The organism is Flavobacterium sp. 245 (assembly GCF_004362055.1).
Taxonomy (GTDB): Bacteria; Bacteroidota; Bacteroidia; order Flavobacteriales; family Flavobacteriaceae; genus Flavobacterium.
In genome coordinates this window covers 345329-447104 of the sequence record NZ_SNXB01000005.1, presented here as the reverse complement: position 1 = coordinate 447104, position 101776 = coordinate 345329, and the positions used below count along the sequence as shown (strand labels likewise).

General features: G+C 33.3%; 88 protein-coding genes and 2 tRNA genes (1 of these 90 only partly in view). 50 read left to right on the top strand and 40 right to left on the bottom strand.

Annotated features, from left to right (window positions below):
• Nucleotides 1-4 precede the first annotated feature (4 nt).
• From EV145_RS12930 to lpxA, 3 genes are all read left to right on the top strand, one after another.
• Nucleotides 5-90 (top strand) — tRNA-Leu (locus EV145_RS12930).
• A gap of 181 nt (nt 91-271) precedes the next feature.
• Entirely contained in the window at nt 272-835 is a 564-nt protein-coding gene (locus EV145_RS12925) for a Crp/Fnr family transcriptional regulator (protein WP_133525604.1), read from the top strand.
• A gap of 64 nt (nt 836-899) precedes the next feature.
• Entirely contained in the window at nt 900-1673 is a 774-nt protein-coding gene (gene lpxA, locus EV145_RS12920; protein ID WP_133525603.1) for an acyl-ACP--UDP-N-acetylglucosamine O-acyltransferase, read from the top strand.
• 79 nt (nt 1674-1752) lie between these two features.
• Here the strand turns inward: lpxA and EV145_RS12915 are convergent, their stop codons facing one another.
• The 4 genes from EV145_RS12915 to EV145_RS12900 are packed head-to-tail and all read right to left on the bottom strand — an operon-like array spanning nt 1753 to nt 9723.
• Nucleotides 1753-4176, bottom strand: coding sequence for an ABC transporter permease (locus EV145_RS12915; protein ID WP_133525602.1), 2424 nt, complete (start codon nt 4174-4176; stop codon nt 1753-1755).
• A gap of 1 nt (nt 4177) precedes the next feature.
• Nucleotides 4178-6595, bottom strand: a complete 2418-nt coding sequence (locus EV145_RS12910) for an ABC transporter permease (protein ID WP_133525601.1) — start codon at nt 6593-6595, stop codon at nt 4178-4180.
• A gap of 1 nt (nt 6596) precedes the next feature.
• Nucleotides 6597-9008: an ABC transporter permease gene (locus EV145_RS12905; protein WP_133525600.1), complete on the bottom strand. Its 2412-nt coding sequence runs from the start codon at nt 9006-9008 to the stop codon at nt 6597-6599.
• A gap of 4 nt (nt 9009-9012) precedes the next feature.
• Nucleotides 9013-9723, bottom strand: coding sequence for an ABC transporter ATP-binding protein (locus EV145_RS12900; RefSeq protein WP_133525599.1), 711 nt, complete (start codon nt 9721-9723; stop codon nt 9013-9015).
• 272 nt (nt 9724-9995) lie between these two features.
• Between EV145_RS12900 and EV145_RS12895 the strand changes: the two genes are divergently transcribed.
• The 7 genes from EV145_RS12895 (at nt 9996) to EV145_RS12865 (ending at nt 16956) form a co-directional block, all read left to right on the top strand.
• Nucleotides 9996-11342, top strand: a complete 1347-nt coding sequence (locus EV145_RS12895; RefSeq protein WP_133525598.1) for a sigma-54-dependent transcriptional regulator — start codon at nt 9996-9998, stop codon at nt 11340-11342.
• A 1-nt stretch (nt 11343) separates the two neighbouring features.
• A complete protein-coding gene (locus EV145_RS12890; RefSeq protein ID WP_133525597.1) occupies nt 11344-12672 on the top strand; it encodes a sensor histidine kinase in 1329 nt (442 codons plus the stop codon).
• Nucleotides 12673-12725: 53 nt separating this feature from the next.
• Complete coding sequence (locus EV145_RS12885; RefSeq protein WP_133525596.1) at nt 12726-13229, top strand: endonuclease V; 504 nt, start codon at nt 12726-12728, stop codon at nt 13227-13229.
• A 7-nt stretch (nt 13230-13236) separates the two neighbouring features.
• Nucleotides 13237-14607: a hypothetical protein gene (locus EV145_RS12880; protein ID WP_133525595.1), complete on the top strand. Its 1371-nt coding sequence runs from the start codon at nt 13237-13239 to the stop codon at nt 14605-14607.
• A gap of 30 nt (nt 14608-14637) precedes the next feature.
• The gene (locus EV145_RS12875) at nt 14638-15405 is read left to right on the top strand and encodes a helix-turn-helix domain-containing protein (protein WP_133525594.1); all 768 of its coding nucleotides are present in this window, start codon (nt 14638-14640) and stop codon (nt 15403-15405) included.
• Nucleotides 15406-15467: 62 nt separating this feature from the next.
• On the top strand, nt 15468-16598 hold the full coding sequence (locus tag EV145_RS12870; protein ID WP_133525593.1) for an FAD-dependent oxidoreductase: 1131 nt from the start codon (nt 15468-15470) through the stop codon (nt 16596-16598).
• A 109-nt stretch (nt 16599-16707) separates the two neighbouring features.
• Nucleotides 16708-16956: a hypothetical protein gene (locus tag EV145_RS12865; protein WP_133525592.1), complete on the top strand. Its 249-nt coding sequence runs from the start codon at nt 16708-16710 to the stop codon at nt 16954-16956.
• Nucleotides 16957-17052: 96 nt separating this feature from the next.
• Here the strand turns inward: EV145_RS12865 and EV145_RS12860 are convergent, their stop codons facing one another.
• A complete protein-coding gene (locus tag EV145_RS12860; RefSeq protein WP_133525591.1) occupies nt 17053-17448 on the bottom strand; it encodes a VOC family protein in 396 nt (131 codons plus the stop codon).
• 303 nt (nt 17449-17751) lie between these two features.
• On the opposite strand from EV145_RS12860, the gene EV145_RS12855 reads away from it, so the two are divergent.
• The 8 genes from EV145_RS12855 (at nt 17752) to EV145_RS12820 (ending at nt 26887) form a co-directional block, all read left to right on the top strand.
• Nucleotides 17752-19194, top strand: coding sequence for an FAD-dependent oxidoreductase (locus tag EV145_RS12855; protein ID WP_243739259.1), 1443 nt, complete (start codon nt 17752-17754; stop codon nt 19192-19194).
• 218 nt (nt 19195-19412) lie between these two features.
• Nucleotides 19413-20471, top strand: coding sequence for a serine hydrolase domain-containing protein (locus tag EV145_RS12850; protein ID WP_133525590.1), 1059 nt, complete (start codon nt 19413-19415; stop codon nt 20469-20471).
• 190 nt (nt 20472-20661) lie between these two features.
• Nucleotides 20662-21282, top strand: coding sequence for a hypothetical protein (locus tag EV145_RS12845; protein WP_133525589.1), 621 nt, complete (start codon nt 20662-20664; stop codon nt 21280-21282).
• 69 nt (nt 21283-21351) lie between these two features.
• Complete coding sequence (locus EV145_RS12840) at nt 21352-21855, top strand: hypothetical protein (protein ID WP_133525588.1); 504 nt, start codon at nt 21352-21354, stop codon at nt 21853-21855.
• Between the two features lie 915 nt (nt 21856-22770).
• Nucleotides 22771-23799: a helix-turn-helix domain-containing protein gene (locus EV145_RS12835; protein WP_133525587.1), complete on the top strand. Its 1029-nt coding sequence runs from the start codon at nt 22771-22773 to the stop codon at nt 23797-23799.
• A gap of 102 nt (nt 23800-23901) precedes the next feature.
• Entirely contained in the window at nt 23902-24363 is a 462-nt protein-coding gene (locus EV145_RS12830) for a nuclear transport factor 2 family protein (RefSeq protein ID WP_133525586.1), read from the top strand.
• Between the two features lie 32 nt (nt 24364-24395).
• The gene (locus tag EV145_RS12825) at nt 24396-25145 is read left to right on the top strand and encodes a type 1 glutamine amidotransferase domain-containing protein (RefSeq protein WP_133525585.1); all 750 of its coding nucleotides are present in this window, start codon (nt 24396-24398) and stop codon (nt 25143-25145) included.
• 218 nt (nt 25146-25363) lie between these two features.
• Nucleotides 25364-26887 (top strand): amidohydrolase family protein, encoded by a 1524-nt coding sequence (locus tag EV145_RS12820; protein WP_133525584.1) that lies wholly within the window; start codon nt 25364-25366, stop codon nt 26885-26887.
• 98 nt (nt 26888-26985) lie between these two features.
• Here the strand turns inward: EV145_RS12820 and lepB are convergent, their stop codons facing one another.
• Together lepB and EV145_RS12810 are read right to left on the bottom strand one after the other, a co-directional pair.
• Nucleotides 26986-28596 (bottom strand): signal peptidase I, encoded by a 1611-nt coding sequence (gene lepB, locus EV145_RS12815; protein WP_133525583.1) that lies wholly within the window; start codon nt 28594-28596, stop codon nt 26986-26988.
• A 255-nt stretch (nt 28597-28851) separates the two neighbouring features.
• Nucleotides 28852-29391: a hypothetical protein gene (locus EV145_RS12810; RefSeq protein WP_133525582.1), complete on the bottom strand. Its 540-nt coding sequence runs from the start codon at nt 29389-29391 to the stop codon at nt 28852-28854.
• Between the two features lie 180 nt (nt 29392-29571).
• Here EV145_RS12810 and EV145_RS12805 point away from each other — a divergent pair, with 180 nt between their 5' ends.
• Nucleotides 29572-30462 (top strand): winged helix-turn-helix domain-containing protein, encoded by an 891-nt coding sequence (locus tag EV145_RS12805; protein WP_133525581.1) that lies wholly within the window; start codon nt 29572-29574, stop codon nt 30460-30462.
• A gap of 105 nt (nt 30463-30567) precedes the next feature.
• Here the strand turns inward: EV145_RS12805 and EV145_RS12800 are convergent.
• The 3 genes from EV145_RS12800 to EV145_RS12790 all read right to left on the bottom strand — a co-directional run bounded on the left by EV145_RS12800 (nt 30568) and on the right by EV145_RS12790 (nt 32961).
• Nucleotides 30568-30645 (bottom strand) — tRNA-Val (locus tag EV145_RS12800).
• Nucleotides 30646-30805: 160 nt separating this feature from the next.
• Entirely contained in the window at nt 30806-31618 is an 813-nt protein-coding gene (locus EV145_RS12795; RefSeq protein WP_133525580.1) for a hypothetical protein, read from the bottom strand.
• Nucleotides 31619-31725: 107 nt separating this feature from the next.
• Nucleotides 31726-32961 (bottom strand): bifunctional folylpolyglutamate synthase/dihydrofolate synthase, encoded by a 1236-nt coding sequence (locus EV145_RS12790; protein WP_133525579.1) that lies wholly within the window; start codon nt 32959-32961, stop codon nt 31726-31728.
• Between the two features lie 131 nt (nt 32962-33092).
• Between EV145_RS12790 and EV145_RS12785 the strand changes: the two genes are divergently transcribed.
• Together EV145_RS12785 and EV145_RS12780 are read left to right on the top strand one after the other, a co-directional pair.
• The gene (locus EV145_RS12785) at nt 33093-33788 is read left to right on the top strand and encodes a MotA/TolQ/ExbB proton channel family protein (RefSeq protein WP_133525578.1); all 696 of its coding nucleotides are present in this window, start codon (nt 33093-33095) and stop codon (nt 33786-33788) included.
• 3 nt (nt 33789-33791) lie between these two features.
• Nucleotides 33792-34187, top strand: coding sequence for an ExbD/TolR family protein (locus EV145_RS12780; protein WP_115889911.1), 396 nt, complete (start codon nt 33792-33794; stop codon nt 34185-34187).
• A gap of 389 nt (nt 34188-34576) precedes the next feature.
• On the opposite strand, the gene EV145_RS12775 is transcribed toward EV145_RS12780, so the two are convergent.
• The 3 genes from EV145_RS12775 to EV145_RS12765 all read right to left on the bottom strand — a co-directional run bounded on the left by EV145_RS12775 (nt 34577) and on the right by EV145_RS12765 (nt 37786).
• Nucleotides 34577-35512, bottom strand: a complete 936-nt coding sequence (locus EV145_RS12775; protein ID WP_133525577.1) for an energy transducer TonB — start codon at nt 35510-35512, stop codon at nt 34577-34579.
• A 319-nt stretch (nt 35513-35831) separates the two neighbouring features.
• On the bottom strand, nt 35832-37058 hold the full coding sequence (locus EV145_RS12770; protein ID WP_035650584.1) for a Glu/Leu/Phe/Val dehydrogenase dimerization domain-containing protein: 1227 nt from the start codon (nt 37056-37058) through the stop codon (nt 35832-35834).
• Nucleotides 37059-37210: 152 nt separating this feature from the next.
• Nucleotides 37211-37786, bottom strand: coding sequence for a chalcone isomerase family protein (locus EV145_RS12765; RefSeq protein WP_133525576.1), 576 nt, complete (start codon nt 37784-37786; stop codon nt 37211-37213).
• A 483-nt stretch (nt 37787-38269) separates the two neighbouring features.
• Here EV145_RS12765 and EV145_RS12760 point away from each other — a divergent pair, with 483 nt between their 5' ends.
• The 6 genes from EV145_RS12760 (at nt 38270) to EV145_RS12735 (ending at nt 42969) form a co-directional block, all read left to right on the top strand.
• Nucleotides 38270-39412: an acyl-CoA dehydrogenase family protein gene (locus tag EV145_RS12760; protein ID WP_133525575.1), complete on the top strand. Its 1143-nt coding sequence runs from the start codon at nt 38270-38272 to the stop codon at nt 39410-39412.
• Between the two features lie 111 nt (nt 39413-39523).
• A complete protein-coding gene (locus tag EV145_RS12755; protein WP_133525574.1) occupies nt 39524-40465 on the top strand; it encodes a M20/M25/M40 family metallo-hydrolase in 942 nt (313 codons plus the stop codon).
• Nucleotides 40466-40503: 38 nt separating this feature from the next.
• Entirely contained in the window at nt 40504-41181 is a 678-nt protein-coding gene (locus EV145_RS12750; RefSeq protein ID WP_133525573.1) for an SDR family NAD(P)-dependent oxidoreductase, read from the top strand.
• 40 nt (nt 41182-41221) lie between these two features.
• Nucleotides 41222-41590: a four helix bundle protein gene (locus EV145_RS12745; protein ID WP_133525572.1), complete on the top strand. Its 369-nt coding sequence runs from the start codon at nt 41222-41224 to the stop codon at nt 41588-41590.
• 12 nt (nt 41591-41602) lie between these two features.
• The gene (locus EV145_RS12740) at nt 41603-42199 is read left to right on the top strand and encodes a SprT-like domain-containing protein (RefSeq protein WP_133525571.1); all 597 of its coding nucleotides are present in this window, start codon (nt 41603-41605) and stop codon (nt 42197-42199) included.
• Between the two features lie 164 nt (nt 42200-42363).
• Nucleotides 42364-42969, top strand: a complete 606-nt coding sequence (locus tag EV145_RS12735) for a hypothetical protein (RefSeq protein ID WP_133525570.1) — start codon at nt 42364-42366, stop codon at nt 42967-42969.
• Nucleotides 42970-43041: 72 nt separating this feature from the next.
• Here the strand turns inward: EV145_RS12735 and EV145_RS12730 are convergent, their stop codons facing one another.
• The 6 genes from EV145_RS12730 to gcvP form a co-directional block, all read right to left on the bottom strand.
• A complete protein-coding gene (locus tag EV145_RS12730; protein ID WP_133525569.1) occupies nt 43042-43803 on the bottom strand; it encodes an ABC transporter ATP-binding protein in 762 nt (253 codons plus the stop codon).
• On the bottom strand, nt 43800-44549 hold the full coding sequence (locus EV145_RS12725) for an MlaE family ABC transporter permease (RefSeq protein ID WP_133525568.1): 750 nt from the start codon (nt 44547-44549) through the stop codon (nt 43800-43802). The genes EV145_RS12730 and EV145_RS12725 overlap by 4 nt, the downstream gene beginning before the upstream one ends.
• An 81-nt stretch (nt 44550-44630) precedes the next feature.
• The gene (locus EV145_RS12720) at nt 44631-45479 is read right to left on the bottom strand and encodes a glycosyltransferase (protein ID WP_133525567.1); all 849 of its coding nucleotides are present in this window, start codon (nt 45477-45479) and stop codon (nt 44631-44633) included.
• Between the two features lie 85 nt (nt 45480-45564).
• Entirely contained in the window at nt 45565-46092 is a 528-nt protein-coding gene (locus EV145_RS12715; protein WP_133525566.1) for a methyltransferase, read from the bottom strand.
• 255 nt (nt 46093-46347) lie between these two features.
• On the bottom strand, nt 46348-47406 hold the full coding sequence (locus tag EV145_RS12710) for a 3-oxoacyl-ACP synthase III family protein (protein ID WP_133525565.1): 1059 nt from the start codon (nt 47404-47406) through the stop codon (nt 46348-46350).
• Between the two features lie 881 nt (nt 47407-48287).
• Nucleotides 48288-51137: an aminomethyl-transferring glycine dehydrogenase gene (gene gcvP, locus EV145_RS12705; protein ID WP_133525564.1), complete on the bottom strand. Its 2850-nt coding sequence runs from the start codon at nt 51135-51137 to the stop codon at nt 48288-48290.
• A gap of 211 nt (nt 51138-51348) precedes the next feature.
• Here gcvP and EV145_RS12700 point away from each other — a divergent pair, with 211 nt between their 5' ends.
• Complete coding sequence (locus EV145_RS12700) at nt 51349-52155, top strand: hypothetical protein (protein WP_133525563.1); 807 nt, start codon at nt 51349-51351, stop codon at nt 52153-52155.
• 186 nt (nt 52156-52341) lie between these two features.
• On the opposite strand, the gene EV145_RS12695 is transcribed toward EV145_RS12700, so the two are convergent.
• From EV145_RS12695 to EV145_RS12660, 9 genes are all read right to left on the bottom strand, one after another.
• Nucleotides 52342-52794: an SRPBCC family protein gene (locus EV145_RS12695; RefSeq protein WP_133525562.1), complete on the bottom strand. Its 453-nt coding sequence runs from the start codon at nt 52792-52794 to the stop codon at nt 52342-52344.
• A 196-nt stretch (nt 52795-52990) separates the two neighbouring features.
• The gene (locus EV145_RS22400; protein ID WP_166638449.1) at nt 52991-53140 is read right to left on the bottom strand and encodes a hypothetical protein; all 150 of its coding nucleotides are present in this window, start codon (nt 53138-53140) and stop codon (nt 52991-52993) included.
• Between the two features lie 250 nt (nt 53141-53390).
• Nucleotides 53391-54173, bottom strand: a complete 783-nt coding sequence (locus tag EV145_RS12690) for a fatty acid desaturase family protein (protein WP_133525561.1) — start codon at nt 54171-54173, stop codon at nt 53391-53393.
• A 66-nt stretch (nt 54174-54239) separates the two neighbouring features.
• The gene (locus tag EV145_RS12685) at nt 54240-54626 is read right to left on the bottom strand and encodes a hypothetical protein (RefSeq protein WP_133525560.1); all 387 of its coding nucleotides are present in this window, start codon (nt 54624-54626) and stop codon (nt 54240-54242) included.
• 18 nt (nt 54627-54644) lie between these two features.
• Nucleotides 54645-54992, bottom strand: coding sequence for a hypothetical protein (locus EV145_RS12680; RefSeq protein WP_133525559.1), 348 nt, complete (start codon nt 54990-54992; stop codon nt 54645-54647).
• A 2-nt stretch (nt 54993-54994) separates the two neighbouring features.
• The gene (locus EV145_RS12675) at nt 54995-55438 is read right to left on the bottom strand and encodes a hypothetical protein (RefSeq protein WP_133525558.1); all 444 of its coding nucleotides are present in this window, start codon (nt 55436-55438) and stop codon (nt 54995-54997) included.
• Nucleotides 55439-55931: 493 nt separating this feature from the next.
• Nucleotides 55932-56435 carry a GbsR/MarR family transcriptional regulator gene (locus EV145_RS12670; RefSeq protein ID WP_133525557.1) on the bottom strand — a complete coding sequence of 168 codons (504 nt, stop codon included), beginning with the start codon at nt 56433-56435 and terminating at the stop codon, nt 55932-55934.
• Nucleotides 56436-56588: 153 nt separating this feature from the next.
• Nucleotides 56589-57248 carry a vancomycin high temperature exclusion protein gene (locus EV145_RS12665; protein ID WP_133525556.1) on the bottom strand — a complete coding sequence of 220 codons (660 nt, stop codon included), beginning with the start codon at nt 57246-57248 and terminating at the stop codon, nt 56589-56591.
• Nucleotides 57249-57373: 125 nt separating this feature from the next.
• A complete protein-coding gene (locus tag EV145_RS12660) occupies nt 57374-59401 on the bottom strand; it encodes a M3 family metallopeptidase (protein WP_133525555.1) in 2028 nt (675 codons plus the stop codon).
• A gap of 222 nt (nt 59402-59623) precedes the next feature.
• Here EV145_RS12660 and EV145_RS12655 point away from each other — a divergent pair, with 222 nt between their 5' ends.
• Nucleotides 59624-60292, top strand: coding sequence for a hypothetical protein (locus EV145_RS12655; RefSeq protein WP_133525554.1), 669 nt, complete (start codon nt 59624-59626; stop codon nt 60290-60292).
• A gap of 65 nt (nt 60293-60357) precedes the next feature.
• Here the strand turns inward: EV145_RS12655 and purE are convergent, their stop codons facing one another.
• The 5 genes from purE to EV145_RS12630 all read right to left on the bottom strand — a co-directional run bounded on the left by purE (nt 60358) and on the right by EV145_RS12630 (nt 66760).
• Complete coding sequence (gene purE / locus EV145_RS12650) at nt 60358-60840, bottom strand: 5-(carboxyamino)imidazole ribonucleotide mutase (RefSeq protein WP_133525553.1); 483 nt, start codon at nt 60838-60840, stop codon at nt 60358-60360.
• A gap of 380 nt (nt 60841-61220) precedes the next feature.
• On the bottom strand, nt 61221-62372 hold the full coding sequence (locus EV145_RS12645; RefSeq protein ID WP_133525552.1) for a 5-(carboxyamino)imidazole ribonucleotide synthase: 1152 nt from the start codon (nt 62370-62372) through the stop codon (nt 61221-61223).
• A gap of 252 nt (nt 62373-62624) precedes the next feature.
• On the bottom strand, nt 62625-63179 hold the full coding sequence (locus EV145_RS12640) for a hypothetical protein (RefSeq protein ID WP_243739258.1): 555 nt from the start codon (nt 63177-63179) through the stop codon (nt 62625-62627).
• A gap of 19 nt (nt 63180-63198) precedes the next feature.
• The gene (locus EV145_RS12635) at nt 63199-65301 is read right to left on the bottom strand and encodes a TonB-dependent receptor (protein WP_133525551.1); all 2103 of its coding nucleotides are present in this window, start codon (nt 65299-65301) and stop codon (nt 63199-63201) included.
• A gap of 187 nt (nt 65302-65488) precedes the next feature.
• Nucleotides 65489-66760, bottom strand: a complete 1272-nt coding sequence (locus tag EV145_RS12630; protein WP_133525550.1) for a PQQ-dependent sugar dehydrogenase — start codon at nt 66758-66760, stop codon at nt 65489-65491.
• A 165-nt stretch (nt 66761-66925) separates the two neighbouring features.
• Between EV145_RS12630 and hpt the strand changes: the two genes are divergently transcribed.
• The 5 genes from hpt to EV145_RS12610 all read left to right on the top strand — a co-directional run bounded on the left by hpt (nt 66926) and on the right by EV145_RS12610 (nt 73025).
• Nucleotides 66926-67456 carry a hypoxanthine phosphoribosyltransferase gene (gene hpt / locus EV145_RS22605; protein WP_243739257.1) on the top strand — a complete coding sequence of 177 codons (531 nt, stop codon included), beginning with the start codon at nt 66926-66928 and terminating at the stop codon, nt 67454-67456.
• A 72-nt stretch (nt 67457-67528) separates the two neighbouring features.
• Nucleotides 67529-68101, top strand: a complete 573-nt coding sequence (locus tag EV145_RS22600; protein ID WP_155103691.1) for an adenylate kinase — start codon at nt 67529-67531, stop codon at nt 68099-68101.
• Nucleotides 68102-68322: 221 nt separating this feature from the next.
• Nucleotides 68323-69597 (top strand): hemolysin family protein, encoded by a 1275-nt coding sequence (locus EV145_RS12620; RefSeq protein WP_133525549.1) that lies wholly within the window; start codon nt 68323-68325, stop codon nt 69595-69597.
• A gap of 105 nt (nt 69598-69702) precedes the next feature.
• Nucleotides 69703-70704, top strand: coding sequence for a GTPase ObgE (gene obgE, locus EV145_RS12615; protein ID WP_133525548.1), 1002 nt, complete (start codon nt 69703-69705; stop codon nt 70702-70704).
• 176 nt (nt 70705-70880) lie between these two features.
• The gene (locus EV145_RS12610) at nt 70881-73025 is read left to right on the top strand and encodes a S46 family peptidase (protein WP_133525547.1); all 2145 of its coding nucleotides are present in this window, start codon (nt 70881-70883) and stop codon (nt 73023-73025) included.
• 206 nt (nt 73026-73231) lie between these two features.
• Here the strand turns inward: EV145_RS12610 and EV145_RS12605 are convergent, their stop codons facing one another.
• The gene (locus EV145_RS12605) at nt 73232-79726 is read right to left on the bottom strand and encodes an MG2 domain-containing protein (protein WP_133525546.1); all 6495 of its coding nucleotides are present in this window, start codon (nt 79724-79726) and stop codon (nt 73232-73234) included.
• A 128-nt stretch (nt 79727-79854) separates the two neighbouring features.
• Here EV145_RS12605 and EV145_RS12600 point away from each other — a divergent pair, with 128 nt between their 5' ends.
• The 5 genes from EV145_RS12600 (at nt 79855) to EV145_RS12580 (ending at nt 84305) form a co-directional block, all read left to right on the top strand.
• Nucleotides 79855-80541: a tetratricopeptide repeat protein gene (locus EV145_RS12600; RefSeq protein ID WP_133525545.1), complete on the top strand. Its 687-nt coding sequence runs from the start codon at nt 79855-79857 to the stop codon at nt 80539-80541.
• A gap of 67 nt (nt 80542-80608) precedes the next feature.
• Nucleotides 80609-81964: a UDP-N-acetylmuramate--L-alanine ligase gene (locus EV145_RS12595; RefSeq protein WP_133525544.1), complete on the top strand. Its 1356-nt coding sequence runs from the start codon at nt 80609-80611 to the stop codon at nt 81962-81964.
• A 191-nt stretch (nt 81965-82155) separates the two neighbouring features.
• The gene (gene radC, locus EV145_RS12590; protein WP_133525543.1) at nt 82156-82845 is read left to right on the top strand and encodes a RadC family protein; all 690 of its coding nucleotides are present in this window, start codon (nt 82156-82158) and stop codon (nt 82843-82845) included.
• 3 nt (nt 82846-82848) lie between these two features.
• The gene (locus EV145_RS12585) at nt 82849-83535 is read left to right on the top strand and encodes a YjjG family noncanonical pyrimidine nucleotidase (RefSeq protein WP_133525542.1); all 687 of its coding nucleotides are present in this window, start codon (nt 82849-82851) and stop codon (nt 83533-83535) included.
• A gap of 2 nt (nt 83536-83537) precedes the next feature.
• Complete coding sequence (locus EV145_RS12580; protein WP_133525617.1) at nt 83538-84305, top strand: hypothetical protein; 768 nt, start codon at nt 83538-83540, stop codon at nt 84303-84305.
• A 15-nt stretch (nt 84306-84320) separates the two neighbouring features.
• Here EV145_RS12580 and EV145_RS12575 read toward each other — a convergent pair whose 3' ends face one another.
• Complete coding sequence (locus tag EV145_RS12575) at nt 84321-85598, bottom strand: replication-associated recombination protein A (protein WP_133525541.1); 1278 nt, start codon at nt 85596-85598, stop codon at nt 84321-84323.
• Between the two features lie 185 nt (nt 85599-85783).
• On the opposite strand from EV145_RS12575, the gene EV145_RS12570 reads away from it, so the two are divergent.
• Entirely contained in the window at nt 85784-86548 is a 765-nt protein-coding gene (locus EV145_RS12570; RefSeq protein WP_133525540.1) for a rhomboid family intramembrane serine protease, read from the top strand.
• A gap of 67 nt (nt 86549-86615) precedes the next feature.
• Entirely contained in the window at nt 86616-87125 is a 510-nt protein-coding gene (locus EV145_RS12565; protein ID WP_133525539.1) for a hypothetical protein, read from the top strand.
• Here EV145_RS12565 and EV145_RS12560 read toward each other — a convergent pair whose 3' ends face one another.
• The 5 genes from EV145_RS12560 to EV145_RS12540 all read right to left on the bottom strand — a co-directional run bounded on the left by EV145_RS12560 (nt 87126) and on the right by EV145_RS12540 (nt 95324).
• Nucleotides 87126-87929 (bottom strand): DUF2490 domain-containing protein, encoded by an 804-nt coding sequence (locus EV145_RS12560; RefSeq protein WP_133525538.1) that lies wholly within the window; start codon nt 87927-87929, stop codon nt 87126-87128.
• A gap of 40 nt (nt 87930-87969) precedes the next feature.
• The gene (gene rlmB / locus EV145_RS12555) at nt 87970-88704 is read right to left on the bottom strand and encodes a 23S rRNA (guanosine(2251)-2'-O)-methyltransferase RlmB (protein ID WP_133525537.1); all 735 of its coding nucleotides are present in this window, start codon (nt 88702-88704) and stop codon (nt 87970-87972) included.
• Between the two features lie 87 nt (nt 88705-88791).
• On the bottom strand, nt 88792-90279 hold the full coding sequence (locus EV145_RS12550) for a SusD/RagB family nutrient-binding outer membrane lipoprotein (protein ID WP_133525536.1): 1488 nt from the start codon (nt 90277-90279) through the stop codon (nt 88792-88794).
• A 10-nt stretch (nt 90280-90289) separates the two neighbouring features.
• A complete protein-coding gene (locus EV145_RS12545; RefSeq protein WP_133525535.1) occupies nt 90290-93520 on the bottom strand; it encodes a SusC/RagA family TonB-linked outer membrane protein in 3231 nt (1076 codons plus the stop codon).
• A gap of 85 nt (nt 93521-93605) precedes the next feature.
• A complete protein-coding gene (locus tag EV145_RS12540) occupies nt 93606-95324 on the bottom strand; it encodes a hypothetical protein (RefSeq protein WP_133525534.1) in 1719 nt (572 codons plus the stop codon).
• A 167-nt stretch (nt 95325-95491) separates the two neighbouring features.
• On the opposite strand from EV145_RS12540, the gene rpsL reads away from it, so the two are divergent.
• The 9 genes from rpsL to rpsS all read left to right on the top strand — a co-directional run.
• A complete protein-coding gene (gene rpsL / locus EV145_RS12535) occupies nt 95492-95875 on the top strand; it encodes a 30S ribosomal protein S12 (RefSeq protein ID WP_007136570.1) in 384 nt (127 codons plus the stop codon).
• A 24-nt stretch (nt 95876-95899) separates the two neighbouring features.
• The gene (rpsG, locus tag EV145_RS12530) at nt 95900-96376 is read left to right on the top strand and encodes a 30S ribosomal protein S7 (protein WP_026727879.1); all 477 of its coding nucleotides are present in this window, start codon (nt 95900-95902) and stop codon (nt 96374-96376) included.
• Nucleotides 96377-96386: 10 nt separating this feature from the next.
• A complete protein-coding gene (gene fusA / locus EV145_RS12525; RefSeq protein ID WP_133525533.1) occupies nt 96387-98543 on the top strand; it encodes an elongation factor G in 2157 nt (718 codons plus the stop codon).
• An 11-nt stretch (nt 98544-98554) separates the two neighbouring features.
• On the top strand, nt 98555-98860 hold the full coding sequence (gene rpsJ, locus EV145_RS12520; protein ID WP_007803605.1) for a 30S ribosomal protein S10: 306 nt from the start codon (nt 98555-98557) through the stop codon (nt 98858-98860).
• A gap of 406 nt (nt 98861-99266) precedes the next feature.
• Nucleotides 99267-99884: a 50S ribosomal protein L3 gene (rplC, locus tag EV145_RS12515; RefSeq protein ID WP_133525532.1), complete on the top strand. Its 618-nt coding sequence runs from the start codon at nt 99267-99269 to the stop codon at nt 99882-99884.
• A complete protein-coding gene (rplD, locus tag EV145_RS12510) occupies nt 99884-100513 on the top strand; it encodes a 50S ribosomal protein L4 (protein ID WP_133525531.1) in 630 nt (209 codons plus the stop codon). The genes rplC and rplD overlap by 1 nt, the downstream gene beginning before the upstream one ends.
• 7 nt (nt 100514-100520) lie before the next feature.
• Nucleotides 100521-100811 carry a 50S ribosomal protein L23 gene (gene rplW / locus EV145_RS12505; protein WP_008464286.1) on the top strand — a complete coding sequence of 97 codons (291 nt, stop codon included), beginning with the start codon at nt 100521-100523 and terminating at the stop codon, nt 100809-100811.
• Nucleotides 100812-100820: 9 nt separating this feature from the next.
• The gene (gene rplB, locus EV145_RS12500) at nt 100821-101645 is read left to right on the top strand and encodes a 50S ribosomal protein L2 (RefSeq protein WP_133525530.1); all 825 of its coding nucleotides are present in this window, start codon (nt 100821-100823) and stop codon (nt 101643-101645) included.
• 6 nt (nt 101646-101651) lie between these two features.
• A protein-coding gene (gene rpsS, locus EV145_RS12495) for a 30S ribosomal protein S19 (RefSeq protein ID WP_031456039.1) crosses the window boundary here: on the top strand, nt 101652-101776 show its beginning. Its footprint extends 154 nt past the window's final position; the window shows 125 of its 279 coding nt (coding positions 1-125); it begins with the start codon at nt 101652-101654; its stop codon lies off the right edge, out of view.

The window sequence follows — 101776 nt, the reverse complement described above, 5'->3', positions numbered from 1 at the left end:
TAATGCTCGGATGGTGAAATTGGTAGACACGCTGGACTTAAAATCCAGTGAACAGCAATGTTCGTGCGGGTTCAAGTCCCGCTCTGAGTACTAAAACTTCAATTGGCTTTGCTAATTGAAGTTTTTTTTTGGAATAAACTTTCAGATTTTTAATACATTTTAGTTTAAGTGGGCTTAATTAGGTTTTAAAAGCATTTTAATTTTGTGTTATTGACTTTTAAATTATCATCTTAGAAAATATTGATAAATTTGTTTCCTTAGAAATCAAATTATGAACGACCTAATTAATGTTATAAATAGTTTTCAAAAGTTAGATGCTGAGACTGAAGATGCTATTCGGAGATTTTTTGTTGAAGAAAAGTTTAAGAAGAATGAGTTTATTATCCGAGAGCATAAAATATGCGACAAGATTTATTTCATCAGTTCTGGTGCTGTTCGAAGATTTTGTTTTGAAAATGATGAAGAAGTTACGAAGTGGATTTATACCGATAATCAGTTCGTAACTTCGATGAGCAGTTTTTTTGAACAAAAGCCTTCTTTTGAAATTTTTCAGACTTGCGAGGAGACAGTTGCCTATTCGTTATCTTATTCTGATGAACAACTTTTACTGGAGTTTCCTTTATTCTTAAATTTTCATCTTAAACAACTTCGACATTATCTTTCTAGAATAAATGAGTTTAATCACTTATTCCGTGCAATGACGGCTGAGAAAAAATATCTATTTCTATTAGAATCATTTCCTAAAATGATTAAAAAAGCGAAGTTGAAACATATTGCTTCACTAATTGGAGTTAGTCAGGAAACTTTAAGCCGAATTCGCGCTTCAATTATTTGACATTAGGTCAAAAAATAATATTTTCTTTTTTTCAATATTTGCTGTATAATTAAATTAAGTACTATTGAAAAATACTGTAATAAACAAAAATGCAATTATTGGAAAAAATGTTCACTTTGGAAATTTTACTACAATCGAAAATGATGTAATAATAGGTGATAATTCCTGGTTAGGCAATAACGTTACAATTTTAAGTGGTTCAAGAATAGGGAGTAATTGCCAAATCCACTCAGGAGCAGTAATTGGTGGAATTCCGCAGGACTTAAAGTTTCAAAATGAATATACTTTGCTTGAAATAGGGAATAATAACATCATTCGAGAAAATGTTACTATAAATCGTGGTACTTCTACAAAGGGAATAACCCATATTGGAAATTCTAATTTAATTATGGCAAATGCTCATATTGGTCATGATTGTTTTATTGGTAACAATTGCATTATTGGTTTTAGTGTCGGCATGGCTGGTGAAGTAGTTACTGGTGATTTTGTTAATGTAAGTGGTCTCACTGCTGTGCATCAATTTTCCCGAATTGGAAGTCATACCATGATTACTGGATTAAGCAGAATTGTGAAAGACATTCCGCCTTTCATAACTGTAGCTCATGAGCCTTTACGATTCGCCGGTTTAAATGTTGTTGGTCTTCGCAGAAGAGATTTTTCTTTGAAGAAAATTGAAGAAATCAAAGCTATTTACAGAATTATTTTTCAGGAAAAGAGAAATACTAAAAAGGCTTTAGAATTAATTGAACAGAATTTTGAGCCGACTTTTGTGAGAGAGGAAATTTTAAATTTTATTAAATCATCAAAAAGAGGAATTGTAAAGGGAATTATGGAATAAAAGAAGCCTCCACTATTTTGTATTGAAGGCTTCGTATTTATGTGAATTAAAAATAGATGAAAAATACTTTCATAACGTTCTATTCGTATTTAAGGTATTTCAAGACATTTGCTTTAGTTGCGTAATAAGCCCGTGATAAAACAATTATTAAAGTCAGAAGCAACAAGATAATAAATCCTGCAAGGAATGGCATTATGGTAATGTCAATTCTAAATGCAAAATTTTGAAGCCATTTATTCAATAAGAAGTAAACGGGAAATAGTGCAAGTAAAAAGCCGATAATACAATACAGAATATACTGTTTGGATAATTCTTTGAGTAAAATATTTGTTTCGGCACCTAACGTTTTTCGAATCGCAATCTCTTTCATGCGTCTTTGAATCGAATATGATGCCAATGCAAACAACCCAAATAATGCAATTAGAATCACAATAACATTAAGTAATGAAAACAAATTCTTTTGTTTTACATACGATTCATAAGTCCGAGCGTATTCTTTATCTACGAAATCATATTTAAAAGGATATTCTGTATCAACTTTGGTTTTCCAGAATTTTTCAATGTCAGAAATCGTGTTGTTTATATTTGTCGCGTTTAATTTGACGTATACCCGATTCATTTCTGAGGCCATACCTAAAGTTTTTATATGATAAAATGTCATAGGCGGAACAGCAACTTCGGGACTTAGTAAATTAAAATCTTTGACAATTCCTATAATACTCAGCTTTTGATTTCGAATCAAAATTTCTTCTCCAATCGGATTTTTCATGTTCATCAACTTTGCAGCTGTTTCATTTATCATGATTGAATTTATAGTATCGGAAGCGAGTTTTTTGTCGAATCCTCTACCTTTTGCCATTTTGATTTTTAACATTTCGAGCATTCCAAAATCTATCCCAATATGTTTTGCTTTAAAAAGTACATCATGATATAAAAGTGGTGACAACGAATTGTCAGCACCGTCAAAAGATACAAGTCCGGTTGAAACGTTTTCTACTCCTTCAATTTTGCTTAACTCTTGCTTTATTGTACTGTATTTGTTAAAAATATTTTGGGCACTACTTTCTCCTTCGTAATCTGAGGGAAGAAGATTTAAGTCTATAGCAATTAACTGATCTCCTTTGAAACCAAGATCTTTATCGCTTAAATATTTTACTTGCTGATATACAATGCTTGAGCCAATGATAAAAAATGTGGCAATTGCGAATTGAAAGATCAACATCCCGTTGCGTAACCAAACACCATTTTTGCTTCTTGAAAAATTACCTTTCAAAACTTTTAAGGTTTCAAAATTAGAGACATAAACTGCAGGAAATATTCCTGCAACAAAAATAGTTGTGATGAAAATTAGAATTAGCTGTAAATAAAATTGGCTTCCAATAATCATTAAATTTTTATTTAAAAAATTATTGTAATAAGGCAAAGTCGATTCTACGATTACCAAAGCCAATAAGATCGACAATAAACTAATTAAGGTAGTTTCAAATATAAATTGAAGTACAATATTACTTTTTGATGCACCAATTATTTTGCGAATTCCGACTTCTTTAGCGCGTTTTATTGCATTTGCTGTAGCCAAATTTATATAATTGACGATAGATAAAATGAGAATCAAAATAGACAGTCCCGCCATAATTAGCAAAAACTGATAATTGCCCCGACCTTCAGGATAACCATCTGTAATAGATTCTAATCTTGCTTTTGAGAGTGGTTCCATGAAAACTGTAAAATGTCCTACTTTTTTTGTCATTTCTTCAGGAGTAAACCCAGCTTGTTTTGCCTCTCTCACGATGACATCATCATAATATGCTTTTTCGAGCATTTTGCGGGTTTGTTCTACTTTTGAGCGATCTTTTACTTTTAAAAGTATTTTTAAAGCAAACAGACTTCTACTTTGAGCCGGATCAGCAAGATCTTTCATTCGATTTACTACCACGTTTGGAGCAATCGAAGAATTACCTGGAATTTGATATACCGCACGGACTACAAACAAATTATCAAGACAATTAATTTGTTTTCCAATTGGGTTTTCATTGCCAAAAACGCGCTTTGCAAGATCTTCTGATATTGCAATACTTGCGCCATCTTTTAATGCACCGTTAGCATTTCCCTGAGTAATTTTAAAAGGAAAAAGAGAAAAGAAATCGCTTTCGACATTGATTACTTTATCAACGAATTCTTTCTTTCCTTTATAAATTATTTTGCTTTTTTGATACCAGCTATCGGCAAAAACAATGTTTTCTACATTGGGGTCTTTTTCTAAATGCGCTTTTAATAGCACTGTATTATCGGTACTGACAGGCATATCAGTCAGCTGTACTAAAACCTGATAAACATTCTCTTTTTCTGGATTCCACGCATTATAACTCTGCTCGTCGTTCCAATAAAGTAAAGCGAATACTAATCCTGCAATTCCAATCGATAATCCCAGAACATTCAGGGCGTTAAATAACTTATTATTCTTAAGTTGGTAAATAAATATATTAGTCCAGTTTTTTAGCATTTTATTCGTATTTTAAATATTTTAAAATGTCTGTTTTTGTTGCAGCATAAGCTCTTGAAAGAACAATTATTAATGTTAGAATTAATAAAATGAAAAATCCTAAAACGAATGGAATTATGCTGATGTCTATTCTAAAAGCAAAATTTTCGAGCCATTTATTCAATAAATAATAAACAGGAAACAGCGCTATTACGAAACCTATTATGCAGTAGAAGACATATTGTTTCGATAATTCTTTTAGCAGCACATTTGTTTCAGCTCCAAGCGTTTTTCTAATGGCGATTTCTTTCATTCGTCGTTGTATCGAATAAGATGCAAGTGCAAATAAGCCAAAAAGAGCAATTAGAATTACGACAATATTAAGGACTGAAAATAAGCTTTTTTGTTTGGAGTAAGTTTCATAAGTTCTTGCATATTGTTTGTCTACAAAATCATATTGAAACGGATATTCGGTATCGACTTTCGACCATAATTTTTCGATATTGGCAATGGTGTTTTCCAAATTGTCAGCGTTTAGTTTTATGTAAACTTTATTTATATTATGCGCCATATCAAAGGTTTTAATATGATGAAAAGCAATTGGTGGCACTTTTAATTCGGGGCTCAATAAATTAAAATCTCTGACGACGCCAATGATTTTTAATTTTTGCTCCCGTATCACAAGTTCTTTCCCAAGGGGCGATTTAAGATTCATTAGTTTTGCAGCCGTTTCATTTATTATTACTGAATTAACGGTATCAGACGCTATTTTTTTATCAAAATCTCTGCCTTTTATTATTTTAATATTTAGCATTTCAAACATGCCATAATCTAAATTGATTGTTCTTTCTTTAAAAAGTTCATTATTGTACAAAACCGCGGAGATAGAATTATCTGAACCATCAAAAGAAATAAGACCGGTTGAAACTTGTTGAACGCCTTTAATTTTATACAGCTGTTGTTTTATGATACTGTATTTATTGTAAATAATTTGTTCTGCGTTTTCCGACTGATGTTCAATTGATGGAAAATTTAGGCAAACCGAGACTACCTGATCGCCTTTAAAACCAAGATCTTTATTTTGTAAATATTTAATTTGCTGATATACAATATTAGAACCGATAATAAAAAAAGCAGCAATTGCAAATTGAAGAATAAGCATTCCGTTACGCAGCCAAATACCATTTTTGCTTCTTTCAAAATTTCCTTTCAAAACTTTAAAAGTTGTAAAATTGGCGATGTAAATTGCCGGTAATAATCCAGCAGCCAAAACCGTAATGATAAAAATCAGAACCAATTGCATATAAAACTGACTGGCGAGAAGTATAATATTCTTGTTTAAAAAGTTATTGTAATAAGGCAAAACAAGTTCTACAATGACCAACGCCAGTAAAATGGAGAAACTGGTTGTTAAAATAGTTTCAAAAAGAAACTGAATGATAATATCGCCTTTAGAAGCTCCCGAAATTTTACGAACTCCAACTTCTTTTGCTCGCTTTACTGCGTTTGCAGTGGCGAGATTGATATAGTTAACAATCGACAAAATGAGAATCAAAAGAGACAAACCCATCATGATCATCAAAAACTGATAATTTCCTCGCGTTTCAGGATAACCATCTGCTACCGAATGTAATCTGGCTTCTGATAAAGGTTCAAGAATAACCGTAAAATAACCTACTTTTTTAGCCATAACTTCGGGTGTAAAACCGGCTTCTTTGGCAAGTCGTGTAATAAAATCGTGGTTATAGAGTCTTTCGAGTTTTTGTCTTGTAAGATCAATTTTTGAAGGGTCTTTTACTTTTAATAATAACTTTGAAATAAACGGATTCATCATTCCGGAAGTTGTTATTTCCTTCATTTTATTGATGATGACATTTGGCGCAATCGAAGAATTTCCTGGAATAAGATACACAGCCCTTACAGAAAACAGCTGGTCAAAGCATTTTATTTGTTTTCCAATTGGGTTTTCATTTCCAAAAATCCTTTTAGCCGTAATATCTGAAATAGCAATGCTGGAATCATCTTTTATAGCTGAAATTGTATCGCCCTGAATAATTTCAAAAGGAAAAAAAGAAAAGAAATTTTGTTCGACATTGATAATTTTATCTACAAATTCCTTTTTTTCCTTATAAATGATTTTATCCTTTTGGTACCAGTAATCAGCATATAGTGTAGATTCGATATTAGGATCTTTGTCTAAAGCCGGTTTCAGGAATAAGGCACAATCTGACCAGGCGGGCATATCGGTTACTTGAACCAAAACCTGATATACTTTGTCTTTTTCAGGATTCCAGGCATTATAATTTTGTTCGTCGTTCCAATAAAGCAGAGCAAAAATCAGCCCGGCAATTCCTATTGACAATCCTAAAATATTAAGAAAAGAGAAAAGTTTGTTGTGTTTTAAGCGGTAAATAAATATGTTGGTATAGTTTTTCAGCATCTTATTCGTATTTTAAATATCGTAAAATCTCCACTTTTGTTACTTGGTAAGCTTTTGCCAAAACGATGGCCAGTGTTAGAAATAATAAGGACACAAAAGCAATTATAAATGGTAAAACCGGAATGTCAATTCGGAATGCAAAATTCTCGAGCCACTTTTGCAGTAAAAGATAGGCAGGAATAATTCCGATTAAAAAGCCGATCACACAAAACACAACATATTGTTTAGATAAATCTTTAAGCAAAACATTAGTTTCTGCGCCAAGTGTTTTTCGTATCGCGATTTCTCTTAATCTTCTTTCCATAGAAAAAGAAGCCAAGGCAAACAATCCGAAAACGGCAATAAGAATTACGATGATATTCAATAAGGCAAATAGGTTTCTCTGATTTTCATATTTTTTAAAATTTTGGGCGTAGTTTTTATTTACAAAACCATACTCGAAAGGATATTCACTATCTACTTTTTGCGTCCAAAATTTATTGATGTCGGCAATAGTTTGAGGAATGTCGTTGGGTTTGACTTTTATAAAAATATGCCTGATGTCATCTTGTACGCCATTAATTTTGGTTACATAAAAGAAAACCATTGGCGCGATTCGACTTTCAAGTCCAAAATAATTGAAGTTTTTAACCACACCAACCACTTTCACCTTTTGTTCTCTCCAGTCTATAATTTTATTTAAAATGTCTTTTTCAGGAATCATTTTTACCGCTTCTTCATTCAAAAGCACAGATGAAATGGTATCGGATGAAATAGCAGGATTAAATTTTCGTCCTTTTATAACTTTAACATCTAACATATCCAGCATATCTAAATCCATTGCCATTTCCTGAACTAAAAACGGTTTGTTATTTTGATAACTTGCGCTTGACCATGAATTTTCCTGAGATCCCATTGCAAACAATGCGGTCGAGACAGCTTCTACGCCTTTTATTTTTGAGGCTTCTTGTTTGATGACTTTATATCTTTCGAATTGTGTTTTTCCTTTTTTGGGTTTAAAGGTGATATCTAAAACTTGCGTACCTTTAAAACCTAAATCTTTTTCGGCCATAAAATTTACCTGTTTGTAAACGATAAAAGACCCAATGATAAAAAATGCTGCGATTGCAAATTGTAAAACCAACATTCCGTTGCGAAGCCAAATTCCTTTTTTACTTCGGGAAAAATTTCCTTTCAAGACTTTTAATACTTCAAAATTCGAAACATAAATCGCCGGTAAAACTCCTGAAACCAGTATTACGAGTAACGTAATTATTATTAATTGAATGTAGAATTGCGCTCCAACAAGTACCAAGTCTTTATTTAAAAAAGAATTGTAATACGGCAATAAAATTTCCACTAATACCAATGCCAACAAGGCTGAAAAAATTGTAATTAAGGCAGTTTCAAAAACAAATTGCATTATGATTTGTCCTTTTGTGGCACCGGTAATTTTTCGTACACCAATTTCTTTGGCTCTTTTTATAGCATTTGCAGTCGCCAGATTGATATAATTTACAATAGAAAGAGATAAAATCAATATAGACAATCCCATTAAAATCAGAAGGTATTGCAAATTCCCGTTTGGTTCAGAAAAAGGTTGATTTCCTTTATATAATTTGGCTTCAGGCAATGGCAGTAAACTTGTTTTTACAGGATTGCCGTATTTTTTTGTAAATTCAGCAATCGTCATTCCTTCTTGTTTTGCTTGGACTTTAGTACAATTTTCAAAGAAAAGGTTGTCCATATTTTTTATAATTGCACCCGTCGCATTTGGATTTTTAATTTTCAAAACCAAGCCGTAATGATAACTCCATTGATCTTTTGTTCGTTCGATATCATCATCAATAACAGTTGTAACGGCATCGGGCATTACGGATGATTTTTCAGAAAGATCATATACACCACGCACGGTAAAAACCTGACCATTGTAGCGGACTAATTTTCCCATGGGATTTTCTGTGCCGAAAAGGCGTTCAGCAGTTGTTGCAGATATAGCAATACTGCTTCGGTCCTGAATGGCCGTTTTGCCGTTTCCGTGAATAAATTTGTATGGAAAAAAAGAAAAGAAATTTTTTTGAGCCGTAAAAATCTTACTCAGCATTTCTTTTTTGCCATTGTATGAAATCACATCTTTGGCATATTCGGCATAAAAATAACAGTAGCTTTCCACATCTGAAGAAATTGCTTTTAGCAGTGGTCCGGTGGTCGCCGCATTTGATGTCCAGATATTATTTTCGCCAATGTCATTTAAGACCGAATAAATTTTGTCTTTTTCCGGATTCCATTGGTCATACGAATGTTCGTCGTTCCAAAAAAGAATCGCAAAAATCAACGTCGCCATTCCGATTGACAATCCTAAAACATTTAGAATCGAAAACAGTTTGTTGTTTTTGATGTGATAAAAAAAGGTGTTGATCCAATTTTTTAACATGGTTCTAGTTTTTAGAAGTTACCAAAACATCGACATTTCTATGATTTAATTTTTCAGAAAGAATAACCCCGTCTTTCATCAAAATTGTTTTTTGCGAAAAAGAAGCATCATAATCAGAATGCGTTACCATTAAAATTGTGGCACCATTTGCATGAAGATCAGTCAATAATTCCATGACCTCATTTCCGTTTTTACTGTCTAGATTTCCTGTTGGCTCATCGGCCAAAATAATTTTCGGATTATTGATTAAAGCTCTCGCCACGGCAACACGTTGTTGCTGTCCCCCAGAAAGCTGTTGTGGAAAATGTTTCAATCGATGCGAAATTCCTAGTTTGTTGGCAATCGCCTGCACTCTTGTTTTTCTTTCAGAAGATGGAACATCATTGTAAATCAAAGGCAATTCGATATTATCATAAACCGACAATTCATCAATTAAATTGAAATTTTGAAAAATGAATCCGATGTTTTCTTTTCTGGCTTTTGATCTTGATTTCTCTTTTAACCCAATCATTTCCTGATCAAGCAAAAGATAACTTCCGCTTGAAGCGCTGTCCAAAAGCCCAACGATATTTAATAAAGTAGATTTTCCGCTTCCGGAAGGTCCCATAATCGAAACAAAATCGCCTTGATTGATGGTTAGTGAAATTTCGCTTAATGCACTGGTTTCTAATTCCTCAGTTCTAAATACTTTTGAAAGCTTTTTAATGGTAATCATAATTGGTGTTTTTAGTTTTGATTGATTTTCTTTTTAAAATATTTTCCTTTTGGAAGTAAAAGAAACACAGCTGAAAATTAAGATAATTAACAATGCGATTTTTTGTTATTTTTACTTTCGAAAGGGCTTAATAATTAATGATTTATCAGTACAATTGTGATTTTCGTGCCAAAAAATTAAACACCGTAACTGCTTTATTTTTAAGATTTTATTTTAAGAAAAAAAGCTTCACTGTCCATAATTGGACACCTTTCGTCCAAAACCGAACATAAATGAAAAAAACGAACGCTTCAATTTTAATCATCGACGATCAGGAAGACATCCTTTTTGCGTCAAAAGTGTATCTGAAAAAGTATTTTGAGAACATTTATACACTCAATAATCCGAAAAATATTGTCGAATTATTGGCAAAAAATACCATCGATGTTGTTTTGTTGGATATGAATTACAGAATTGGTTTTGAAGATGGAAGGGAAGGTTTGTATTTATTGAAAGAAATAAAAACGCTTTCGCCAAAAACGGTTGTGATTTTAATGACGGCATTTGGCAAAGTTGAAACGGCTGTTGAAGGTTTAAAATCGGGTGCTTTTGATTATATCCTGAAACCCTGGGAGAATAAAAAACTATTGGAATCGGTAAAACAGGCAGTTGATAAAGCGAGAAAAGATCAAAAGAAAATTAAAAGTCCGGAAATTGGAGATGACTTTTTTGTTGGCAATTCTGAAATTATAAAAAAAGCGTATTCGCTTGCCGATAAAGTAGCAAAAACAGATGCTAATGTTTTGATTCTTGGCGAAAACGGAACCGGAAAATTTGTATTGGCACATCATATTTATTCACAGTCCGAAAGAAAAAATCAGCCCTTTATTAATGTTGATTTAGGAGCCTTAAATTCGAATATTTTTGAAAGTGAATTATTTGGTTATGCCAAAGGTGCTTTTACCGATGCAAAAACAGATACGCCGGGACGTTTTGAAATGGCGCAAAACGGAACTATTTTTTTAGATGAAATTGGAAACGTTCCGCTTCATTTACAATCAAAATTATTGCAGGTGATTCAAACCAAAACCGTAACAAGATTGGGGGAAACAAAACCTAGACCTTTAAATGTCCGAATAATTACGGCAACAAATTTGAATTTAAAACTCGAAGTTGTTGACAAAAATTTCCGTGAAGATTTGTATTACCGAATTAATACGATGGAAATTGTTTTGCCTCCGCTTCGCGAAAGAATCGAAGATAAAATTCCGTTAGCAGAATATTTGCTGGAAAAAATCAGTGAAAAATACGGAAGAAGTCAAATTACTTTTGATAAAAAAGTTTTGGAACAAATCGAAAGACACGCCTGGAACGGAAACATTCGCGAAATGGAAAACAAGATTGAGCGCGCAGTAATTCTTTGTGAAAATAACAAAATCACCGTTTCCGATCTGGATTTAGAGCAAATAACCGAATATGAAAATCCTGATGATATTCAGCTTTCGTCGGTAGAAAAAGCTACGGTAGAAAAAGCGCTTTTGAAACACAATAATAATATCAGCAAAACCGCCGAAGAACTTGGTTTGTCACGAGGTTCTTTGTACCGCCGTTTAGAAAAATATAATATCAGCACCAATTAATATGCTAAAATCGTTAAAAACATATCATCTGCTTTTCCTTCGGTTAATTTTGATTTTGGTCGCAATCGAATTTTCTATTTATCTACATAAAATCAACTTTGTATTTGCGCCTATTTTTGGCTTTTTGATCGTTTTTTTACTTATTGTAGAATTGTATAATTATGTAAAAAGTATCATTTTGCTTTATGACAAAACCATTTCTTCCATCATACAAAATGATTTTAGTTCTGATTTTTCGAAACATAAATCCGGAAAAAATGATTTGTTTGAGTTGTACGATATTTTGAAAAACAAGCGAAACGAACAAGTTTCAAAAGACATTATATATACTTCGATTTTAAATAATATCGAAACCGGAATTATTATTCTGCAAAAACAGGAAAATGACTGGGACGTTTTTTTAATGAATGATTATTTTTCGACGCATTTTAATGTGCCGAAATTCTCAAAATGGAAATACCTTAAAAGTCATTTGCCTTCTTTGTGTGAGATTATCGATAAAGATGATTTTCAGGAGATAAAAACGTCACTCGAAATTAGCATCAATCAGCAAAATTCACAGACTTTTGTGTTGCAGGCGACGCGTACGGAGATTTTTGAGAATGATTATTTTATTGTTTTACTCGATTCGATTCAGAATGTTGTCGAGAAAAAAGAGAAAGATGCCTGGATTAATTTAATGAAAGTGATTTCGCATGAACTACTGAATTCGATAACGCCGATTCGTTCCATTTGTCAAAATTTGCAGGATTTGGTCGAGCAGGATTCATTATCTTCTGAAGATTTAGACGACATAAAAAACAGCGTTGCAACAATGCTCAGACGAAGCGACCATTTGCAGAAATTTGTCGAAGGCTATCGAAAACTGGCCATGTTGCCTTCGCCTAAAAAACAAAAAATCGAACTTCAGGAATTGGTAAACAATTGTCTTCATATTATGGAGCATTTGTTTAAAAGAGAAAATATTGAAGTTGTAAACAGCATTTCGCTCCATTATTCGATCAATGTTGATGCGCAGCAAATGGAACAGGTTTTGATCAATCTTTTGACGAATTCGATAAATGCGCTTAAAAACAATAATCGAAAACAGATTTTCATTTCGGCTGAAGCCAAAGAAAATCGGACGTTTATAAAAATTGCAGATAACGGAATTGGAATCGAAAAGGAAATCGAAAACAAAATTTTCCTGCCGTTTTTCACCACCAGAAATGAAGGCGCCGGAATTGGTCTGACTTTATCCAAAAATATTATCGAAGCACATGGCGGTTATATCAATTATAAAAATGAAAACGAAAAAACGGCTTTTGAGATTTGTTTAATTGAAGGTTGATTTATTTCTGCTCTAATACATTTATATTAGCCAAAAACTATCTATTTTAATTTATGATTTTAGCCTTCGATACTTATTATTACGATAATAAAGCCAAAACAGTTTGCATTGAATTTACAGAATGGAATCAGGAAAAAGATTTTAAAGTTCATACCGAAATTATAGATAATGTAGAAGAATACATTCCCGGCGAGTTTTACAAAAGAGAATTACCGTGTATTCTCAGCTTATTAAATAATATTGATTTAAAGTTGGTTACTGCAATTATTATCGACGGTTTTGTATATTTAGATGATGATAAAAAGCACGGTTTAGGCGGGCATTTATATGAAAAACTAAACAGACAAATTCCGATTATTGGTGTTGCCAAAACGAATTTTGCAAGTATTGAAAAAGATAAAAAGCCACTTTTAAGAGGCGATAGTAAAAAACCATTGTTTGTAACTTCTATCGGAATTGATTTGGAAGCGGCTTATAAAAAAGTGGAAAGTATGGCGGGCGAATTTCGAATGCCGACTTTATTGAAAGAAATGGATAGATTAACAAAAGAACTTTGAAATATTTATGGATAAAACGCTTTGGTCAGAAGTTGAAAAATTCGATTTAGATAATCCAGGCGAAGAATATGGATTTTCGACCAGATTGGCATTTGAAAATAGCTGGACAATCTATTTTACAAAAATTGCCATTCTCGAATACAAAAAATTCATGTATCTGGCAGCAACTTCTAATGAAATGGTTTCGCCTTCAGAAATTGTTGATATTGTTTGGCATCAGCATTTGATCTTTACTAAATCATATTCAGATCTTTGTGTCATTTTATCCAAAAAAATAGAACATATTCCTTCAACGCATAACAAAGCTGAATTTGAAAAATTTAAGAAAGCAAAAGAGGCAACTAAAAAATTATACGAGTTAAATTTTGGCGAACAGCCAAAAGAAATCTGGGATTACGATAATGCGCTCAGCTCACTGAAATTAGATGTCTCCAATTTAGATCTGTTTATGCTGAAAATAATATTTTTGGGATGCTTGGTACTTCTAATTTTTCCAATTTCGGTATTACTAAAACCTATTTTAGTTCAAATTGGTAATCCAGATTTTGTTTACTGCTACATTTTCTTATTTGCTATTGGGGTTGTTTTATTAATGCAGTATGTGAAAAAATATGCTGAGAAATTAATTAAAAGTTTGAAAACCACATTGCTAATTAAAAATCTCACCCCTTTTGAATTAGTACTTTTTCAAAAGAATCGACTAGATTTTGTTATTCACGGTGTTGTAAATAACTTAGTTGAAAACAAAAAAGTACTGGTTTTGGGCAAGTATTTAAAATTGACCGATGGCACTTTAACTGATAATCAATATGAAAATTGTGTTATCGAAATTATGAAAGAATATACTTTAATGCCTTACTGGCAATTAAATCACATAATAAAAAGCAAGCCAATATTTGAACAGTTGAAAAAATCTGTTGGAAAAATCAGAGATGAAATTATTAATTCGAAACAATTTTTGTGGATTGTAAAAGTCGCATTGTTTGTTTTTGGATTTCTTCTGAGTATTGGTTTCAGCAGAATAATTGTCGGAATTTCAAGAGGAAAATCAGTCGGCAACATAATTGGAGTGATGATTTTGATGATGCTGATCTCAAACTATTATTTCAAGAAAATAAGAAATTATTTGTTTGAAAAAGCAGTTCATTCCAGTTTTAAAGATGAGAAAGAGAATAATATACCAGAACAAGATTGGCAATGGAATTATTTTCTGTACGGCGGACTTTCGTATTCATTTATTCCTTTAACGGGTCATATAAATCGCAATTTCAGTTCTTCCAGCAACGGCTCTTCGTGCGGAACCTCTTGCGGGAGTTCCTGCAGCAGTTCATGTGGAAGCTCGTGTGGCAGTTCATGTGGAGGATGTGGCGGAGATTAAGAGTTTTTGTTTCTTCAAAATAATTATATAATGAAATTGATTATCGAATCCCTTTTACCGGACGATTCTATTTCGCATTTTGTTCACAGCTTTTGGATGGTCGAGAACAAAACAGGAAATGAGATTCCGGGAACAATACTTCCGAATGGAATGGTGGATATGACACTCATGAAAATGAATTCTGAAGACTGGGAAATGTCAATTCGAGGATTGGATACCGTTCCAAGTCAGATTAATATTGTCAAAGATGTGCGAATATTTTCGGTTGGATTTAAGCTTTTGGCAGTCGAATATTTATTTGGAGATTCAATAAAAGATGTTTTGAATGGAGGAAAAACGATTCCGAATGATTTTTGGCAATTTGAAGAAATTGACACAGAAAGTTTAGAAAATTTTCAGAAGAAAGTAACGCTGAAGATCAAGGCATTTTCAACAAAACCAATAGACGACAGAAAGAAAAAATTGTTTGAATTTATTTATGCATCTCATGGCGCTATAACTGTAAAAGAACTTTCGGAAAAAGTGTTTTGGAGCAGTCGTCAGATCAATCGGTATTTTAATCAGCAATTCGGAATTTCACTAAAAGAGTATTGCAAGATTCTGCGTTTTGGATCTTCTTTTAAAGATTTAAGCGAAGGCCGACTTTTCCCTGAACTCAACTTTACAGACCAAAATCATTTTATAAAAGAAATAAAAAAATACTCAGGCGTAACGCCAAAAGAACTCAGTAAAAATAAGGATGACCGTTTCATGGATATTGTCGCAATCAAAAAACTCCCACCTCAAAAAAACGACTGATTTTTACTATTTCGAGAATAACCTTCTTCGCAATTTTGTATCGTAATTAAACAATACAAAATATGTTAATACAAAATTTAAAAATAGCTATTATTGGCGCTGGCCCGGTTGGTTTGACAATGGCAATTTTGCTTCAGAAAAAAGGAATTGACGTAACCGTTTATGAAAGAGATAAAGATGCGCAAACCAGAATTTGGGGCGGAACGCTTGATTTGCATAAAGATTCCGGACAAGAAGCGATGAAAGAAGCCGGATTGTTAGAACGCTATTTTGAGCTGGCAATACCAATGGGAAGAACCGTTGCAGATCAAAATGGCGAAACTTTATTTGTACATAATACAACTCCAGAAGAAGCGCATGACAATCCAGAAATAAACAGAAATGATTTAAGAAATTTGCTTTTAAATAGCCTAAAAAGCGAGACTGTTGTCTGGAACAGCAAAGTAAACGAACTCGAAGTTAAAGATGGAAAATGGATTTTACATTTCGAAAACAGCAAAATTGAAACAGCAGATTTTATAATTGGTGCAAATGGTGGCATGTCGGCAATTAGAAAATATATTTCCGATGCTGAAGTCGAAGAAACAGGAACGTATATGATTCAGGGCGAAGTTTCTCAGGCCGAAACGAATTGTAAAGATTTTTTCGATTTATGCGACAACAATATTTTGATGACGTCGTATAGTGGTAATTTGTTAGTGGCAAACCCAAAGAATGCAGCATCTTTGAGTTATAATGTCATTTTTAAAACGCCATCAAACTGGATTTCTGGAAATGAATTGGATTTTATGAATATAGAAAGTATCCGTTCATTTTTAATCAATCGATTTTCTGATTGGGATGAAACTTATAAAGAGTTATTTCGAAAAACATCATTTTTTGTAGGACTGCCAACAAGAAAAATTTCCTTAGAAAACGAGTGGAAAAATAATCGTCCTTTACCTATAACACTTATTGGCGATGCAGCACACTTAATGCCTCCATTTGCGGGTCAAGGTGCGAATATTGGTTTGGTCGATGCCATGATTTTGGCAGAAAATCTTTTGAATGGAGAATTTAAAAGCATTGAAGCCGCCATCGCAAATTATGAGCAAAAAATGTTTGTTTATGCCAAAGAAGCGCAGGAAGAAACTAGAAATAATGAACTTATAATGCGGGCTCCAGATTTTTCTTTTATGAAATTTGCCAATTGAATTTTTTAGGTAGTCATAAGTTTCTGACTTATTGTATGTAGTTTTAGTTTGAACGTTATTTGTTTTACCAAATAAAAAAGTAATTTTATAAGTACTAAAATAATAAATTATGGCAGCCAAAAAACCAGAAGAAATGAGCAACGAAGAGTTGCTTAAAAATGAAATAATCTTTAAAACAGTAATTTATATTTTGCTAATTTTTGCTGTAATATTGCTTGCAGCGGGAATATGGCTAACTATTGTAAAAAAACAGTTTAGTGCTTTAACTGTTATTCCAATATCGCTTGGTATAATTGTAATGGTTAATGCAAATACTTTGAAGACTTTACAGAAAGAGAAAAAAAGCAGAGGATTGTAAAAATCTCAGTGCTTTTTTTGAATAAAATCAATAAAAAACTCCTTATGAAATTAAGGAGTTTTTTGTTGGGCATTACAGCTGAAATACATTTTAATTTTACATTCCTGGCCAATATAAAAAATTGAATTTATGGCCATCTGGATCTGTAAAACCAAAAGTATAACCTTGCTGAAAATTTTCAGGCTCAGAAAAGATTTCGGCTCCTGCTTTTTTTACGATTTCATACCATTCGTCAACATTTTCTCTGCTGTCTGCAGATAAAGAAAAGATGATTTCATTCTCAATTTTAGTATCAGCAGATTTGCCTCGCAAAGCATTATCAAATCTTTTTGGGATGAAAAAGTTTATTATAAAATTCTTTTCTCCGTAAATGAAACTTACTAATTCTTCGGTTTCTTTTCCGTTTTGTTTAAAACCAAGATCGGAGTAAAATTTAATTGTTTTTTGCAAATCATGTGAAACCAAGTTTGCCCATATCATTTTCGTTTTCATAAACTTTAATTTTAGTTATTTCGTTGCATGCAATCAATCTGAACACATAGAAACATAGATGTAAAATAAGATCTATGTTTCTATGTGTTAAATAAAAATTATACGCAACGCGTTTTAATTAGACAGTTAATAATCTAAGTTACTGAATTAATGTTCTGTTTGGTTTTCAATAACTTATAAAATTTTGTTATATAAACTGTCTTTTTTAAAACTCAAAAGCAGTTTTGTACTGGCAATCTTTTGTTTTAATTTTGCACGACTGCTGCAAAGTGCAAAGCGCTGAAAATAAAGACAAAATAAAAAGTGAAAAAGGAAGAAACAAACTGGACGATTTGTGAGGAATGTCAAGGACGCGGGAAAAAAAGTCAGCGAATCAGCAAAAAAGTGAAGCTTCGTTATCAAATGGAATTAGACCAATTTGAAAACAATAAAGGCGAAGGAAAAACTCCAGTTCCGCCTAAAGCACATTTAAAGTTGTGCATAAATTGCAGTGGATCAGGATTAGTACACACTTCAAATTCTCCTTTAGCAAATAAAGAAAACTATCCGCATGTAGCTATTATTGGAGGTGGAATTGGCGGAGTTGCTTTAGCAGTGGCTTGTCTCCATCGCCAAATTCCGTTCACTATTTATGAACGTGACAGTAATTTCGATGCCCGATCACAAGGTTACGGACTTACTTTACAGCAGGCGAGTAAAGCAATGACGGGATTAGGTATTGTGGCTTTAGAAGAAGGAGTAGTTTCGTCAAGGCATTTGGTTCATACTACAGATGGAAAGGTGATTGGTGAATGGGGAAACAGAAAATGGATTCAGTCAGAAGAGAAAAAATCGCCGAAACGTTCAAATATACATATCGCAAGACAATCTTTGCGTTTAGAGCTTTTACAGCAACTCGGCGGAAATGATGCCGTGAAATGGGGACATCAATTAATAGATTTTAAACCATTTGAAAGTGATGAAGTTGAGCTAACTTTTAATGTCGATGGAGAAATAAAGAAATCAAAAGCAGATCTTGTTGTTGGCGCCGATGGTATTCGCAGTTCAGTACGCAGACTGCTTTTAGGAGATGATGTTGCTCCTTTGCGTTACTTAGATTGTATTGTGATATTAGGTATTTGTCCTTTGAGTGCACTTGAAGGCGTTGAGAGTGATTTATTAGATTCGGCTACCGTATTTCAAACCGCAAATGGCAACGAGCGAATTTACATTATGCCTTATAAAGCTGATTCTGTAATGTGGCAGCTTAGTTTTCCAATGTCAGAAAATGAAGCAATTGAGTTAAGTGCTAAAGGCCAAAAAGCGCTAAAAGAAGAAGCCTGCCGACGAACACAATGGCACAATCCTATTCCGCAGATTTTAAACGCTACAAATGAAGCTCAAATTTCGGGCTATCCTGTTTACGATCGAGAATTGCTTGATTCCGAAGTTTTGAAAAAAGGAAATGCTGTAACTTTAATTGGCGATGCAGCGCATCCAATGAGCCCGTTTAAAGGACAAGGTGCTAATCAGGCGCTACTCGACGCGCTTTCTCTGGCTCGGGGCATTACGAGAGGATGTAAATCTTTATCGCACTGGAAAAAAGTTGGAATTAGGGAAAGTGTTTTAAATGAATTTGAAGCCGAAATGCTTAAACGAAGCGCTGTTAAAGTAAAAGATTCTGCAGATGCGGCACAATTTCTCCATTCTGAAATTGTACTTCATGAAGGTGACGAACCAAGAGGACGCTGTTTGAAGAAAAAATGATTTTCAGATATTCTTAAAAATCTTGAAGCTTCTATTTGAGAATTATTGTTTTAAAGTGTTGCAAAACAGTACTTTGTAATCATTCGTACTTGCTCAATAAAAAAAGTCGTACTGTTTTTTTAAAACAAATGAGTACGACTTTTTTTATTCGGTCGCGCAGCTCTTGCTTCTTTCCCAAATTTGTATCGAAATAAATTTCTAACCTAAAATTCGATACAATGAAAACTTCAGTAAAATTTTTAGCCACACTATTCTTAATAAGCAACTTTTCTTTTGGACAAGATATTTCTAAAAGAATTGATTCGATAATAAAGGACAATTATCAAAAAAATCCAAACGTTGGTATAAGCGTCGGTTTTATTAAAGATGATAAGGAATATTTTACCGCTTATGGTAATTTGAATTCCGAAAGCCAAATTCAGATTAATAAAAATTCTCTATTCGAAATTGCATCAATTACTAAAATTTTAACTTCAAATTTAATTGCTCAGGCCGTTATTGAGAATAAAATAAAAGTAGATGACTATATAGACAATTATCTTCCGAAGGAATATGTTTTGCAGAAAAATCTTCAAAACAAAATGAAAATTTCAGATCTGGCTTCTCATCAATCTGGTTTGCCTGATATCGATTTTGGAAAACTAATAGAACTAAATCCGCAACAGCCTGTAAGTAATGTAACCGAAAAAACATTGGCGGATATAATCAATAATTGCACTGAGCTGAAAGATTATGGTAAATATCGCTACTCTACAATTGGATATACCTTACTCGGCCAAATATTAGAGAAAGTCTATAACAAGAATTACGATCAAATTATTATAGAGAAAATAATTGCCCCATTAAAAATGAAAAATACATTAACAAAAGATTTTAATGTAAAGAACATTACCACTGCCCATAATCCTGATGGCGGTATTCAGGAATTCTTTAAATGGAATGTTACTGCGCCTGCCGGATTAGTAAAATCGGATGCTGCAGATATGGTTATGTATTTAAAAGCTGTTTTAAATAGTAAAACTTCAGTAGGCAAAGCAGCAATAATTACCGAAAAAATATTTTACAAAGATGAAAAGAGAGAAATGGGATTAGGCACAAATATTGTCACAGATGATAAGAACACAATTTATATGAAATCTGGTGATTCGATGGGACAATCTTCGATTATCTGTTACAACAGAGCTAAAAATTGGGGTATCATTATACTTCTAGATCAAAGAAATTCAAAAATGAGACAGAACTTGCTGAATACAATTTATGATACTGTTTTGAAATAAAAAGTACAAAAATTAAAGCTAAAACAACTATTTAATAGACTATAGAGTTGTTTTTTTATTTGATTCAAAGAGAAACTTTGATGAGATGATATTCAGATTTATTTTATTTCAGTTTTCATTATAGTAATTGATTATAGGTTCAATATTCTTATATTCGTTTTAATAAGTTTCGAAATTATTGCACAATTTAATGAACGATAAATTAATTTTTCCAATTGTAATTCATCCAATTCCAACAAAACTAGAGCGTTTTTTAAGTTCGTTTTTAATCGCTTTTATTTTTATTCCTTTTTCTTATGGTGTTTTTACCGGTCAAGGAGTGTATTGCTGGAGTTTGCCATTTGGCTTTTTTGGAATGCTGACTTTTAATCATTTTACAGATTATAAATTCACAACATTAAAAATAATTCAAAAAAATAAATTTATATCTTTTGATGAGAATGGATTGAAAATTTTGCAAGATGATGAATGTTTTGTATACGATTGGAACCAATTAGAAAATATAAAAATTAATTTAATTGCGTTTAAAGGTAAATGGAAGGATGAAGATGGGAAATATGACGGAATCGAAAATTATATTGTATTTACTTTTGAAAATATAAGGCAGAAACATCTTTTTTATTTAGATACACCTAAAGAGTTTAATTGTTTGTGGGATTGTTTTGAAAATATAATTTTACCAAAATTATATGAATCCAAGCGAATTAAAAATGAAAACAGAATTATAGCGCAGTTGAAATACGCAGAATTACAGCGATTTAAAACTAAATACAATATAAATAGGTACACTGATTTTGTCTATTTCAACTAGAAAAGAAAAAATAAGAGTTGATAAAAAACTTTTAGACGATAAATAGAAAATCTCCTAAAAACTCAGATTATGATAAATCACAAGAGCATAAAATTTTTAATTATACTTTTTATATTTATTGGTTTTGGTTTTTCGATGCAGTCTAATAAATCTGGAATAGAAATATTTACTGTCAACGGAAATTTTAAAAGTTCATTGAAAGATTGTCATTATTGTTTTGATGAAAACACAGTGCTTTTATCTCAAAAGCCAATTTTTGATGAAAGTGACATTAAAGGTTTTACTTGGAAAAACCAGCAAATTTTTCTCAATGAATCTGGAAAAAGAAAATTGAAAAACCTTAAAATTGCCCTCTCTGGTATGCCAGTCGTCATGGTTCTGAATAAAAAAAGAATTTACGGGTTTTGGTTTTGGGATAAGTATTCTTCTTTTGGTTGCGACCGAGTTTATACATATCCAGAAAAAGATTTTAAAATAAAATTTGGTTTGCCTGCAGACTACACTTTTGGGAAAGATCCAAGATTTAATACGTTGCTTCAAAAATATGTTCTAGAGAAATACAAACAAGATTAATGATCACATTAGTGCGGAATGCTTTTTGCATTAAATATGTTTTCTGACTGAATAGTAATTAAACAATCAAAATCTGAAATGCGCTATAAAAACATAAAAAGGATTTTATCTACATTCGGAATATTGATTTTCTTTCTTCCTTTTTTCCAGATGTGTTCCGATGAATCTCTAAAGTCAAAACCTGCATTTTTTAAAACCCAATCAGATTCTCAAGATCAATTAGAGAAAAATGTTGCTTTTGAAAAAGCAAAAAAAAATGCGACTTTAACGGGTTATGATCTAGCGCTCGTCTTAGAAATTTCACTTTCATCAATATTCACTGTAATGATGATGCTCAGTTTCATCATTTGGGTTTTCACACTTCGGAATTTCGAAATTTCAATTCTGTCATTTTTAAATATGCTTTTATCTTTAATCGCTATTATCGCTTTGATAACTATACTTCCCTTTGGTCAACTCAGATATGGAATAATTTTATTTCAATTAAATTCTGTGCTACTTTTTTATTTCGTTTGCAAAGAGGAATGAAAGAATTGGCTCTGTAAAAAAATAATTTCCGAAGAAATCAAACTTCTTGTTCCAAATCGCAAAAAGTAATTATTGTCCTTGTAATTTTCATCCTAAAAAACCGCATTTCATACCTATATGAAAGCGGTAATTTTTAGTTAACGGATTGAATTTGCTTGTATCGACCTGAGCAAAAGCTTTTTTAATTATGAAGTTTTTTCGTAAATAAAATAATATTACATTTAATAGTCATAACCATTTATAATCCGTGTTTTTAAAAGCTTAGAAAAAAATAGTTAGGATTTATTTTTGAAGGATTTAAAGAAGATTTCAATGAGAAAAGTTGATGAAGTACAGTAATAATATCCTTATATTCGTTTTACGATAAAAAAATTCTGCGAAATAATAATGGAATCCAATCAACTGCTTTTCTTTTTGAGTGCTTTAGGAGCTTTTAATGGTTTTATACTTTCACTATATTTTGCTATAAATGCTAAAAAGAAAATTTTTGCAAATTATTTCCTGTCCTTGCTTCTGTTGGTTTTAAGTATCCGAATTATAAAATCTGTTTTTTTCTACTTTAATCCTGCCTTATCCAATATTTTTATTCAAATCGGACTTTCAGCCTGTGTTCTTATTGGACCTTTTCTTTTTTTAAGTCTGAAGCCGAACGCAGAATATCAAAAAACGAATTGGATAAAACACATACTGCCTTATTTGGTAGTAATAACCATTTTAGGAATTTTGTATCCTTACACTAAACATCGGGCAATGTGGAGCTGTTGGATTGTGAACGCAATATATTTTCAATGGTTTGTTTACATTCTTTTATCCTTCAGATATATTCTGCCTATTATTCAAAAACTCAAAGGAAAAGAAAGTTTAAAAAAAATAGAGGTTTGGTTTCTTAGCATCTATCTGGGTATAGCATTTATCTGGCTGGCCTATACCACTGTTGCTTATACTTCTTATATTGTAGGAGCTTTATCTTTTACATTTATCCTGTACTTAATTATTTTGCTTTTAATTTTTAAAAGTAGCAGTGAAAGTGTGTTTTTTCAAGAAAAGAAGAAATACAAAAATAAAGAAATGGATGCCGAAATGCAGGATCTGATTGGCCAGAAATTCAATATAATAATAGACAAAGAGCTTTATCTTAATCCAGATTTCAGCCTTGAAGAAGCTTCAAAAGAACTAAAAGTTACAAAGCATTTATTATCTCAGTATGTAAATGAGATTTTGGGAAAATCTTTTTCAAATCTTATTAAAGAATATCGAATTGAAACAGCAAAGAGGTTATTAAAAACCGAAAAAAATTTCACGTTCGAAAGCTTAGGTTATGACAGTGGATTTAGTTCAAAATCTGCTTTTTTTACTGCATTTAAAAAAGTAACCGGTTTAACACCTGCAGAATACCAAAAAGCACATTTAGAATAAGTTTGAAATTATAAAATAAGAGTTCTACATTATAAATTAGAACCTTTCAAAAAAACAACTACTGGATATTTGCTCTCATTATTAATAACTAAAACTTTAAAAATGAGAACAGTACTTTTATTTATTTCTTTAAATTTTTTCTTTCTTAGCGCAAATGCCCAATTAAATGATCTTGGAAATGATTGGGGTTTGATTCAGAAAACACTTAATCTATACTTAGATGGGCAGGCAACAGGAGATTCAGTTAAAGTAGGCCAATCTTTTCACGATTCTTGGCAGCTTAAATATTTTGCCGACGACAAATTGAATGTTGTTCGTAAATCAGAATATATGAAAGGATATAAAGCACCAAATGCTAGATCTGCTAACTGGTCTGGGCGTATTATATCTATTGATATTACAAACAATGTTGCTGCGGCCAAAGTCGAAATTAGTACTTCAAAACTTTTGTTTGTCGATTATTTTAATCTCATGAAAATAAATCAAGATTGGTTTATAGTAGATAAGATTTCAACTAGAACGCCTCATAGAACTGTTGAGGTTCCAGCAGCTAAAACGAAGTAATGGTACTTAAATTAACTTAATAATTTTAGCAAATGAATAAAATAATAATTTTATTAGTTGTTCGCGTACTTTTATTTTCTGCAAATGTAAATTCTCAAAATAAAATCTTATTTGTAACTTCAAATCAAGATTTTTATGGAAATACTAAAATTCCTGCTGCCAATCATTTTGAAGAGATTGTCGTTCCTTATGATATTTTTATAAAAGCAGGTTATACAGTTGATTTTATAAGCCCAAAAGGTGGTGCAATTCCTATTGGATATATAAACAGTTCTGATAGTTTGCAAAAAAAATATTTGTATGATGGCTGGTTTATGGACAAATTGGAGCATACAAAGAAACCAACAGAAATTATTCCCAGCGATTATGTCGCTATTTTTTACAGCGGAGGCGGAGCGGCGATGTTTGGAGTGGCGGACGATAGTGCAATTCAAAAAATTGCAACAACAATTTATAGTAATAACGGCATTGTTTCTGCAATTTGCCACGGAACTGCCGGAATAGTTTATTTGAAAGATGAAAAAGGAAAATCGCTGTATGCTGGAAGAAAAATTACGGGTTATCCAGATGCGTTCGAAAATAAAAATGCTGAATATTATAAGGCATTTCCATTTTCAATAGACAATGCGATTAAACAAAATAAGGGCAATTTTGTTTATTCTGAAAAGGGAGGAGACGCTTTTTATAGTGTCGATGGTAGATTTGTAACAGGACAAGATCCGAGTTCTGGCAATAAAGTGGCAAATGAAGTTATATCAATTTTAAAAATTGATATAGATTAAATTACGGAAGTTTTTGGCTGTGACCGAGTTTATATGAATCCAGAAAAAAATCTAAAATAAAATTCGGTCTGCCTGTTTCTAAAAATCACAAAAAGTAATTATTGTCCTTGTAATTTTCATACCTAAAAAACCGTATTTCATACCTAATCCCTGATTACATGCTTAATAGGGATGTTTTTGAATATATTTTTGTCTCTCAAATTTTAATTAAATAATTTATGAGAAAACAATGGTTTAGGAGATTGTTATATGCTGTTATTGTAGCAATAGTTGTTTTAGTAAGTGTTTTTATATGGGCAGATAATGAATTAAATAAAGTCTTGGGTAAATCGACCCAAGTAATAAATATTTCTTCAATTGTTAAACCATCTACGGCAATTCAAATAAAAAATGTAAACGTTCTTTCAGAAGATTGCACTTATTTTTTAAAGAATCAAAATGTATTAATTAAAGATGGAATCATAATTCAACTTGGAAGAAATCAATTACTGGATAGCGCAATTACCAGTATTGAAGGAACAGGAAAATTCCTGATTCCGGGGCTTGTAGATAGCCATGTTCATTTAAAAGAAAGCAAGAATGATTTGTTTTTATATTTAGTAAATGGTGTAACTTCTGTCAGAGAAATGGCTGGAAGTACTGCAATTTTAGAATGGAGAAAAGAAATCTTAAATGGTGGTATTGGACCGCGAATGTTTATTGCTTCTCCACCCATATTTAGTGAAAGCGGACTAACGGGTTATTATTACAGTTGGACAAGACATTCTATTAATTATTCGACCGAAAAAGATGCTGAAAAAGCAATCAAAAAAATAAAAGAACAAGGTTATGATGCCATTAAAATGTATGGTTTTGTTAATCCAGAAATGTTTAAGACAACAATAGCGATAACCAAAAAACAAAATATTTCAGTTATAGGTCATATTCCCCTAGTTAATTTAGAAACTTTTTATAAATCAGGTCAAGTTGAAGTGGCGCATGTTGAAGAACTAACCATAAAAACGATTGATGAATTTGGGAAATCAATTTCTAAAAACCCGAAAGAATACCTTCAATTTTTAAAACTTCGTTCTGACCAAATTGCAAAAAAGCTCAGAGAAAATAACATAAATGTTACTTCAACGGTTTGGCTTTGTGAAAGTTTTTCGAATCAAAGATTTGACTTAAAGGCTAAACTCAAAGAAATAGAACTTGAATATGCTAATCCGAAAATTATTGAAGGAACGCCACTTTACAAATTAGGCTGGTTGCCTGGTGAAAATGGTTATGAATATGATGGGAAGGATGATGATAAAGCTAAAAAGCTATCCAAAACTTTTTGGAATACTTATGCAGAAGCTATTCATATTATGACAAAAGCATTGGTTGATAATAAAGTTACAGTTATGGCAGGAACAGATGCTAATGTGGCCACTGTGGTTCCTGGATTCTCACTTCATAACGAATTAGAATCTTTGTCTAAAAGCGGAATGACTAATTCACAAGTACTTTATGCGGCAAGCGTTGCGCCAAGTAATTGGATGAAAAGAAATACCGGAAAAATAAAAATAGGATACAAAGCTGATTTGGTTCTGCTTGGAAAAAATCCATTAGAAAATATTTCAAACACTAAGGCTATTGAATATGTGTTTTTTGATAAATATAGTATCGATAAAATCCAAATTGGAAATATTCTAAAAGCGATCAAAGATGTAAATAATCAAAATAGAAATAGAAATAGAAAGATTGATGAATATTTATGAATAAAAAAAACTCCTTAATTTATTTAAGGAGTTTCTTGGTGGGCTTTAGAAATCACCCTGTTTATGAATTATTTTTTAAATGATTTAAAGAATTTTTTTTAAGCATTACCTTTCCTGTTCTTGATCAATTTGTTTCCTACTGTGCAAATAACTATTAATGCCAAAAAATGGATTAAATAAGACTTAGGTTCGCCATTTCCATTGACAAAAGAAAAAACCCGATTCCACCTTACTTTGTTAAAGCCTTTGCCATCTTTATCCCAACTTAACCAAATAAATACTGGTTTGCCAACTACGTGATCAAAAGGAACGTATCCCCAAAATCGTGCATCTAGAGAATTTTGACGATTATCTCCCATCATCCAATAATAATCCTGTTTGAAAGTATAAGTATGGCTTGCTTTGCCATTGATCAAGATCTCTTTACCATTAATTTTTAAGTTATTACACTCATATTCTTCAATGATTCGTTTATAAAAAGGAAGTGATTTTACATCTAATTTAATAGTCGCTCCTTTTTTAGGAATATAAATAGGGCCGAAGTTGTCTATATTCCAACCCAAAGATGGAATATGAGGAAATACATTTCCGTCCTTACCCTTTGGCGTCAATTGTTTTTTAACTTCTTTTACAACAGGGTTTGTTGCTATTAATTTGGCTTCTTCATCTGTTAATGTCAAAAAGTACTCGCCAGTATTGGTAAGTGCAAAATACCCATTTTCATACTTTAAGCCTTCTCTGGCGCCATATTTATGAATAAGGTCATCTTGGCTTATTGCATCTCCTTTTGTATCAACCAAAAAGTTATATTGAGGTTTTGCACTATTGGGTAATTTTGATATTTTGCCGTTAATGTATATATCTCCATTACGAATTTCTAGAGAATCTCCTGGGATTCCAACACATCGTTTAACCAGGTTTGTTTTTTTGTCAATTGGCTTGTAGTAATTTCGATCAGGATGAAAATTATCCATATCACGCAGTGTATCTGCAGGCTGATTAAAAACTACAATTTCATTGCGTTCAATGTTTTCTATAGCTGGAAGTCTGAAATACGGTAATTGAAACTTGTTTAACAAGGATGTTTCTTTTTTTGTTACGTCATCATTAAATAAATATGATTTTTTACCTAATAAAGGAATTGAGTCATGCACCATGGGCAATGCAACTGTGGTCATGGGAGTTCTTGCCCCAAAATTAATTTTGCTTACAAACAAAAAATCTCCTGTATATAAAGTTTTTTCTAATGACGAAGATGGAATCGTAAACGGCTGTATAATATACGTATGAACCAATGTCGCAACAATGATGGCGAATATAAGAGAACTTATGGTATCTTCTGGTTTAGATTTTGGTTTTAAATCCCGATTCTCAATATAGATAAGTTTTTCAGAAGTATAGTTTAAAAAAGTAATATAGAATCCTAATGTTAGTAAAACAATTATAGTATCTTTTGTAGTGTTTTTTCCAAAACTTCTAATAACCTCTATCCAAACCACAGGAATCATTAAAAGGTTAATGATGGGGATGAAAAGCAAAATGACCCACCAACGTGGGCGTTTAATGATTGTCATCAATATTATTAAATTATAAATTGGTATAAACGACTCTATTGGTCTTCTCCCTGTTTTTAGATAAAGTTTCCAAGTAGATAGCCCATGGATAATTTGTACAATTAAAATAAAGACGAGCCATTGTGATAAAGTCATATTTCAGAAGTTTTATTAATTGTTTTTTCTTTTCTAAATCTATAGTGATTTAGTATATGTAGCTTTTTGCATAATTTGTTACACATTAATAAAACGCAAACCGTTAAAAACTTCATAATCTATTTGTCATAGAGGTAATGGTATTTGAATCGAAAATCCAATAAATTCGGTGTTTAATCAAATTCTAAATAAAATTGATTTTGGTATTAAACAAAAAAAACTCCTTAATTTATTTAAGGAGTTTTAATTTAGTACTTAACAACCGTCTTCGCTAGCGACACGTTTATAAATTACTTTACTATCTCGTTCTACATAGTCGCCCGATAGTATTGAATAGGAATACTTGGGTGCGTACGATATGCTATGGCTTTTTAAAATTATTTTGTCGTTAACTTTCAGGCTCTGCAATTGCTCAAGTTGAGACATTTGCGGCTCAAATCTAAGAATATAATCCCCACCATTAATCCTGACCATCACTCCGAAACCTAATTGTGATCCTGGTGGGAGAGAAAGTGAGGTTACTACAGCTTCCATATTGGTAAAGGTTTTTATAGGCTTGCTTATTTTAGCAATATCGGCAAGAACTTTTTTACCTTGGGGAGACGCTTTCCACTTTTTGACCTTTATACCATCAGGGGTAGCTTCCCATTTTTTCAGTTCGACTTTCCGTTCAGCTGCAGAGAGTGTTTTTGAAGTTGGTTTTTTAGGAGTTTCATTCTTAATTTCGGAATTAGCAAACACTAGACCGCTTACTGCAACCAGCGGTAAAATCAGCGCATAAATGATTTTTTTCATATTTTTTATAGTTTTAATTAAATAGATCTATCTCCTGATAAATCTTGCTTATGTAAGGCATTCTTTTTATTTTTCATACCCTTTTGAAGTTGGTGTAACAAAATTACTTTGATATATTTCAGCCAGAGGAACTTAGATTGTAAATAAAAATGTAAACTTTGTAAATAAAAACTTGACACTATGCATTGGAATCGAAATCTCATATCCGAGAAAGGCAAGTTCCTCTTTGGATTGATACTGCTTTTGTTTATATCTGCAATCTGTGCAGCTTTCGGTATGACTGATAGTGACGACTTTGCTATCGCAAGAAGGGAAATTTTGCTCCGCAGAATTGGACATGAATTACTTTTACAGTCGGGAGATAATACATCTAGGGTTCTTCCCGTAAAAAAGATCGCTGAAAATCAATACCAGATCAGGTTTGAGAATGAGTTTACTTTTCAAACAGACTCATTGGTGAATATTACCCAGCGTTTGTTAGCCAAAGATCCACTCGCAAGTGATTATGTTGTTAACGTAGTGAATTGTGGTAATACCAGTATAGCTTATGGATATGCTATATCAAAAAATAAGAAAGATGATATTGTACCATGTAAAGGAAGAAAGCAGCCCAAAGCATGTTACGTGATTAACATCAAATTTAAACCATTGGGTATAAATACAGCAAAGAATAAATATTTTTTGGCTGGCCTGTCATTTTTAGCATTTGTTGGATTTATTTTTTTTAGATCGGTTAAGCCGAAAGTAACTTTACGTGATGATTCTTCTACTAGTTTGTTCACTTTAGGCTCGGTGGTGTTTGATGCAAAGAATCGTAAGCTGATCATAAATGAAAACACATTAGACCTCACTGGAACGGAAACCCGTGTATTGCTCATTTTTGCATTATCTCCCAATGAGACCATAGAAAGAAGCCGACTCCAAAAAGAAATATGGGAAGATGAAGGTGTTATTGTGGGCCGTAGTTTGGATATGTTCATATCAAAACTTAGAAAAAAACTGGAATGTGATCCGAACATTAAAATTGATGTTGTACGTGGCAAAGGATATAAGCTTAATATTACCTCTTAGGCAGCGATCTGATAGCGCAGATTTGCAATTCGTGCCCATAAAAGGGAAGCATAGTTTCAGAAAAAAAACATAAAAAAAAACTCCTTAATTTCTTAAGGAGTTTCTTGGTGGGCGATGAGGGGTTCGAACCCCCGACCCCCTCGGTGTAAACGAGGTGCTCTGAACCAGCTGAGCTAATCGCCCTATTTTACTAGGTTGCTATCATTTCGTGATTGCGAGTGCAAATATACGCTAGTTTTTGAGTTCTGCAAAGAAAACACACTAAAAATTTAAAGTTTTTTTAATGTGTTTTCTATCTTGCTGATGTAGAATTTGTTATAAACGTAATTTTTTTGGTTATTTTTTATTTTGAAAGCGATGGAACGTTTCTATAAATGTAATCGCTGTGTTTTCCGGTAAAAGATTTTTCTAATTCATCAAAAAAAGCATCGGCATCTTTCTCATTTGGCCAATTCGATTTGATGAGCTCGTCTATTTTATCACTTGATTTTTCTAGATCGGCTAAAGAATCATAGTAAAAAACTTCAAGAAAATCAGTACTATTGGAACCCCATGAATGTCTTAACGGATAATAGGCTTTTATATAAGGATCTTTAAAAGTGATTTTGTCATTGAATTCTTTTGCCTTTTTTGAATCTCCTTTCATGCTCAGCTGTGATTTTCGCAAATAAACAATCATTGGCTTTTTAGTTTCGTCTTTGTATTCTTTCCTGCCAATAGAAGTCACGCTTTGATAAATTTCATCAGAATGCACGGGACTATAAAAAGCATCATATTTTTCAAAAAAAGCTTTTCTGGCCTTTTCATCCGGCCATGCTTTTTTAATTAAATCATCACTGACAGTATTGGCTTTTTGAATGTCTTCCCAAGTTCTGTAAACATTGACTAAAACAATTTCAGTATTATCATCAGTGTAGTAATGAGTGATAATTTCTGATCCAATAATGAGATCGTTTTTGCTGGTAACTTTATCAAAGTATTCCTGTTCTGCTGCTTTCCAGTCTTTGGCTTTCAGTTTAGAATCCAAATTCCGATGCAAAGTTGTAACCGTAATAAATACAGGTTTTTCACTTTCTTTTTCCTGTGCGCTGATTTTCGCGCCAATAAGAATCATCAGTGTGATGATCCCTATAGCAAGGGTTTTTCTCTTTTTCATGTTTAAATTTGTATTGGTTATTAAAAAAAACTAAACAAATTTAAAATATTAAAAATCAAGTAGTTATAAAATTATTATGAATTTTGAAGCTGGTTTTCGACCAAAATTTAACTTTCGTTATTTAATGGGAGTTCAGCCACTACAAATGTACTTCCGCCGGCATAAATGAAATCATTTTTTGTGGCGTTTTTCTTTGCTTCCAAAAATGCTTTTTCAACCGAATCATATTTTTCGCCAATTAAATCATATTTTTTGGCTGTATCTTGCAGTATTTCAGTGCTTAACCCCCTCGAAGAATCGGGTCTGCAGAAATAATAATGTGCTTTTTTAGGAAAGAGCGGTAAAATGGAATCTAAGTCTTTATCGTTTACAACACCTAGAACAATATGTAAATTTTCGTAAGTTTCTTTTTGAAGCTGTTTCATAACAACGGCAAGTCCGTGTTGATTATGAGCAGTGTCACAAATGATTTTCGGATTCTCACCAAGCTGTTGCCATCTGCCTTGAAGTCCTGTGTTTTTTACAACCTGCAATAATCCTGATTTCAAACTTTCTTCAGAAACCTTAAAATGGGTTGTTTCGTTTAAAATTTGAATGGTCTGCTGTACCGTTTTCTTATTGTGAAATTGATAATCTCCAATTAAATCAGAAGGGAAAACTTCTGAAATTAAATCGGAAGCAAAGTAAATCGGTGCCTTGTTTTCCTCGGCTTTTGCCAAAAATACAGGTTGCGTTTCATTTGTATATTCACCAATAACAATCGGAACATTTGGTTTTATGATTCCGGCTTTTTCACCTGCAATCAAGGCTGGCGTATTTCCAAGAAACTGGGTATGATCTAAATCTATATTTGTAATTACCGAAACTAAAGGCGTAATAATATTAGTAGCATCTAATCTTCCGCCCAAACCAACTTCGATAACAGCAATATCAACTTTTTCTGCAGCAAAATAATCGAAAGCTAAACCAACAGACATTTCGAAGAAACTCAAATCATTGGCTTCAAAAAAACTTTTGTGTTTACCAATAAATTCGATTACAAAATCTTCTGAAATCTCCTGGCCGTTTATTCTGATTCTTTCTCTAAAATCTTTTAAATGTGGCGAAGTGTACAATCCAACTTTATATCCAGCTTCCTGCAAAACCGAAGCCAACATGTGCGAAGTTGAACCTTTTCCGTTTGTTCCCGCAACATGGATGCACTTTAAATGATCTTGCGGATTATCAAGATGCGCAGCCAGCAATTTAATATTGGTCAAGTCTTCTTTATAGGCCGAAGCGCCCTGCAGCTGATACATTGGAAGCTGATTAAACATCCAATTGGTGGTCTCTTGATAGTTCATTTATTTGGATAAAATAGTTGTTGATTGAAATAAATTTCGATTTTTGTAGTTTAATATAACAGCGAAAATTATCTTTAGTGCAAATTTCAAATATTTTTTTTAGAATTAATCATAAAAACCAGAATTAAAATATGTTTAGCTTCATTCAATTACAAACAGATACAATCGCAAACGCAGCATCTAACGTAGTTATCGAAAAAATTGCCCCAAATAACGAAATCTCAGTTTTAGACTTTATCTTAAAAGGTGGTGTCTTTCTTATACCAATTGCTATTTTATTGTTTTATACTATTTATGTCATTTTTGAGCGTTATATGTACATCAGTAAAGCGTCGCAAATTGACAGCCGATTAATGCAAGATGTTGGAGATAAATTGAATTCTGGAAATATAGAATTAGCAAGAACTATTGTTGAAAGAAGCAATACTGCTGCCGGAAATATTTTGAAAGAAGGCGTTCTGGTAATTGGAAGACCAATTGCCGAAATTGAATCAAATATGGACCGCGCAGCTGATATCGAAATTGGAGAAATGGAAAGACGTCTTGGACATCTTGGACTTATTGCGGGTATTGCGCCAACGCTTGGTTTTATTGGAACAATTTCTGGAGTAATCAAAATTTTCTACAGTATTTCGGTTACAGAAAATATTAGTATCGGAAATATTTCTGGAGGATTATATGAAAAAATGATCAGTTCAGGTTCTGGATTAATCGTGGGGATTATTGCTTATAGCGCTTACCATTTATTGAACGGAAAAATTGATGATTTTGCTTTAAAAATTCAGAAACAAATATTAGAATTTGTCAATATAATTCAAAGAGCATAAGCTATGTCTATTAAAAGAAAAAGAAGATTTCACGCTGAGGTTGCTACCTCGTCATTAAGTGATATTATGTTTTTCCTGCTGTTGTTTTTCTTAATTATTTCAACGCTGGCAAATCCTAATGTGATTAAAATGACGTTGCCAAAAGCCAAAGCAAATGAAAAGACCAATAAACAGTTAATCAGTTTATCGGTTACCGAAGATAAAAAATTCTATATCGACAAAGAGCCAGTTGATTTTGAAAATCTAGAAACGAGTTTAATGTCAAAAATAGGAACAAACAAAGAACAGACAGTTGTAGTTCGAATTCCGTTTAATTTGCAGGTTCAAGATTTAGTTGATGTTTTGCAGATAGGAGTGAAGAACAATTTGAAGTTTGTAATAGCTACAAGTCCGAAGTAAAAATAATTATCAGGGCGTGACCACAATAAAAAAATGGGCTAATCAGCAAAACGTTGATTCGCCCATTTTTTTATTGCGGTCGGGCTATCCGCGCTACTTCGGTAGCTAGCTCCTATCCCTCACGCTTAGAAAAGAGAGTATAGAATATAGAAGAAAGAGGATAGAAGCAAGAAGCAAGGGGAAAGATTAATGTAAAAGTAACCATAAAGCATGTCATTGCGAGGAATGAAGCAATCTCACCAGCATGTAACACAATCTTGTCATTTCTGACATACTGGACGAAATAAAACCTAAAAAAGGCTTTCTGATAATTATCAGAAAGCCTTTTTTAATTCGTGTAAATTTGTGACTCGAGTCCGAAGGACGAACAGACGAAGTAAATCCGTGTTTTAATTCAAACTAAAATTATAAATAATCTTGCCAGTTTGTTTAACAGGAGCATCACTATCAGATTCCCATTTAGTATTCATTGCTGCAATTCTCGCTTGATCTAATAAGCAGCTTGCCGTATTTGTAGTTCCTTTTATTCCGGCTGTTGCACTAATTGTTTTTCCGTTTTGATCTACCGTTACTTCAACTACAACTTTTCCTTCTTCATTGCAATTGTATTTTGGTGCCGGTTTCGATAATGCTTTTCTATTTCCTAACGAATACCCTGATCCGCCGCCAGAACCGCCACCGCTTCCTGCTCCGTAACCGCTTCCGGTACCAATTCCATTTCCGGTTCCGTTACCCCCTCCGGTTCCTCCGCCAGAACCTCCGGATCCATAATAGCCTTTAGAGTTCAAACTTCCGTTTGACTTTCCTTTATTTCCGGCAACTTTATCATCACCATCTCCACCTTTGTTCGAACCTTTCAAAATACTTGACAAAGCATCGTTTGTAGAGTTCGAAACTTTTGGTTTTTCAGGAACAGGTTTAGTTTCGGGTTTTGTGATTGGAACAGGTTTTTTTGGTTTTTCTTTTGCTGGAACAACTACATCTGTTTCATCAGCTGTTGTGTTTTCCTGAGTAACTATTGCCTCTTCTGGAGCAGCTTTTGCGGGCGTTTGTTTTACATTGTTTTTTACATCCAGAACTTCACTTTTGTAATTTGCTCCCGAACCTAAATCACTGTCGCCAAAATTTATAGTTACGCCACCACCGCCACCACCGCCATCAGCAAGCGCAACATTGTTTTCTGGATTATATGGTGGCCAAAAACGTATGAAGAACAGCAAAATAATTAATGCGGTATATATTAAAGTAGTAAGCGCTAATGATTTCTTCTTATCAGAAGAACTAGAAACACTTGCTCGGTTTGGATTAATTTTATAGGGGTTCATTTTCATTGAACTATTTCGATTCTGAATTATGTAATTGTATTAAATAAAAACGTTTAAAAGTAGTAAAAATTGTTTAGAATGAAAGAAGGAATTTAACCGCAAAGAGTGCAAAGAGCCATGTAAAGTTCGCTAAGCGGTTTGTTTTTAATCTCTCAAAGCCACGAAGCCGAAAAGAAAACTTAAAAAGAAAAACTTCGCGACTTCGCGACTTTGCGAGAAATAAGTTGGCGTTCCTTGCGTAAACCTTTACGAACCTCGCGGTTAAGTAAAAAAAAACGAGCTAAATAAATTAGCTCGTTTAGAATGAAAGTATAAAAAATTATACTAATTGTTTCAATGCAATCTCAAAAGCAGTTGCACTAATATTTGTTTTTGATGAACTTAAAGCGTGTGCCTTTACAATTGCATTTTTTATAATTTCTGAAGTATCATTAAAGATCGCCTCGTCAGTCATTTGTACTTTTTTCTCCATGAAATAAGCGAAAACTCTCGCCATTCCGCAGTTTGAAATAAAATCAGGAATCAAGCTTACTTTATGATCCACTTCTTCCATAATCGATCCAAAGAAAATTTCTTTGTCGGCAAAAGGAACATTTGCACCACATGAAATAACCTCTAATCCGTTTGCAATTAAATTGTCGATCTGTGCTTGAGTTACTAATCTTGAAGCAGCACAAGGAGTGAAAATTTCAGCGCCGATTGTCCAGATTTTAGAATTAATTTCTTCAAACGGAATCATATTTTCGGCAACTAATTTGTTACCGTCTTTATTTAAAAACAAAGTTCTGATTTCTTCAAACGAAAAACCTTCTTCTTTAATCAATCCTCCGTCGCGGTCAATAATTCCGATTACTTTTGCGCCCATTTCTGCTAAATAAAAAGCAGCTGCAGATCCAACATTTCCAAAACCTTGAACAATTGCTTTTTTGCCTTTAATTTCACCGCCGTAAGTAGCATAAAAATGACGAACAGCTTCAGCAACTCCATAACCCGTAATCATATCAGCAACGGTATATTTTCTAGTTACATCTGGAGAGAATTTTGGGTTTTCAATAACTTTGATAACTCCTTGACGCAATTGACCAATTCTGTTGATTTTATCAGCTTCAGTTGGTTTAAAATGCCCGTTGAAAACACCTTCCTGCGGATGCCAAACACCACATTCTTCTGTCATTGGAATAACTTCGTGAATCTCATCAACGTTCAAATCGCCTCCAGTTCCGTAATAACTTTTTAATAAAGGTGAAACTGCTTTGTACCAGCGTTGTAAAACACCTTTTTTGCGAGGATCATTTGGGTCAAAATTAATTCCAGATTTAGCGCCTCCAATTGCTGGTCCAGAAACTGAAAATTTAACTTCCATGGTTTTGGCCAAAGACAAAACCTCGTTCATATCTAAGCCTTTTCTCATTCTAGTTCCGCCTCCGGCAGCTCCTCCGCGAAGCGAATTAATAACTGTCCATCCTTCAGCCTCAGTTTCAGAATCTTTCCAGTTAAAAACAATTTCAGGTTCCTTATTTTCAAATTGCTGTAATAAATCTTTCATTTTGTTGAGATATGTTTATTTTGCGTAAAAGTATAAAATAGAATAATGCGAATAATGTATTTTATTGCAAATTTAATGAAAGAAAAAAAAGAAAGCCGAAAACTATAAGGTTTTCGGCTTTCGGATTTCGAATCTTTTTAAGAAATTCAGAATTATATTCCTAATAAGTGTTTTTTCAAAGTTTCATCAACTGGTTTGTCTGAAAGCCAGATTCCGAATAATGCTTGTTTAAAATCAAATCCTGTAATTTTTCCTTTTGGAACATCATTTTTAATGACGTTAACGGTTTGATCAAGCGGGTTGTAAAATAAAATAAATACGTCTTTTTCTGTTATCGCATCACTTAAATAAGTTTTGAACTGCTCAATTCTTGGACGCAAAGCCTCAAGATTGCTTCCTGCAGATTTTTCAAAACCTGTATTCATTGCTTTTGTCAATTTGTTTGAAGAAACCATAGAAGAGGTGATTTCAATTCTCACAGCCATTTCAGTATCACTGTCAATAATGAATTTTGGGTCTTGGCTTAGTTGCGATAAATAAAGTGCCTGAACATAAACTTCCAACCACATTTTTGATCTTCCGCCAGCACCATTTAGCTGCATTGTTTTATTTTGGACTTCAATTTTTCTTGGAACTGTAACTCCATTTACTTCTAGTTGTGCTTGTGCCGAAACAGTCGAAAATTGCACGCTGAAAATAAGTGCAAGTAATAATAAAATCTTTCTCATACTTCTATCGATATTTTTTGTTTTTGGGCAAAAATACTTTTAATTTCTAAATTCTGCCCTCTAAAAATACATGTTTTTTATTAAAGTCTCTTATTTTTTTTAATTGTATATCTTTCATTATCAATTTAGTAAGACTTGTTTTACGTACAAATACTTGTTCTAAAACCGGTTGCGCACTTTTTTACCTAAAATTTACTAAAACTTTGTAAATAATGCCTTTTTGATATGCAATTATATTCTTAAATTTTAAAGAAATCCTTGAAGTATTACTGTTAGTTTTTTCAAAATGCCGAATTATTACGAAAACGTTATCGTAATTCTTGCTGATCTATTAATTTTATATGCATGCATTGTTAATTTGACTTTTAACATTTATCTTTGAAAGCCTTTTTTAAGCAGAAAAACATTTTTAAAAACAAAAAATAGTTCCATCAACGAAAGTTTTCGATTTTGGTTCAAAAAAACAATAAACTAAACAAGACTATGGATTTTAACCTTACCGAAGAACACTTAATGATTCAGCAGGCTGCTAGAGATTTTGCTCAAAACGAATTGCTGCCTGGTGTTATTGAGCGTGACGAAAAACAAATTTTTCCGACAGAACAAGTAAAGAAAATGGGACAATTAGGTTTCATGGGAATGATGGTTGATCCGAAATACGGAGGAAGCGGACTTGATGCTATTTCGTACGTAATTGCAATGGAAGAAATTTCTAAAGTTGATGCATCGGCTTCTGTTGTAATGTCTGTAAATAATTCATTAGTTTGCTGGGGTTTACAAGAATTTGGAACAGAAGAACAAAAACAAAAATATTTGCCAGGTTTAGCATCTGGAGAAATTCATGGAGCTTTTTGCTTAAGTGAACCAGAAGCAGGAAGTGATGCAACTTCTCAAAAAACCACTGGTATTGATATGGGCGACTATTATTTAGTAAATGGAACAAAAAACTGGATTACGAATGGTAATACGGCTTCGGTTTATTTGGTAATTGTGCAAACGCATCCAGAGAAAAAGCATAAAGGGATTAATGCTTTGATCATGACTAAGGATATGCCAGGTTTTTCAGTTGGACCAAAAGAACAAAAAATGGGAATCCGTGGTTCTGATACACACTCTTTAATGTTTAGTGATGTGAAAGTTCCAAAAGAAAACAGAATTGGAGAAGACGGTTTCGGATTCAAATTTGCGATGAAAACTTTGGCTGGAGGCCGTATCGGAATTGCTTCTCAGGCATTAGGAATTGCTTCAGGAGCTTATGAACTGGCTTTGAAATATTCTAAAGAAAGAAAAGCTTTCGGAACAGAAATCTGCAACCACCAGGCAATTGCTTTTAAATTGGCAGATATGGCAGTTAATATCGAAGCAGCACGTCATTTATGTATGAAAGCGGCTTGGGATAAAGATCAACATAAAAACTACGACGTGAGCGGTGCGATGGCAAAATTATTTGCTTCGCAAGTGGCAATGGATACTGCTGTAGAAGCGGTTCAGATTCATGGTGGAAATGGTTATGTAAAAGAATATCATGTTGAGCGTTTTATGCGCGACGCAAAAATTACTCAGATTTACGAAGGAACTTCTGAAATTCAAAAAATCGTAATTTCAAGATCAGTTATCGCAGGATAAATTTGATATTAAATAGAATAGAATTAAAACCCTTTCAGCCTTTGCAGGTTCGAAAGGGTTTTTTTATTACTTTTCAGCAAACTAATATCAAATCATAAAAACCAAGCACTTATGAAACTAGTATACTTTCTTGTTCCGTTTATTTTATTAGGATGTAAATCAAATACTTCCAAGGTTAGTGAGGTAAATTATAAAGTTTCACAGACTGAAGTTTCAGATTTTTTAAAATATCTTTCTTCAGATGAATTAGAAGGCAGAGAAACCGGAACAAAAGGAATCGAAAAAGCGGCCGTTTTTTTAGAAGACTTTTTTAAAGAGAATAAAATCAAGCCCTATTTTGCAACTTATCGCGATACTTTGACGAATTTTAAATCTCCTGCTTATAATATTGTTGGCGTTTTAGAAGGATCAGATCCGATTTTAAAAAAGGAGTTTGTGGTTTTGAGTGCACATTATGATCATATAGGTTTGGAAACAAAACAACAAGCAGATAAAATTAATAATGGTGCCAATGACGATGCTTCTGGTGTAACTGCCGTAGCGCAAATGGCCAAATATTTTGCTAAGACAAAATCGAACAAACGCAGTATTCTTTTTGTGTTTTTTGCTGGAGAAGAAAAAGGTTTGTTAGGTTCTAAAAGTTTAGTTGAAAAGCTGAAAAAGAGAAATTTCAATTTATATACACAATTGAACATCGAAATGATTGGTGTGCCAATGAAACGCGATTATTTAGCCTATGTAACTGGTTTTGACAAATCGAATATGGCGCAGAAAATTAATGAATATACGGGAAAAAATACAATTGGCTTTTTGCCGAAAGAAGCAGAGTATAAATTGTTTTACAGATCTGATAATTATTCCTTTTTTGAGGCTTTTGGAAAACCTTGCCAGTCAATAAGTACTTTCGATTTTGAGAATTTTGATTTTTATCATCATGTTTCAGACGAATTTAAAGTGATGGATATTTCGCATATGACCTCGTTTATTCAGGAGTTTTTACCTGCTGTCACTAAGATTGCTTCTACACCTACAGAAGAAATAACAATGAATTAATAACATCGCTTTTTATTGGATTTGCTTATTTTTGCAGTATGAAAAATATTATAGTTACTGGAACAAGTAGAGGAATTGGTTATGAACTAGCATTACAGTTTGCTAATTCGGGAAATCAGGTTTTAGCAATTTCTAGAAAAATTCCAAAAGCACTCTTAGAACATCAAAATATTACTTGCTTATCAATAGATTTGGCTGATGAAACTGCTTTAACAGAAGTAGAAAATTTTCTTTCTTCGACTTGGAAAAAAGTTGATGCAGTTGTGCATAATGCTGGCGCTTTAATTTGGAAACCTTTTGAAGAAACAACTCAAGCTGATTTTGAACGTATTTATAAAGTGAATGTTTTTGCTGTAGCCAATCTTACCAGAATTTGTCTGCCGTATTTACAAAAAGGGAGTCATGTAGTAACGATAAGCTCTATTGGCGGAGTTCGCGGAAGTTTAAAATTTGCTGGTTTGGCTGCTTACAGTTCAAGTAAAGGTGCGGTAATTACTTTGACCGAATTATTGGCTGAAGAATATAAAGAAAAGGGAATTTCATTTAATGTTCTGGCTTTAGGTTCTGTTCAGACCGAAATGCTGAATGAAGCTTTCCCCGGTTATCAAGCACCAATTTCGGCAGAAGGAATGGCAACTTATATTTATGATTTTACTCTTAACGGAAACAAATATTTTAATGGGAAGGTTTTAGAAGTTTCGTCAACAAACCCTTAATTAGTTATAAGTTATGAATTATGAATTATGAGTTTTGATTATGAGTGAGAGTATTGTAAAGATTAAAAGTTTTGAGTTAGCTATAAGAGGAGTTAATTTTTATAAATGGCTAATTTCTGAAAAGAAGGAATTTGTAATGAGTAAGCAATTTTTACGTTCTATTACTTCAGTTGGTGCCAATGTTCGAGAAGCTATGAATGCTCAAAGCAAAGCTGATTTTATTCATAAATTGTCAATCGCTCAGAAAGAATGTGATGAATCGATGTATTGGCTCGAAATTTTAAAAGAAACAAGTTATATTTCTGTGATTGAATTTTATTCAATTCATCAGCAATGTAATGAAGTGTTGAAAATCATTAGAAGTATTATAATGACATCCAAAAAGAAACTCATAACTCATAATTCATAATTTATAATTATTTTGAGCGATACTTTAGCTAAATATATTCCCGAACATGCGGTAAAACCCGTTTTTGATTTGATAGTGGCCAATCAGGTGCACTTGAAAATTGTAAACGAACGTCAAACGCGCCATGGTGATTATAGACGCGGACCAAGTGGAAAGCATGAAATCACGGTGAATGCGAGCTTAAATAAGTACCGTTTTTTGATTACGCTTATTCATGAAATCTCGCATTTAGTTGCATTCGAAAAATTCGGAAGAAATATAAAACCACATGGAAATGAGTGGAAATATACCTTTCAGCGTTTGATGGTTCCTTTTATTCGGCCAGAAATATTTCCAGGTCAGATATTGCCTTTGCTTGCGAGGCATTTTAAAAACCCGTCTGCAAGCAGTGATACTGATACGACTTTGTCATTGGCATTAAAACAATTTGACGCAAACAGTGATAAAAATTATGTTTTTGAAATTCCGTACGGAAGTGTTTTCCGAATTAAAAACGGGAAAGTATTTAAGAAATTAGCCGTTCGTACAAAGCGATTTGAATGCATCGAAATAAGCTCAGGAAAAACGTATCTTTTTAATCCAAATGCTGAAGTTGAGCTGATAGATTAAAGGTTTAAAAATTTCAAAATAGAAAGATCCAAATTCCAATTTTATATGAGATTGAAATTTGGATTTTTTTGTTGGGATTTGTCATAAGAAATTTAATATTAATTTTAAATACAATTTGTTCTACATTTGTAGAATTACCATATATTTGAAAAAATTAATTTTTTATGGAAAGAATATTACTCAGCTTATTTTTTGTGTTGGTTTTCTCAAATTTTGTTTTGGGACAAGAGACTTCTAATTTGGAAAAAGAAGAAAAAACAAATCCGATTATATATTTTGAAGGTTTTGGTGGACCATCAGTTGTTAAAAATCTTGGCGTTTCTGGCGGTGTTGGACTCAATTATCAATTGGGAGAAAGCCTGTTTACTTTTAGATATATTAATTCAGCTGGCTATAGAAGAAAAAATGATGGCCCGGTTATTATTGCCCCATCGGTTTACAAGTCAGAAGATAATGTCGAACTTGCCTTGATGTACGGTAGGCGTTGGGTAAAAGAACATCATTCATATAGTATTTCAGCAGGAATTAGCCGAAATAATTTGGAGTTAGAAAGCCGAGATTTTGATGGAATACGTACAGTTTCAACTATAGGTTTTTATGGGTTTCCTTTTGAAGCCAATTATAAAAGATTTTACTCAAAAAAAAGATCTAATTTGATATACAATGTGTTAATTCCGAGTGTTGGATTCAAACTTTTTGGAGATATTGGGAAATATACTTTTGTAGGTGTTGGCGTATCAGTAGGTTTTGGATTATGCAAACATTACTAAAAAAGAAAATCCCAAATTCCAACATTATCAAAATTGGAATTTGGGATTTTAAATATTGAGATTTAAAAGAGTTTATCCTTTCAAATAAGCTTCTCTTACTTTTTTGAATAAATTTGAAGAATAAACAAATTTGACAATATCTTTATTATCTGTTTTAAAGATTTCTTCTTTCGTTCCCTGCCAAGCTTTTACACCTTTTTTTAAGAACACAATATTTTCGCCAATTTCCATTACCGAGTTCATATCGTGCGTATTAATTACAGTGGTAATATTGTATTCTTTGGTAATTTCCTGAATCAGGTTATCTATCAAAGTTGAAGTATTCGGATCTAAACCAGAGTTTGGCTCATCACAAAACAAATATTTTGGATTATTTACAATCGCGCGTGCAATCGCCACGCGTTTCTGCATTCCTCCTGAAATTTCAGATGGAAGTTTTTTATGTGCATCAACTAAATTCACTCTTTCTAAAACGAAATCAACGCGTTCTTTAATTTTAACTTTGTTATCGTTGGTAAACATTTTTAGCGGGAATGCTACATTTTCAGCAACTGTCATTGAATCAAATAAAGCACTTCCTTGAAAAACCATTCCAATTTCAGTTCTTAATTCTCTTTTTTCATCTGGATTTAAATCAGCGTAAATTCTTCCGTCGAAAGCAATTGTTCCTGAGTCCGGTGTGTGAATTCCGAGTAAACTTTTTAATAAAACTGTTTTTCCAGATCCACTTTGTCCAATAATCAAGTTCGTTTTTCCAGTTTCAAAAATGGTCGAAACTCCTTTTAGAACTTTACTGTCGCCAAATGATTTTTCTAAATTTTTTACTTCTATCATGATCCTAATAACAATTGGGTTAATATGTAATTGAAAAGAATGATGGATACTGATGTCCAAACAAACGAAACCGTACTGGCTTTACCAACTTCTAACGCTCCGCCTTTCATATAATAACCATGGAAAGATGGAATTGTTGCTAGTAACATGGCAAATATTAAGGTTTTAATAAATGCATAAGTAATGTGAAACGGAATAAAATCCATTTGTGCTCCCGCAATAAAGGCATCACTTGTTGTAAAACCACCATAAACACCGGCAAGCCATCCTCCAAAAATTCCTAAAAACATACTGATTCCAATAACAAATGGATACAATAGTAAAGCAATGATTTTTGGGAAAACCAAATAGTTAAGTGAATTTACACCCATAACTTCTAATGCGTCGATTTGTTCTGTAACACGCATTGTTCCGATACTTGAAGTAATAAAAGATCCCATTTTTCCAGCCATAATTACCGAAATAAAAGTAGGAGCGAACTCCAAAATCACCGATTGACGAGTTGCAAAACCAATTAAATATTTTGGGATTAATGGGTTAGTTAAGTTTAGCGCCGTCTGAATCGCAACAACTCCTCCAACGAAGAATGAGATGAAGCAAACGATGCCAAGAGAGTCTATAATTAAATCGTCGATTTCTTTGAATATCAAATTTTTCATAACAGGCCATTTGGTCTGTTTATTGAAAATTTCCTTCAGCATTAAAAAATATCTTCCTATTTGAGATAAATAACGAATTAGCATCATAAGTTTTAGAAATATTGGCTAAATTAAGGATTAGTTTACAGTTTACAGTTTCAGTTTGCAGTTTTTTAATTTTTTTTAAGATTAAAAAAGCTTTTGTTTCATTTTCTGCAGACGATAATTTCTAATAAATTTAGCTTGTTCAGGGGTAACTAATAAAGGCGCTTTTGCTTTTTTAGCTTTCATAAATCCTTTAATGTAGTCTAAAAAGAGAAATGGTTTTTTCTTCATCATCGCCAATTTTGCTGATGCAATTGCAGTAATCCAAAAACCATAACCTAAAGTGTAAAAAGCTTCGCCTTGTTTATAACGAGCTGTTTTGTTGTAATTTGCGCCAGTTGGTTTTAAATGTTTTACATGCAAAGATTCGTCGGTAACTATTTTCCAATTATAATATTTGCACAATAATTCATCTACAGTATCCCAACCCATTGCAGGTTTTAAACCGCCAATTTGTTTGTAGGTTTCTTTTCGATACGCTTTTAATGCACCGCGAATGTGATCTTTGTCGGTCAGGTTTTCTAAAACCCATTCGCCATTTTTGTCGATGTAGCAAAATCCGCCAACCATTCCGATTTTTTGATCCGATTCAAAATGTCTGATTATGGTTTCGAAATAGTTAGGAGGAAAAATTAAATCGCCGTCTATTTTTACAATAATATCATAATCAGAATCCAAAGTTTCGAAACCTTTTTGAAAAGCTTGAATTACTTTGCTTCCTGGCATATGAATAGCATCTGAAGTTTTGTTTACAACAGAAATGTATGGATTGTCTTTTGCAAAACTCAGTACAACTTCTTCGGTTTTATCTGTAGAATTGTCATTTACGACTATAACTTTTGATGGCAAAACAGTTTGTGAAACCAAAGATTGTAAGGTCAAGCCAATAAGGTCTTGCTCATTATGTGCGGGAATGACGATGTAATACTTCATGTGAAAAATTTTAGATTTTAGATTTTAGATTTTAGATTTTTTGGTGTTATCTAAATCAAAAATCGAAAATCGTTAATCTGGAATCTTAATTCTTAACTTTTTCAGCAACAACAATATAATATCTCGGGGTGAAATATCTTAATAAAGGTCTGAATCCAAACTTTTTTACCGGATGTGTAAATTGTAAACGATCTGTTATTTTCCATCCCGTTTTTTCTAAAAGCCAGTCTAACTGCCAGTCTTCAAATTCATGATAATGTCTGTCCCACATATCAGTTTTAGAACGATATGCTGGTGAAAACCATAAGCGCAACGGAATTGAAATTAGCAGTTTGTCACATTTTACGTTTTGTAAAATGGTGTAAGGATTTAGTAAATGTTCGAAAATTTCAAAAGCAGTAAAAACAGTATAATCTTCTGTTTGTAGCGCCCTTTGATCGTTGTCTAAATCTTCGCCTTTTGTGTTTTTTACAGTATAGCCATTTTCTTCCATTATTTTTGAAAACGGATTTGGTACACCAAAATCAAAAATGGTTTCTGATGTGCTAACGTGCTTTTGTAAAAACTCTAAGGTAAGTTTGAATCTTTTATTCGGAAACGTTTTTTCGTACATAGTTATTGCGAGGAACGAACAAGCTATCGTTCTTGATTTAATTATTTAGGTCGCAAATATACAAAGTTATCTGCTTTTTTGTGTTTTTTAATTTGATGGAAGTCAATTTATCAAGTATTTGAAAAAACGAAATGAATCTCTCGCAAAGACGCGAAGTCGCAAAGTTTTTATAAATAATTACTTTGCGACTTCGCGTCTTTGCGAGATTATTTCACTCAGGCTATTAAACTTAATTTACCTACATAAAAAAGTATTTTAATAGCGGTAAACAAAAGCATTAATATTCATTCCTGCTCCAACTGAAGCAAAAATAATCACATCGCCTTTGTTGATTTCATGATTTTCAATTTTTCCCTGAAGAATCAAGTCGTATAAAGTAGGAACAGTTGCAACACTGCTGTTTCCTAAATCATGAATGCTCATTGGCATAATATCTTTAGGTGCTGTTTTATCGTATAATTTGTAGAAACGTTCGATAATTGCTTCGTCCATTTTTTCGTTTGCCTGATGAATAAGGATTTTCTTTACTTCATCAATCGAAATGCCACTTTTATCTAAACAGCTTTTCATTGCGCACGGAACATTGCTTAAAGCAAATTCGTAAATTTTACGTCCATACATTTTAATGTATTTTATATCCGGATCTAAATCTGGATTATATGATTTTCCGAAATAAAGGTAATTTGCTTCATCATTTGCATAAGTGGCACTTTCATAAGATAAAAGGCCAGCTTCGTCGGTTGAGGCTTCTAAGATTGAAACTCCGGCTCCATCAGAATAAATCATCGAATCACGATCGTGATCGTCGACAACTCTTGATAAAGTTTCGGCACCAATTACCATAACTCTTTTCGCCATTCCAGATTTGATGAAAGCATTGGCCTGAAGCACGCCTTCAATCCAGCCCGGACATCCAAAAAGAATATCATAAGCCACACATTTAGGGTTTTTAATTCCTAATTTATTTTTAACACGAGTGGCTAAACTTGGTAAAATATCGGTTTGATGCGTTCCAGTTTTTACGTCTCCAAAATTATGTGCGAAAATAATGTAATCTAAAGTTTCAGCATCGATTCCTGCATTTGCAATTGCTTTTTCGGCTGCAAAAAATGCTAAGTCAGATGCTGTGTATTCTGGTTCAGCATAACGGCGGTTTTGAATTCCGGTGATGCCTTTAAATTTTTTTATAACGACTTCATTCGGGTAACCAAAAGGAGTTCCATCTTCATTCAAAAAAATATGTTTGTCAAAGTCTGTATTTTTTACTTCTAAATTAGGAATATAACTCCCAATGCCAATGATTTTTATTTTCATTTCTTCCTTTAATTATCCGATAAATTTATTGCTAAAGTATAAATAAATTCATGATAACTATCATAAAAAATACTATGCATGCATATAATTATGAAATAACAATTTTTTAGGTGATATAATGGTTATTTTTTAATGATTTTTTAATTTTTCCGAGATTTCAAACGTTTGAAATGGAATGTGAGGGAAAGTTTTTTTTGTTTCAGGTTTGCTTCCCCTGTTCGAGCAAAGCTCTCGAGTCAGGTTTCAGGTTTCTCCATTGCGGGAATTTCATAAAGTATGTCATTCCGAGGAACGAGGAATCCCCGTAAGTAGCTCTACAAAGATTGGCGAATTACTGTGCTTAGAATGGATTGATCCCGAAGCTTCGGGACATCCCTACAATATCTTTTGTTCCTCTGGAGCTTCCAAAAAAATCTTAATTATTATATTTTTAAGTAAAGTATGTCATTCCGAGGAACGAGGAATCCCCGCAAGAAACTCGACAAAGATTGGCTATTTGGAACGGAGCTACTTGCGGGGATTGCTTTGCCAATTCGCTACCGCTCGGGTCCTCGTTCCTCGGAATGACATACTTTGTCGTAAAAAGTTATTATAAAAACAATTGTTCTTGAAAACCTGTCGTTTCTTCCGCGTGAGGGATAGGAGCTAGCTACCGAAGTAGCGCGGATAGCCCGACAGTATTTAAGAAAAGGCCTTATAAGCGCAAAGTTGATTAGGCCTTTTTTTAAATACTGGCACGCCCAGATTATAAATGTTTCAAGTTTCAAGTTTCAGGTTTCAGGTTTCACGTTGCGCTCGAACTTGAAACTTGAAACAAAAAAACAAAACCCGACAAGTTTTGAGACCTGTCGGGTTTTGATATAATTAGAAAAACTTATTTCTTAGTTTTCCATGTAAGCTTCGATAGGAGCACAGCTGCAAACTAAGTTTCTGTCACCGTATGCATCATCTACACGACGAACTGATGGCCAGAATTTATTTTCAGCAATGTACTCTAATGGATAAGCTGCTTTTTCTCTTGTATAAGGGAAAGCCCAGTTGTCAGTAGTCAACATTGCTAATGTATGCGGTGCATTTTTCAATACGTTGTTTTTATCATCAGCTGTTGCCGCTTCAATTTCTTTTCTGATTGAAATAAGTGCATCACAAAAACGATCTAATTCTGCTAAATCTTCAGATTCAGTAGGTTCAATCATTAAAGTTCCTGCTACCGGGAAAGAAACCGTTGGAGCGTGGAAACCGTAATCCATCAAACGTTTTGCGATATCACCAACTTCAATTCCGTTTTCTTTAAATGAACGACAATCTAAAATCATTTCGTGAGCCGCTCTTCCACATTCTCCGGTATAAAGAATTGGATAGTGTCCTTCGAAACGTGCTTTCATGTAGTTTGCATTCAAAATAGCGTGTTCTGTAGCACTTTTTAATCCTTCAGCGCCCATCATTGTGATGTAGCCGTAAGAGATTAAACAAACTAAAGCTGATCCGTAAGGTGCAGATGAAATAGCTGTAATCGCTTGTTCACCACCTACTTTTAAGATTGGGTTTGTTGGCAAGAACGGAACTAATTTTTCGTTCACACAGATTGGTCCAACTCCAGGTCCACCGCCTCCGTGAGGAATAGCGAATGTTTTGTGTAAGTTTAAGTGACAAACGTCAGCGCCAATTGTAGCAGGATTTGTTAATCCAACTTGCGCGTTCATGTTTGCACCGTCCATATATACTAATCCGCCGTTGTCGTGGATTAATTTTGTGATTTCAATAATTGAAGATTCGAAAACTCCGTGAGTAGATGGATAAGTTACCATTAAACAAGATAAATCATCTTTGTGTTCAATTGCTTTTTCTCTTAAATCTTCTACATCAATATTTCCTTCCGGAGTCGTTTTAGTAACGATGATTTTCATTCCGGCCATAGCTGCAGAAGCAGGATTTGTTCCGTGAGCTGATGATGGAATTAAACATACATTACGATGTCCTTCGTTTCTAGACATATGATAAGCGCGAATAGCCATTAAACCAGCATATTCTCCTTGAGCTCCTGAATTAGGCTGTAATGTTGTTCCAGCAAATCCAGTAATTACATTTAGTTGCTCCTCTAATTTTTTAAGCATCGTGATATAACCTTCAGCTTGTTCAACTGGTGCAAAAGGGTGGATGCTATTCCAGTTTGGCATTGATAAAGGCAACATTTCTGAAGCTGCGTTTAATTTCATCGTACAAGAACCTAAAGAAATCATCGAATGGTTCAATGATAAATCTTTACGCTCTAACTTTTTGATGTAACGCATTATCTGACTTTCTGAATGATGATTGTTGAAAACATCATGCGTTAAGAAAGAAGACGTTCTTTCTAATGAAGCAGGTAACTGACTTGCTGTAGTTAATTCAGAAACAGTAAAAGTTTCTTTTCCTGTAGCTTCAGCAAAAATGGCTATGATTTGATTGATGTCAGCAACAGAAGTTGTTTCGTTGAATGAGATCGAAATCGTATCAGCATCAACATAGAAGAAGTTTACTTCGTTTTTCTCAGCAACAGCTTTTACTTTTTGAGCATCAGCTTTTACTGAAATAGTATCAAAGTAAGCCGTATTGGTTTGGAAAACGCCTAATTTATTTAGAGCTTCAGCAGCAGTAACTGCCGATGCGTGCACTTTGTTTGCAATGTATTTTAATCCTTCTGGTCCGTGGTAAACCGCGTACATTCCGGCCATAACAGCTAATAAAACCTGAGCTGTACAAATATTTGAAGTTGCTTTTTCACGTTTAATGTGTTGTTCACGAGTTCCTAAAGCCATACGTAAAGCACGGTTTCCGTTAACATCGATCGAAACTCCAATAATACGACCTGGCATAGATCGTTTGTATTCTTCCTTAGTTGCAAAAAAAGCAGCGTGAGGACCACCGTAACCCATTGGTACACCAAAACGCTGTGTAGTTCCAACTACTACTGCAGCTCCCATTTCTCCCGGAGAAGTTAAAGTAGCTAATGACAAAATATCAGCAGCAAAAGCTACTTTGATTTCATTTTCTTTTGCTTTAGCAACAAAAGCAGTATAATCGTTTACCTGACCATATTTTCCTGGGTATTGTAAAATAGCTCCAAAAAACTCATTTGAAAAATCAAATGTTTCGTGGTTTCCAACAACTAATTCAATTCCAACTGGAGTTGAACGAGTTTGAAGTATCGATAAAGTTTGAGGTAAAATTTCTTCAGAAACGAAGAATTTGTTTGTATTGTTTTTCTTTTGGTCACGTGTACGAACGTCAAACAACAAAGCCATAGCTTCTGCAGCAGCAGTTCCTTCATCTAATAAAGATGCATTGGCAATTTCCATTCCTGATAATTCAATAACAGTAGTTTGGAAATTTAAAATTGCTTCAAGACGACCTTGAGCAATTTCTGCCTGATAAGGTGTGTAAGCAGTATACCATCCTGGGTTTTCAAAGATATTTCTCTGAATTGGAGCAGGAACGATAGTTGGGTGATAACCCAAACCAATATACGATTTGAATACTTTATTTTTCTTTCCTAATTCCTGAATATGATTTGCAAATTCGTATTCTGTCATTGCAGGATCCAAATTCAAAGGCGCTTTTAAACGAATATCGTCCGGAAGGGTTTCATAAACAAGTTGTTCAATAGATTCAACACCAATTGTTTGTAACATGTGTTGAAGATCTGTTTCTCTTGGACCAATGTGTCTTAAAGCAAAAGCATCTGTTTTCATTTGTAGCAGTCTATTTTTTAAAGATCAAAAGTAATTTGCCGCGTGTTTTTATACGATTTCACAGGGTTAATTACATTTTATAGTAAATGTGTTGTTTTTTTGTGGCGCAAAATTAAGTATTATTAATAATTTATTGGGTATTTTTAACTTCAATTTTTGTCAAATTTATAACTAAAGAGTTGATTTGTTACCAATTGATTAGATTTGAGGTATGAAACTTCTAAAACAAATATTAGATTTTTATTTAAACAGCAGTATTCACGTGGCTTTATCGTGTTATACTTTGGTTCGTATTACTTTTCATTTCTTTCATATTCAGTATGATGAACCAATGGCGTTGTTTGTTTTTTTTGGAACAATTGTAGGATATAATTTTGTTAAATACGATGCTTTGGTTCGTGTGAAAAAAAAACCAGTCGGCAATCAGCTAAAAATTATTGCTCTTTTGAGTTTTATTTCGTTGATTTTAGTTGGCTATTATTTTTTCCATTTAAAGCGGATTACGCAGATTGTTTCTGTTGTAATTTTTCTAATAACGGCACTTTATACTTTACCGTTTTTTCCAAACCGAAAAAATGCTCGAAATTGGGCTGGCGTAAAAATCTATATTGTAGCAATTTGCTGGGTTGGCGCGACTTTGGTTTTGCCTTTAATAAATGCCGAAATTCCGTTTACTGCCGACTTTTTTATAAAATGCATTCAACGTTTTGTATTGGTTTTTGTGCTGATTTTGGTTTTCGAAATTCTAGATTTGGCCAATGATGATCCACATTTGCAAACCGTGCCACAGACAATCGGCGTAAAACGAACAAAGATTTTAGGACTTTCACTTTTAGTTCCATTTTGGGTTTTAGGAATTTTGAGTTTTACCCTTCATGATCTTATCATCAATCTTATAATGGTTGTCACGTTGATGTTGTTTATTCTCTTTGCCAATACAAACAGGTCTAAATATTACACTTCTTTTTGGGTCGAAAGTGTACCCATTTTTTGGTGGCTGATGATTGCGTTTCTGTAAACAAAAAACCGATGCGTATAACATCAGAATTTTAAATACTATTATTTTGGGCGTGCCCCTCCGGGTCGGGCTATCCGCTTCAAGTCCTCGCACTTCCTTCGTCAGGCTGTGGGCTTTCCACTTCTATCCCTCACGCAAATCGTAAAACGAGAAAATTCACTTTTCAAAAGAAATCTTGATTCAAAATTAACCTTGTTCAGAAACTTGTTTAAGGGTTTTATTTCTTTCTAAAAGAAAATTAGTCAGATGTTTTTCCAAGAGTAAAATATCAAATAATTCTCCGAAAATTCCAAACGGCGTTTCATATTGCAATTTATCTTTCATAATTGTAAATCCATTTTCTTCTTCAAAAATATGCTCATGTCTGAAAGATTTGAATTTTCCTTCTTCCATTTCATCCACAAAATAATCATAAAAATTCATGACCGGAATTTTGCTTTTATGTGTGAGATAAAATCCGAAATGTTTACCGCGCCATGTAACAGTTTCATTCAAATTGATCAACCCAGATGTTACGCCCGCAATTGCTTTTTCATTTGTTGGACTTGCAGATTTCTGGTGAATGTCGATATTTCTTGAAGCATCAAAAACGATTTGTTTTGATGCTTTTATTTTTGTTGTGAGGTTTATTGTTGTCATTTTTGATCAGCGTATTGCAAGTCCCAGCGGGACGTCATATTTATAAAAACATGGAAAAAAGGTTGTTGAACCCCATCGGGGTGGTATGTTTTAGATGTAATCAGAAAGCAAGATGTCGCTCCGCTGGAGCTTTAATGAAAAGAAAAAATTATATTATCTATAAATATTGTGCTCCGCTGGAGCTTTACAAAAAAATCTATTTTACTTTCGTTTCTTCATATTTCAATTTTGACTTAAAAAAGAATCCGATAATAATAGCGCTTATTGTATAAGATATTGCAATATTATCAGAAATGGTTCCGCCAATGATAGCTGTTGTTGTCCAAATTCCAATTACGACTGTCAAGATAAAAAATATTTTTGTGTAAATATTTTTTATGCTTTTTTCCTTGATAAACATAAAAATGAAAATTAAAAGGAGATAGGTTGGTATTGAAAACATAAACCCCATAATGATCATCAACGGATATATTTCGAAAAAGTTCAAAACACTTCCAAAACTAGAATAAGACAATTGATTTACCAAAATTAAAATTATTGGGCCGGATAATAATGTTAGAATCCAATGGCCGAGGATATGGGTTCGATTCATTTGCTTAAAAGGTTTGTTTCTTCTCGATATCTGGAAATACATTATCAATTCTTTTTGCCAGTTCAGGAAGTTTAATTGTTGGAACTGCGGGAAATAAATGATGTTCTAAATGATAAAACATACTAAAAGTAATTTTGTTTTTCCAATCTGCTCGTTGCGTTCGGGCAAACTCCGGAGAATCTTCCGTGTCATGATGAACAGTCCAAACTGCAAAGAAAGCCATTAAAAATTCGGCGAAAACCATTATAATAATATGATAAATCAGGAAATGAATCTGAAAATAGAAAACTATAAATGTTACTATTGCAATAGAAAACAATTCTAAGATGACATTTTTGATATAATTTCTATTTCCTTTCTGCAATGTTATTTTATGGATCAAAAACATATGAATTGGTCCATAAAGTATAGCTCCGTACCAAGTCATGCGAGCTGATTTTCCTTCGTAATCTTCTTCACTTAGACAATATTTGTGGTGTCGGATATGATTGAATTTGACAGCATGAATTGAAACCATCAATAAAATACTATTTGAATAAAGAGTAAACCAAGTCAAGAATTTATTTGTTCCTAATGAATTATGAAAACCATTATGGACTTGTCTTAATCCGGCAAGAAAGAAAAAAGCTGAAAAAGGCAGAGCAAATAGATAATATCCAAAATAAGCCAGCGTCATAGAAATTATAAACCATGGAATTGTCAAGTTGTTTTCAATCAACATTTCTTTGAAAGTGAGACTTTTTAAATCTTTCCACTGTACTTTTTTGAGGATTTCCTGATGTGTCATTTTATCTGAATTTAGGGTTTATCAAACCTAACAGGTTTTGAAAACCTGTTAGGTTTCTTGATGAAATTAAGCTTTAAAAGCTAATCTTTCTTCTCTTTGAGCTTCTTTTGCTTTTCTTTTTCCTCTAAAAAAGAAATATAAATTGAAGAATAACATAATGCCAAGATAGATAGAAAATCCTCCAATTTTGTAGCTTAATCTTTCAATTAATTCCTGATAACTGTCTTGATTTAATTGCAGTTCCAAAATCATTAAGGCAAAACCAATATTTAAAAGATAAAATCCAGTTTCAAAAAGTTTGTTGGTTGCTTCGGCGATTTCTTCTCGGCCTTTGAAAATGTCCAGCATAAATATTTTTCCGTTTTTGAAAAGTGTTTTAGAAACATAATATGTAAGGAATAATGCAACTGGTAAATAAATTCCGTAACCGATTAAGATTTTTGTAGTTTCCATGATATTTAATTTAAGATGTTATTTAATTAATTTATGAATGTACTTGGTTAGAATAATGATGTTGAGATAATGCAAAATTGAAATGATGAAAATGATGATTGCGGTTTTTATTCCAATTGTTTCTATAAGATTGGGTAGAGTTGAAATTTTTTGCCAGGAAATTAATGTCATTGCGCAATAACCAATATTTAAAAGATAATACGCCAAAAGCAAAACCTGATTTATTTTTTGACAGATATCAGCGTGATTCGGAATCAGTTCTGCGACATAAATATTACCGTTTTTATAACATATTTGACCCACTTTTAAAATGATGAAAATCGTAATGCTGAGGTATATAAAATACCCGATGATGTTGAAGTTCATGATTAAAGCAGTTTATAATGACCAATTAAATTATAAAGGAACAAAGCAGAATTTACTGTCGCAAATAATACAAAAAGCGTATTCATAAAGTAGCTTCCGACTTTAAAAATCATTTTTTGGGGAATCTGATACATTGGATAATATGCAATTTGAGTAGCAACTTTTCCTACCCAATACAAAGCAATCAAACCTGTTAGTGCAACTGCTAAAGCTGATTGTTCTTTTAATTCAGTGGTAAATAAAATCGCAATTAAGCCAAAACAAAAATTTAATCCCTGAATATATCTTCCGTAAGTTTTAGCTATTTCTTGATTTAGTGGTTTGAGTTGTTTTACATCATTGTACCAATCAAAAACATTGTGACGAATATAGGGATAGATAAGAGCTGTAAATATTTGGCCCATTCCGCTTAGAATTATTAGCCAACTAGGTATTGTTAAGTTCATGGTTTTGTTTTTAGGTTTAAAAAAAATGAAAGCTTTAGTTACGTTTTTATTTGATGATTTTGAGACCCGCGTCCGAATCAATTTTTAATGAACAAATCCTAAATCCTCGTATTTAATTAATATGCGATAAAAATAAATTGCAGTAATGTTTGGGATGAGTGTTACAAAAGTGACTTGTAAAAAATCATTCCACATAATGAAGTTAAAAAATGAGAAAAGAACAATTATATTCAGGATCGTAACGATCCAATAGGTTTTTATCTGGCTTTTAATTTTATAGTTTTTAGGTTTTGAGAAGATTTCGATGGTAACAAAAATTCCGGAAATTATCTGTGTAATTGTTAGTAATGCTTGTCCGGCAAACCTAAAATAGCATGTTAGATAAAGTAAAAAGCAAATTACGAGAGCGAAAATGTTGATTTGTCTTAGAGTTACCATAATTATTGATTGTTTTAAACTTTCAGAAAAAAATGAAAGTTGTAAATAAATTTTTTTACTTCATCATTTTTATAACCAATTTTCCTAACCAATTTTCATTGAATTCAGTCATTTTGTCTAACATATTATCTGCTTTTAAAACGAAATCGTATAATTTGGAAGTTTGATCAACAAAATGTTTCTCTTCTGCAGAATCTTTTGCTTCAATCGTTGAAACTTCTTTTAAAATTTTAAGAGCAGGTTTAATTTCACGTTTGCTTCTTTCTCTGGAAATTTTTGCAGCTAATTCGTCTAAATCCTTTTCGGCTGTGAAAAACTCTTTTCTTTCTCCGGCTTTAAATTCTTTGTAAACAATTCCCCAATCCATTAAAGCTCTTAGATTCATGCTGGCGTTTCCACGCGAAATTTGTAATTCTTCCATAATGTCTTCCATCGAAATAGCTTCGTTCGAAACCATTAATAAAGCATGGATTTGCGCCATCGTTTTATTAATTCCCCACTGAGAACCTAATGCTCCCCAGGTTTGTACAAACTTATTTTTTGCTTCTTTGAATTTCATTTGTCGATTTTATTGTTTTTCAAACGGTCAAATGCAAATCGCATAAATGCTCATTGTCATAGATCAAATGTAAGTAAAAGTTTTTAAACTTTCAAAAATAAATGAAAGTTTATTTTAAAGAAAAAGCCGAAAATTTCGTCTAGGCTTATTTTATCAACGTTTATCCTCTTTAGAGTAATTAGAAACGCCATCAATATCAATCGGATTTCCTAAAAAATGCGGTTCACGATTTCTCAAAACATCCAAAAAAGATTTAAATACCGAACCATATTCTCGAAAACAAACATAGTTATATCCTGAATATTCTCCTTTATTAGCCGAATATCCAACTGATTTAATTCCGAGTTTTTGTCCGATATAAATCGCTCTGTTCAAATGATATTCCTGCGAAATTAGAGTTGCTTTTTTGATATTGAAAATATGTTTTGCGCGATACATAGTAGAGTAGGTGTCGAAACCAGCGTAATCAATGAATATTTTAGTTGTATCAACTCCATGAGTGTAACAGTACTTTTTCATTACAGTTAATTCATCATATTCTTCACGGCCATTATCTCCCGAAAGCAAAATTTTATTGATGCGTTTTGCTTTCCATAGTAAAATTCCGGCATCAAGTCTGTCTTTTAAATACTTACTCGGCTGATCTCCTCTAATTCCGGCGCCAAAAATAATTCCGACATCGTTTTTTGGAAATCTTTTTAGTGAATGATGAATGTTTGCTTTAGTTGTTGATTTGACATATAAATTCACAGAAACAATAGCAATCGATCCAAGAATAAAAAGATATGCGAGTATGTTTAAATATTTTTTCAAGTTGTGTTTTGTAAGATTAGGTTTAAAAAATAAACGAAGATAATCAAAATTGAATAAAAAAAACCGAAGTAAAAATACTTCGGTTTCATATCTAATAATCTAAGTTGTCTAATGATCTAAGAAGTCTAAAGAAGTCCTGCCCGTTTCAACAAAGCTTCCGGTTTTGGTTCCTGACCTCTAAAACGTTTGTACAAAGTCATCGGATGTTCTGTTCCTCCTTTTGAAAGGACATTGTCTTTGAATTTCTTCGCTACTTCTTCATTAAAGATTCCTTTTTCTTGGAAAAATTCAAAAGCATCCGCATCTAAAACTTCTGCCCATTTGTAGCTGTAATATCCAGAAGAGTATCCACCTTGAAAAATGTGTGAAAAAGCCGTACTCATTGCATTTTCTTTTACATCAGGATACAATTGTGTATTGGCAAATTGTTCGGTTTCAAAAGCTTTTAAATCCGTAATGTTTGTCGGATCTTGTCCGTGCCATGCCATATCTAAAAGTCCAAAACTCAATTGACGCAAAGTCGCTAATCCTTCCTGGAAACTCGCACTTTCTTTGATTTTTTGCACGTATTCAATCGGAATAATTTCCCCGGTTTCGTAGTGATTGGCAAACAAAGCCAAAGCTTCCGGTTCATAACACCAGTTTTCCAAAATCTGACTTGGCAATTCTACAAAATCCCAGAAAACAGAAGTGCCTGATAGACTCGGATACGTTGTGTTGGCTAACATTCCGTGCAAACCATGGCCAAATTCATGAAATAAAGTTGTCACTTCATTAAAAGTCAATAATGAAGGTTTTGTTTCTGTGGGTTTTGTAAAGTTGCAAACGTTCGAAATATGCGGTCTTTCGTTTACGCCGTCTTTTATAGATTGTGATTTGAATGAAGTCATCCAAGCGCCGTTTCGTTTTCCTTTTCTTGGGAAGAAGTCAGCGTAGAAAATCGAAACCAAATTGTTTTCAGCATCTCTTACTTCATAAGTCGTAACTTCTTCATGGTATTTGTCGATGTCAAAAACCTCGGTAAAAGTTAAACCAAATAGTTTGTTGGCAACAGTAAACGCACCTTCTAAAACTTTTTCTAGTTGAAAATAGGGTTTCAGTTTTTCATCATCTAAATTAAAAAGCTGTTGTTTTAATTTTTCAGAATAATAAGCGCCGTCCCATTTTTCTAATTGTTCGATTCCGTCTAATTCTTTTGCGAAAGCGGTCAATTCAGCAAATTCTTTTTGAGCCGCCGGTTTTGCTTTTGCCAATAAATCATTTAAAAAAGAGAAAACTTTTTCCGGACTTTCCGCCATTCTTTCCTCTAAAACAAAATGTGCATGCGTTTTGTAGCCTAATAAATTGGCTCTTTCAAAACGAAGTTTGGCAATTTTCAGAACGTTTTCTTCATTGTTGAATTCGTTGTTCTGAAACCCTTTTGCACCAAAAGCAATTGCCATTTTTTTACGCAATTCGCGATTATCAGCATAAGTTAAAAACGGAATATAACTTGGATAATCTAAAGTGAAAATCCAGCCTTCTTTTTCTTGGTTTTTGGCTAATAATCTTGCTGCTTCAATTGTTCCTTCTGGCAATCCAGACAAATCTTTTTCATCAGTTAGATGCAATTCGAAGTTGTTGGTTTCGGCCAAAACATTTTCGCCAAACTGTAAACTTAATTTCGATAATTCTTTGTCGATTTCTCGTAATTGGTTTTTCTTGTCTTCAGGTAAATTTGCCCCGTTTCTTGAAAAGCTTTTGTATTTTTTATCTAATAAAGTTGTTTGTTCCGGATTCAGATTTAAACTTTCTTTTTGATCATAAACCGCTTTTACTTTCGCAAATAAAGCAGCGTTTAAGCGAATGTCATTTCCGAATTCTGAAAGTAAAGGCGAAACTTCCTGAGCAATTTTCTGCATTTCGTCATTCGTTTCAGCCGAATTCAAATTGAAGAAAATGCTCGAAAGACGATCTAAAATATCGCCTGAAAAATCCATTGCTACAATTGTATTTTCAAAAGTCGGCGCATCTGGATTATTTACGATTGCATCAATTTCGGCTTTAGCCAAAGCAATTCCTTCATTGAAAGCTGGAACATAATCCTCGATTTTAATCTGCGAAAAAGGTGCGGTGTTATATTTGGTGGTAAATTTTGAAAGTAAAACACTCATTATGATATACTATTTTTTATTAATTGAAGTCAAATTTTTTGAATTCCAAAGATAGTAATTTATAAAAATGTAATCGTCTTATAGAATTCTATTCTTGGCATAAAATCCTCTTAAAATGTGTTAGAGTTATGTTATTTATTGCCGTATGGGATATTAAAAGCGTAAATTGACAAAATAGGTTAGCATCATAAAATTCTAATCGTAATTGTAAAAAATCAAAATATGAATTATCAAGTTGTAATTAAGAATATAGACACGGCGAATGAAGTTGAAGGTTATTGGTCAGATGAGGATTTGGTTGTGTTATTACAAAAATTCAATTATCCCGACGGAGCTACGGCCGAGAAAAGCAGTTTGCCGGAATTATTAGAGATGGCCATTTCGGATTTTGAACCTAACGAAGCTGCACAGATTGTGTTAGAATATAAATTAGGGGATGAATTAAGTGCAGGACAAATTGAGCAGATATCCAACAATATGTTGATAGATAAAGTATGTGAGGAATATCCGGAAATACACATGCAAGGCAGATTATTTCATGTCAATCAATTGCTTTTTAAAGCTTACAATGGGAAATTTCCAAATGCAAAAGCTTCTGTTGTTCATTTCGCCATGACACCAATTAATGGCGAAGTACAAAAACTGACTGCAGAAAATATACTGAAGTTGTTGAATAATGGTTTGTCAGGCAGAAACCTTATTAAAAGATTATTCGAAAATCAAATGTCTCAGAATATTCCGTTTCCGGAAGCAGAAAGTATTATCTGGGAATTGACAACAGAAGATAATGTCAATTATAATTTGGTTACTTCAGAGAATTGGATAAATAAGGATGATGTAACAGCGTCTGAATTTGAATCTGTTTTGGAGGAAGTTGAAGATGAGGCTTAATTTTAGTTTTCAGTCACAGTTTTCAGTCACAGTTTACACTGAAAACTGTGACTGAAAACTGAAAACTATTTCAATCCTTCAGCCGCTTTATTAACCGCAGCTTTTAATTCTTCTTTATAAGCAATAATAGTATCAAGTACTTTTTTATCGTGGCTTCCTATAATTTGTGCAGCTAAAATTCCTGCATTTTTTGCTCCGTTCAATGCAACCGTTGCAACTGGAACGCCGCCTGGCATTTGCAGAATCGATAAAACTGAATCCCATCCATCAATAGAATTGCTTGATTTTACCGGAACTCCAATTACAGGAAGTGGTGACATCGAAGCTACCATTCCAGGTAAATGCGCCGCACCACCAGCTCCGGCAATAATTACCGAAATGCCACGAGTATGTGCATTTTTACTGAAATCAAATAATTTTTCTGGCGTTCTATGTGCCGAAACGATATCTACCTCTACTTCAACATTAAATTGTTTTAATATGTCGATTGCATCCTGCATGACTGGCATGTCTGAGATACTTCCCATTATGATGGCTACTTTGCTCATTGTGTTTTTTGTTTGTTTTGTTTCAAGTTTCAGGTTTCAAGTTTTTGTTGTGACTGAAAGTCTAAATTGAAAATTATTTATGTTGTTGATTCAAGATCTTATTTTGATTAAAAGTGTGTAAATTAGAAATGAACCAAAGAATATTAATGCTAAAGTACATAAGACAAGAATTATAAATAAAATGAAACTTTTTACTCTCTCTCCCTTATATTCGTATTTATCTGTAAATTTTTCAAAATGAATTTTAAACAAATTTGAATTGTTGTTTAAATTCAAAAGGTTCATTAATATTTCTACAAAATCCATTAAAACTGATAAATTCGTTTGTTTTACTTCAAGTTTGTCAGCTGTGACTGCGACTGAAAACTGACTACTAAAAATTACTGCCCACTAATCACTCTAATAGTATTCTTAACTTCCTCTGCAATTCGTCTCGCTTCTGCCATATCTTCATTTACAATTGTAACGTGACCCATTTTTCTAAAAGGACGAGTTTGTTTTTTACCGTAAATATGAGGCGTAACGCCGTTCCATCCTAAAATGGTTTCTATGTTTTCGTAAACTACATCTCCTGAAAAACCTTCGGCACCAACTAAATTTACCATAATGCCGGCAACTTTGCTGTCTGTGTTTCCTAACGGAAGATCTAAAATAGCGCGTAAATGATTTTCGAATTGTGAAGTATAACTGGCTTCAATAGAATAATGACCAGAATTGTGTGGGCGAGGAGCAACTTCATTTACTAAAATCTCATCGTCATTGGTTTGAAACATTTCAACTGCCAAAAGTCCAACGTGATTGAATTTCTCAGAAACATTCAAAGCAATTGCTCTGGCTTTTTCGGCTACTTTTTCGTCGATTCTTGCCGGGCAGATTACATATTCTACTTGGTTGGCTTCTGGATGAAATTCCATTTCTACAACTGGATACGTTTTTATTTCTCCTGATGGATTTCTGCAAACAATAACCGCCAATTCATTTTTGAACGGAATCATTGTTTCTGCAATACATTCTACATTTGGTAAACTGTCTAAATCAGAAACCTGACGAATTACTTTTACACCATTTCCGTCATAGCCAAATTCGGTGCATTTCCAAACGAAAGGCAATTTTAAATCATTGATTTTAGACTTTAGATTATCTAAATTTTCAAATCTTTCAAAAGGTGCAGTTGGAATATTATTATCTGCGTAAAATTGTTTTTGAATTCCTTTATTCTGAATTCCTTTTAAGGTTTTTGGAGACGGATAGACTTTTAATCCTTCGTTTTCTAATTGCGTTAAAGCTTCAAGATTAACTAATTCAATTTCGAAAGTCAAAACATCGACTTGTTTTCCAAAATTGTAAACAGTTTGATAATCCATTAAATCACCTTGAAAGAATTTGTTGCAGGCAATTTTGCTCGGAGCTTCGTCACTCGGATCTAAAACATAAGTTTGTATGTCAAATTTTCGGGTGTCAAACAATAGCATTTTACCCAATTGTCCGCCACCTAATATTCCTAATTTAAAATCAGAAGAAAAATAATTCATTGTAGTTGTGTTTTTGCAAAGATACCTTTTAATCTTTTTTAGCCAAAATTTAGTTTTTCCGTCGCGAATTCATAAAGTTTTGCCACAGATTAAAAGGATTAAAATGATTTATTTCTGTGTGTTTTAGGTTGCCACGAATTATGCGAATTACATCGAATTTTGTAGGTTGAATAAAAAAATAATTTGTGAAAATTCGTGTAACTCGTGGTGAAAAAAAATCTTTTTAATCCTTTTAATCTGTGGCAAACAAACCTATTTTAGTTTCTTCAAAACTTCTTTTGCAACTGCTTTATAAGCGGCTGAATGATCTCCGTAATCTTTATTTAAGATCATTTGCAGTTCAGGATGAATCCAGTCGTAATGATTTCCTAAAACATATAATGTCCTTATAGAATAAGCTTTTGTTGCCACCTTGATATCATTTATCAGCCAATCAAAAGAAACTTCAATAATATCTTGTAAATTATTTTCGGAGAGAGAAATGCAGTTTTCGTCTTTTTTATAATGTGACTTAATCAAAAGCTGTACTACTTTTGCAATTGGACGAAGCGAGCTTTCATCGTTTAAAATTTTCAAATTCGAACAGAAAAAATCCAGATGGGGCTGTAGCCAAAGTAATTCTTCGTAAGACACAAATTCTAAAATCCAGCAGGCTTTATGATTGTTTTTGTCTGTGGGCGAAAAACAAATTGAAACCAATTCACTAAAAAGGGAAGGGTTTTCTAAAATATTTTGCGCAGCTTTTAGACGATTTTCTCTATAAGCATTTACATAATCCAGATTTTTTTGCAATTCAGAAGGCATCATTTAATATTTAAATACTAAGCTAAAATAAGTAATTTAATGCGATTATTCCGTAATAATTTATTGGTAATCCCGGATAATAAAATCTTGGTTGGGCATTTCCAACGGCAGTTGCATTAGTCAGAATCATTGATGCGTATTTCTCATTTGTGACATTGTTTATGCCAGCGTCGATATGCGCTTTTAAACCTGATAAAATTTCAAATTGATAACCGGTTTTTAAATTTAATAAAGAGTAAGATTCTGAAAAATCAGCATTGGAATCGTTTAGCGGAATTTTATCTGTAAACTGAAAATCGGCCGAAAAATAAAATCCGGAAGTTGTGTTTAAAGTAAAACCTGCACTTGCAGTATTTGCAGGAACTCCGGTTAATTTGTTTCCTGAGAAATCATTTCCGTTATCTACAAACTCTTTAAATTCATAATTCCCAATTGATGTTCCGACATAAGAATTGAATGTAAAAATTCGATTTATTGGCCAATTGTGATGTAGCGAAATTTCTATTCCTTCATGAAAAGTTTTTCCGGCATTTACACCTTCATATTGATCATCGCCAATTCTTTTGGCAACTAATAAATCTTTAATTTCCATTCTATAAACGGCAATTTGAGTGTACAGTTTTTTATCGAAAAAATGAAGTTTTCCACCCAATTCAAAATTATAACCTGTTTCTGGTTTAATATTTTGATTGATGTTTCCGGTGCTGGTTAAAGTTTCTTCGGTTGCAGGAAGAGAAAATCCTCGGCTTACAGAAAAGTAAAAAGTTTGAATTTCATTCGGCTTAAATAAAAAAGAAAACTGTGGGGAAAAAATACCATCATAACTATATTCTTCCTTTGGATTATTCGCGGAAGCGGGAAAATCATTTTGAAGTTCAAATTTTGTTTTGTTGTAATTTAAGCCTGCCTGAATTTCAAATTGATCAGAAAGTAAAGTTCTGATTTGTGAAAAAACATTGTAAAAATGCCTTTTTTGATCGGTTGCCGAAAGTTGATCACCTTGTAAACTTCCGTTTCCGTTATTTTGCTGATATAAATTTTGGAAAGTATTCCCACTGTAATTATCGCTGAAATATTCTATTCCGCCAATAAATTGATTATTGATTTTGCCGATTTTAAAATCTCCTGAAAATTGGGTTCTCACTCCCGAAGCAAAAGTATATTGACGCAAAATATCAAAAGGACGCGGTTCGTTGCTGTCTTTATAATTGATAAAAACAGAAGTCGAATTGCTGAGGTGATCGTTTATTCTGAAATCATAAGCCAATCCGCCCAAAGTCGATTTGTATTCTTTGAATCCTTTTGATGCAACCCAAGTTGGCGCACCCGCTTGCGGATTATTTTCAAAAGTGGTTTTGTTAATCGAACTCGGAATAAAAGCTTTTAAATAAGTATAATTGGAGAAGTAAGTCAGTTTGCTGTTTTTCTTTCGAAATAATTCTCCAGAGAGTGTAATTCCTTCCCTATTATAAGCGCTGTTTTGGCGCCAGCCGTCAGTCTTTAAATTGTGATAACTTAGATTTAGAGAACTGCTTTTTTCATTCAAATCAAAACTGACTCTGTTTTTCAATAATCCAAAAGAGCCAAAAACAGAACTTATTTCAGTTTGACAATTGACTTTTTTTAATGTTTGAGGAGAAATTAAAATTGCTCCGCCCAATCCCGCGCCATAAATGCTAGAGAGTGGACCTTTTATCACTTCAATTTGATTGATGTTTTGAAGATCAATATCATCAATAACTGTTTCACTATTTCCGGAAGTTAGCGGAATAGTTCCGTAAAAAGCCCTGATTTTATTAGTTCCGTATGGAGTTCTGGCGCCAATACCGCGAATAGAAATTCGCGTTGTGGTAATATTCGACGATTGCATAAAAACACCAGGAATCGTATTAATGACATTACTGATATCTGTGGTATTATTTCGAAGCAATTCTTTTTCAGATAAAATACCAATCGAAGCCGGACTGTTTTGCAAGTCACGATTAATATGAAGCGGACTTATTAAAACTTCATTTAGTTTTTGAGTTTTGACAGAATCAATATTTTGAATTTCTTTTTCCTGAGCAAAAATGTTTAGGGAAACAAAAAGCACAAAAAGAAGAGGAAAATATTTTTTTGAAATCATAAAGAATTGAAATTAAGGGCGAGTTTTTTAACACATAGAAACATAGCATTTATTGAGGCAAAGAGGGCGTTTCACTTATTTAAATTCACATAGCCAACTATGTGTGAAAACGAGTTTTCTTTTCAATCTTATTCTACGAAACAAAAACCTATGTTTCTATGTGGTTAAAATATTTTCGTTTGGAATTTTATTTATTCGCAGTAACCTTCCAAATTGTATTTCCGCTATCATCATTTACCAAAAGCGATCCATCTTTCATTACAGTAACAGCAACTGGGCGCCCGTAAACTTCTGCTTTATCATTATCAGAAATAAATCCGGTTAAAAAATCTTCTGGTTTTCCTGAAGGTTTTCCATCTTTAAAAGGAACAAATAAAACTTTATAACCTGAAATTATAGAACGATTCCAAGAACCATGTTGTCCTATGAAAGCACCATTTCTGTATTTTGCAGGAAAAGCATCTTTAGTATAAAAAGCCAATCCAAGAGAAGCAGTATGGGCACCTACTGGAACATCCGGAACGATAGCTTTTTTTACTAAATCTGTTCGTTCGCCTTTCAGTCTTGGATCAGGAATACTTCCAAAATACGAGTAAGGCCATCCGTAAAAACCGCCCTTTTTTACGCTCGTAATATAATCTGGAACTAAATCATCGCCAAGTTCATCTCTTTCATTTACTGCAGTCCAAAGTTCTTTTTTGTTGGCCGGATTCCAATCCATTCCCATTGGGTTTCTAAGTCCGTCAGCATAAATTTTTTCGCCAGTTCCATCAAGATTGATTTCTAAAATGGCAGCGCGACGAATTTCTTTATCCATTCCGTTTTCTCCCACATTGCTTCCAGAACCAACACCAATATAAATTTTTGTTTCTTCAGGATTAGCAAGCAAGCTTCTTGTCCAGTGATTGTTGTATCCTCCAGCTGGCAGTTCAACAATTTTGACACCCTGAGTTTCTAATTTTAGTGGCGCGTTTTTATATGGATATCGATAAAGTCCGTCAGTGTTTGCAACATAAAAAAAGTCTTTTAAAATTAACATTCCTAAAGGTCGGTTAAGGCCTTGTAAAAAAACTTCACGAGTTTCATATGTCCCGTCTTTATCTTTGTCGCGCAAAATTATAATTTGGTTTTTACTCGTTCTTGTACCGCTTTCAACAACAAAAATATCATTGTTTGGACCTATATAAGTCCAGCGCGGATTACTAAAACCGTCAGCAAATTTTGTAACTGTAAAACCTTCTGGTGCTATTGGCGTTTTTCCTTCAGGCCAGCCTATAACTTTACTGTTCTTTGTTTTTGATTCGGTTGCGTATGGCGGTGGCAAGGTGAGATCGCCTATTGCAGTTTTTACAACATTTGCAGGTTGTTTAGATAGCGCTTCTTTTTCTTCCTTTGTTACCTGTCCTTGACATGCTGTTAATATCAAGAACGCCGAAAAGATTTGTATTGTGGTTTTCATTGAGGTTTGTATTAAAGTTTAAAACGCCTCAATTTAATAAAAATAAAAAGATTTTTTTCGAAAAGATCTATTTAATGTGCTTAAAAAAACTCAGACAGTTTATTTTGATACTTACAGTTAAGTTGTAATTCTGTATCTTTGTCCATTATTTTAAATTTGAAAATAATGATACAACTTCACGATAAACAATTTGTTCCGTTTATTTCGGCTAAAGAAATTGATTTTGCTTTAACCAAATTAGTTGCTCAGGTAGAAGACGATTTTGGAGATGATACGCCAATTTTTATTGGAGTTTTAAACGGCGCCTTTATGGTTGTTTCCGATTTTTTGAAAAAATATAAAAAACCATGCGAAGTTTCATTTATAAAAATGGCTTCATATGAAGGAACTGAAAGTACAAATTCGGTTAAAGAATTGATAGGAATCAATCAGGATTTAACGGGTAGAACCGTAGTAATACTTGAAGATATCATCGATACCGGAAATACAATCGAAGAGTTAAAACAATTATTTAAAGAACGAAATGTAAAGCATTTTAAAATTGCAACGTTATTCTTTAAGCCAGAAGCGTACAAAAAAGATATTAAAATCGATTATATTGGAATCAGAATCCCGAATAAATTTATTGTAGGTTATGGACTAGACTATGATGGTCTTGGTAGAAACCTGACAGAGATTTACAAATTAGCTGAATAATTTTAAAACAAACACAACTATATATTCATTTTAAACTTCTTAAAGTAAGAAGTCACAACACTAACAGTCATTATGATTAACATCGTTTTATTTGGAAAGCCTGGTGCAGGAAAAGGAACTCAGGCAGAATTTTTAAAAGAAAAATACAATTTAACGCACCTTTCAACGGGAGATATTTTCCGTTTCAATTTAAAAAATGATACTGAACTAGGAAAAAAAGCAAGAGTTTTTATGGATAACGGAGAATTAGTTCCGTGCGAAGTAACAACTGCCATGTTAATTGATGAAGTAAAAAAACACCCTGATACAGCAGGATTTTTGTTCGACGGTTACCCAAGAACAATCGATCAGGCTAAGGCTTTAGATAAATTTTTGCCAACAATTGGTTCAAGCGTTACTGCTACAATTGCTTTGGAGGCTGATGATGAAATTTTAGTAGCACGTTTACTAGAAAGAGGAAAAACAAGCGGAAGAGCTGATGATCAAGACGAAGAGAAAATTCGTGTAAGATATCAGGAATACAATGAAAAAACCGCTCCATTAATTGGATATTATAAAGAACAAAACAAGTTTCACGCCGTAGACGGTATCGGAACAATTGAACAAATTACAGAGCGCTTAACGTCAGTTATAGATAATTTGTAGAAGCTAATCAAGCTGTACGTGAAGTCCCGATAGCTATCGGGACGCTAAAAAAAAACTATTTTTCCAAACCATAAAACGAGCTTCCTTCGGTCGCTGTTTTCTGGCAGGAAAAATTAGTTTTTTTAGCCCTGGGCTCTTCTATTTCAGCTGGGCTAAAAAAAGAAGAATACGAATAGCATAATAGTTATAACGAACCAAACAAATAACGAATCTACTAAACATTGGAAATACTAATAATATTTTTTCTAATACTATTAAACGGAGTTTTCTCGATGTCAGAAATCGCATTGATTTCGGCTAGGAAAAACAGACTTGAAACAGCAGCGAAAAAAGGAAACAAAGGAGCCAAAATTGCGCTGGATCTTGCTAATTCTCCAAATAAGTTTTTATCAACAGTACAAATCGGAATTACCTTAATCGGAATTTTGACAGGTATTTACAGTGGTGATAAAATTACAATAGATGTAGAGAGTTTTGTTTCAAGTTTCGCGGCTTTAAAACCTTACGCGCATTCAATTGCAGTTGGGATTGTAGTTGTTGTCTTAACTTTTTTCTCATTAGTTTTAGGCGAATTGCTTCCAAAACGAATTGGATTAAACTATCCAGAAACCATTGCAAAAATGTTTGCAATGCCAATGAAAGTGATTTCGATTATTACGGCACCTTTTATTTGGCTCTTAACGTCTTCGACAGATTTTTTATTGAATGTTCTTCAGATAAAACCAACCGCTGACGGAAAAGTTACCGAAGAAGAAATTAAAGCAATCATAAAAGAAGGAACTGAAGTTGGTGAAGTTCAAGAAATTGAACAAGATATTGTAGAGCGTGTTTTTCATATTGGTGACAGAAAAGTAAGTTCACTGATGACACACCGCAAGTCGGTAGATATGCTTCCGTTAAAAGAAGATAAAGCTAAAATCAAAGAATTAATCGTTCAGGATTTGCACACTGTTTATCCAGTTTACAATGACAATTATGATGATATTGTTGGTATTGTAACTTTAAAAAACATTTTTGCACATATTGAAAATGATAATTTTGATTTGGCTTCAATAATGACTGACGCGCCTTATTTAATGGAGCAAACAACTGCTTATAAAGCGTTGGAAAACTTCAAAAAAACAGGTGTTCACTACGCTTTAGTTTCAGATGAATATGGAGTTTTTCAAGGTATGATTACTTTGAATGATATTTTGGAAGCTTTAGTGGGCGATGCATCAGAATTTTATAAAGATGAATTTCAGCTTATCGAAAGAGAAGATGGAACATGGCTGGTTGACGGACATTATTCATTGCACGATTTCTTAACGTATTTTGAGTTAGATGAACTCACAAACGATTACGAAGTAAATACCGTAAGCGGAATGATTATGACCGAGCTTTCGCATATTCCAAAAGAAGGCGAGAAATTAGTCTGGCAAAAATTCGTTTTAGAAGTCATCGACATGGATGGCGTTAAGATTGATAAAGTACTTGTAAAAGCGCTTAAAGAGTAGAGAGAATTTGTTTCAGGTTTCAAGTTTCAGGTTTCAGGTTAGCGTAACGCACTTAACTTGAAACTTGAAACCTGAAACTTTGAAACTACACATAAACAAGAAAAAATGACAGAAGGAAATTTTGTAGATTACGTTAAGATATTTGTTTCGTCCGGAAAAGGAGGAAAAGGATCTACGCATTTACATAGAGAGAAATTTATTGAAAAAGGTGGTCCAGACGGAGGAGATGGAGGTCGCGGTGGACATGTATATTTAGTGGGAAATAAAGGACTTTGGACATTGTTTCATTTAAAGTTTGCGCGTCACATTAAAGCAGGACATGGTGGAGACGGCGGTGGAGATCGCAGTACCGGTGCAGATGGTGATGATAAATTTATCGAAGTGCCATTAGGAACTGTTGTAAAAGACAAAGAAACCGGAGAAACTTTGTTTGAAATTACCGAAGATGGTGAAAAAAGAATTCTTTCAAAAGGAGGAAAAGGAGGTTTAGGAAACTGGCACTTTAGAAGTTCAACAAACCAGACTCCAAGATATGCACAACCAGGTTTACCGGGTGTAGAAATGGATGTTATTCTGGAACTTAAAGTTTTGGCAGATGTTGGTTTAGTTGGTTTTCCCAATGCAGGAAAATCTACATTATTGTCTGTACTAACGTCAGCAAAACCAAAAATTGCTGATTATCCTTTTACAACTTTAAAACCAAACTTAGGAATTGTTGCCTACAGAGATTTTCAGTCTTTTGTAATTGCTGATATTCCTGGAATTATTGAAGGTGCAGCTGAAGGAAAAGGTTTAGGACATTATTTTCTTCGTCATATTGAGCGTAATTCGACTTTGTTGTTTTTAGTTCCTGTTGATACGCCAGATATTAAAGCGGAATATGATATTTTAGTTAATGAATTAACGAAATATAATCCTGAAATGCTTGACAAAGAACGTCTTTTAGTAATCTCAAAATGTGATATGCTAGATGACGAACTAAAAGCTGAACTAAAAGCTGAACTGGATGTTTCTTTTAAAGATGTTCCGTATATGTTTATTTCATCTGTAGCACAGCAAGGGCTTACAGATTTGAAAGATAAACTTTGGAAAATGCTTAACGAGTAAAAGTTTAAAAATATTTTTAAAAAAGGCGTCCAATACAACGGACGCCTTTTTTATTTGTTTTAATGTTAAATTCGTAATTAAACGATAAAAAAGAATCATTATGTTTTATTTTAAGAGTCGATGAGGTATGATAATTATGAAAATGCGCTATATTCGCATCACTTAAATAAAATAATATGAAAAAAATAGTTTTATTCTTAACCATGTGCTTAATGGCTTTTCCTGTAAGAGCTGATGAGGGAATGTGGTTTTTGATGTTTATCGAAAGATTGAACCATAGAGATATGGAGAAAATGGGACTTCAATTAACAGCCGAAGAAATTTACAGTATTAATCACCACAGTTTAAAAGATGCAATTGTACAGTTCAACGGAGGTTGTACTGCCGAAATTGTTTCTAAAGATGGTTTGGTTTTAACCAACCACCATTGCGGTTATAATGCAATTGCAGAACTTTCAACTGCAGAGCAAAACTATTTGAAAGACGGTTTCTGGGCAAAAGAAAGAAGTGCTGAAATGAAACCAAAATCATTATACGTACGTTTCTTTGTTCGCATGGATGACGTTTCTAAAAGAATTTTGTCAAAAGTAAATGATCAGATGACAGAAACAGACAGAAACAAAATCATTCAGCAAGAAATAAGTTTAATTGAAAAAGAAAACAGCGAAAATGGAAAATACACCGTTTCTGTTCGTCCTTTCTTTCAAGGAAATGAATATTACTATTTTGTTTACCAAGATTACACAGACGTTCGTTTAGTAGGAACGCCTCCTGAAAGTGTTGGTAAATTTGGTGGAGATACTGACAACTGGGAGTGGCCTCGTCAAACGGGTGATTTCTCAATGTTCAGAGTATATGCTGATAAAGATGGAAATCCAGCAACTTATTCAAAAGAAAATGTGCCATTACAGCCAAAACATTATTTGCCTGTAAGTATTAAAGGTGTGAAAGAAAATGATTTTGCAATGATTCTTGGTTATCCTGGTAGAACAAACCGATGGATGCCGGCTGGCGGAATCGAGCAAAATGTAAATTATGCTTATCCTGCTTGGGTTGAAGGTGCAAAAACAGGAATGGACCAAATGAAAAAGTATATGGATAAAGATGCGACTGTTCGTTTGCAGTATGCTTCTAAATATGCTTCGACTGCAAATTATTGGAAAAACCGTCAAGGTATGATCGATGCTTTAACAAAAGCTGGAACAGCAAGTGCAAAGGCAGAGCAAGAAGATAAGTTTTATGAGTGGGCAAGTAAACCGGCTAATAAAGATAAATACGAAAATGTAATTCCGACGATTAATGATTATTACAGAGAGACGAACTTAAAAGCGCGTCACGATAATTATTTATCTCAAGTTTTGCGTACATCAAGTTATGCAGCTGGACCAGCAAATCTAGGAAATGCTTTAATTGCTTATTATAAAGAGAATGATGCTAAAAGAGCAGAATTATTGCCTAAGATCAATGCTTTAGTTGAAAATATTTATGGTAATTTTTATGCACCTTTAGAAAAAGATGTTTTAACAGCTCAGTTGAATTTATATGCTGCTAAAGCATCTGAATACGGACTTGCTCCAGAAATCGCAAAAATGAAAGCCGCTAATAATGGCGATTTTACAGCAGATGTAGCAAAAGCAACTGAAGTAAGTTACTTTACAAATAAAGAAAAAATAGTGGCATTTTTAGTAGATCCTAAACCATTAGCAATTGTACATGATCCGTTGTATATTATTTCTAATGATCTTTTGACTAAATCGCGTGCTAAAACCGACGATCAGGCAAAAGCTGATGATGGTTTTGCAATTGCTTACCGCAAATTAGTAGAAGGTTTGAGAGAATCAAAACTGAATGCAATCAAATATCCAGATGCAAACTCTACTTTAAGATTGACTTATGGAAAAGTACGCGCTTTGCCTGCTGATCCTCGTAACGATGCAAAAATCAACAACTATACTACAATGGAAAGTATGGTTAAAAAATACAAAGCAGGAGATCAGGAATTTGACTTGCCAGCTCGTTTGTTAGAATTAAACAAGAAAAAAGATTACGGACAATATGCTGATAAAGCGGGATATATGCCAGTAAACTTTTTGACGGATAACGATATTACAGGAGGAAACTCTGGTTCACCGGTTCTTAACGGAAAAGGAGAATTAATTGGAATTGCTTTTGACGGAAATATCGAAGCTATGGCTGGAGATGTTATATTTGATCCTAAATTGCAAAGAACAATCAACGTTGATATTCGTTACGTTCTTTGGATTATTGACAAATACGCAGGAGCGAAAAACATTATCGACGAATTGACGATTGTGAAATAATCTAAATTTATTTATAAAAAGTAAACCCGATAGTTTTAAAGCTATCGGGTTTTTATTTTTTTTAATTTTGAAAAAGTATGTCAACCTGAGCGAAGTCGAAGGCTCGCCAATTGAAACGGGTCTTCGACTTCGCTCAGACTGACAAACTTCTCTCAGACTGACAAAAGATAGATTATATGCTTTTGTTGGAATTTGGGATTTAAAACTTAATTCACTTTCACTCTAATACCTTTTGTATGGCTTGTAAATTCTGGCGCATACATACTTTGAATTGTAGTGATTCCGTTTGAGAATTCACCGCCGTTATTTACTCGTATATCGTATTCTAAAACATAAGTTCCTTTGTTGATTTGATCAAAGAAAAAGTGTGTTGCAGCGTCTTTTGTACTCGTGTAAAATCCTAGTCGATCTTTATACTGATATTCTGAAAGTACATTTACAGGTTCAAAACACGAAGCGCGCATATCCTTCAAATGAACATATTCCATATCTTCTTTCGAAGTAATAATTAGTCGGACAGTTACTAAATCGCCAATTTTTAAAGGATTTTCAGTTGTTATTTTTTGTAATTCATCGCCTTTTGAACTGTTTTTCTTTAGATACAATTCTTTCGAAACAGATAAGACTGCACCCGAATTATTTTTGATTTTATCCAAATCTTCAAAATATTGCCAATAAACACCGCCAAAACCTGGAACTTTAGATTTGTTTTCGATTTTGATTGAAGCCATTTCTTTTTTAATTTCTTCTGGTTTCCAGTTGAGTTTTATATAACCCGTTTCAGCTTCTTTTTCATTTTCGGCTAATTTTTTGGTAGCGATTTTCTCGTCACCCAATTTTATAACGGTATTGTCTTTAACAGAAAGCCAGTCGGTTCCTTGCATTAATAAGGCATAAATAGCTTCGGTTGTTGATTTTGTTGTTGGCCAATTTTTGGTTTGTTTGTTTTTCAAAAGCCATACTTTCATTGCATCAACAGATTTGGTATCGTTTGTCACTTCGGCGAAAGCCTCAATCAATAAAGCCTGAGTCTCAATTGGCGCCTGATACCAATACCAGCCCGCTTTATTCGCAATCCAATACATTCCCCAATCTTCATTATTTGAAGAGGTTTCTTTTAAACTTTCAATTATTTTTTTGGCCGTCTCTTTTTCTCCAAAGCGATTCAGCGTTATTGCGGCCAATCCTTTTTCGTAAAGTGAATATTGAAGCCACTCTTTTTTAGCAGTATCTAAATATAATTTTGACGCCTTTTTTAATTCATCTGACATTGGATATTGCTCCAAATAAAAACTTCTAGTATATAGATAATGTAAATCAGAATAGGGATTGATCCATATTAATTTGTCGGTTGATTTTAAGTTTTTAGTTCTCGTTCTATAAAACTCTAAAAAGAAATTGTCAATATACGGAATTCCCGTTTTTGCAATTTGATCGATTTTTTGGTTATTATCTTCAGATTTGCTCAACTTTGCTAAATGACCTAAGCCGGCAAGAATATGTCGTGTAATATATTCGTTTTCTTGGGAACCATCAAACCATGCAAATCCGCCAGACGATCTTTGCTTTTGTTTTAATTTTTGAAAAGTAGCTTCTTGTGAAGTTTTCATTTTTTCTAAATCAAATAAAAGCGCTACGTTTTTCTTCTTCTCATCTTCATTTTGTGCATCATTCAACCAAGGCGTTTCGGCAAGAATTATCGATTTTAATTCTTCGTTTTCTTCTAATTTTGAATGCAGTTTTCCGTTTTTTCTCCAAGTTTCAAAAATGGATGCAATTTTCGGATTGCTCGAAATAATTTCAGACGCCAGTGCATTTGCATAAAATCTAGCAAAAGTCTGTTCTGCGCATTCATGTTCGTATTCCATTAAATAAGGAAGCGACTGAACGGCAATCCACGTTGGGTTTGAAGTATATTCAAGCGTAAATTGATGATTTCTTAAAGTCGAAGAATTGTTGTTTTTTAAATTCTCAAAGGTGTATTCTTTGGTCGAATTTTCGCGAACCCAAAGTGGAATACTTTCGGTAACCAGCATATTGTTGGTTAAAACTGGCAATATGTTTTCTTCTCCATCAGAGAAATTGCCGGATTTTGCCACAATTTTATATTGAACGCCTTGCAGACCTTCGGGAATAGAAATCGTCCAGGTTGCTGTTGTATTTCCGAAAGCACTAACGTTGAAATTTCGAACATTCTTTGCGTTGCCCATGTTTACATCTATTGGCTGCATGGTTGTGGCGTCAAAAAACTGTAAACTTGCGATTCCGGTTTTTGCTTCATTGGTCACATTCGAAATTTTGGCACTAATCACGATCGTATCTTTTTCTCTCAAGAATCTTGGGAAATTCGGCAAAACCATCAATTCTTTTTGCGTGATAATGCTTTTTTCTAAATAACCCGAAACAGCATCTTTATTATGTGCCAATAAACGAAGTTTCCACTTTGTCAAAGCTTCGGGAGAAGTGAAGTTGAAACTTATATTTCCTTTTGAATCTGTTTTTAAATGGGGCAGAAAGAATGCTGTCTCCGATAAATTTTTTCGTGCTTTTACTTGGGTTAATTCTTCTAATGTTTTTTTGGTTGTAATAATGATTGCGCCGTTTGCACCCTTATTTCCATAAAGCGCAGTTGCTTCTTGCTCTTTTAAAACGCTGATGGAAATAACGTCTGAAGAATTTAAGTTCTTAACTGCTTTTTCATCAGCAATTTCACCATCAATAATATATAAGAGATTTGTAGCTGTGATTGAAGATGTGCCACGGATCATAATTTTATCAGATGGAACTTGTGTAACTTCTACGCCACTTACTGTTCCTGATAGAATTCCTTCAGTATTATAAACATTATTATCTTCTTCAACTACCATTTGTGCCGCTGAAACCTGTGTTACAGAACCAGTAAGAGGCATTTTTTTTTGAGTTCCATAACCAGTAACGACAACTTCTTTTAGATGACTAGAGTCATCTTCGAGACTTAAATTTATAACTTTGTCATTAGTGACCTTAACTGAAGTATTTTTTAATCCGAGATAAGAGAAAACTAATTCTTCGCCAGTTACAGCTTCAATTTCATAATAACCGTCAAAGTCTGAAGTTGCACTTCTTTTTGTGCCTTTTACAGTTATTGAAACTCCGGGAATTGCTAATTCGCTAGTGTCTGTAAGAATTCCCGAAATCATTTTTGCGTTTGCAGGTTTTTTTACTTTTTTAGTGAGCTGTTTTAAATATTGGCTTTGCTGATAAGCGGCATTTGGATTATTAAAATCAAAACCAAACCAAATTAAGCTTGTCGACTCGCTCGAAAACTGCATTTTTGGAATATAGCTGTTTAGATTTTGTAGTGTTTTATATATTTGGCCAAAACCGAAGATCGTTTTTCTATTGCCCGAATTATAATTGTATTCATTTATTGCCGGACCAATCCATTGTTTAGAAGTAAATTGGTCTAAAGAACTGTCATACATCGATGCCAAAACTTCGGCTTCTTTTTTAGTGTTACCTGCTTTTAGCTGAAATGACCAATTTTCATTGCTTCCGGGTTCGATTTTACTTCTAAAGCTTTCTGCCTTCCATTCTAATTTTGGTGCTTCAATTTTTAGCGTAATGTTTAATTTATCATGAAAAACTTGATTTTCGAAAATACTTTCAAAGGTTATTTTTAGTATTTTTTCAAATTCAGGTTTAAGCGGAATTTTAACAACGATTTCATTGTTTTGAAGATGACTAGTTTCTTCAAAAAATAATGCACTTTTATAATTTCCGGCCGTATTTATATAAAGTTCTTGAATTGGCGAGGTCAGTTTTATTTCAACATAGCCATCTTTTTTTGGATCGCCATTAATTTGCTGTGCTGTAAATAATTTACTCGAATCAAACTTGTCTTTGCTTTGCGTTAACTGAAAATTTGTTGTGGCTTCAATTAGATTGTTAAAACTATCATTTGCACTAAAAACAACTTTATAGTTTCCAGATTTATAATTTGAAATAAAATCTAGCGGAATCGTTTTATCTTTTTCGGTGTTTACTTTTTTAGAGTAAACCAAAGTTTCTTGTGGCTCATTTAAAAACTCTTTTCCTGTGATTTCATATGGGAATAATTTTTCGAAATCTTCATCTGAAATAGTTTCAATTTCTGGTTTTTCAGAACTTCTAATTTTAAATTTATTCAAAAACGGACGGACAAAATATATTTTCACTTCGCCATTTGCCGCTTTAAATTCGCCGTTGAGGTTGGTGCTGGTTAAAATAATTTCGTTTTTGTCTTTGGTTTCAATTTTATTAGGCATTGCAGCTTCTAAAATCAAATCATGGTAACCTACTTTTATTTCGGTGCGTGAATCATGCGTTTCACCATTAATATCGGTGACCGAAACTTCAATCTCGTAGGTAAAAATGGGTAATTCTTTTTTATTTGAATCTTCAGGAGACAACGCAATAAAATCTATAACAAATTTGCCCGAAGCATCGGTTTTTACTTCGCCATCGGCAATTTCTTCTTCATCTTCTCTGCCAAAATAATTATTCATATAACTGGTGAAACGCTTCACGGTATAATCTACTGTCCCGTCAGAAACATTGCTTCCGGCAAAAGCTTTTGCAGTACCTTTTACTTTTACAGGTTGATTGACTTGAAAAGTTTCTTTTTTAGGATCAAATGTGACTTCAAATTTTGGACGTTTATATTCTTCAACTTTAAAACGAGTTTGAGAATACTCAAAATCTACTGTTTTCCAGAACGGATATTTCTCTTTTTCTTTGGCAAAATCAGCTGGTTTTAGGGCTGTAATACTAAAATCACCTGTTAATCCAGTTTTTGGTAAAGTAAATTCTCCCGAAAAAGATCCAAATTCATTTGTAGTAATATTGAATTCTTTGAAATCACTATTGTTGGGATCTTGAATCAAAACCCTAAAAGCAGTATTTGGAACAACACTTGTTTTGTCATTGCTTTTCTGAATTGCAATTCCTTTAAAATATGCGGTCTGGCCCGGACGGTAAATTGCGCGGTCCAAGTAAAATTCTACTTTCGCTTTCAGATTTTCAGGCAGATTTGCATTATAAACTTCATTGCGCGAAATGTAATTATTTAAGATTGTAAGTGTATCATTTTCAAATGAAACCTGCAACGTTTCGTAATTTCGACCATCAATTGTTTTTTTATAAGAGACTACACCGTTCTTATCGGTTAAGGCTGTAAATCTTGACGAATTGACCTTTACATTTTTTAAAGGATTTCCCTTTTTTCGATCCAAAACTTGGTACGTTTCGACCATATTGCTTTCTGCCACTGCAATCGCGAGATTAGTTACAGTCAAGGTTTCATAAGTCATTACCTTTTCGTCTTTTGAATCTTTTTCAGTTTCAAAATAAACAAGATAAGATCCTGTTTTTAGATTCGGCAACAACACTTCAGTTGTGTATTCAAAATAATCTTTTTTATCTTTTAAGGTGTAAGTTTTGGTAGTTTCTGGCTGTTTGTTTTTTACAATTTCATCGGCGACAGCGTCTCTTGAATTTTGATATCCAGTAAAGAAAGAAACTTGTTGTTGATTGATTTTATAAAATGAAATTTTTAAATGCTCCACATTTTTATATCGTATAAAAGCGCGAGTATTTTCATTTTCATAAATATATTTTTGAAGCTGGACTGTCAATGATTTTGAAAGCAGTTTTTGTTTTTGACTTATAGCTTTCTTGTGCTCATTCGATCTGTTGTTGACTTGTATAATGCTGTCTAAAATAGCAAGAGCCTTAGTGTTGTAATCTGGATATAAGGTTTTTGATGCAAATGGAACCAAATACAGAACTTTTTCCAATTGAATTTTTTGAATTAAAATTTTGTTATCAGTATTTTTTTGAAGTTTATAAAGTGCATTAAAATAATCTTCGTCGTTTTGAAATAAGAAGTTTTTGCAAAAAAGCAAACGTTCAAATTGATTGTTTACTGTTGGGCTGATGTTTTCTTTTTTTTGATAAAGCGAAATAGCTAAACGAAGATTTTCATTAGTTATAAAATCTAAATTGATTTTTGTAAATGCCGAAGTGTCTCCGAAGAAATCTTTTTTATAAGGTATAAAAACAATTTTCGAGATTTCCCAAGTGCGTAGTTTTTGAGTGTAAAAAGTGATGTTTTCGCCTAAAACGTAATCATATAAATTTTCGGTTTTGAATTTTTCTGAAGACGTATAATCAAATATAGATTCGTATTTGCTAAGAGGTGTGTTTTTTAGAATATTTTGGTTCTGCAACGCTTCTTTCATTGCAGTATTTATTTGATTGTTAAAATTCTTCTCAGTCCATGTAAGAAAATCAGCATCAACTATTTCAATGTTAGTACGCCCTCTGATCTGATAATTGTTTTTGTTGAAATAATCATTCAAACATTTGACATAAACAATGTTTAAAATGGCTTTTGATGGAGTAGAAACCTGATTTATTATCGCTTTTAAATTATTTATAATCTTGGTTTGTGCATTTTCTTCCAGAATTTGGATGTATTTGGACTGATAGAAAAAGCATTTTATTATTTGTTCTTCATCTTTATTAGCTTTTGCCTTTTTGTAAATTTCACTGACAATTTCATTAGCAGATTTTATTTTCCCTTCATTTTCTAAAGCAATAATTTTGTCCCATTTTTTATCAAATTGCTGTGCAAAAATTGTGGTAGAGAGAAATAAGAATGCAAATAATATATTTTTCATAAATCGGTTTTCTAGTATAGAGGATTATATAGGCCAAAAGGTTGGATTAGTTTAAAAATAATTTTCGTACAAATTACTAATTTATGTTTAAAAGCAAATAGCATTTTATATTTCCTTATTTTTGAAATATGAAAAAACTGCTGCTTCTTTTTTTATTCGCACCAATTTTAACTTGGTCACAATCGAATTTTGAGAAAGGCGAAAAGTTGCTTCATGCCAAAAAATATGACGAGGCTCAAGTTGTTTTTGAAGGAGTTTTAAAATCCAAGCCTTCAGATTTAAAAACTTTAGAATATTTGGGTGATATAGCCGCGCATCAAAAAATGTGGCTAAAGGGAGCTGAATATTATAAAAAACTGAAAGAGCTAAAACCTACAGAAGCCGATTATTTTTATAAATATGGTGGCTGTCTGGCAATGAGAGCGATGGAGGTGAATAAATTGAAAGCTTTAGGGATGGTAGGAGACATGAAGGAAGCATTTGAAAAAGCAATAGTTCTGAATCCAAAACACATTCCAGCCCGGTGGGCTCTGATTGAAATCTATTTACAGTTGCCTGGGTTTTTAGGAGGAAGTGAATCAAGAGCATTTGAATATTCGAATGAATTAATGCAAATTTCATCAGTCGATGGTTATTTGTCAAGAGGAAGAATAGACGAATATTTTAAGCGTTATACATCGGCAGAAAAAAATTATTTGAAGGCAAATGAAATTGGCAAATCAAAAGTTACATTTCAAAAATTATATAATTTATATTTGAACAAATTAAAAGACCCGAAAAAGGCACAGGATTTGAAACGAAAATTTGAAGCATAATTGACAACTTCAAAATTAAATTCCATTAAAAAATTTGGAATTTAGAACTTAAAAAATGGATTTTTAAATGAAAACACATTTCATCGCCATAGGCGGAAGTGCCATGCACAATTTAGCATTAGCATTGCATAACAAAGGATATCAGGTTACAGGAAGCGACGATGCTATTTTTGAACCATCAAAATCTAGATTAGAAAAAAAAGGAATTCTTCCAGCTGAATTAGGATGGTTTCCTGAAAAAATTACCGCTGATATTGATGCAATCATTTTAGGAATGCACGCAAAAGCTGATAATCCAGAATTGCTGAAAGCTCAGGAATTAGGATTGAAAATTTACTCATATCCAGAGTTTTTGTACGAACAGTCTAAAAATAAAACGCGTGTTGTAATTGGAGGTTCACATGGAAAAACTACGATTACTTCTATGATTTTACACGTTATGCATTATCATAATATTGCGGTAGATTATATGGTAGGAGCACAGTTAGAAGGTTTTGATACTATGGTTCATCTAACTGAAGAAAATGATTTTGTCGTTTTGGAAGGTGATGAGTATTTATCATCTCCAATTGACAGACGCCCAAAGTTTCATTTGTATCAGCCAAATATTGCTTTAATTTCTGGAATTGCATGGGATCATATTAACGTGTTTCCAACATACGAAAACTATGTAGAGCAGTTTGAAATCTTTATTGGAAAAATTACCAATGGAGGTATTTTGGTTTACAACGAAAATGATCCAGAAGTAAAACGTGTTGCCGAAGCAGCAACAAATCCAATTCGTAAATTAGCATATTCAACTCCAAATTACACAGTAAGCGACGGGGTTACTTTATTAGAAACTCCAGAAGGCGATATGCCAATTGAAGTTTTTGGTGCTCATAACCTGAATAATCTGGCGGGAGCTAAATGGATTTGCCAAAATATGGGTGTTGATGAAGCTGATTTCTATGAAGCAATTGCAAGTTTTAAAGGCGCATCTAAACGTTTGGAGAAAATTGCTGAAGGAAAAGGAAAAGTGGCGTACAAAGATTTTGCGCATTCACCAAGTAAAGTTGCGGCAACCACAAAAGCGGTAAAAGAACAATATCCAAATAGAACTTTAGTAGCTTGTTTAGAGCTTCATACATACAGCAGTTTAAATGCTGAATTCTTAAAGGAATACGAAGGCGCATTAGAATATGCTGATGTTGCAGTTGTGTTTTATTCGCCAGATGCTGTAAAAATCAAACAATTAGAAGAAGTAACCTACGAGCAAATTGCAAAAGCGTTTAATCGTGAAGATCTTGTGATTTATACAAATCCAGCTGAATTTAAAGAATATTTATTCAATTTGAATTTAGATAATTCGGCACTTTTATTAATGAGTTCTGGAAATTATGGTGGATTAAATTTTGATGAAGTAAAAGGTCTGATTAATTAGAAAATCTGATAATTAGTCAATTAGATAATATGCCGATTGTTTCAGACAATCGGCTTTTTTTTTGGAGTTTGGAATTTCCTAATTGATAATTTTCTCATTATCTAATTAACTAATTGGCATATTCTCTAATTATTTTTTGAGCGATTTTTCTTTCTTTTTACTATATTAGCTGTTGTAAAATCATTTAGTTTATGGAACAAACTCATTTCCCAATTACAAATTGGTCAGAAGATGACAGGCCTCGTGAGAAATTAATGTTGAAAGGAAAAAGTGCTTTAAGCGATGCCGAATTAATTGCGATTTTAATTGGTTCAGGAAGCCGAAACGAATCAGCAGTAGATTTGAGCAAAAGAATTTTGAAGAATGCCGAGAATTTGAATGCTTTGGGAAAAATGTCGATTTCGCAACTAATGAATTTTAAAGGAATAGGAGAGGCAAAGGCGATTACAATTATTGCGGCTATGGAACTTGGTCGTCGGCGACGGGCCGAAGATGCTGTCGAATTAATAAAAATTACTTCGAGCAAATTAGTTTTTGAATTGATGGTTCCTATTATCGGTGAATTGGCTCATGAAGAATTTTGGGTACTTTTTCTGAATAATTCTAATAAAGTGATTTCAAAGTCACAACTCAGCAAAGGCGGTATTACGGGAACGATAGTTGATGTTAGGCTTGTTTTTAAATTGGCACTTGAAAATGGAGCTACTAGCTTGATTTTGTGTCACAACCATCCGTCGGGAAATTTATCTCCAAGTGAAGCAGATAAACAGATTACGAAACGTATAAAACAGGCTGGTGAAAGTTTAGATGTTAAAGTTTTAGACCATTTGATTATTACTGAAACAAAATATTATAGTTTTGTAGATGAAGGAATTTTTTAGATTATGAATACCACAATTACAGACGTTTTTTTTGATTTAGATCATACACTTTGGGATTTTGACAAAAATTCTGAAATGGCTTTCGATCGTATTTTCAAAACTAAATATCCCGAAATAAAAACGGAGGATTTTATTGAAAAATATATTCCTATCAATCAATCTTGCTGGAAGTTATATCAAAACGATGAAATAACTCATGTTCAACTTCGTTATAACAGATTAAAGTTTTCGTTTGATGCTTTGAATTATGAAATTTCAGATGAAGATATTAATGAAATTGCAAATTACTATATTGAATTTTTAACAGATAATAATCATCTTTTTGATGGCGCTGTTGAAGTCTTGGATTATCTTAAACCAAAATATCGATTGCATATTATAACTAACGGTTTTGCAAATGTTCAGGATAAAAAAATTAAGAACGCATCACTTACGAGTTATTTTAATACCATTACAAATTCTGAATTAGCTGGTGTTAAAAAACCAAATAGTATTATCTTTGATTATGCTGTTAATTTGGCTCAGGCTTCAAAAGAAAATAGTATCATGATTGGCGATTGTTTAGACGCCGATGTGAACGGAGCTTTAAATGCGGGTTTAGATGCCATTTTCTTTAATGAGAAAAAAATTGACGTTGCTCAAAATATTAAACAAATAAACCATTTATTAGAACTTAAAAAATATTTATAATGATGAGAATTAAATTTTTGCTGACTGTACTTTTTATTTCAGTTATTGGATTTGCACAATCTTCACAGTCTGTTAATGATTACAAAGCGGTTATTGTACCCTTGAAATATGATTTTTTAAAGTCAGAAAATCAATATAGAATGGCAACGATAAGTAAAGGGAATTTAACTAAAGCTGGTTTTCAAGCTTTTTATGCAAATGAAGAACTTCCAGCTGAATTGAGTGACCGTTGCCAGCTTTTATACATGGATGTAATAAAAGATAGCGGTTTTTTAGTTACTAAACTTTTTGTTGAACTAAAAGATTGTTACGGTAAAGTAGTTTATACGTCAGAAGTGGGTAAAAGCAAAGAAAAAGATTATGAAGCTGCTTATAGAGAAAGTTTGAATATGGCTTTTGTTTCAGTAAACGGACTTCATTATAAATATAGTGGCAAAACTATTGCGCCTAATACGAAAGCTGGTATGATTACTGCGGCTCCTGTTGCGGTTGCTGCTACAGTAGCAACTCAGCCAGCTGTAACTCCAACTCCAGTTGCTGATGTTGCAGATCCAAATTTACTTTATGCACAGCCTACAGATAATGGCTTTCAGTTAATTGACAAAACGCCAAAAGTGGTAATGAAATTATTGAAAACTTCACGTCCAGATTCATTCATCGCTATTAAAGATGGTGTTCAAGGAACTTTGAATGCAAAAGACAATCAGTGGTTTTTTGAATATTACCAAAACGATAAATTAGTTTCTGAAAAAGTTTCAGTTAAATTCTAAATATAAAATAGGGTTTTAATAACCATATTTATCTTTCCAGCGGTTCTTTAAAAATTCGCGGTTGCTGTTCTCTCTAGAATTGTTTCCCGGTTTATAAAGAACCGTTTCTTTTATGGCATCAGGTAAAAATTCTTGTTCTGCAAAATTATTGGCATAATCATGCGAATATTTGTAATCGTCGCCATATCCTAATTCTTTCATCAATTTTGTTGGCGCATTTCGCAAATGAATTGGAACCGGAAGATCGCCAGTTTGTTTTACTAGTTGTTGTGCATTTCCAATTGCCATATAAGATGCGTTGCTTTTTGGTGAGGTTGCTAAATAAATAGCGCACTGGCTTAAAATAATTCTGCTTTCCGGATAACCAATAGTCGTCACGGCCTGAAAAGTATTATTTGCCATAATGAATGCAGTTGGGTTTGCATTTCCAATATCTTCGCTGGATAAAATAAGCATTCTTCTAGCAATGAATTTTACATCTTCGCCACCTTCAATCATTCGAGCTAGCCAATAAACCGCTCCGTTGGGATCGCTGCCACGAATCGATTTTATAAAAGCAGAAATAATATCATAATGCTGTTCACCTGTTTTGTCATACAAAACAGTATTTTGTTGTACTAACTCAAAAACGCGGTCGTTTGTAATCGTGATTTCGTCACCTGACGAAGCGTTGATAACCAGTTCAAAAATATTCAACAGTTTTCTGCCATCTCCGCCAGAAAGTCGCAATAAAGCTTCCGTTTCCTTTAAAATTATTTTTTTTGATGCCAGATAAGCGTCTGCTTTCATTGCGCGATGCAATAACGCTTCGAGATCACTTTTTGTAAATGCATTTAAAATGTACACCTGACAGCGCGACAATAATGCCGGAATAACCTCAAAACTTGGGTTTTCAGTAGTGGCGCCAATTAATGTAATCCAGCCTTTTTCGACTGCTGCTAAAAGAGAGTCTTGCTGTGATTTACTAAAACGATGAATCTCATCGATAAATAAAATGGGGTTTTTGGCAGTAAATAATCCACCGCTTTGTTTTGCTTTATCAATAACATCTCTAATGTCTTTCACACCAGAATTGATAGCACTTAATATATAAAATGGGCGCTTGGATTCTTGCGCAATAATTTGTGCCAAAGTAGTTTTTCCTGTGCCTGGCGGTCCCCAAAAAATTAAAGACGGAATAATTCCTTTTGAAATTTGCTGTGTCAAAGATCCGTTAGGGCCAACTAAGTGACTCTGACTTACATAATCTTCTAATTTTTGTGGGCGAATACGCTCTGCTAAAGGTGCTTCCATTTTGTAAAATTACTGTTTTCAATTCTAAATTTAAATTTTTGAAAGTTAATTTAGTCTTTCATTTCAATTGATTCTGTTTGCAAAGCCAAGTTTCTGTTTGAGGAATTTTTGTTAGCTGACAAATTATCAGTAAATTAGATTTGGACAGTTTTTTGATGCCAATAATTAAACTGATTTCTAAAAACATGAATGATAAAGATTTTAAATTTTCTACTACCGTAATTGGGCTTCCTGTTTTTTTCGTCCTTTTCTTATGGATAATTTATTGGATTCAGATTCGTTTCGATTTTGATTTTTATCAAAACGGAATTTATCCAAGAGATTTTTCAGGTTTGCAGGGGATTTTGTTTAGTCCCTTTATTCATGAGAATCTTGAGCACCTTTATAATAATTCCATACCGCTTTTAGTTTTGCTTGCTGCTTTGCAGTTTTTTTATCCTAAACAGACAATTCCTGTTATTGGTTACGGAATTTTATTTTCAGGCTTAATTACGTGGATTATTGGTCGAGAAAATTATCATATTGGTGCAAGCGGATTAATTTATGTTTTGGTGAGTTTTATTTTCTTCAAAGGAATTCAGACTGGGTATTATCGTTTAGTTGCGCTTTCGCTTTCTGTAATTTTATTGTATGGCGGAATGATCTGGTATGTTTTTCCAGATGTCGATACTGCGATTTCTTGGGAAGGGCACTTAGGTGGTTTTATTACGGGTTTTGTATTGTCTTTATTTTATAAAACACCTGAGTATACAAAACCTATTGTTTATGATTGGCAACGGCCAGATTTTAACCCGGAAGAAGACCCTTTTATGAAGCACTTTGATGAAAACGGAAATTTTGTAAATACCGAAATTCTTGAAGAAGTAGTAGATTTAGGAAATAATTATTTCAGTTCAAGTTTTCCGGTTATTTATGTTGTAACCAAATCTGAATCTGAGGATAAAGGATGACATAATAACTTGTTTGATTTAAAAAGGTTATTTTTGTGATAGATATTCGAATTTTATATAATTAGATATGAAGAAGATAGGGCTTGTATTTATTTTTTTGTTCTTTTTAGCAAACACGAATGCAACTGCGCAATGTGATATTAAAAATAGAATATTGGCTGACGGTTCAATGGTATATTATTTTGATCCGGAAGTTTTTTATACCACAAATTCAAAATCCTTAAAGATTAATATTGTAACTGATAAAGAACATTATTTTATAGCCTTACAGCCAACACCTTTTCCATCTAAAAAAGAAGGAAAGAAAATTAAGGATGATTTAATTATGCATTTGGCAGACAATAAAATGTATACCTTGAAGCATTATGATACGCAGTATATCAAAAATGATTCAATTATGCAGGTTTTGTATTTGATTGATGATAAAGATCTGGATTCGTTTTCTAAATTTGAAGCGACGGTTGCAGAAATTAAAATGGAAGGAACCGAATTTGTAAGAGATTACAATTTTAAATTGCATAAACGTGCAATTATCAGACAGCTTGCTTGTTTTTTGAAAGAAGAAGATGAAAAGTAGTTATTGATCGTCGGGTACTGCTTCGTTATTATGAAATAACTTTTTATTTAGATTTTTAAAAAGATTATTAAATGTTAAAGTCAATGAAGCAGCGTTTACGATTTGATTACCACTGTTTCTTGGAAGATATTCATTAGCATACGTTAATTCAACTTGGATATCATCTGTAAATAAATAACCGGCCCCAATATTTAATCTATTTCGATCAAAAAAACTTTCACCAGTTACTTTTGCTCCTGATTTGAAATATAATTCGTCTGAAGCAATTGCATAAACTACGCCTTCTCTGAGGATTTTGCTGTTAATTGGTTTTATGTATTTTATTTGTTGGCGATAACGAATGACATTGTCGTAGTTGCCATCTTCATTTTTCAAATGTCTGAGTTCAAGCCTCATTCTTGTGCTTAAAGTATAGCCCGTTTTATGAAAATAATAAATTCCCTGAAGCGCAAACCTCCATTCCGGCGATTCAAACTGGCCAATTTCAGGAACGTCTTTATTGTGATTATAAGCTAAAAATGAAGAAAGTTTCCAACGTGGAGTTAAGTAATAATGCCCCCAGCCTCTTATTGATCTTTGAGTGTTTTCTTTGAAAATATTAGAAGAAGATTCTGTACTGCTATAAACGGCTCCAATGTTTAATTCAACAGACCACTTTTCGTTGATCGTTTTGTTGAACTGGTATTCGTTCCAAAATTGATTGTATGTGGTAGTCTGCCCATTAATAATACTTGTAATTGAGAAAATTACAAGTATTAAATAACGTTTTTTAAGTATAGAATTATGAGCATTTTTTGAAGACATTCATTTTGTTATTTATGAGTCATCTTAATTCTCAGTTTTTTTAACTTCTTTGACGAACAGCTTCGTATAAAAAAGCTCCACAAGCCACCGAAACATTTAAAGATCCTATAGAACCAAACATTGGCAGTTTGGCTTTTTCGTCAACAATTTTTAGTACTGAAGGATTGATTCCTCTGTCCTCAGATCCCATTATGATTGCTACAGGTTCGTTTAATGTTATGTCGTATATGTTTTGATCTGTTTTTTCAGTGGCAGCAACCGTTTTAATTCCTGATCCCTGTAAATAAAATATTGCGTCTTTAATATGTTCCACTTTGCAAATAGGAACATTAAAAACAGCTCCTGCAGAAGTTTTTACAGTGTCGCCGTTTACAGGTGCAGAACCTGCTTTCTGAACGATAATACCATTTACTCCTGTACATTCAGCAGTTCTAATAATTGCTCCAAAATTTCTTGCGTCAGAAATCTGATCTAAGATTAAAAATAATGGTTTTGAACCAGATTCAATTGTCGATTCAACTAAATGTTCTAATGCGATAAAACCGATAGGTGATATTGTGGCAACAGCTCCTTGGTGGTTATTTGGAGTTAGGCGATTCAATTTCTCAACTGGGACATAAGAGAAATTAATGTTAGCGCGTTTCATCACTTTCATTAAATCTTTCATTAATTCTCCAGAAATTTCTTTTTGTATAAATACCTTATCAACTTCTTTTCCCGCCTGAATTGCTTCAATTATGGCTCTAATTCCAAATATTTGATGTTCTTTTTCCATGATGCAAATATAGGTATATTGTTTATATAAAAAAAAACCACTCTGAATGAACAGAGTGGTTTTAATATTAAGTTTTTTGGTCTAAAATTAGAATTTATCCCAGAAAAGTTTTGTTTTAAGCTTGTCACCACCTACTGCAGTACCAGCAGCAGCATAGTTTGTTTTGTTTAATGTTTGCTCTAAAACAGGGTAAGTAAATCTTTTAGGGATTTGACCTTCAGAAGCAGGAACTGCCGAAGATGGAGCTGTTAAAGCAGGGAAGTCTAATCTTCTCCAAGAAGTCCAAGCCTCATATCCTCTGTTGTAGAAACCAATCCAAGCTTGCTCTCCAATTTTTTGTTTCCAAGTACCAGTTGCTGTTGCGTAAGCTACAGTTGGCTGTGCTAAGTAAGCAGTTGCTTCAGCACTAGTTCCACCCCAGTAAATGATTGAAGATGTAATTGCATTGTTGTAATGCTGTGCAGCAGTACCACCAACAGCAAAACCTCTTTCTACAGCTTCAGCTAAATAAAATTCCATTTCAGTGTAATCAAGTAATAGACCTTCTAAAGTTGGGTCTAATAATACTGTGTGATCTCCTTCTGCATCAGCAGGATCTCCAGCTGAAGAATAAGATTCGAAATCTACACCTTGAGCATAAGGAGCACCAATAAATACACCTCCAACTGGAATGTAGTAGTATGGTCTTCTTGGGTCATTAAGTGTATTCATTTTTGTTACTAATGGTGAAGCAGCAACGAAATCGTATCTTCCGCTAGTTACAAGATCCTCATATAAAGGGTTTGTATTTGGCTGAGTTGATTTGTATTGTAATGTTGCATTATCAGCAGTAGAAGTAATAATTCCAGCAGCAACAGCTTGCTCAGCAGCTGTTTTAGCAGTAGCTGCTAAAGTTGGCTCGTCTGCAACTGTAATTGCCATACGCAATTTCAATGAATTTGCAAATTTTTTCCATTTTGCAACATCACCTTCGTAAATGAAATCAGAAGCGCCAAAACTTTTTCCAGAAGCATCAAGCTTAGCAAGGGCAGCATCTAATCTTTTGAATAAGTCAGCATAAATAACTTTTGGATCGTCATAAGCTGGGCTTGGATGAGCGTCTGGATCTAATGCCTCAGTATAAGGAATGTTTCCAAAAGTATCAACTAAAATAGTGTAAGCGTAAACATTTAAAACTTCAATGATAGCAAGTTTGTTTGTTTTTACTTTTAATTCAGCAGGAGTTACAGTTTCTTCAGCTGTTGTCAATTTAGTAGCCTCTTTTAAATCTTTAAGTACATCACGGTACAAAATTTGCCAGTGGCTATCAGGAACGTTTCTTTGCAAGATATCGTAGTTTGATTCGTCAAGATACGTAGTTTCTGTCCAATGTTGAGCCCAAAGTCTGAAGACATTTGTGTTAACGTTAGTATTGGTCATTTGGTCAAAAAGATTCTTTTCAGCATTACCAAGTAAAGCGCCTGAAGGAACTCCAGAGCTCGGGTTTTTGGTATCTACGTTTAAATCGGTTAGGCTATCATCGTTACATCCCCATGTAAGCGTTAATATTCCTATGAATATAATTAATTTTTTCATGTTTTCTTTATTAGAATTTAGCTTTTAAATTTACAGCAAAAGTTTTTGTTGTTGGAAGAACCCCTGATTGGTATCCTTGTAAATTTCCAGCACTTAAACCTGCTTCAGGATCAGCATCTGGTAAGTTTTTATGGATGATCCATAAGTTAGATCCAGATAATCCTAAATAAAGCTCTTGGAATGCACCTCCTAAAACTTTTTTGTCAAAAGTGTAACCTAATGTAAGCTCACGAAGTTTAACGTATGAAGCATCGTAAACGTAATCTTTATTAGCAGAACCTAAATAACCGAATGATCCGTCAGTTCCATCGTTTGCTTCGATTCTGATTGTGTTTGGTGTTCCATCAGGAAGTACACCTGGAAGAATATGTCCACCACCATCAGCGATTGTGCTTCTTACTGGATTTCCTAAATCATTTGTGTAAACCGTGTTAGTGTATAATCCAGAACCTTCTCCGTACCATCTGTCTAGAGAGAATACGTCTCCACCTTTTTGCATATCAATTAAGAAGCTGAAAGAGAATTTTTTGTAGTTAAAGATGTTGTTGATACCACCTGTCCAGTCTGGAGTAAAGTTTCCAATAACATTGTCATTTGTACCTGTAATTTGGTATTTTCCTGTTCCTGCATCAACTACTCTTTGTCCGTTTAAGTAAACGTAATCAGATCCTTGGATAGTTCCATAAGGTTGACCAACAGTAGCGTTGATTGTAATTCCTCCTTGGAAAGAACCAAGTTGGTAGTTTTCAATACCTTCATCTAAAGCAATAACTTTGTTTTTGTTTTTTGCCCAGTTAGTAACCATTGTCCAAGTGAAGTTGTCTATTTTAACAGGAACTAAAGTTAAAGTAGCTTCGATACCTTTGTTTTCGATGTTACCAACGTTTTTGAATAATTTAGTATAACCTGTTGCCTCAGAAACTGGTAAGTCAACAATTTGATCTACAGTGTTTGTTTTGTAAACAGATAAATCTAAACCAATTCTTCTTTGAGCCATTTGTAACTCCAAACCAGCCTCCCAGCTTTTTGTTCTTTCTGGTTTCAAGTTAGGATTGTTTCTTGTTGAAGGAACAGAATATAATGGTGTTCCAAAAGGAGAGTTACTTGTGTAAGTATCGATAGTTTTAGCAAAAGGAGCGTCGTTACCAACTTCTGCATAACCTAATCTTACTTTTCCTAATGTTAACCAATCTTGTTGTAAAGTGTTTGAGAATACATAACTTCCAGAAACAGATGGGTAGTAGTACTCATTGTTGTCGCTTGGTAAAGTTGAAGAAACGTCTCTTCTTAATGTAGCATCTAAGAATAAATAATCTTTGTATCCTAATGAAGCACTAACATAGTATCCGTTTACTCCTTTGTCAGACATTGCTTCTACTGGTTTTTCAACTGCATTTACAGAGTTTGTCAAAGAAAATAATTTTGGAACATAAAGTCCTCCTGAAGTTGAAGCTAAAATTTGATCAACTTGTTGTCTTCTGATGTTGATACCAGCTACTCCTTTTAAATTTAAATTTTCATTTAAATTAGTGTTGAAGTTGAACATTAAATCGTAGTTGAACTCAGAGTAGTTTCTGTTAAGTCTTTGGTATCCTGATTCTTCATTGCTTCTTGCAATTCCGAATGGATCTCCAGCGTAAGAACCGTTAGCTCTTCTTTCTTCTTGGAAATCTGAGTAAGTATCCACAGAAACTCTACCTGTAGCATCTAACCAGCTTGTAATTTTGTAGTTCAAACTTGCATTTCCTAAGAATCTGTTTCTTGTATCACTTTCGTAGTTTTCGTAAACTTGGAAATATGGGTTGTTCCAGTAAGCAGGAGTGATGTTTGTTGGGCTGTTAGCATTCCAAGTGTAGTTTTTACCTGTTTGTTGGTAAATAGCTCTTTGCTCCAATAAGTCAACATTAGTACCCCACCATTGTCTGAATCCAGAAATAATGTTACCGTTGTATCCTGTACCATTTCTTCCTTTAGTGTCTGTAACAACATAGTTTGTGAAGAAAGTAGCAGTTAATTTGTCTGTTAATTTATAACTAGCGTTACCTAAGAAAGAGTTTTTCTTTTGCTCACTGTTAGGCATTAAACCTGTAGAACTTAAATTAGTGTAAGATAAGTTGAAAGTTCCTTTGTCATTTCCTCCGTTGACAGCAATTGTGTTAGTGTTTACAACAGGATTTTCAAAGAATTCAATAGCACCATGTTTTGCAATTTCCCATGGACGTGCAGTTTTGTAAGTTGAAGATTCTGGAACGAATGAATCCCATCCAAAAACCATTTGAGAAGAATCGTAAGCAGGACCAAATGAAGCGTCATGGTTTGTTCTTACAGTGTTGTCTAAAGTACCGTTTCCATCAACATCAAATGTAGTTCTGAAAGATGGAAAGTAACCTTGTCCGTATTGTGTTTGGTATTTTGCAAATGTAGATTTGTCTACAGTACCAATACTTACGCTAGAGCTTAAAGAAACTCCAAGGCCGTTTTGTTGTTTTCCTTTTTTAGTTGTGATCATGATTGCACCATTGGCAGCTCTAGATCCATAAAGTGCAGTTGCAGCAGCACCTTTTAACACGTTCACAGATTCGATATCTGCAGGGTTAATATCAGATGCAGCATTACCATAGTCATAACCAGCACCTGCTTGTTTTTGTGAAGATGTGTTACCTAAAACCTCATTGTTGTCAACTGGAACTCCATCGATAACGAATAAAGCCTGGTTGTTGAAACCAATAGATTTGTAACCTCTAATTACAACGTTTGTAGAACCTCCTAAGTTGTTGTTGTTTTTAATTTGAAGACCAGCAACTTTACCAGACATACTGTTCACAAAGTTAGTTGAAGGTGTTTTGTTAACCTCGTCACCATCAATTTTTTGTGTAGCATATCCTAGAGATTTTTTCTCTCTTTTAATACCTAAAGCTGTTGTTACTACAACTCCTTCAAGTTCTTGAGCATCTCCAGCCAATTTTACATTGATTACTGATGAACTCGCAGCTATTTCTTGAGTTTTCATCCCAATGTAGCTAAATACCAAAACTTGGCTTGTTGATGCTTTGATCGTAAATTTACCATCAAAATCAGTTTGCGTCCCAGATTTTGTTCCCTTAAGTAATACACTCACACCTGGCAAAGGCATTCCTGCATTATCAGAAACTGTTCCTGAAACGGCTCTTTCTTGCGCAAATGTAAGTTGCGCTACTAGTACTAATAAAAGCACTAAGAATCCATTGAACTTTAGTTTCATTTTTAAATATTTTGAATTAGTATCGCAAAACTCTTAATAATTTGTTAACTATCCTAATATTAGTTTAAACTTTTTTCAGTTACCGCTAAAATTTAACATTATAACATAAGTTTACTATAGTGTTATATAATTGTAATTCTTGAATGTTTTGACCTCCATTTGTAAGGTTTATCTTTAGTAGTCCATTTGGTGTCTGTAAAACAGTACCAATACCAAGTCCGATCAGTTTTTTTGTTTGATTTGGATTAACTGTAGATGTTAAGTCTTGATATATACCGTAATCAGCAATTGAATGGATGTAAATATTTTTTGAAAACTTGTATCTGTATTCTGTTAAAATTAAAAAATTGAAGTTTGACTGCAGGCTGTTTTCTAAAAATCCACGTATAGAGTTCATGCCTCCAAAACGAAATAATTCGTTGGAAATATAATTCTTGCTGTTTAAATAAAAATTTTGTGAATTTATGTTAATGAAATTTTTGCCATTTATTTCAAAATTGTATGAGGCATTTAGATTTGTGTAAAATTGCGCGCTTGAACCGGCAGTTTCTGGTGAAGAGTTAGTGTTTCTTTTTCCGTAACCAATTATCCAGTTTATAAAAGCCTTTTTTGGAACAAGATTGTTTATGTTATCTATTTTTTTATAATCAAAACTTGATGTGAAGTATGCATTATTAAAATCGCTGATTTGTGAATTATTGGTGTTTTGTATGTCGCTTGATTCTGTTGCCTGATATCCGGCATAAATTCTGGAGTTGTAATTTATATAATAGCCTAAATCAATGGCGGTTTTTGTGTTTTGAAATGTGCTGTCTTGTTTGAAAATGTTAAGTTGTGCTTTTATGCCTAATGGTGATTTGAAAATATATGGGATTTCTAATTTGGTGTTAAAGGTCTTTTGTTTATTGCCGTCGCTTTTCCAATACAAAGAAAATTGTTCTCCTGCTCGTAGAGTGTTTAGGAGGTTGATGTCAACATATCCGTTTATATTTACTTTTTCATCTTTGTCATTTGAAAAACCAATATATCCGTCAAAAGTATTTGCTTTTCTTTTTTCTATGTAAATATAGATTTTGGTTGAATCAGTAGTAAATAATATTTCTGGATATTTTGTTTGCGAAATAAATTCATAACTGTTTATGTCTTCGTAAAGTTGCTGCGTGGTTTCTTGGTTAAAAGTTTTATTCAGGTATTTTTTATTCAATTGTTTTAAGTGTCCTTTTGGGAAAAAATCTTTCACTTTAGGATTTGTGTAATTTAGGATGATTGAATTTATCGTTCTTTTTTTTTCGGATTTAAAATTTAAATCGGCATAAATTGTTGAATTCTTTTTTTTGATGTTTTCTAGTTTGATTTTGCTTAGGGCAAATCCTTGTTTTTCTGCTTCAATTATTTTTTGATTTAAGTAAGTTTCAACTTCATTATATGGCAAAATGATGGTGTCGTTTTTGATTTTTTCTGAATTAAAAAAAGAATTATTTATACCTATATATATATGTATGTATTTTGTTTGTTTTTTCAGCTGTATTATTGAGGTGTAAGTGCTGTCGTTTATTCGGTTGGTGCTAAGGATGTTGTTTTCTAAATACCCAATTTTTGATAGTTTTTCAGAAATGTTTTTTACTTCGTCAAACAATGATTTTATGTTTGGATGATTTGTGTTGTAGTTTAATGAGTCAATAATTTGATTTTCAGTTTTATTGATTCCGCTAATTGTTAGGCGAAAATTTTGAGCATAGCTAGAAATGCTTATAACGCAAAATAGAAATATTTGTAATAAGTGTTTCAAAAGCCGTTTTTTCATGAGTTAAAAGTATTGCAAATATCTATTGTTTGTTTGTAAAATCATAAGTCTAAATAATGTTGTTGAAAATTAATGAATTAACGTTTGTATAGTGAAAAATATTTTATACATTTGCAACCCCGTAAAAAGCGGGAATTTAATAAACATAATAATTTTTAGTATTAATTATGCCAACAATTCAACAATTAGTAAGAACAGGAAGAACTCAGATAACTAAGAAGAGTAAATCGGTTGCTTTAGATTCTTGTCCTCAAAGAAGAGGGGTTTGTACGCGTGTTTACACTACTACACCAAAAAAACCAAACTCTGCAATGCGTAAAGTTGCGCGTGTACGTTTGACAAATGGTAATGAAGTGAATGCTTACATTCCTGGAGAAGGACACAATCTACAAGAGCACTCGATAGTATTAGTTAGAGGCGGAAGGGTAAAAGATTTACCAGGTGTTAGATATCATATCGTTCGTGGAGCGCTTGACACGTCAGGTGTTGCAGGAAGAACGCAAAGAAGATCTAAGTACGGTGCTAAACGCCCAAAAGAAGCAAAAAAGTAATTTAAAAACTTTTAAGAAAAAGACATGAGAAAAAGAGCGGCAAAGAAAAGACCACTTTTACCAGATCCGAGGTTTAACGACCAATTGGTAACACGTTTTGTGAACAACCTAATGTGGGATGGTAAGAAATCTACAGCTTTTAAAGTATTTTATGATGCAATTGATATCATTGAAACTAAAAAGCAAAATGATGAGAAAACTTCATTAGAGATCTGGAAAGATGCTTTAACAAACGTTATGCCTCACGTAGAAGTACGTAGCCGTAGAGTTGGTGGAGCGACATTCCAAATCCCAATGCAAATTCGTCCAGACAGAAAAATTTCTATGGCAATGAAGTGGTTAATACTTTATTCAAGAAGAAGAAATGAAAAATCTATGGCACAACGTTTAGCGTCAGAATGTTTAGCTGCTGCTAAAGAAGAAGGTGCTGCGGTTAAGAAAAGAATGGATACTCACAAAATGGCAGAAGCTAATAAAGCATTCTCTCACTTTAGATTTTAATTCGTAAGAAATGGCTAGAGATTTAAAATATACAAGAAATATCGGAATTGCTGCTCACATTGATGCTGGTAAAACAACAACAACTGAGCGTATTCTTTTTTATACTGGAAAGTCACATAAAATTGGTGAAGTACACGATGGTGCTGCAACAATGGACTGGATGGCTCAAGAGCAAGAAAGAGGTATTACAATTACTTCAGCTGCAACAACTTGCGAGTGGAATTTTCCAACTGAGCAGGGTAAGCTTTTGCCTGAGTCTTTGCCATACCACTTTAATATTATTGATACTCCTGGACACGTTGACTTTACTGTAGAGGTAAACCGTTCTTTACGTGTGCTTGATGGATTAGTTTTCTTGTTTAGTGCTGTTGATGGTGTTGAGCCACAATCAGAGACTAACTGGAGACTTGCTGATCAATATAGAGTTCCACGTATGGGGTTCGTAAATAAAATGGACCGTCAAGGATCTAACTTTTTGGCAGTTTGTCAACAAGTTCGTGATATGTTAAAATCAAATGCTGTTGCGATCACTTTGCCAATTGGTGAAGAGAATGATTTCAAAGGTGTTGTAGATTTAGTAAAAAACCAAGCTATCATTTGGCATGATGCAACTCAAGGGGCAACTTTTGATATTGTTGAAATTCCTGCTGATATGGTTGCGGAGGTTAAAGAATACAGATCTATTCTTATTGAAGCAGTTGCTGACTACGATGAAAATCTTTTAGAGAAATTCATGGAAGATGAGAACTCTATTACAGAGGAAGAAATCAACAACGCTTTAAGAGCTGCTACTATGGATATGGCTATCATCCCGATGATTGCTGGTTCTTCTTTCAAAAACAAAGGAGTTCAATTCATGTTAGATGCGGTTTGTAAATATTTACCTTCTCCAATGGATAAGGAAGGTATCGAAGGAATTCATCCTGATGATGCTGAATTATTAGAAGAAGATCAAACTAAAATCTTACGTCGTCCAGACGTAAAGGAGCCGTTCGCTGCTTTAGCATTTAAAATTGCTACTGACCCATTCGTAGGTCGTTTAGCTTTCTTCCGTGCTTACTCTGGTCGTTTGGATGCTGGTTCTTATGTTTTGAACACTCGTTCAGGAAATAAAGAAAGAATTTCTCGTATCTACCAAATGCACGCTAACAAACAAAATCCAATCGAATTTATTGAGGCTGGAGATATTGGAGCTGCTGTTGGATTTAAAGATATCAAAACTGGAGATACATTGTGTGATGAAAAACACCCAATCATTCTTGAGTCTATGAAATTCCCTGCACCGGTAATTGGTATTGCAATTGAACCTAAAACTAAAGCTGACGTTGATAAAATGGGTATGGCTTTGGCTAAATTAGCTGAAGAAGATCCAACATTTACTGTTAGAACAGATGAGGCTTCAGGGCAAACGATTATCTCTGGTATGGGTGAGCTTCACTTAGATATCTTAGTAGATCGTATGAAACGTGAATTTAAAGTTGAAGTAAACCAAGGTGAGCCTCAAGTTGAATATAAAGAAGCGTTTACAAGAACTGCTACGCACAGAGAAACTTACAAGAAACAATCAGGAGGTCGTGGTAAATTCGGTGATATCGTATTTACACTTGAACCAGCTGACGAGGTTGATGGTAAAGTTCCTGTAGGATTACAGTTTATTAATGCAGTAAAAGGTGGTAACGTTCCTAAGGAATATATCCCTTCTGTAGAAAAAGGTTTCCGTGAAGCTATGAAAACTGGTCCATTGGCAGGTTATCAAGTGGATAGTTTGAAAGTAACTTTGACGGACGGATCTTTCCACCCTGTCGATTCTGATGCGCTTTCTTTTGAGTTAGCTGCTAGAATGGGTTATAGAGAAGTAGCTAAAGCTGCTGGTGCGATTATTTTGGAGCCAATCATGAAAATGGAAGTTATTACTCCTGAAGAAAACATGGGAGATATCGTAGGTGATATCAACCGTCGTAGAGGTCAGGTTAATGACATGGGTGACAGAAACGGTGCTAAAACTATTAAAGCTGATGTGCCTTTATCAGAAATGTTTGGATATGTAACAACATTAAGAACATTGTCTTCTGGTAGAGCAACTTCAACAATGGAGTTTTCTCACTATGCAGAAACACCTTCTAATATTTCAGAAGCTGTAATTAAAAAAGCAAAAGGTAACGCTTAATTCTTAAGAAAATGAGTCAAAAAATCAGAATAAAACTAAAATCTTACGATCACATGTTGGTAGATAAATCTGCTGAAAAGATCGTAAAAACAGTAAAAACTACTGGAGCAGTTGTAACAGGTCCAATTCCGTTGCCAACTCACAAAAAACTTTTCACTGTGTTGCGTTCTCCGCACGTTAACAAAAAAGCGAGAGAGCAATTTGAAGTAATGTCATACAAGAGATTGATTGATATTTATTCATCTTCATCTAAAACTATTGATGCTTTAATGAAACTTGAATTGCCAAGTGGCGTAGAAGTAGAGATAAAAGTATAATTTTTTTATATTTTTTTATATAAAAAGCGAGACATTCCTGTCTCGCTTTTTTTTGTTTTTAAAAGATGGTTTCGATTTGTAGATTTTTAAATATTTCATTATCTAAAATGGTTTTAGGGTTTGTGTAAATCCCTTTGTTTTAAGGAGGTGCGGTAGTTTTTAATTTTGATTTCATTAAGTAATTGTTAAGTTAAAACTGTTTAAAGATTTAAAAAAACGTTTCAAGTTTTAAGATGATAAAAGTTCTTTTTGGTGTTGATTTGAAGCTTGGATTTTGATTATGAGCGATTTAATTTTTGGAACCGTTTGGTATATTCAATTTTAATGTCTACTTTTGCACTCCCTGTTTGGAAATTTCTGTTATTTTCAAATTGAAGGGAATTTTAGTAATTAATAATTAATATTTATGTCTGGGTTAATTGGTAAGAAAATCGGCATGACTAGTATTTTTGATGAAAACGGGAAAAACATTCCTTGTACGGTAATCGAAGCTGGTCCATGTGTTGTTACCCAAGTCAGAACCAAAGGTGTTGACGGGTACGAAGCGTTGCAACTTGGTTTCGATGACAAAAACGAGAAACATTCTACTAAAGCGGCTGTAGGTCACTTTAAAAAAGCTGGAACTGTTGCTAAGAAAAAAGTCGTTGAATTCCAAGATTTCGCAACTGAACAAAAATTAGGAGATCTTATTGATGTTTCTATTTTTGAAGAAGGAGAATTTGTAGATGTACAAGGTGTGTCTAAAGGTAAAGGTTTCCAGGGTGTTGTTAAGCGTCACGGTTTTGGTGGTGTTGGACAAGCTACTCATGGTCAGCACAACCGTTTAAGAGCGCCTGGTTCTGTGGGAGCTTCTTCTTATCCATCTAGAGTATTCAAAGGAATGCGTATGGCTGGAAGAATGGGAGGAGATAATGTAAAAGTTCAAAACCTTAGAGTTTTAAAAGTAGTTGCTGAAAAGAATCTACTTGTTGTTAAAGGATGTATTCCTGGACACAAAAACTCTTACGTAATCATTCAGAAGTAATGGAAGTAAAAGTATTAGATTTCAACGGAAAAGATACTGGTAGAAAAGTTCAACTTTCTGATTCAGTATTCGCAATTGAACCAAACAATCACGCAGTATATCTTGATGTTAAGCAATATCTTGCTAATCAAAGACAAGGTACTCACAAGGCTAAAGAAAGAGCTGAAGTAACTGGAAGTACGCGTAAGATTAAAAAGCAAAAAGGTACGGGTACAGCTCGTGCGGGAAGCATTAAGAACCCTTTGTTTAAAGGTGGGGGAACTGTTTTTGGACCAAGACCAAGAAGTTATTCATTCAAATTGAATAAAGCTTTAAAAAGATTGGCTAGAAAATCAGCTTTCTCAATCAAAGCAAAAGAGTCGAATATTATCGTTTTAGAAGACTTTAATTTTGATGCACCAAACACTAAAAATTTCATTAACGTTTTGAAAGCTTTAGGGTTAGAAAATAAAAAATCTCTATTTGTGTTGGGAGAGTCGAATAAAAACGTATATTTGTCGTCACGTAATTTAAAGGCGTCAAATGTCGTAACTAGCTCTGAATTAAGCACTTACGCTATTTTAAACACTAATAATTTAGTGCTTTTAGAAGGTTCTTTAGAGTTAATTGAAGAAAATTTAAGCAAATAATAGGAGTATGAGTATCATAATTAGACCTATAGTAACGGAAAAAGTAACCAAAGAAAGTGAAGTTCTAAACCGCTTCGGATTCGTTGTTAACAAAAAAGCAAACAAAGTTGAGATTAAGAAAGCTGTTGAGGCTGCTTATGGAGTAACTATCGTTTCTGTTAACACAATGAATGTGAGACCAGATAGATCTACTAAATACACTAAAAGTGGTTTAATCAGTGGAAAGACAAATGCATATAAAAAAGCAATTGTTCAAGTACAAGAAGGAGAAACAATTGATTTTTACAACAATATCTAAGATAGAAAAATGTCAGTAAGAAAATTAAAACCTATTACCCCAGGTCAGCGATTTAGAGTTGTGAATGGTTATGACGCCATTACAACTGATAAGCCGGAACGCTCTTTGATAGCGCCGATAAAAAACTCTGGAGGTAGAAATAGTCAAGGAAAGATGACCATGCGTTATACGGGTGGTGGTCACAAGCAGAGATATCGTATTATTGATTTCAAAAGAACTAAAGATGGAATTCCAGCTACAGTGAAATCAATTGAATACGATCCAAATCGTACTGCGTTTATCGCTTTATTAGCTTATGCTGATGGAGAGAAAACTTATGTAATTGCTCAAAACGGATTGAAAGTTGGTCAGAAATTAGTTTCTGGTCCAGAATCTCAACCTGAAATTGGTAATACATTACCTTTAAGCAGAATTCCTCTTGGAACTGTTATATCTTGTATTGAGTTACGTCCAGGACAAGGAGCGGTTATTGCTCGTTCAGCTGGAACTTTTGCTCAGTTAATGGCAAGAGACGGGAAATATGCAACAATTAAAATGCCATCTGGTGAAACAAGATTGATCTTGTTGACTTGTTCGGCTACAATTGGAGCTGTTTCTAATTCTGACCACCAATTAGTTGTATCTGGAAAAGCAGGTAGAACAAGATGGTTAGGAAGAAGACCTAGAACTAGACCAGTAGCGATGAACCCAGTTGATCACCCTATGGGAGGTGGTGAAGGACGTTCTTCTGGAGGACACCCACGTTCAAGAAACGGAGTGCCAGCTAAAGGTTACAGAACTCGTTCTAAGAAAAACCCGAGTAACAAGTATATCGTAGAACGTAGAAAGAAATAATAAGATATGGCACGTTCATTAAAAAAAGGACCTTTCGTTCATTATAAATTAGACAAGAAAGTTCAAGAAAACATAGAAAGTGGTAAAAATGGAGTGGTAAAGACTTGGTCTAGAGCTTCAATGATTACTCC

What these genes read in the sequence shown, in the direction of transcription:
- EV145_RS12925 (WP_133525604.1), top strand. Translation starts at nt 272, where the DNA reads ATGAACGACCTAATTAATGTTATAAATAGTTTTCAAAAGTTAGATGCT.
- EV145_RS12915 (WP_133525602.1), bottom strand. Translation starts at nt 4,176, where the DNA reads ATGCTAAAAAACTGGACTAATATATTTATTTACCAACTTAAGAATAAT.
- EV145_RS12910 (WP_133525601.1), bottom strand. Translation starts at nt 6,595, where the DNA reads ATGCTGAAAAACTATACCAACATATTTATTTACCGCTTAAAACACAAC.
- EV145_RS12905 (WP_133525600.1), bottom strand. Translation starts at nt 9,008, where the DNA reads ATGTTAAAAAATTGGATCAACACCTTTTTTTATCACATCAAAAACAAC.
- EV145_RS12900 (WP_133525599.1), bottom strand. Translation starts at nt 9,723, where the DNA reads ATGATTACCATTAAAAAGCTTTCAAAAGTATTTAGAACTGAGGAATTA.
- EV145_RS12895 (WP_133525598.1), top strand. Translation starts at nt 9,996, where the DNA reads ATGAAAAAAACGAACGCTTCAATTTTAATCATCGACGATCAGGAAGAC.
- EV145_RS12890 (WP_133525597.1), top strand. Translation starts at nt 11,344, where the DNA reads ATGCTAAAATCGTTAAAAACATATCATCTGCTTTTCCTTCGGTTAATT.
- EV145_RS12885 (WP_133525596.1), top strand. Translation starts at nt 12,726, where the DNA reads ATGATTTTAGCCTTCGATACTTATTATTACGATAATAAAGCCAAAACA.
- EV145_RS12880 (WP_133525595.1), top strand. Translation starts at nt 13,237, where the DNA reads ATGGATAAAACGCTTTGGTCAGAAGTTGAAAAATTCGATTTAGATAAT.
- EV145_RS12875 (WP_133525594.1), top strand. Translation starts at nt 14,638, where the DNA reads ATGAAATTGATTATCGAATCCCTTTTACCGGACGATTCTATTTCGCAT.
- EV145_RS12870 (WP_133525593.1), top strand. Translation starts at nt 15,468, where the DNA reads ATGTTAATACAAAATTTAAAAATAGCTATTATTGGCGCTGGCCCGGTT.
- EV145_RS12865 (WP_133525592.1), top strand. Translation starts at nt 16,708, where the DNA reads ATGGCAGCCAAAAAACCAGAAGAAATGAGCAACGAAGAGTTGCTTAAA.
- EV145_RS12860 (WP_133525591.1), bottom strand. Translation starts at nt 17,448, where the DNA reads ATGAAAACGAAAATGATATGGGCAAACTTGGTTTCACATGATTTGCAA.
- EV145_RS12850 (WP_133525590.1), top strand. Translation starts at nt 19,413, where the DNA reads ATGAAAACTTCAGTAAAATTTTTAGCCACACTATTCTTAATAAGCAAC.
- EV145_RS12845 (WP_133525589.1), top strand. Translation starts at nt 20,662, where the DNA reads ATGAACGATAAATTAATTTTTCCAATTGTAATTCATCCAATTCCAACA.
- EV145_RS12840 (WP_133525588.1), top strand. Translation starts at nt 21,352, where the DNA reads ATGATAAATCACAAGAGCATAAAATTTTTAATTATACTTTTTATATTT.
- EV145_RS12835 (WP_133525587.1), top strand. Translation starts at nt 22,771, where the DNA reads ATGGAATCCAATCAACTGCTTTTCTTTTTGAGTGCTTTAGGAGCTTTT.
- EV145_RS12830 (WP_133525586.1), top strand. Translation starts at nt 23,902, where the DNA reads ATGAGAACAGTACTTTTATTTATTTCTTTAAATTTTTTCTTTCTTAGC.
- EV145_RS12825 (WP_133525585.1), top strand. Translation starts at nt 24,396, where the DNA reads ATGAATAAAATAATAATTTTATTAGTTGTTCGCGTACTTTTATTTTCT.
- EV145_RS12820 (WP_133525584.1), top strand. Translation starts at nt 25,364, where the DNA reads ATGAGAAAACAATGGTTTAGGAGATTGTTATATGCTGTTATTGTAGCA.
- lepB (WP_133525583.1), bottom strand. Translation starts at nt 28,596, where the DNA reads ATGACTTTATCACAATGGCTCGTCTTTATTTTAATTGTACAAATTATC.
- EV145_RS12810 (WP_133525582.1), bottom strand. Translation starts at nt 29,391, where the DNA reads ATGAAAAAAATCATTTATGCGCTGATTTTACCGCTGGTTGCAGTAAGC.
- EV145_RS12805 (WP_133525581.1), top strand. Translation starts at nt 29,572, where the DNA reads ATGCATTGGAATCGAAATCTCATATCCGAGAAAGGCAAGTTCCTCTTT.
- EV145_RS12795 (WP_133525580.1), bottom strand. Translation starts at nt 31,618, where the DNA reads ATGAAAAAGAGAAAAACCCTTGCTATAGGGATCATCACACTGATGATT.
- EV145_RS12790 (WP_133525579.1), bottom strand. Translation starts at nt 32,961, where the DNA reads ATGAACTATCAAGAGACCACCAATTGGATGTTTAATCAGCTTCCAATG.
- EV145_RS12785 (WP_133525578.1), top strand. Translation starts at nt 33,093, where the DNA reads ATGTTTAGCTTCATTCAATTACAAACAGATACAATCGCAAACGCAGCA.
- EV145_RS12780 (WP_115889911.1), top strand. Translation starts at nt 33,792, where the DNA reads ATGTCTATTAAAAGAAAAAGAAGATTTCACGCTGAGGTTGCTACCTCG.
- EV145_RS12775 (WP_133525577.1), bottom strand. Translation starts at nt 35,512, where the DNA reads ATGAACCCCTATAAAATTAATCCAAACCGAGCAAGTGTTTCTAGTTCT.
- EV145_RS12770 (WP_035650584.1), bottom strand. Translation starts at nt 37,058, where the DNA reads ATGAAAGATTTATTACAGCAATTTGAAAATAAGGAACCTGAAATTGTT.
- EV145_RS12765 (WP_133525576.1), bottom strand. Translation starts at nt 37,786, where the DNA reads ATGAGAAAGATTTTATTATTACTTGCACTTATTTTCAGCGTGCAATTT.
- EV145_RS12760 (WP_133525575.1), top strand. Translation starts at nt 38,270, where the DNA reads ATGGATTTTAACCTTACCGAAGAACACTTAATGATTCAGCAGGCTGCT.
- EV145_RS12755 (WP_133525574.1), top strand. Translation starts at nt 39,524, where the DNA reads ATGAAACTAGTATACTTTCTTGTTCCGTTTATTTTATTAGGATGTAAA.
- EV145_RS12750 (WP_133525573.1), top strand. Translation starts at nt 40,504, where the DNA reads ATGAAAAATATTATAGTTACTGGAACAAGTAGAGGAATTGGTTATGAA.
- EV145_RS12745 (WP_133525572.1), top strand. Translation starts at nt 41,222, where the DNA reads ATGAGTGAGAGTATTGTAAAGATTAAAAGTTTTGAGTTAGCTATAAGA.
- EV145_RS12735 (WP_133525570.1), top strand. Translation starts at nt 42,364, where the DNA reads ATGGAAAGAATATTACTCAGCTTATTTTTTGTGTTGGTTTTCTCAAAT.
- EV145_RS12730 (WP_133525569.1), bottom strand. Translation starts at nt 43,803, where the DNA reads ATGATAGAAGTAAAAAATTTAGAAAAATCATTTGGCGACAGTAAAGTT.
- EV145_RS12725 (WP_133525568.1), bottom strand. Translation starts at nt 44,549, where the DNA reads ATGATGCTAATTCGTTATTTATCTCAAATAGGAAGATATTTTTTAATG.
- EV145_RS12720 (WP_133525567.1), bottom strand. Translation starts at nt 45,479, where the DNA reads ATGAAGTATTACATCGTCATTCCCGCACATAATGAGCAAGACCTTATT.
- EV145_RS12715 (WP_133525566.1), bottom strand. Translation starts at nt 46,092, where the DNA reads ATGTACGAAAAAACGTTTCCGAATAAAAGATTCAAACTTACCTTAGAG.
- EV145_RS12710 (WP_133525565.1), bottom strand. Translation starts at nt 47,406, where the DNA reads ATGAAAATAAAAATCATTGGCATTGGGAGTTATATTCCTAATTTAGAA.
- gcvP (WP_133525564.1), bottom strand. Translation starts at nt 51,137, where the DNA reads ATGAAAACAGATGCTTTTGCTTTAAGACACATTGGTCCAAGAGAAACA.
- EV145_RS12700 (WP_133525563.1), top strand. Translation starts at nt 51,349, where the DNA reads ATGAAACTTCTAAAACAAATATTAGATTTTTATTTAAACAGCAGTATT.
- EV145_RS12695 (WP_133525562.1), bottom strand. Translation starts at nt 52,794, where the DNA reads ATGACAACAATAAACCTCACAACAAAAATAAAAGCATCAAAACAAATC.
- EV145_RS12690 (WP_133525561.1), bottom strand. Translation starts at nt 54,173, where the DNA reads ATGACACATCAGGAAATCCTCAAAAAAGTACAGTGGAAAGATTTAAAA.
- EV145_RS12685 (WP_133525560.1), bottom strand. Translation starts at nt 54,626, where the DNA reads ATGGAAACTACAAAAATCTTAATCGGTTACGGAATTTATTTACCAGTT.
- EV145_RS12680 (WP_133525559.1), bottom strand. Translation starts at nt 54,992, where the DNA reads ATGAACTTCAACATCATCGGGTATTTTATATACCTCAGCATTACGATT.
- EV145_RS12675 (WP_133525558.1), bottom strand. Translation starts at nt 55,438, where the DNA reads ATGAACTTAACAATACCTAGTTGGCTAATAATTCTAAGCGGAATGGGC.
- EV145_RS12670 (WP_133525557.1), bottom strand. Translation starts at nt 56,435, where the DNA reads ATGAAATTCAAAGAAGCAAAAAATAAGTTTGTACAAACCTGGGGAGCA.
- EV145_RS12660 (WP_133525555.1), bottom strand. Translation starts at nt 59,401, where the DNA reads ATGAGTGTTTTACTTTCAAAATTTACCACCAAATATAACACCGCACCT.
- EV145_RS12655 (WP_133525554.1), top strand. Translation starts at nt 59,624, where the DNA reads ATGAATTATCAAGTTGTAATTAAGAATATAGACACGGCGAATGAAGTT.
- purE (WP_133525553.1), bottom strand. Translation starts at nt 60,840, where the DNA reads ATGAGCAAAGTAGCCATCATAATGGGAAGTATCTCAGACATGCCAGTC.
- EV145_RS12645 (WP_133525552.1), bottom strand. Translation starts at nt 62,372, where the DNA reads ATGAATTATTTTTCTTCTGATTTTAAATTAGGAATATTAGGTGGCGGA.
- EV145_RS12640 (WP_243739258.1), bottom strand. Translation starts at nt 63,179, where the DNA reads ATGATGCCTTCTGAATTGCAAAAAAATCTGGATTATGTAAATGCTTAT.
- EV145_RS12635 (WP_133525551.1), bottom strand. Translation starts at nt 65,301, where the DNA reads ATGATTTCAAAAAAATATTTTCCTCTTCTTTTTGTGCTTTTTGTTTCC.
- EV145_RS12630 (WP_133525550.1), bottom strand. Translation starts at nt 66,760, where the DNA reads ATGAAAACCACAATACAAATCTTTTCGGCGTTCTTGATATTAACAGCA.
- hpt (WP_243739257.1), top strand. Translation starts at nt 66,926, where the DNA reads ATGATACAACTTCACGATAAACAATTTGTTCCGTTTATTTCGGCTAAA.
- EV145_RS22600 (WP_155103691.1), top strand. Translation starts at nt 67,529, where the DNA reads ATGATTAACATCGTTTTATTTGGAAAGCCTGGTGCAGGAAAAGGAACT.
- obgE (WP_133525548.1), top strand. Translation starts at nt 69,703, where the DNA reads ATGACAGAAGGAAATTTTGTAGATTACGTTAAGATATTTGTTTCGTCC.
- EV145_RS12610 (WP_133525547.1), top strand. Translation starts at nt 70,881, where the DNA reads ATGAAAAAAATAGTTTTATTCTTAACCATGTGCTTAATGGCTTTTCCT.
- EV145_RS12605 (WP_133525546.1), bottom strand. Translation starts at nt 79,726, where the DNA reads ATGAAAAATATATTATTTGCATTCTTATTTCTCTCTACCACAATTTTT.
- EV145_RS12600 (WP_133525545.1), top strand. Translation starts at nt 79,855, where the DNA reads ATGAAAAAACTGCTGCTTCTTTTTTTATTCGCACCAATTTTAACTTGG.
- EV145_RS12595 (WP_133525544.1), top strand. Translation starts at nt 80,609, where the DNA reads ATGAAAACACATTTCATCGCCATAGGCGGAAGTGCCATGCACAATTTA.
- radC (WP_133525543.1), top strand. Translation starts at nt 82,156, where the DNA reads ATGGAACAAACTCATTTCCCAATTACAAATTGGTCAGAAGATGACAGG.
- EV145_RS12585 (WP_133525542.1), top strand. Translation starts at nt 82,849, where the DNA reads ATGAATACCACAATTACAGACGTTTTTTTTGATTTAGATCATACACTT.
- EV145_RS12580 (WP_133525617.1), top strand. Translation starts at nt 83,538, where the DNA reads ATGAGAATTAAATTTTTGCTGACTGTACTTTTTATTTCAGTTATTGGA.
- EV145_RS12575 (WP_133525541.1), bottom strand. Translation starts at nt 85,598, where the DNA reads ATGGAAGCACCTTTAGCAGAGCGTATTCGCCCACAAAAATTAGAAGAT.
- EV145_RS12570 (WP_133525540.1), top strand. Translation starts at nt 85,784, where the DNA reads ATGAATGATAAAGATTTTAAATTTTCTACTACCGTAATTGGGCTTCCT.
- EV145_RS12565 (WP_133525539.1), top strand. Translation starts at nt 86,616, where the DNA reads ATGAAGAAGATAGGGCTTGTATTTATTTTTTTGTTCTTTTTAGCAAAC.
- EV145_RS12560 (WP_133525538.1), bottom strand. Translation starts at nt 87,929, where the DNA reads ATGTCTTCAAAAAATGCTCATAATTCTATACTTAAAAAACGTTATTTA.
- rlmB (WP_133525537.1), bottom strand. Translation starts at nt 88,704, where the DNA reads ATGGAAAAAGAACATCAAATATTTGGAATTAGAGCCATAATTGAAGCA.
- EV145_RS12550 (WP_133525536.1), bottom strand. Translation starts at nt 90,279, where the DNA reads ATGAAAAAATTAATTATATTCATAGGAATATTAACGCTTACATGGGGA.
- EV145_RS12545 (WP_133525535.1), bottom strand. Translation starts at nt 93,520, where the DNA reads ATGAAACTAAAGTTCAATGGATTCTTAGTGCTTTTATTAGTACTAGTA.
- EV145_RS12540 (WP_133525534.1), bottom strand. Translation starts at nt 95,324, where the DNA reads ATGAAAAAACGGCTTTTGAAACACTTATTACAAATATTTCTATTTTGC.
- rpsL (WP_007136570.1), top strand. Translation starts at nt 95,492, where the DNA reads ATGCCAACAATTCAACAATTAGTAAGAACAGGAAGAACTCAGATAACT.
- rpsG (WP_026727879.1), top strand. Translation starts at nt 95,900, where the DNA reads ATGAGAAAAAGAGCGGCAAAGAAAAGACCACTTTTACCAGATCCGAGG.
- fusA (WP_133525533.1), top strand. Translation starts at nt 96,387, where the DNA reads ATGGCTAGAGATTTAAAATATACAAGAAATATCGGAATTGCTGCTCAC.
- rpsJ (WP_007803605.1), top strand. Translation starts at nt 98,555, where the DNA reads ATGAGTCAAAAAATCAGAATAAAACTAAAATCTTACGATCACATGTTG.
- rplC (WP_133525532.1), top strand. Translation starts at nt 99,267, where the DNA reads ATGTCTGGGTTAATTGGTAAGAAAATCGGCATGACTAGTATTTTTGAT.
- rplD (WP_133525531.1), top strand. Translation starts at nt 99,884, where the DNA reads ATGGAAGTAAAAGTATTAGATTTCAACGGAAAAGATACTGGTAGAAAA.
- rplW (WP_008464286.1), top strand. Translation starts at nt 100,521, where the DNA reads ATGAGTATCATAATTAGACCTATAGTAACGGAAAAAGTAACCAAAGAA.
- rplB (WP_133525530.1), top strand. Translation starts at nt 100,821, where the DNA reads ATGTCAGTAAGAAAATTAAAACCTATTACCCCAGGTCAGCGATTTAGA.